Origin of the sequence: Enterococcus sp. AZ062 (genome assembly GCF_051715065.1) — a bacterium.
In the GTDB taxonomy this organism is placed as follows: domain Bacteria; phylum Bacillota; class Bacilli; order Lactobacillales; family Enterococcaceae; genus Enterococcus_B; species Enterococcus_B mundtii.
Genome location: NZ_JBIOTB010000001.1, coordinates 230,686 through 346,028 on the forward strand (window position 1 = coordinate 230,686; position 115,343 = coordinate 346,028).

The 115,343-nt window shown below is 38.5% G+C and carries 111 protein-coding genes, 4 pseudogenes and 1 other annotated feature (2 of these 116 only partly in view); of the genes and pseudogenes, 85 read left to right on the forward strand and 30 right to left on the reverse strand.

Features of this window, described 5'->3' with window-relative positions; translation table 11 throughout:
• Together mazE and IGJ00_RS01105 are read left to right on the forward strand one after the other, a co-directional pair.
• On the forward strand, positions 1-21 hold the end of the coding sequence (gene mazE, locus IGJ00_RS01100) for a type II toxin-antitoxin system PemI/MazE family antitoxin (RefSeq protein WP_019722427.1). Its footprint begins 201 nt before the window's first position; the window shows 21 of its 222 coding nt (coding positions 202-222); the start codon falls outside the window, past its left edge; the stop codon is at positions 19-21.
• Positions 21-389 carry a type II toxin-antitoxin system PemK/MazF family toxin gene (locus IGJ00_RS01105; RefSeq protein WP_019722426.1) on the forward strand — a complete coding sequence of 123 codons (369 nt, stop codon included), beginning with the start codon at positions 21-23 and terminating at the stop codon, positions 387-389. Before mazE ends, IGJ00_RS01105 begins: the two co-directional genes overlap by 1 nt.
• 186 nt (positions 390-575) lie before the next feature.
• Here IGJ00_RS01105 and IGJ00_RS01110 read toward each other — a convergent pair whose 3' ends face one another.
• The 4 genes from IGJ00_RS01110 to IGJ00_RS01125 are packed head-to-tail and all read right to left on the reverse strand — an operon-like array spanning position 576 to position 3,972.
• Complete coding sequence (locus tag IGJ00_RS01110) at positions 576-1,238, reverse strand: ABC transporter permease (RefSeq protein ID WP_019722425.1); 663 nt, start codon at positions 1,236-1,238, stop codon at positions 576-578.
• A gap of 5 nt (positions 1,239-1,243) precedes the next feature.
• Positions 1,244-2,161, reverse strand: a complete 918-nt coding sequence (locus tag IGJ00_RS01115; protein WP_019722424.1) for an osmoprotectant ABC transporter substrate-binding protein — start codon at positions 2,159-2,161, stop codon at positions 1,244-1,246.
• A complete protein-coding gene (locus IGJ00_RS01120) occupies positions 2,158-2,799 on the reverse strand; it encodes an ABC transporter permease (RefSeq protein ID WP_010736596.1) in 642 nt (213 codons plus the stop codon). Before IGJ00_RS01120 ends, IGJ00_RS01115 begins: the two co-directional genes overlap by 4 nt.
• A 3-nt stretch (positions 2,800-2,802) precedes the next feature.
• Positions 2,803-3,972 (reverse strand): betaine/proline/choline family ABC transporter ATP-binding protein, encoded by a 1,170-nt coding sequence (locus tag IGJ00_RS01125; protein ID WP_071866126.1) that lies wholly within the window; start codon positions 3,970-3,972, stop codon positions 2,803-2,805.
• Positions 3,973-4,233: 261 nt separating this feature from the next.
• Here IGJ00_RS01125 and queA point away from each other — a divergent pair, with 261 nt between their 5' ends.
• Positions 4,234-5,265, forward strand: a complete 1,032-nt coding sequence (gene queA / locus IGJ00_RS01130; protein ID WP_071866127.1) for a tRNA preQ1(34) S-adenosylmethionine ribosyltransferase-isomerase QueA — start codon at positions 4,234-4,236, stop codon at positions 5,263-5,265.
• A gap of 569 nt (positions 5,266-5,834) precedes the next feature.
• Entirely contained in the window at positions 5,835-8,495 is a 2,661-nt protein-coding gene (locus IGJ00_RS01135) for a calcium-translocating P-type ATPase, PMCA-type (RefSeq protein ID WP_071866128.1), read from the forward strand.
• Positions 8,496-8,559: 64 nt separating this feature from the next.
• On the opposite strand, the gene IGJ00_RS01140 is transcribed toward IGJ00_RS01135, so the two are convergent.
• On the reverse strand, positions 8,560-9,252 hold the full coding sequence (locus tag IGJ00_RS01140; protein ID WP_071866129.1) for a DUF975 family protein: 693 nt from the start codon (positions 9,250-9,252) through the stop codon (positions 8,560-8,562).
• Between the two features lie 207 nt (positions 9,253-9,459).
• On the opposite strand from IGJ00_RS01140, the gene tgt reads away from it, so the two are divergent.
• The 15 genes from tgt (at position 9,460) to IGJ00_RS01215 (ending at position 24,719) form a co-directional block, all read left to right on the forward strand.
• A complete protein-coding gene (gene tgt, locus IGJ00_RS01145) occupies positions 9,460-10,605 on the forward strand; it encodes a tRNA guanosine(34) transglycosylase Tgt (protein WP_010736591.1) in 1,146 nt (381 codons plus the stop codon).
• Between the two features lie 93 nt (positions 10,606-10,698).
• Positions 10,699-11,076 (forward strand): preprotein translocase subunit YajC, encoded by a 378-nt coding sequence (gene yajC, locus IGJ00_RS01150; protein ID WP_010736590.1) that lies wholly within the window; start codon positions 10,699-10,701, stop codon positions 11,074-11,076.
• A gap of 316 nt (positions 11,077-11,392) precedes the next feature.
• Positions 11,393-13,990: a bifunctional acetaldehyde-CoA/alcohol dehydrogenase gene (gene adhE, locus IGJ00_RS01155; protein WP_019722420.1), complete on the forward strand. Its 2,598-nt coding sequence runs from the start codon at positions 11,393-11,395 to the stop codon at positions 13,988-13,990.
• A 277-nt stretch (positions 13,991-14,267) separates the two neighbouring features.
• Positions 14,268-14,522 carry a hypothetical protein gene (locus tag IGJ00_RS01160; protein WP_010736588.1) on the forward strand — a complete coding sequence of 85 codons (255 nt, stop codon included), beginning with the start codon at positions 14,268-14,270 and terminating at the stop codon, positions 14,520-14,522.
• 199 nt (positions 14,523-14,721) lie between these two features.
• Positions 14,722-15,828, forward strand: a complete 1,107-nt coding sequence (gene bglB, locus IGJ00_RS01165; protein ID WP_438844018.1) for a beta-galactosidase BglB — start codon at positions 14,722-14,724, stop codon at positions 15,826-15,828.
• A 16-nt stretch (positions 15,829-15,844) separates the two neighbouring features.
• A complete protein-coding gene (dctP, locus tag IGJ00_RS01170; protein WP_142433571.1) occupies positions 15,845-16,864 on the forward strand; it encodes a TRAP transporter substrate-binding protein in 1,020 nt (339 codons plus the stop codon).
• Positions 16,865-16,867: 3 nt separating this feature from the next.
• Positions 16,868-17,347: a TRAP transporter small permease gene (locus tag IGJ00_RS01175; RefSeq protein ID WP_071866134.1), complete on the forward strand. Its 480-nt coding sequence runs from the start codon at positions 16,868-16,870 to the stop codon at positions 17,345-17,347.
• A 10-nt stretch (positions 17,348-17,357) separates the two neighbouring features.
• The gene (locus IGJ00_RS01180) at positions 17,358-18,653 is read left to right on the forward strand and encodes a TRAP transporter large permease (RefSeq protein ID WP_071866135.1); all 1,296 of its coding nucleotides are present in this window, start codon (positions 17,358-17,360) and stop codon (positions 18,651-18,653) included.
• 13 nt (positions 18,654-18,666) lie between these two features.
• A complete protein-coding gene (locus IGJ00_RS01185; RefSeq protein WP_071866136.1) occupies positions 18,667-19,506 on the forward strand; it encodes a sugar phosphate isomerase/epimerase family protein in 840 nt (279 codons plus the stop codon).
• Between the two features lie 58 nt (positions 19,507-19,564).
• Entirely contained in the window at positions 19,565-20,476 is a 912-nt protein-coding gene (locus IGJ00_RS01190) for an AraC family transcriptional regulator (RefSeq protein ID WP_071866137.1), read from the forward strand.
• A gap of 51 nt (positions 20,477-20,527) precedes the next feature.
• A complete protein-coding gene (locus IGJ00_RS01195) occupies positions 20,528-21,289 on the forward strand; it encodes an IclR family transcriptional regulator (RefSeq protein WP_071866138.1) in 762 nt (253 codons plus the stop codon).
• Between the two features lie 93 nt (positions 21,290-21,382).
• The gene (locus tag IGJ00_RS01200) at positions 21,383-22,027 is read left to right on the forward strand and encodes a bifunctional 4-hydroxy-2-oxoglutarate aldolase/2-dehydro-3-deoxy-phosphogluconate aldolase (protein WP_041684164.1); all 645 of its coding nucleotides are present in this window, start codon (positions 21,383-21,385) and stop codon (positions 22,025-22,027) included.
• Positions 22,028-22,033: 6 nt separating this feature from the next.
• On the forward strand, positions 22,034-23,041 hold the full coding sequence (locus IGJ00_RS01205; RefSeq protein ID WP_142433570.1) for a sugar kinase: 1,008 nt from the start codon (positions 22,034-22,036) through the stop codon (positions 23,039-23,041).
• Between the two features lie 16 nt (positions 23,042-23,057).
• Positions 23,058-23,900, forward strand: coding sequence for a 5-dehydro-4-deoxy-D-glucuronate isomerase (gene kduI, locus IGJ00_RS01210; protein WP_260697878.1), 843 nt, complete (start codon positions 23,058-23,060; stop codon positions 23,898-23,900).
• Between the two features lie 15 nt (positions 23,901-23,915).
• On the forward strand, positions 23,916-24,719 hold the full coding sequence (locus IGJ00_RS01215; RefSeq protein WP_074799601.1) for a gluconate 5-dehydrogenase: 804 nt from the start codon (positions 23,916-23,918) through the stop codon (positions 24,717-24,719).
• Between the two features lie 41 nt (positions 24,720-24,760).
• Here IGJ00_RS01215 and fni read toward each other — a convergent pair whose 3' ends face one another.
• Genes fni through mvk form a run of 4 tightly spaced genes read right to left on the reverse strand, consistent with a single transcriptional unit; the run spans position 24,761 to position 28,816 of the window.
• The gene (gene fni, locus IGJ00_RS01220) at positions 24,761-25,804 is read right to left on the reverse strand and encodes a type 2 isopentenyl-diphosphate Delta-isomerase (RefSeq protein ID WP_438844019.1); all 1,044 of its coding nucleotides are present in this window, start codon (positions 25,802-25,804) and stop codon (positions 24,761-24,763) included.
• On the reverse strand, positions 25,801-26,886 hold the full coding sequence (locus IGJ00_RS01225; RefSeq protein ID WP_071866143.1) for a phosphomevalonate kinase: 1,086 nt from the start codon (positions 26,884-26,886) through the stop codon (positions 25,801-25,803). Before IGJ00_RS01225 ends, fni begins: the two co-directional genes overlap by 4 nt.
• 12 nt (positions 26,887-26,898) lie before the next feature.
• Positions 26,899-27,876 carry a diphosphomevalonate decarboxylase gene (gene mvaD, locus IGJ00_RS01230; RefSeq protein WP_071866144.1) on the reverse strand — a complete coding sequence of 326 codons (978 nt, stop codon included), beginning with the start codon at positions 27,874-27,876 and terminating at the stop codon, positions 26,899-26,901.
• Complete coding sequence (gene mvk / locus IGJ00_RS01235) at positions 27,869-28,816, reverse strand: mevalonate kinase (RefSeq protein ID WP_071866145.1); 948 nt, start codon at positions 28,814-28,816, stop codon at positions 27,869-27,871. The genes mvaD and mvk overlap by 8 nt, the downstream gene beginning before the upstream one ends.
• 296 nt (positions 28,817-29,112) lie before the next feature.
• Here mvk and IGJ00_RS01240 point away from each other — a divergent pair, with 296 nt between their 5' ends.
• Positions 29,113-29,769 carry a deoxynucleoside kinase gene (locus IGJ00_RS01240; RefSeq protein ID WP_071866146.1) on the forward strand — a complete coding sequence of 219 codons (657 nt, stop codon included), beginning with the start codon at positions 29,113-29,115 and terminating at the stop codon, positions 29,767-29,769.
• A gap of 132 nt (positions 29,770-29,901) precedes the next feature.
• Here the strand turns inward: IGJ00_RS01240 and IGJ00_RS01245 are convergent, their stop codons facing one another.
• Both IGJ00_RS01245 and IGJ00_RS01250 read right to left on the reverse strand, forming a co-directional pair.
• On the reverse strand, positions 29,902-31,299 hold the full coding sequence (locus IGJ00_RS01245; RefSeq protein WP_071866147.1) for a lytic polysaccharide monooxygenase: 1,398 nt from the start codon (positions 31,297-31,299) through the stop codon (positions 29,902-29,904).
• 772 nt (positions 31,300-32,071) lie between these two features.
• Entirely contained in the window at positions 32,072-33,442 is a 1,371-nt protein-coding gene (locus IGJ00_RS01250) for a lytic polysaccharide monooxygenase (RefSeq protein WP_438844020.1), read from the reverse strand.
• A gap of 499 nt (positions 33,443-33,941) precedes the next feature.
• Positions 33,942-34,071 (forward strand) — a sequence feature (ribosomal protein L20 leader region).
• Between the two features lie 43 nt (positions 34,072-34,114).
• Here IGJ00_RS01250 and infC point away from each other — a divergent pair.
• From infC to rplT, 3 genes are all read left to right on the forward strand, one after another.
• Complete coding sequence (infC, locus tag IGJ00_RS01255) at positions 34,115-34,639, forward strand: translation initiation factor IF-3 (RefSeq protein ID WP_010736567.1); 525 nt, start codon at positions 34,115-34,117, stop codon at positions 34,637-34,639.
• 71 nt (positions 34,640-34,710) lie between these two features.
• Positions 34,711-34,911: a 50S ribosomal protein L35 gene (gene rpmI / locus IGJ00_RS01260; protein WP_010736566.1), complete on the forward strand. Its 201-nt coding sequence runs from the start codon at positions 34,711-34,713 to the stop codon at positions 34,909-34,911.
• Positions 34,912-34,964: 53 nt separating this feature from the next.
• Complete coding sequence (gene rplT, locus IGJ00_RS01265; RefSeq protein WP_086335334.1) at positions 34,965-35,324, forward strand: 50S ribosomal protein L20; 360 nt, start codon at positions 34,965-34,967, stop codon at positions 35,322-35,324.
• Positions 35,325-35,382: 58 nt separating this feature from the next.
• Here rplT and IGJ00_RS01270 read toward each other — a convergent pair whose 3' ends face one another.
• Entirely contained in the window at positions 35,383-36,819 is a 1,437-nt protein-coding gene (locus tag IGJ00_RS01270) for an IS1182 family transposase (protein WP_438844021.1), read from the reverse strand.
• A gap of 423 nt (positions 36,820-37,242) precedes the next feature.
• Here IGJ00_RS01270 and IGJ00_RS01275 point away from each other — a divergent pair, with 423 nt between their 5' ends.
• Genes IGJ00_RS01275 through IGJ00_RS01285 form a run of 3 tightly spaced genes read left to right on the forward strand, consistent with a single transcriptional unit; the run spans position 37,243 to position 41,373 of the window.
• Entirely contained in the window at positions 37,243-38,580 is a 1,338-nt protein-coding gene (locus tag IGJ00_RS01275; protein ID WP_438844022.1) for a citrate transporter, read from the forward strand.
• A 35-nt stretch (positions 38,581-38,615) separates the two neighbouring features.
• Complete coding sequence (locus IGJ00_RS01280; RefSeq protein ID WP_438844023.1) at positions 38,616-40,745, forward strand: hydantoinase/oxoprolinase family protein; 2,130 nt, start codon at positions 38,616-38,618, stop codon at positions 40,743-40,745.
• A complete protein-coding gene (locus IGJ00_RS01285) occupies positions 40,720-41,373 on the forward strand; it encodes a hypothetical protein (RefSeq protein ID WP_260697885.1) in 654 nt (217 codons plus the stop codon). Before IGJ00_RS01280 ends, IGJ00_RS01285 begins: the two co-directional genes overlap by 26 nt.
• Before the next feature lie 56 nt (positions 41,374-41,429).
• Here the strand turns inward: IGJ00_RS01285 and IGJ00_RS01290 are convergent, their stop codons facing one another.
• The 4 genes from IGJ00_RS01290 to IGJ00_RS01305 all read right to left on the reverse strand — a co-directional run bounded on the left by IGJ00_RS01290 (position 41,430) and on the right by IGJ00_RS01305 (position 43,834).
• Positions 41,430-42,107 carry a GntR family transcriptional regulator gene (locus IGJ00_RS01290; RefSeq protein ID WP_161641632.1) on the reverse strand — a complete coding sequence of 226 codons (678 nt, stop codon included), beginning with the start codon at positions 42,105-42,107 and terminating at the stop codon, positions 41,430-41,432.
• A gap of 182 nt (positions 42,108-42,289) precedes the next feature.
• A complete protein-coding gene (locus IGJ00_RS01295; protein WP_169823213.1) occupies positions 42,290-42,457 on the reverse strand; it encodes a hypothetical protein in 168 nt (55 codons plus the stop codon).
• A 76-nt stretch (positions 42,458-42,533) separates the two neighbouring features.
• Entirely contained in the window at positions 42,534-42,992 is a 459-nt protein-coding gene (locus tag IGJ00_RS01300; RefSeq protein ID WP_071866155.1) for an acyl-CoA thioesterase, read from the reverse strand.
• Positions 42,993-43,006: 14 nt separating this feature from the next.
• Complete coding sequence (locus IGJ00_RS01305; RefSeq protein WP_438844024.1) at positions 43,007-43,834, reverse strand: NAD(P)H-hydrate dehydratase; 828 nt, start codon at positions 43,832-43,834, stop codon at positions 43,007-43,009.
• Positions 43,835-43,976: 142 nt separating this feature from the next.
• On the opposite strand from IGJ00_RS01305, the gene pepV reads away from it, so the two are divergent.
• The 6 genes from pepV to IGJ00_RS01335 all read left to right on the forward strand — a co-directional run bounded on the left by pepV (position 43,977) and on the right by IGJ00_RS01335 (position 50,078).
• Complete coding sequence (pepV, locus tag IGJ00_RS01310; RefSeq protein ID WP_071866157.1) at positions 43,977-45,395, forward strand: dipeptidase PepV; 1,419 nt, start codon at positions 43,977-43,979, stop codon at positions 45,393-45,395.
• Between the two features lie 305 nt (positions 45,396-45,700).
• A complete protein-coding gene (locus tag IGJ00_RS01315; RefSeq protein WP_071866158.1) occupies positions 45,701-46,405 on the forward strand; it encodes a GntR family transcriptional regulator in 705 nt (234 codons plus the stop codon).
• Between the two features lie 170 nt (positions 46,406-46,575).
• The gene (locus IGJ00_RS01320) at positions 46,576-47,907 is read left to right on the forward strand and encodes a PTS sugar transporter subunit IIC (RefSeq protein WP_438844025.1); all 1,332 of its coding nucleotides are present in this window, start codon (positions 46,576-46,578) and stop codon (positions 47,905-47,907) included.
• Between the two features lie 56 nt (positions 47,908-47,963).
• The gene (locus IGJ00_RS01325; RefSeq protein ID WP_195513328.1) at positions 47,964-49,319 is read left to right on the forward strand and encodes a glycoside hydrolase family 1 protein; all 1,356 of its coding nucleotides are present in this window, start codon (positions 47,964-47,966) and stop codon (positions 49,317-49,319) included.
• Between the two features lie 258 nt (positions 49,320-49,577).
• Positions 49,578-49,757, forward strand: a complete 180-nt coding sequence (locus tag IGJ00_RS01330) for a hypothetical protein (RefSeq protein ID WP_071866161.1) — start codon at positions 49,578-49,580, stop codon at positions 49,755-49,757.
• 135 nt (positions 49,758-49,892) lie between these two features.
• A complete protein-coding gene (locus IGJ00_RS01335; RefSeq protein ID WP_074799613.1) occupies positions 49,893-50,078 on the forward strand; it encodes a hypothetical protein in 186 nt (61 codons plus the stop codon).
• 110 nt (positions 50,079-50,188) lie between these two features.
• Here the strand turns inward: IGJ00_RS01335 and IGJ00_RS01340 are convergent, their stop codons facing one another.
• Positions 50,189-50,569, reverse strand: a complete 381-nt coding sequence (locus IGJ00_RS01340; RefSeq protein ID WP_065096934.1) for a PH domain-containing protein — start codon at positions 50,567-50,569, stop codon at positions 50,189-50,191.
• Positions 50,570-50,782: 213 nt separating this feature from the next.
• Between IGJ00_RS01340 and IGJ00_RS01345 the strand changes: the two genes are divergently transcribed.
• Positions 50,783-52,240 carry an NAD-dependent succinate-semialdehyde dehydrogenase gene (locus tag IGJ00_RS01345; protein ID WP_438844026.1) on the forward strand — a complete coding sequence of 486 codons (1,458 nt, stop codon included), beginning with the start codon at positions 50,783-50,785 and terminating at the stop codon, positions 52,238-52,240.
• Positions 52,241-52,276: 36 nt separating this feature from the next.
• On the opposite strand, the gene IGJ00_RS01350 is transcribed toward IGJ00_RS01345, so the two are convergent.
• Together IGJ00_RS01350 and IGJ00_RS01355 are read right to left on the reverse strand one after the other, a co-directional pair.
• Positions 52,277-53,236, reverse strand: a complete 960-nt coding sequence (locus IGJ00_RS01350; protein ID WP_062805833.1) for a glycosyltransferase family 2 protein — start codon at positions 53,234-53,236, stop codon at positions 52,277-52,279.
• Positions 53,237-53,374: 138 nt separating this feature from the next.
• Complete coding sequence (locus IGJ00_RS01355) at positions 53,375-53,725, reverse strand: PepSY domain-containing protein (RefSeq protein WP_019724280.1); 351 nt, start codon at positions 53,723-53,725, stop codon at positions 53,375-53,377.
• 200 nt (positions 53,726-53,925) lie between these two features.
• Here IGJ00_RS01355 and pepA point away from each other — a divergent pair, with 200 nt between their 5' ends.
• The 4 genes from pepA to ytpR all read left to right on the forward strand — a co-directional run bounded on the left by pepA (position 53,926) and on the right by ytpR (position 56,778).
• On the forward strand, positions 53,926-55,005 hold the full coding sequence (gene pepA, locus IGJ00_RS01360; RefSeq protein WP_019724279.1) for a glutamyl aminopeptidase: 1,080 nt from the start codon (positions 53,926-53,928) through the stop codon (positions 55,003-55,005).
• Between the two features lie 123 nt (positions 55,006-55,128).
• Positions 55,129-55,449 carry a thioredoxin family protein gene (locus IGJ00_RS01365; protein ID WP_071866164.1) on the forward strand — a complete coding sequence of 107 codons (321 nt, stop codon included), beginning with the start codon at positions 55,129-55,131 and terminating at the stop codon, positions 55,447-55,449.
• Positions 55,450-55,470: 21 nt separating this feature from the next.
• The gene (locus IGJ00_RS01370) at positions 55,471-55,926 is read left to right on the forward strand and encodes a universal stress protein (protein ID WP_071866165.1); all 456 of its coding nucleotides are present in this window, start codon (positions 55,471-55,473) and stop codon (positions 55,924-55,926) included.
• A 246-nt stretch (positions 55,927-56,172) separates the two neighbouring features.
• The gene (gene ytpR, locus IGJ00_RS01375) at positions 56,173-56,778 is read left to right on the forward strand and encodes a YtpR family tRNA-binding protein (protein ID WP_071866223.1); all 606 of its coding nucleotides are present in this window, start codon (positions 56,173-56,175) and stop codon (positions 56,776-56,778) included.
• Between the two features lie 46 nt (positions 56,779-56,824).
• Here ytpR and IGJ00_RS01380 read toward each other — a convergent pair whose 3' ends face one another.
• The gene (locus IGJ00_RS01380) at positions 56,825-58,129 is read right to left on the reverse strand and encodes a S1C family serine protease (RefSeq protein WP_066025889.1); all 1,305 of its coding nucleotides are present in this window, start codon (positions 58,127-58,129) and stop codon (positions 56,825-56,827) included.
• Positions 58,130-58,556: 427 nt separating this feature from the next.
• Here IGJ00_RS01380 and rlmH point away from each other — a divergent pair, with 427 nt between their 5' ends.
• From rlmH to IGJ00_RS01410, 6 genes and pseudogenes are all read left to right on the forward strand, one after another.
• A complete protein-coding gene (rlmH, locus tag IGJ00_RS01385) occupies positions 58,557-59,036 on the forward strand; it encodes a 23S rRNA (pseudouridine(1915)-N(3))-methyltransferase RlmH (protein ID WP_034689953.1) in 480 nt (159 codons plus the stop codon).
• A gap of 84 nt (positions 59,037-59,120) precedes the next feature.
• Positions 59,121-59,617 (forward strand): annotated as a pseudogene (locus IGJ00_RS01390) (DUF1456 family protein).
• A gap of 99 nt (positions 59,618-59,716) precedes the next feature.
• Positions 59,717-60,352 carry a hypothetical protein gene (locus IGJ00_RS01395; protein WP_010728617.1) on the forward strand — a complete coding sequence of 212 codons (636 nt, stop codon included), beginning with the start codon at positions 59,717-59,719 and terminating at the stop codon, positions 60,350-60,352.
• 450 nt (positions 60,353-60,802) lie between these two features.
• Entirely contained in the window at positions 60,803-61,741 is a 939-nt protein-coding gene (locus IGJ00_RS01400; protein WP_002291914.1) for a 2-dehydropantoate 2-reductase, read from the forward strand.
• Positions 61,742-61,753: 12 nt separating this feature from the next.
• Positions 61,754-62,806: a PTS sugar transporter subunit IIC gene (locus IGJ00_RS01405; RefSeq protein WP_002291912.1), complete on the forward strand. Its 1,053-nt coding sequence runs from the start codon at positions 61,754-61,756 to the stop codon at positions 62,804-62,806.
• A 265-nt stretch (positions 62,807-63,071) separates the two neighbouring features.
• A pseudogene (locus IGJ00_RS01410) lies at positions 63,072-63,503 on the forward strand (DUF998 domain-containing protein); the annotation flags it as partial.
• 51 nt (positions 63,504-63,554) lie between these two features.
• On the opposite strand, the pseudogene IGJ00_RS01415 reads toward IGJ00_RS01410, so the two are convergent.
• Positions 63,555-64,747 (reverse strand): annotated as a pseudogene (locus IGJ00_RS01415) (IS256-like element ISEfm2 family transposase).
• Between the two features lie 130 nt (positions 64,748-64,877).
• On the opposite strand from IGJ00_RS01415, the gene IGJ00_RS01420 reads away from it, so the two are divergent.
• The 13 genes from IGJ00_RS01420 (at position 64,878) to IGJ00_RS01480 (ending at position 73,830) form a co-directional block, all read left to right on the forward strand.
• Positions 64,878-65,126, forward strand: coding sequence for a GlsB/YeaQ/YmgE family stress response membrane protein (locus IGJ00_RS01420; RefSeq protein WP_071866166.1), 249 nt, complete (start codon positions 64,878-64,880; stop codon positions 65,124-65,126).
• Positions 65,127-65,324: 198 nt separating this feature from the next.
• Complete coding sequence (locus IGJ00_RS01425; protein ID WP_002292291.1) at positions 65,325-65,729, forward strand: organic hydroperoxide resistance protein; 405 nt, start codon at positions 65,325-65,327, stop codon at positions 65,727-65,729.
• Positions 65,730-65,861: 132 nt separating this feature from the next.
• Positions 65,862-66,905, forward strand: coding sequence for a hypothetical protein (locus IGJ00_RS01430; RefSeq protein ID WP_002292292.1), 1,044 nt, complete (start codon positions 65,862-65,864; stop codon positions 66,903-66,905).
• A gap of 14 nt (positions 66,906-66,919) precedes the next feature.
• Entirely contained in the window at positions 66,920-67,483 is a 564-nt protein-coding gene (locus IGJ00_RS01435) for a restriction endonuclease subunit S (RefSeq protein WP_070828486.1), read from the forward strand.
• 589 nt (positions 67,484-68,072) lie between these two features.
• On the forward strand, positions 68,073-68,249 hold the full coding sequence (locus IGJ00_RS01440) for a hypothetical protein (protein WP_260652452.1): 177 nt from the start codon (positions 68,073-68,075) through the stop codon (positions 68,247-68,249).
• A gap of 6 nt (positions 68,250-68,255) precedes the next feature.
• Positions 68,256-68,429, forward strand: a complete 174-nt coding sequence (locus IGJ00_RS01445; RefSeq protein ID WP_260652454.1) for a hypothetical protein — start codon at positions 68,256-68,258, stop codon at positions 68,427-68,429.
• A complete protein-coding gene (locus tag IGJ00_RS01450; protein ID WP_438844027.1) occupies positions 68,420-69,235 on the forward strand; it encodes a hypothetical protein in 816 nt (271 codons plus the stop codon). Before IGJ00_RS01445 ends, IGJ00_RS01450 begins: the two co-directional genes overlap by 10 nt.
• A gap of 20 nt (positions 69,236-69,255) precedes the next feature.
• Positions 69,256-69,705 carry a hypothetical protein gene (locus IGJ00_RS01455; protein WP_438844028.1) on the forward strand — a complete coding sequence of 150 codons (450 nt, stop codon included), beginning with the start codon at positions 69,256-69,258 and terminating at the stop codon, positions 69,703-69,705.
• Entirely contained in the window at positions 69,695-70,420 is a 726-nt protein-coding gene (locus tag IGJ00_RS01460) for a hypothetical protein (RefSeq protein ID WP_438844029.1), read from the forward strand. Before IGJ00_RS01455 ends, IGJ00_RS01460 begins: the two co-directional genes overlap by 11 nt.
• A 9-nt stretch (positions 70,421-70,429) precedes the next feature.
• On the forward strand, positions 70,430-70,960 hold the full coding sequence (locus tag IGJ00_RS01465) for a hypothetical protein (RefSeq protein ID WP_071866170.1): 531 nt from the start codon (positions 70,430-70,432) through the stop codon (positions 70,958-70,960).
• Between the two features lie 327 nt (positions 70,961-71,287).
• Positions 71,288-71,674, forward strand: coding sequence for a DUF4176 domain-containing protein (locus IGJ00_RS01470; protein ID WP_438844030.1), 387 nt, complete (start codon positions 71,288-71,290; stop codon positions 71,672-71,674).
• A 453-nt stretch (positions 71,675-72,127) separates the two neighbouring features.
• Positions 72,128-72,796 carry a hypothetical protein gene (locus IGJ00_RS01475; RefSeq protein WP_438844031.1) on the forward strand — a complete coding sequence of 223 codons (669 nt, stop codon included), beginning with the start codon at positions 72,128-72,130 and terminating at the stop codon, positions 72,794-72,796.
• 320 nt (positions 72,797-73,116) lie between these two features.
• Complete coding sequence (locus tag IGJ00_RS01480) at positions 73,117-73,830, forward strand: TIM44-like domain-containing protein (protein WP_438764131.1); 714 nt, start codon at positions 73,117-73,119, stop codon at positions 73,828-73,830.
• Positions 73,831-73,965: 135 nt separating this feature from the next.
• Here IGJ00_RS01480 and IGJ00_RS01485 read toward each other — a convergent pair whose 3' ends face one another.
• Positions 73,966-75,612, reverse strand: a complete 1,647-nt coding sequence (locus tag IGJ00_RS01485) for a 6-pyruvoyl-tetrahydropterin synthase-related protein (RefSeq protein WP_438844032.1) — start codon at positions 75,610-75,612, stop codon at positions 73,966-73,968.
• Between the two features lie 260 nt (positions 75,613-75,872).
• On the opposite strand from IGJ00_RS01485, the gene sstT reads away from it, so the two are divergent.
• From sstT to IGJ00_RS01595, 22 genes and pseudogenes are all read left to right on the forward strand, one after another.
• The gene (gene sstT, locus IGJ00_RS01490; protein WP_438844033.1) at positions 75,873-77,108 is read left to right on the forward strand and encodes a serine/threonine transporter SstT; all 1,236 of its coding nucleotides are present in this window, start codon (positions 75,873-75,875) and stop codon (positions 77,106-77,108) included.
• 232 nt (positions 77,109-77,340) lie between these two features.
• Positions 77,341-78,981: a BglG family transcription antiterminator gene (locus IGJ00_RS01495; protein ID WP_438844034.1), complete on the forward strand. Its 1,641-nt coding sequence runs from the start codon at positions 77,341-77,343 to the stop codon at positions 78,979-78,981.
• Entirely contained in the window at positions 78,978-79,409 is a 432-nt protein-coding gene (locus IGJ00_RS01500) for a PTS sugar transporter subunit IIA (RefSeq protein WP_071866177.1), read from the forward strand. The genes IGJ00_RS01495 and IGJ00_RS01500 overlap by 4 nt, the downstream gene beginning before the upstream one ends.
• A 13-nt stretch (positions 79,410-79,422) precedes the next feature.
• Positions 79,423-79,704 carry a PTS sugar transporter subunit IIB gene (locus tag IGJ00_RS01505; RefSeq protein WP_023518991.1) on the forward strand — a complete coding sequence of 94 codons (282 nt, stop codon included), beginning with the start codon at positions 79,423-79,425 and terminating at the stop codon, positions 79,702-79,704.
• Positions 79,705-79,708: 4 nt separating this feature from the next.
• Positions 79,709-80,959: a PTS ascorbate transporter subunit IIC gene (locus IGJ00_RS01510; RefSeq protein WP_104871887.1), complete on the forward strand. Its 1,251-nt coding sequence runs from the start codon at positions 79,709-79,711 to the stop codon at positions 80,957-80,959.
• On the forward strand, positions 80,960-81,700 hold the full coding sequence (locus IGJ00_RS01515) for a sugar isomerase domain-containing protein (RefSeq protein WP_074799622.1): 741 nt from the start codon (positions 80,960-80,962) through the stop codon (positions 81,698-81,700).
• A gap of 191 nt (positions 81,701-81,891) precedes the next feature.
• Complete coding sequence (locus tag IGJ00_RS01520; protein WP_086335349.1) at positions 81,892-82,536, forward strand: DUF998 domain-containing protein; 645 nt, start codon at positions 81,892-81,894, stop codon at positions 82,534-82,536.
• A 277-nt stretch (positions 82,537-82,813) separates the two neighbouring features.
• The gene (locus tag IGJ00_RS01525) at positions 82,814-84,895 is read left to right on the forward strand and encodes a BglG family transcription antiterminator (protein WP_438844035.1); all 2,082 of its coding nucleotides are present in this window, start codon (positions 82,814-82,816) and stop codon (positions 84,893-84,895) included.
• Positions 84,896-84,913: 18 nt separating this feature from the next.
• Positions 84,914-85,216: a PTS sugar transporter subunit IIB gene (locus IGJ00_RS01530; RefSeq protein WP_010736508.1), complete on the forward strand. Its 303-nt coding sequence runs from the start codon at positions 84,914-84,916 to the stop codon at positions 85,214-85,216.
• Positions 85,217-85,240: 24 nt separating this feature from the next.
• Positions 85,241-86,530, forward strand: a complete 1,290-nt coding sequence (locus IGJ00_RS01535; RefSeq protein ID WP_074799624.1) for a PTS sugar transporter subunit IIC — start codon at positions 85,241-85,243, stop codon at positions 86,528-86,530.
• A 19-nt stretch (positions 86,531-86,549) separates the two neighbouring features.
• Positions 86,550-86,942: a hypothetical protein gene (locus IGJ00_RS01540; RefSeq protein ID WP_074799666.1), complete on the forward strand. Its 393-nt coding sequence runs from the start codon at positions 86,550-86,552 to the stop codon at positions 86,940-86,942.
• Positions 86,943-86,963: 21 nt separating this feature from the next.
• Entirely contained in the window at positions 86,964-87,833 is an 870-nt protein-coding gene (locus IGJ00_RS01545) for a class II fructose-bisphosphate aldolase (protein ID WP_074799625.1), read from the forward strand.
• A 1-nt stretch (position 87,834) separates the two neighbouring features.
• Positions 87,835-88,455, forward strand: a complete 621-nt coding sequence (locus tag IGJ00_RS01550) for an AAA family ATPase (protein ID WP_071866225.1) — start codon at positions 87,835-87,837, stop codon at positions 88,453-88,455.
• Between the two features lie 29 nt (positions 88,456-88,484).
• Positions 88,485-88,607, forward strand: a pseudogene (locus IGJ00_RS01555) (dicarboxylate/amino acid:cation symporter); the annotation flags it as partial.
• A 203-nt stretch (positions 88,608-88,810) separates the two neighbouring features.
• A complete protein-coding gene (locus tag IGJ00_RS01560; protein ID WP_074799633.1) occupies positions 88,811-90,652 on the forward strand; it encodes a beta-glucoside-specific PTS transporter subunit IIABC in 1,842 nt (613 codons plus the stop codon).
• Between the two features lie 31 nt (positions 90,653-90,683).
• A complete protein-coding gene (locus tag IGJ00_RS01565) occupies positions 90,684-92,144 on the forward strand; it encodes a glycoside hydrolase family 1 protein (RefSeq protein ID WP_074799668.1) in 1,461 nt (486 codons plus the stop codon).
• A 50-nt stretch (positions 92,145-92,194) separates the two neighbouring features.
• The gene (locus IGJ00_RS01570; protein WP_074799634.1) at positions 92,195-93,034 is read left to right on the forward strand and encodes a PRD domain-containing protein; all 840 of its coding nucleotides are present in this window, start codon (positions 92,195-92,197) and stop codon (positions 93,032-93,034) included.
• 507 nt (positions 93,035-93,541) lie between these two features.
• Positions 93,542-94,480 (forward strand): 2-dehydropantoate 2-reductase, encoded by a 939-nt coding sequence (locus IGJ00_RS01575; RefSeq protein WP_019722895.1) that lies wholly within the window; start codon positions 93,542-93,544, stop codon positions 94,478-94,480.
• Between the two features lie 13 nt (positions 94,481-94,493).
• Entirely contained in the window at positions 94,494-95,546 is a 1,053-nt protein-coding gene (locus IGJ00_RS01580) for a PTS transporter subunit IIC (protein ID WP_071866187.1), read from the forward strand.
• Positions 95,547-95,683: 137 nt separating this feature from the next.
• On the forward strand, positions 95,684-96,421 hold the full coding sequence (gene truA / locus IGJ00_RS01585) for a tRNA pseudouridine(38-40) synthase TruA (RefSeq protein WP_074799635.1): 738 nt from the start codon (positions 95,684-95,686) through the stop codon (positions 96,419-96,421).
• Positions 96,422-96,519: 98 nt separating this feature from the next.
• Positions 96,520-97,338 (forward strand): peptide-methionine (S)-S-oxide reductase MsrA, encoded by an 819-nt coding sequence (gene msrA, locus IGJ00_RS01590; RefSeq protein ID WP_074799636.1) that lies wholly within the window; start codon positions 96,520-96,522, stop codon positions 97,336-97,338.
• 220 nt (positions 97,339-97,558) lie between these two features.
• Entirely contained in the window at positions 97,559-98,554 is a 996-nt protein-coding gene (locus IGJ00_RS01595) for an aldo/keto reductase (protein WP_074799637.1), read from the forward strand.
• A 272-nt stretch (positions 98,555-98,826) separates the two neighbouring features.
• On the opposite strand, the gene IGJ00_RS01600 is transcribed toward IGJ00_RS01595, so the two are convergent.
• From IGJ00_RS01600 to IGJ00_RS01635, 8 genes are all read right to left on the reverse strand, one after another.
• Entirely contained in the window at positions 98,827-99,201 is a 375-nt protein-coding gene (locus IGJ00_RS01600; protein WP_071866192.1) for a hypothetical protein, read from the reverse strand.
• 19 nt (positions 99,202-99,220) lie between these two features.
• On the reverse strand, positions 99,221-99,709 hold the full coding sequence (gene lepB, locus IGJ00_RS01605; RefSeq protein ID WP_205216901.1) for a signal peptidase I: 489 nt from the start codon (positions 99,707-99,709) through the stop codon (positions 99,221-99,223).
• 51 nt (positions 99,710-99,760) lie between these two features.
• Entirely contained in the window at positions 99,761-100,084 is a 324-nt protein-coding gene (locus IGJ00_RS01610) for a hypothetical protein (protein ID WP_086335359.1), read from the reverse strand.
• Positions 100,085-100,145: 61 nt separating this feature from the next.
• A complete protein-coding gene (locus IGJ00_RS01615; RefSeq protein WP_074799639.1) occupies positions 100,146-101,891 on the reverse strand; it encodes a sortase family protein in 1,746 nt (581 codons plus the stop codon).
• Positions 101,892-102,094: 203 nt separating this feature from the next.
• Positions 102,095-102,808, reverse strand: a complete 714-nt coding sequence (locus IGJ00_RS01620; protein WP_074799640.1) for a pilin N-terminal domain-containing protein — start codon at positions 102,806-102,808, stop codon at positions 102,095-102,097.
• On the reverse strand, positions 102,789-107,684 hold the full coding sequence (locus IGJ00_RS01625; RefSeq protein WP_438844036.1) for a SpaA isopeptide-forming pilin-related protein: 4,896 nt from the start codon (positions 107,682-107,684) through the stop codon (positions 102,789-102,791). The genes IGJ00_RS01620 and IGJ00_RS01625 overlap by 20 nt, the downstream gene beginning before the upstream one ends.
• A gap of 23 nt (positions 107,685-107,707) precedes the next feature.
• A complete protein-coding gene (locus IGJ00_RS01630; protein WP_071866198.1) occupies positions 107,708-109,429 on the reverse strand; it encodes a SpaH/EbpB family LPXTG-anchored major pilin in 1,722 nt (573 codons plus the stop codon).
• A 362-nt stretch (positions 109,430-109,791) separates the two neighbouring features.
• Complete coding sequence (locus IGJ00_RS01635) at positions 109,792-110,697, reverse strand: helix-turn-helix domain-containing protein (RefSeq protein ID WP_071866199.1); 906 nt, start codon at positions 110,695-110,697, stop codon at positions 109,792-109,794.
• 507 nt (positions 110,698-111,204) lie between these two features.
• On the opposite strand from IGJ00_RS01635, the gene IGJ00_RS01640 reads away from it, so the two are divergent.
• From IGJ00_RS01640 to IGJ00_RS01670, 7 genes are all read left to right on the forward strand, one after another.
• On the forward strand, positions 111,205-112,773 hold the full coding sequence (locus tag IGJ00_RS01640; protein ID WP_438844037.1) for a peptidoglycan DD-metalloendopeptidase family protein: 1,569 nt from the start codon (positions 111,205-111,207) through the stop codon (positions 112,771-112,773).
• 13 nt (positions 112,774-112,786) lie between these two features.
• Positions 112,787-113,488 carry a DivIVA domain-containing protein gene (locus IGJ00_RS01645; protein WP_071866200.1) on the forward strand — a complete coding sequence of 234 codons (702 nt, stop codon included), beginning with the start codon at positions 112,787-112,789 and terminating at the stop codon, positions 113,486-113,488.
• A gap of 79 nt (positions 113,489-113,567) precedes the next feature.
• A complete protein-coding gene (locus tag IGJ00_RS01650; RefSeq protein ID WP_147287471.1) occupies positions 113,568-113,972 on the forward strand; it encodes a hypothetical protein in 405 nt (134 codons plus the stop codon).
• Positions 113,973-114,003: 31 nt separating this feature from the next.
• On the forward strand, positions 114,004-114,156 hold the full coding sequence (locus IGJ00_RS01655) for a hypothetical protein (protein WP_157811363.1): 153 nt from the start codon (positions 114,004-114,006) through the stop codon (positions 114,154-114,156).
• A 254-nt stretch (positions 114,157-114,410) separates the two neighbouring features.
• A complete protein-coding gene (locus IGJ00_RS01660; protein ID WP_010736487.1) occupies positions 114,411-114,731 on the forward strand; it encodes a PTS sugar transporter subunit IIB in 321 nt (106 codons plus the stop codon).
• 23 nt (positions 114,732-114,754) lie between these two features.
• Positions 114,755-115,072: a PTS lactose/cellobiose transporter subunit IIA gene (locus IGJ00_RS01665; RefSeq protein ID WP_010736486.1), complete on the forward strand. Its 318-nt coding sequence runs from the start codon at positions 114,755-114,757 to the stop codon at positions 115,070-115,072.
• Between the two features lie 35 nt (positions 115,073-115,107).
• Positions 115,108-115,343, forward strand: partial view of a PTS sugar transporter subunit IIC gene (locus IGJ00_RS01670; protein WP_019723248.1) — the 5' end (the start) only. The gene runs 1,018 nt beyond the window's last position; only the first 236 of its 1,254 coding nucleotides appear in the window; its start codon is at positions 115,108-115,110; its stop codon lies off the right edge, out of view.

The following is a 115,343-nucleotide window of genomic DNA, read 5'->3' on the forward strand; positions in this document are numbered from 1 at the left end:
GTAGGAAAGGAAATTATTTAATGGTATATACTATTAATGGCTATACGCCTAAACAAGGAGATTTCGTGATTATTAATTTCAATCCTAGCATAGGTAGAGAGATTAAAAAAAGAAGACCTGCAATTGTTGTCAGTGCGAACCATTATAATGCAGTAACAGGGATGTGTGCGGTTTGTCCAATTACTGATACGAAATATAAAAACTATATTGCATTAGATAAGAGTCATAAACTACAAGGATATATCAATCCTTTTCAAATCAAAACATTTGATTTTATGGAAAAGCAGAGAAATGTACGCTTTGTAGAGAAAGCCACTCTAGCTGAGTTAGGTGAAGTGGCACAAATCATTGATATGGTGTTTGATTTTTCATCATTATTGTCAGAGTAAGTAGCAACTCATTTATTTATAGTTTATATAGAACTGTACATACCAGAAGATTTAGTCAATGATTATCAATCTGAACTTCAGTAAAAAAACACCACCAAATCAAGCGTTTATTTCTTGAACTGGCGGTGTTTTCAATTGTTTAAAGATAGAAATCTATTGGGTTCAATTATGCATTCTCTATGTTCATCATCTTGAATGCTTTGCCGCAGGGTCTAAACGGCGTTCGATGATCCCTAAGACCCAGTCGGTGATGATTGCCATGAAGGCTGTTGGCAAGGCTCCGGCTAAGATGATCGACGTACCATCTGTGGCATTGGTCCCACGAATGATGATGTCTCCTAATCCGCCAGCTCCGACGAAGGCACCGATGGCGGTGATCCCGATGGCAACGACCAAAGCATTTCTAATGCCTGCCATAATGACTGACACAGACAACGGTAGTTCTACCATAAAGAGACGTTGGCTGGCTGTCATCCCCATCCCTTTACCGACATCAAGGATATTTTTGTCGACTTGGATCATCCCAGTGTACGTGTTCTTGATGATCGGCAATAGCGAATACAAGAACACCGTGACGATCACGACATTGACCCCTAAACCTAACCCGATCATCAAGATCGAGATCATGGCTAACGAAGGAATCGTTTGGATGATATTTGCAAAACGGATCACCCAATTGGCTAACTTACGTTTTCGTGAAATAAGAATACCAACGGGGATACCGACGATTGCTGCAAAAAGTACGCCATAGATCGAAATGAGAAAGTGACGTAGGAACTGTGAAAAGACATACGTACCATTCTCTTGAAAATAATAAATAAATTGTTCAAGCCAATTCATGTTTTCCATTATCGTCACTCCCCTCCAAAGTATTGGTTTTCTTTTAAAAAGCGCTCTGCGACGACAGAAGGCTCAACCAAATTATTATCTGCTTCATAGTTCAATTGTTGCATTTTTTCAGTGCTGATCGTATTACTTAATTTTGTTAATGCTTCTGCTAATCCCGGCGTATCTTTTAATAGTTGATTATCTACAACCGGTGCAGCGTCATAAGGTGGGAAAAAACTCAAGTCATCTTCTAGCATGACTAGATCATAACTAGCGATACGACCGTCTGTGGAATACCCTAAAACGATATCCATTCGCCCAGCTTCTACGGCGTCATAGACTAGACCGATCTGCATAGGCAAGATAGAATCAAATGAAAAGCCATATGTTTCTTTGAAGCCGTCATAGCCATCTCCTTTACGATTGATCCAGGAAGTATCCACTCCAGCGACAAGTTCATCGGCGACATTTTTCAAGTCACTGACTTTCTTTAAATTGTATTTTTCCGCAGTATCTTTGCGAACAAGAAAAACGTAGGTGTTCTCGAACCCATAAGAAGGGAACCAGGTTTGATCATACCTTTTTTCAAATTCACGTTTTACGATATCGAACGCTTTTGCGGGATCTTTTTCAGGTGGCAGATTAAGGGTAGTCGTCAAATCTGTCCCTGTATAGCGAGCGGCAGAAATCGAAGCATCTCCGTTGATCATCGCTTGATGATTGATTGTTGTCGTCGCTAAATTATTGATGATCGTCGTATTTTTTTCTGTATAATGTTCGATCATCCCGGCAACGATACTGGCAATGATCTGAGCTTCAGAAGTGATCCCACCGGTGATAGAAATCGTATCTTCATCCGTATTACTTGCCAATCCTGGGAAGGAGCAACTTGCAAGTAATAAGACGGTCAATACGAGAACGACACTATTTCTGATTCGTTTCATTCGTCATTCTCCTCCCTCAATGCGATCGGAGTTAACCGATTCTCCAATAGTCCTAATAAGAAATCTGCAAGCAATGCTAAGATCGTTACAGGGATCGTTCCAGCGAAAATCAAATCGGGTTGATAATTATTCAAACCGCTAAAAATCAAATCGCCTAGCCCGCCTGCGCCGATGTAAGAGGCGAGGGTTGCCCATGCAATCACATAGACTGCTGCTAACCGGATACCTGCCATGATCGTCGGCATAGCGATCGGCAATTCGACAGAAAAAATCGATTGGATATTTGTCATCCCCATGCCTTTTGCGACATCGCGGTAATTCCAATCCACATTTTTCATCCCAATATAGGTATTTCTTAAAATAGGTAAAAGGGAATAGATAAATAGGGCAATGATTGCAGGCAATTTACCGACACCGAATAAAGGAATCATAAGTGCTAATAGGGCAAGAGAAGGGACCGTTTGTAACGCACTGGTCAGACCAATAACAATCGTTGCGACTTTAGGAAAACGCGTCAAAAGAACACCTAAAGGAACAGCAACGGCAATCCCGATGACCAATGCAATTGCTGAAATATAGAGATGTTCGAGACTTTTTGAGAGGATCTCAGCGCCATGTTGTTGAAAAAATTCGGCCATTGGTTAAACCTCCTTTGTTTCAGATGGCGTACCAATTGCATCAGTAAGCGATGATTCTTCGCCCCAGATCACGTCATAGACGATGTCGACAAGAGATGCTCGAGTTAAAATACCAACGACTTTATTTTGTTCATCAACTACTGGCACATATTTTAAGCCACGTTTTAAGATTCGTTGTAGGGTATCACGTAAGTAAGCGGATTGTTTTACATAAAAAACATCCTTGTTCAAGATATCGCCAACACTTGAGACTTTGCCACGTTTTTTATCGATTGTTTCAACATCGATAAATCCTTTTAAGGTATTTGAATTATCAGTCACTAAAAGCGTATCGACACGTTTTTCACGCATCAATTTGATGGCTTCTTGCAATGATTTTTCTGGTGTGATCGTGATGGCTTGGTTCAGCATGACTTCGCCTACTTTTGTTGTATCTGGTTTGGCTTGAAGTAAGCGATCTTCACCGATCAATTCTTCGACAAATTCATTGGCAGGGTGGCGTAAAATGTTTTGTGGGGTATCAAATTGAATGACTCTGCCTTCGCTCATGATTGCGATGCGACTGGATAATTTGATTGCTTCATCCATATCATGTGTCACGAAGACAATCGTTTTTCCTAAACGTTCTTGCAGATCCTTGACTAAATCTTGTAAGGAATCTCTTGTGATAGGGTCTAGTGCACCAAAAGGTTCATCCATCAAAATGATGTCTTGGTTCGCCGCTAATGCACGAACGACACCGATACGTTGCTGTTGACCACCAGATAACTCATGTGGGTAACGATCAAGCATTTCACGAGGAAGCTCCACCAAGTCGATCATTTTCTCTGCTGTTTTGTTCCGTTCTTCTTGGCTGACCTTCAATAATTTTTGCACAAGAGTGATATTTTCTCGGATCGTCATGTGAGGCATCAAACCGATACTTTGGATCACATAGCCGATTTGTCGTCGGAGTTCAACAGGGTTGATTTCTTGGATCGACTTTCCATCAATCAAAATCTGACCTTCTGTCGGGTCCGTCATGCGGTTAAGCATCCGCATCGTAGTGGTTTTTCCGCTACCACTTGTACCGATAAAACAAATAAATTCGCCCTTTTCAAAAGAAATGTTGACGTTCTCGACTGCGACTTTTCCACCTTTATAAATTTTTGATACATTCTGAAATTCGATCATATTTGCACCTCTTCTTTTCTTTTCCATAAAGAATGTTCTTATAATAGTATGCCTAAAATAACTAAGGAATACAAATTTGATGATTTATTTACTATACAAATAACTAGACTAGTAGGCGTTTTTTGAATTTATAAATAAAATATAGCTGAAAAGATAACGTAACTAATCAAAAATGAATGGAATGATAAGATTTTTGCTTTTTGGCATTGTCGGCATAAAATGGTAAAATAAAAGGGCCAAACAGAGAAAGTGAGTGACGATATGTTAACAACAGAAGATTTCGATTTTGAGTTACCCGAAGAACTGATTGCCCAAACACCATTAAAAGACCGGGATCATTCCCGATTACTTGTAGTTGACCGCAAGACAGGTGAGATGATGGATAAACATTTTCATGAAATCATTGAGGAATTAAATCCTGGTGATGCGTTAGTGATGAATAATACACGCGTATTGCCTGCGCGCTTATACGGTGAAAAAGTAGAGACGGGTGCCCATTTAGAAGTATTGCTTTTGACCAATACGGAAGGTGACACGTGGGAAACACTGATCAAACCAGCCAAACGTGCCAAAGTAGGAACGGAGATCGTTTTTGGTGACGGCCGTCTAAAAGCAGTTGTGAAAGAAGAGCTAGATCATGGTGGACGAATCATTGAATTTGCCTATGAGGGGATTTTCTTAGAGAATCTAGAAGCACTTGGTGAAATGCCGTTGCCTCCTTATATCAAAGAACGGCTAGAAGATCCAGATCGCTATCAAACTGTCTATGCAGAAGAGAATGGCTCAGCAGCTGCGCCAACTGCTGGCTTGCATTTCACGACAGAATTATTAGATGAAATCAAAGCAAAAGGCGTAGAGCTTGTCTATTTGACACTTCATGTCGGTCTAGGCACCTTCCGTCCAGTGAGTGTCGATAAAATCGAAGAGCATGAAATGCACAGTGAATTTTATCGTTTGACCGAAGAAGCTGCTACTCGTTTGAATCAAGTTCGCCAAAATGGCGGGAAAATCGTGGCAGTAGGAACGACATCGATCCGCACATTAGAAACGATCGGTACGAAATTTGATGGTGAGATCAAAGCAGATAGTGGTTGGACCGATATCTTTATTACGCCAGGGTATGAGTTCAAAGTAGTTGAAGCTTTTTCTACGAATTTCCACTTGCCAAAATCCACTTTAGTGATGCTAGTCAGTGCGTTTGCTGGTAGAGAATTGACATTATCAGCTTATCAACATGCCATTGATGAACGTTACCGTTTCTTCAGTTTTGGCGATGCGATGTTTGTGAAGTAACTTTTTAAGATAAAAAAGACCCCGACTCTCGATTAGTCGGGGCTTTTGTGCTTCGGAAGGAAACAAATAAATAGAATTAGTGTAACTTTCCATAGAACATGCAAAGTACGGTGTTGAATTTCTTCTTGATAAACAAAAAATCTTGTTTTCTTTACATCTTCAACAGTTGAATCATCTCTTGTTCCTATTCAATTTTCAGATGTTCATGTTATTTAATTGTTACGTATCCCACTACTTCTTTTTTTGAACGATTTTCGTTTCAAACAGTCATACGCATTCACTATTTATAATGGTTACTTCACATGCTCGTTAAGGTGAAACTTGTACTTCTAACAACTTTGTTTGCTTATACTACTCTATCGAGAAATTCTTCTATCTATTTGTCTTTTCCTCCTTCCTTATGGTTAAATCATACCACGTTTTGGTAGCGTTTGCAATGAATATGTATCGATTATTTTAAAATATTTCTCTTCATATATATATGCGATATAGTTGAATTAATTAAAAAAAAGATGTTATACTAAAATAGTACGTTATACATAACGTATGATTTTTAAAGGAGGTATAGGATGGATAGTTACAAAAAAACAATAGAAGAAATAGCAGAAGAAACAAAAGTAGATATAGATCAAGGCTTGTCGATGACTGAAGCAAAAGAAAGAAGTCAAAAACAAGGCAAAAATCAATTCGAAGAAGCCCCCAAAGAATCACTCTTCAAAAAATTTATACGAAGTCTTTCAGATTTCACCACGATTGTTTTGTTAGTTGCCGCAGTCATTTCATTTTACACCGCATTTGCAACTGAACATGGAGACCTGTTCGAAGGACTCTTGATCATTGCGATTGTTATCATCAATTCAGTTCTAGCGATTGTTCAAGAAGGAAATGCAGAAAAAGCATTAGAATCCCTACAAGATATGAATAAACAAACCGCTACGGTCCTCAGAGATGGTAAAGTAGAAAAAGTAGATGCTGAGAATCTAGTTGTCGGGGATGTGCTGGTATTAGAAGCAGGATCAGCAATTGCTGCGGATGCTCGCTTAGTTGAAACATCACAATTACGTGTAGAAGAATCAGCTCTAACCGGTGAAAGTGAGGCTGTCGAAAAAGACGCAGGTTACATAAGTCAAGAAGATGACTCTCTCGGTGACCAATTGAACATGGTCTTTAAAGGTTGTACCGTTGCTGCTGGTCGTGGGAAAGCGATCGTCACAGCGATTGGTATGCAGACCGAAATGGGAAAAATCGCCGGATTATTAAATGACCATACAATGCAGAAAACACCACTACAAGTCCGTTTGAATCAATTAGGGAAGCGAATCAGTGTGATTGCATTAGCTGCTGCTGCCTTAGTCTTTTTGATTGGTGAACTTCAAGGTGAACCGTTACTTGAAATGTTCATGACTTCGATTTCCTTAGCTGTTGCCGCAGTACCAGAAACATTAACTGTTATCGTTACGTTGACACTTGCTTATGGTGTACAGAAAATGGCGAAAAAACATGCGATCATTCGTCAGCTGCCAGCTGTTGAAACGCTCGGTACTGCGAATGTCATCTGTTCGGATAAAACCGGTACACTGACACAAAACCGGATGCGCGTCCGTCGCGTGTGGAGTAAAGAAGATGAAGTGACAGACGTCGAAGATTCAATGACAAATAGCGCCATGGAAATCTTAAAAATGGCTGCATTATGTACCGATGTGACGGTTGAAAAAGAGGACGATGAATTGATCGTCAAAGGTAATCCAACGGAAGCAGCAATCGTACGTGCAGTTGAGGAAAACTATCATACAAAAGAAGAATTAGAAGAAAAATACCCAAGGGTTGACGAACTCCCATTCGACTCTGATCGAAAAATGATGACGACTGTCCATAAAATGGGTGATAAGTATATCTCTATCACAAAAGGCGCATTTGATGTCTTAGCACCAAAATTTACGTCTGGAGATGTTGAACAAGCAGAAGTGGTCAACGACCGTTTTGGGAAACGTGCCTTACGTGTAATTGCAGTAGGTTATCGAACGTATGACGAAAAACCACAAGAAATCACTTCAGAAGCTTTAGAAAAAGATCTACGTTTGATTGGCTTGATCGGTATGATCGATCCGCCACGTCCTGAAAGTAAAGGTGCTATCAAGCGTGCGAAAAAAGCTGGTATCAAAACAGTGATGATCACTGGGGACCATGTCGTCACTGCCAGTGCGATTGCCAAAGAATTGGGAATTTTGACCAATAGTAACGAAGCTCTTTCAGGTGCGGAACTCCGTGCGTTATCTGATGAAGAATTAGATGATCGAGTAAAAGATTTATCGGTTTATGCTCGCGTAACCCCAGAAGATAAAATCCGAATCGTCAAATCATGGCAACGAACAGGTGCCGTGGTCGCAATGACAGGTGATGGTGTGAACGATGCGCCAGCATTGAAAGCGAGTGACGTTGGATGTGCGATGGGGATCACCGGTACAGATGTAGCGCAAAGTGCCGCTGACATGATTTTGACCGATGACAACTTCGCTACGATCGTAGATGCCGTTAGCCAAGGACGTTCCGTTTATCAAAATATTCGAAAAGCGATCAATTTCTTATTAAGCTGTAATATCTCTGAGATTTTTATCGTATTGATTGCGATGTTAGTTGGTTGGGGGGCACCATTTACAGCCGTTCAACTATTGTTCGTAAACGTTGTCGCTGATGGACTGCCTGGTTTTGCTTTAGGAAGAGAACCAGCAGAGGAAGGGATCATGAATGAAGCGCCAATTCCTAAAAATGAAGGGATTTTCGCTCGTGGTTTAATGAAGAAAATTGCCATCAATGCAGGAATATTTACGGTAGTCACTTTATTTGGTTACTATTTAGGAAGCTTCGTTGATACGATCAGCCCTTGGGTCGATGCTAGTCAAGAAGTTGGCCAAACCGTCGCATTTCTAGTATTGGCTTACTCTTCGATCATCCATGTCTTTAATGTTCGTAGTAGTCAATCGATTTTCAAAGTGAACTTAGCAACGAATAAATCGTTAGTGGAAATGGCGATTCTTTCCCTTCTTATCACGTCAGCAGTCGCTTTATTACCATTCACGCAAGAATTATTTGGGTTAGTTCATATTAGTTTGAATCATTGGTTCTTAGTAGGAATCTTGTCGATTATACCGATTGGGGTCAATGAATTGATCAAGTTCCACCAATTGCCAGATGAGGAAGAGACAGTAGAAGCACCAGAATCTGAAATGTAAAAAAATAAACACCAAAAAAGGATTGGAGATTTTCCAATCCTTTTTATTATGGTGAAAAAGCTGATTAAACTTGTTTTGGTAATTGTTCGTAAAAAGCAGCTTTAGTTGCAGTGATGTATGGATTCAACCATAGATAACCGATACCGACTGTAGCAATTGCTAAGATGTGCCATCCGATAAACGATAAGTCTAACCAGAATAATTTTCCTTTGTAGCCATCCATCAATTTGCGGCTTGCAGTGATCGTATCAAGGATTTTTGGTTTTTCGCCTGTTTCTGTTACGACATCATAGTAAATGAAATAACTTTGAGAATAGGCATACCCTTTGATGATCCCAGGAATGACTAAAAGCAATGCCCATAACGTAGTGAAAATCGTTGTCACTAGTGCTAACAATAGAACGCCACCGAAGAATACGCCTGAAAAACCGCGGAAAGCATCTTTGAATGGTTCGATCGTTGTTCGTTTCCCACGGATAATGTCTAAATAGGTCCAAGAAATCCCACTCATGAACAATGCACTGATGATCGTAGAAACGATCCCTCCGCCTGAACTACTGCTACTTGAACCACTCACCATTTCTTGCATTGCGCTACTGTCTTGCATCGTTGCAATCAGTAAAGCAGTAGGTAAAGCTAAAATAAGAATAATAGCAATTGTGATCAATGTTGGAATCAGATTTAATAGAATTGCTTGCCCCCAACGTCCCTTTAAGCTGTCTTTTGCTTGTTGTTTTAATTCCCCAGAAGATACCATATTTTCCACTCCTTTTTTTTGATAGTCTTAGTATATCAAAGAAGGACTGATTTTGCTCTAGGAATCCTCTTTCGTTATTGAAAGGTGCACAAAAAAAGCAGGTTAAAAAAACCTATAAAAAAAGAGAAGCTCTTGCAAAAAGTAGTTGAAAAGATTATGATGGTGGGAGTTGCAAACGTGATTCTATAAAAGAAAGTAGGGAATTGAATGACAGAACCTGCCATTCGTTATCGTTTAATAAAAAAAGAAAAACATACAGGCGCCCGCCTTGGTGAATTGATTACTCCTCATGGAACATTTCCAACGCCGATGTTTATGCCTGTGGGGACATTAGCGACCGTTAAAACTATGTCGCCTGAAGAACTAAAAGAAATGGGTGCAGGCGTGATTTTGAGTAATACCTACCATTTATGGCTTCGTCCTGGAGAGGATTTGGTCGAAGAAGCAGGTGGCTTGCATAAATTCATGAATTGGGACCAGCCGATTTTAACAGATTCTGGTGGATTCCAAGTCTTCTCATTAAGCGATATGCGGAACATCGTTGAAGAAGGCGTGCATTTCAAAAACCACTTGAATGGTTCAAAAATGTTTTTGTCTCCTGAAAAAGCCATCAACATCCAAAATAAATTAGGTTCTGATATCATGATGAGTTTTGATGAATGTCCTCCATTTGATGAGAGCTATGATTATGTGAAAAAATCAGTCGAACGAACTTCTCGTTGGGCAGAACGTGGATTGAAAGCTCATGCGAATCCAGATCGTCAAGGATTATTTGGTATCATCCAAGGAGCTGGTTTTGAAGATTTACGTAAACAAAGTGCGAAAGACTTGATCAGTATGGATTTTCCTGGGTATTCCATTGGGGGCTTATCTGTCGGTGAACCAAAAGCTGAGATGAACCGTGTATTAGAATTTACGACACCGTTGATCCCAGATCATAAACCACGTTATTTGATGGGAGTAGGGGCTGCGGATTCATTGATCGATGGTGTGATTCGTGGAGTCGATATGTTCGACTGTGTTCTACCGACCAGAATCGCTCGTAACGGGACATGTATGACATCGCAAGGACGATTAGTCGTAAAAAATGCGCAATATGCCCGGGACTTCCGTCCAATCGATGAAAAATGTGATTGCTACACTTGTAAGAATTATACGAGAGCGTATATTCGTCACTTGATCAAATGTGATGAAACATTTGGGATCCGTTTAACGTCTTATCACAATTTATACTTCTTATTAAACTTGATGAAACAAGTTCGACAAGCGATTATGGATGATAACTTATTAGAGTTTCGTGCAGCCTTTTTCGAAGAGTATGGGTTCAATAAAGAAAACGCAAAAAGTTTCTAGCAGGATTTGTGAAATTTAGTTAAAAAACTAGTTTCTAGCGCCTTTTTCTGCTAAAGTGTTTAGTGTAGATATTTAGTTAGTGAGGTGAAAAAAATGGGTTCATTACCAATGTTAGTGATGTTCGTTGCCCTATTAGGGATGTGGTTCTTTATGTCACGTACACAAAAGAAACAACAACAAGAACGTCAAAATTTGCTTGATAGTATGAAAGCTGGCGATGAAGTAGTCACGATCGGTGGACTTCATGGCGTAGTCTCAGAAATCGACGAGACAAATCGTACAGTTGTTTTAGACTGCGAAGGGATCTTTTTAGAATACGATCGAGCAGCCATCAAAACGGTAAAACCAGGTACAGGCGCGATGACAAGCACACCAATCGCACCAGTAGAAGAACCGACAGAACCAGAAGTAATTGAAACTGTTGAAGTTCCAGAAACACCTGAAGAGAAAAAAGAAGAAAAAGAATTGTAGACATCGGTTGTTTGCCACGCGTTGGCTAAATGTACAGGAGTTAGAGCATTCTTTATCAAAAAGACTGATAGTCATTCCTATCTCATATGGAGATAAGATGGCGATCAGTCTTTTTTTTTGTAACTTTACTAAATAAATCACTTATTCCATTATTGAAGGGTTACTCGATGTTCAATCCTACTGAATGGACTATTTTCTAAAGAAAAACATAACTGTGAAAAAAATCACAAAAAAGTATTTACATCGAAAAAAAAGTGTTGTATGATGTGTATGTGAAATAATTAACAAATAACCATGACTCAGTAGGAGGAACATAATGGCTAAGATAATGGAAAAAGAAGAGACGAAAACTGTTGATGTACAAGCGATGATCGACGACTTGGCGACAAAAGCAAATGTCGCGTTGAAAGAAATGGAAAGTTTCGATCAAGAAAAAGTAGATCACATTGTGCATGAAATGGCAATGGCTGCATTAGATCAGCACATGCCTCTAGCAAAAATGGCTGTAGAAGAAACTGGCCGTGGAATCTATGAAGATAAAGCAATCAAAAATATGTATGCTTCAGAATATATTTGGAACAGTATCAAATATGACAAAACTGTCGGAGTAATTAATGAAGACACTCAAAAAGGATTGATTGAGATTGCTGAACCAGTCGGCGTCGTTTGTGGAGTAACACCAACAACGAACCCAACTTCAACAACGATCTTTAAATCAATGATCGCTTTGAAAACCAGAAACCCAATCGTTTTTGCTTTCCATCCAAGCGCTCAAAAATGTTCCGCTGAGGCAGCAAGAGTCGTTCGTGATGCAGCCATCGCAGCAGGTGCGCCAGAAAACTGTATCCAATGGATCGAACATCCATCGATCGATGCGACTTCAATGTTGATGAACCATCCAGGAATTGCGATCGTATTAGCAACTGGTGGCGCAGGCATGGTAAAATCCGCTTATTCAACTGGTAAACCAGCTTTAGGTGTTGGACCGGGTAACGTTCCTGCATATATCGAAAAAACAGCAAAAGTAAAACGTGCAGTGAATGACTTGATCGTATCAAAAACATTCGATAACGGAATGATTTGTGCTTCTGAACAAGCAGTCATCGTAGATAAAGAAATCTATGCAGCCGTAAAAGCAGAATTCCAAGCACACCAAGTTTACTTCGTTAAACCAGCAGAGCTTTCAAAATTAGAAGATGCTGTCATGAATGAAGGTAAATACGCTGTAAATCCTGCAATCGTGGGTCATTCAGCAATGGATATCGCAAAATTAGCAGGAATCAATGTACCAGAAGGAACTAAATTATTAGTGGCAGAATTAGAAGGTGTAGGGCCTGATTATCCACTTTCACGTGAGAAACTTTCACCAGTTTTAGCAATGGTCAAATCAAACAGTACAGAACATGCTTTCGAATTATGTGAAGGAATGTTGAACCTTGGTGGATTAGGACATACAGCTGTCATCCATTCAGAAAACGAAGAGTTGCATGTCCAATTCGGACTACGCATGAAAGCCTGCCGTATCTTAGTCAACACACCATCAGCAGAAGGCGGAATCGGAAATATCTACAACGAAATGATTCCATCATTGACACTAGGTTGTGGTTCATACGGAAAGAATTCTGTTTCAAGAAACGTATCAGCAGTCAACTTAATCAACGTCAAAACTGTAGCGAAACGGAGAAATAACATGCAATGGTTCAAATTACCACCAAAAATCTTCTTTGAAAAGAACTCTTTGCTTTACTTGGAAAAAATGGAAAACGTCGAACGTGTCATGATCGTTTGTGACCCAGGTATGGTCCAATTCGGCTACTGTGACACTGTAAGAGAAGTATTAGCACGTCGTAAAAATGATGTGAAAATCGAGATCTTCTCAGATGTTGAACCAAACCCTTCAACAAACACAGTTTACGCTGGTACAAAAATGATGGCGGACTTCAAACCAGATACAGTGATCGCTCTTGGGGGCGGATCAGCAATGGATGCGGCAAAAGGCATGTGGATGTTCTATGAGCACCCAGATACTTCATTCTTTGGTGCAAAACAAAAATTCTTAGATATCCGTAAACGTACGTACAAGATCGACAAACCTGAAAAAACTCAGTTTGTATGTATCCCAACAACATCAGGAACTGGTTCAGAAGTGACACCATTTGCGGTAATCACAGATAGCGAAACACACGTGAAATATCCGTTAGCTGACTACGCATTAACACCAGACGTGGCGATCGTTGACCCACAATTTGTTATGTCAGTTCCCGCTTCAGTTACAGCTGATACAGGTATGGACGTCTTGACACATGCCATCGAATCTTATGTATCTGTGATGGCTTCTGATTACACTCGTGGTTTAAGTTTACAAGCAATCAAATTAGTCTTCGACTACTTGGAAAAATCAGTGAAAACACCAGATATGGAATCACGCGAAAAAATGCATAATGCGTCAACAATGGCTGGTATGGCCTTTGCGAATGCTTTCTTAGGAATTTGTCACTCAGTTGCGCATAAGATCGGTGGAGAATACGGTATCCCTCATGGACGTACAAATGCGATCCTATTACCGCATATCATCCGCTACAATGCGAAAGATCCACAAAAACATGCGATGTTCCCTAAATATGACTACTTCCGTGCGGATACAGACTACGCGGATATCGCGAAGTTCTTAGGTTTGAAAGGGAAAACAACAGCAGAGCTTGTAGAAGCATTAGCAACAGCTGTTAGCGACTTAGGAAAATCTGTTGGTATCGACATGAGCTTGAGAGCGCAAGGCGTGACGCAAGAAACATTAGACACAACAGTTGATCGCATGGCTGAATTAGCGTATGAAGATCAATGTACAACAGCCAATCCAAAAGAACCATTGATCAGTGAATTGAAACAAATCATTATCGACGCATATAATGCGTAATTCATAACTAAAAGTTGTCCCAACAACGAATCAAGCATGAGAGAATCTTCTCACTTGGTTCGTTGTTTTTTCTTTTTAAGATAATGATTATCAAGCGATACATCAGAAGAATTTACGAAAATAATTGTTGTAGAATCGCTCAATATGTTGTTAGAAGAGAAAAATGTCGTAGCTTTTTTTTCTGATATCTAAAAAAAGAAGTATTAGATAACTCGAATAATAGGCATTTTGATGAATATGCTATGCTACTATTTTCTATAAAAAAGGAGATGAGATCTTGAAGAAATATATTGTTACTTTGTTGATTGCATGTGTCGTTTCTCTTGGACTATCCTTTCTTTTGGAACGAGAAATCTTACGTAACATTGGCATCGGCTTACTTTTGATCGGAATTGCACTTTCTGGAACAGCAGTTTCAGGGGATCGCATGCGAGCGAATCAGGAAAATAGCGAGTTGGGTTTTCGTAAGAACTACTTTTGGTTTCCTTTACTTGCATGTTTGCCATTTTTTATGGTGTATACATTTTTATAAACGGTTGATTTTGAAGCCATGACGAGCGGTAGGCGTCATGGTTTTTCTTTTGATAGGGCTCTTTTTTACAGGAAACCCATTAATAATCTCGTTATGTCAATTTTAGATAGTTTTTGTTCAAATGATGCTATTTATTGAGAAAGCGTTTACTGATATATTAACAACATAGAATGAAAGCGTTTAAAAAGGAGAGGGAAAATTGATTATTAAAGAGGAACTATTTGTACAGAAAGAAGTTGTGGAAGAAACAATCGATCGATTAGTGGAGAACTTGACGACGATCAACGATGATTCAGGGGAATTTTTATTGGATTTTGATGGGTTAAAGGTGGATGACAAAAGTTGGTCTGTTTGGAATTGGCCACAGGGTGTAGGGCTATACGGTATCTACAAAAATTATCAGTTGACTAAAAATCCTCGTGCGGCGGAAGTGGTGAAAGAATGGTTTGCAGAAAGGATGCAAGAAGGCGCACCGCCAAAGAACGTCAATACGATGGCACCAATCCTCACGATGGCATTTTTATATGAGGAGACGGGTGATACACGCTACTTGCCTTACTTGCAGCAATGGGCAGAATGGGTCATGAATGATATGCCACGGACAGAGGAAGACGGATTACAGCACGCGACATATGGACCAGAAAATAAGAATCAATTGTGGGATGATACGTTGATGATGACGGTTTTACCATTAGCCAAAATCGGTAAGCTCCTAGATCGTCCAGAATACCTAGAGGAAGCCAGATACCAATTTATGATCCACATCAAATATTTGATGGATAAACGTACAGGTCTTTGGTACCACGGGTGGACCTTTGAAGGTAATCATAATTATGCGGAAGCATTTTGGGGAAGGGGAAATTGTTGGCTGACGATTGCGATTCCTGAAATCATTGCGATTCTGGAACTGAAAGAAGGAGATGCTTTCCGTAAATTATTAATCGAAACGCTAGAAGCACAAGTGCAAACCTTAGCAAAATATCAATCAGAAAGTGGCTTATGGCATACCTTGATCGATGATCCAACCTCATACTTAGAATCATCTGCGACAGCAGGTTTTGCTTACGGTATTTTAAAAGCAGTGCATGAGCGCTATTTGCCTAAGAAATATTTAGAGATCGCCTATCGTGCCATTCAGGGATTGCTTGAGCAAGTAGATGAAACTGGCGAAGTCCAAAATGTTTCGGTAGGTACAGGGATGGGCGATGATCTAGAGTTTTACCGTACGATCGGCAAGACAGCGATGCCTTATGGCCAATCGTTACTTGTATTATGTCTGACAGAATTACTTGTGTCGTATTGTTGATAGAAAGGAGAAAAAAATGAAAAAAACACTTGCTTTTGCTTTTTGTTTACTGGGAATCCTCGGTTTGAGTGGTTGTGGTAGTCAGTCAAGTGTCGGTGTTGTCGCAAATGCAGAGGAAGAAGCAACGATTACTTTACGTTTTGCTTATGCCAGTAATAGTCAGCCGGTCATTGATGCAATGAATAAATTCGGAGAGTTAGTAGAAGAAAAAACAGCTGGCTCAGTCAAAGTAAAATATTTTCCTGATGGTCAATTGGGGGGAGAACGTGAATTGATCGAATTGACTCAATCAGGTGCGATTGATTTTACGAAAGTCAGTGCCTCTGCGTTAGAAAGTTTTTCTAAAGTCTATTCGATTTTTTCAGTTCCTTACTTGTTCAATGATGAGCAACATTTCTTCAATGTCATGGAGAACGAAGAAATCATGCAACCCATTTATCAATCAACGACAGATTTAGGTTTTTCTGGTCTCACCTATTATGATTCAGGGCAACGTAGTTTTTATATGGTCGATGGCCCGATCCACACACCGGATGATCTAAAAGGGAAAAAAATCCGCGTGATGCAAAGTGAAACGGCCATTAGAATGGTGGAACTACTAGGTGGATCACCTGTGCCGATGGGCAGTGACGAAGTATATACTTCGCTACAGTCAAACTTGATCAACGGATCAGAGAACAATGAATTTGTTTTGTATACAGCCGGGCATGGTGGTGTAGCCAAGTATTATTCCTATGATGAGCATACACGAGTACCGGATATCATCATCATGAACGATGCGATCAAAGAACGTTTGACTGCTGAGCAACAACAAGCAATCGAAGAAGCGGCGAAAGAATCAACGATTTTTGAAATCGAAGCATTCGCTCAAGCAATCGAAGAAGAAAAAAGAGTAGCAACGGAAGAATATGGCGTCCAGTTCAATGAAGTGGACAATACGCCATTTCGTGAAGCAGTCGCACCGTTGCATGACGAATTCAAAAATCATCCAGATTTTCAAACGCTTTACCGAATGATCCAAGAAGAAGGGGTGTAATCGATGAAAAAAGGAATCAGTCGGCTGTTAGAATTTCTAGGAGCATGTCTGTTGATCGGTATGATCATCATTGTCTTATGGCAAGTATTCTCGCGAACGATTTTGGGTAATCCAAATACTGTAACAGAAGAATTAGTGCGTTTTGGGTTAGTCTGGTTTGCGATGCTATCTTCCGCTTATGTAGTGGGTCAAAAAGGGCACTTAGCAGTTACGCTGTTAAGTGAGAAACTGACTGGCACAAAAGCGAATGTATTGGAAATCGTCGTTCAGTGTCTTTTTCTGGCTTTTGCAATCACGATCATGGTTTATGGTGGTTGGAATGCTGTGACATTGACGATGGGGCAAATTTCCCCTTCATTAGGGATTCCGATGGGCTATGTCTATTTATCGGTGCCGGTCTCAGGTGTTTTGATCATTATCTACAGTTTGATCAATTTGATTGAAGCAATGAATGGGAAGTCTGTCGTTCAGGAAAAGGGATAGGAGGAATTTGATGGCTTTAGAAGCAGGTGCAATTTTATTTTTTGTTTTTGTCTTTTTATTGATTGTTGGAATGCCCATTGCAATCAGTATCGCTTTTTCATCGATGCTCACGTTGTTATTAGTGATCCCCTTTGATGTCGCAGCGTTTAGTTCTGCGCAAAAAATGGTCGGGAGTATCAATAGTTTCTCATTGATTGCCATTCCATTTTTCGTTTTTTCAGGAATCATTATGAACCATGGTGGGATTGCCAAGAAATTAGTTGATTTTGCTATGTTGTTTGTTGGTCGGATACCTGGGTCCTTGGCCCATACGAATGTTTTAGGAAACGCATTGTTCGGCTCAATCTCCAGTTCGGCGATTGCTGCTTCGACAGCGATTGGTGGGGTGCTGATCCCGCAACAAGTAGAAGAAGGGTACGATCGTAAATTTGCGACAGCAGTCAATATTGCTTCGGCACCTACAGGGATGGTGATCCCACCAAGTACAGCCTTTATCATGTATTCTTTAGTTGCCGGAGGCGCTTCGATTTCAGCTCTATTTATGGGTGGCTATTTAGTGGGAGCTTTGTGGTCGTTAGGAATCATGCTCGTTGCATTTGTAGTGGCGAAGAAAAATAAATATCCGACAGTACCAAAAGGACAAGGAAAGCAAGTCGGAAAAGTGTTAAAAGAAGCAATCCCAAGTTTAGCTTTGATCGTTATCATCATTGGTGGTATTTTAACAGGGTTCTTCACAGCTATCGAAGCATCTGCGATTGCGGTATTGTATTCTTTATTGATCTCCATGTTCTTCTACAAGACAGTGAAACTACAAGATATACCAAAGATGTTGGTACAAGCCGTGGCGATGTCGGGAACGATCATGTTTTTATTAGCGACGTCTTCCATGATGTCATTTGCTATGGCATTTACTGGGATACCTCAAGCAATCAGCAGTCTGATCATTGGAGTTACTGATAATCGCTTCATTATTTTATTATTGATCAATATCATTTTGTTACTTGTTGGGATGTTTATGGATGTCGCGCCAGCGATTTTGATTTTTACTCCGATTTTCTTGCCTATCGCGACAAGTGTTGGTGTGGATCCAGTCCATTATGGCTTATTTTCGATCATGAATCTTTGTGTCGGTTCCATTACCCCGCCAGTAGGTACAGGACTATATGTAGGAGCGAGTGTTGGTGGAGTTAAAGCAGAAGCGATGTTAAAGCCACTGTTACCATTTTACGGTGTCATATTAGCAGTTTTATTGTTGATTACGTATTTTCCACAAATCGTGATGTGGTTACCGGATCTATTAGGATAAAGGAGAAGCCATGATGAAATTAAACCTAGCCGCCAGAGGGCATGACTTGAGCCATGTACAAACCGTGGATGATTTAGCAAAAAAAGCGAGTCAACAAAACATTTCTACGCTACAATTGGCATTAAGTCGTTCATTTCCTACACTTTCAGCAGATGGACAAGCCATCAATGCTGGAATGGGGCAATATATGAAGAATATCCTCGCAAAAGAAGGCATAAGTGTCGGTATATTAAGCTGTTATATCAACATGATCCATCCTGATCTATCTGTTCGTGAAACGGTGCTTCATCAATTTGAACGATATCTCCAATATGCTGCAAGCTTCGGGGCGACGATGGTCGCAACCGAGACGGGGAGCGTGAGTGAAGCGGGTTATACAGAGGAGAACTTTTCAGATGAAGCCTTCTTACAGATCGTTGAAGCCATTCACCGATTAGTGCGAGCTGGAGAAAAACATCGTATGATGGTGGGCATCGAACCAGGCTTGAATCATCCGTTGTATTCATTGGATCGTGTGGCAGAGTTAGTTGCCATGATCGATTCGGACTATCTAGGGATCATTTTAGACCCAACCAATCTAATCAATGCAAAAAACTATCATCAACAAGTAAATTTAGTCGAAGAAGCCTTTGAACGGTTTGGAGAAAAAATTTGCGGATTGCATATGAAAGATTATATTGTTTCTAACGAAGAAGAAATCATCCCGGTAAATCTAGGGACAGGCATGATCGATTATGAAGCCATCGTAAACATCGCACAGAAACATCGTCCTTATCTTTATATCGTCTTAGAAGAAACAAAAGATGATGCACTAAAACAAGGTGTAATCATGTTGGAACAAGTCACCGAATAAGAAAATAATAGAATGTATCATTGTTCAATAGTGAGCAATAAGGGAAAGGGGGATAGAGATGGAAAAGAAACCGATCAATGGAAAACAAGTGAATACGATGATTTCGGATCAGTATGAGATTTATCATGTAAAAGATATCGTTAGCCAAAACAAAACGGTTTATCATCATCATGATTTCTATGAGATCCATGCTACTTTAGAAGGAGAAGCCATTTTTTATTTAGATGGTCGTCAGTTTACGATACAACCAGGAAATGTTTTGTTGATCCATTCAAGAGATCTGCATCGGATCGTTCGTCAATCAACTGACGTATTCGAGCGTGTCTACATGTTTATCACCCCTGCATTCTTAGAGAGTCGTTCCACCAAGTGGTCCAATCTATCCGCCTGTTTTTGGCCGATCGGTGAACGCCGAAGCCGGATATTACATATTGAACCACAAGTACTAAAAGAAAAACTTTCTTTTATCGACCAAACGTTGGATCGAAAAGATTATGGTGCAGATATTCGTTATGAACAAGCGCTAGTCGAATATTTGATTTTTCTCAACCGTATGGTACAGATCGAAGAACATATTTCGGAAGAAAATTTCACTGTACCGAATGAACGGTTAGAAAAAATGATTCAATTTGTCGCAAAGAATTTGAGTGAACCGCTCTCCCTCAAACAAATGGAAAAAGAATTTTTCATCAGTAAATATCACGTGACTCGCGAATTCAAAAAACATACTGGTTTTACCTTTCATCAATACGTGATGAAGAAAAAACTACTTTATTCAAAACAACTATTAAGAGAGTACGGCAGCTCAAGTTCCGTGTATAGTAAATGTGGTTTCGCCTCCTATCCTCATTATTTACGCGCATTCAAAACCGAATTTGGCGTAACTCCCAAAGAATTTTTGAAAAAAGATCTGGCAGGAGAGTTTGTTCATTATACGCATTATGAAGAAGAAAACAAAGATCCCTTTTAAATTGACGTTCTTTCCGATATAATTTCCTATATAGAAATAGGAGAGTGGAATATGGAAAACAAAAAACCTTATGGAACCGTTCTAATCAAAGCTTCACATATTTTAGATTATTTAGCAGAGCATCCAGATGCTTCATTACAAGAAATTGCGAAAGGTATCGACATGACGTCGTCTACTACATTAAAAATTTTAGATACGTTATCCTTGATTGGTTATGTAAATAAAAATCAAGAAAAAAATTATCGTTTAGGCGGAAAACTGGTCCGATATGCAAACAAAAATATCGATCAAATCGATCTAGTTGAACGCACTTTGCCTTTTTTGGAAAAACTACAACAAACAATTGATGAAACCATTCATCTAGGTATTTTAGACAACAACGAGATTCTCTATGTCAATAAGTTGGACCCTAAAAATCAAACGATCCGTATGTCTTCAAAAATCGGTATCACGAGACCTTTATATAGTTCAGCAATGGGGAAAGCCGTCTTGGCGCATTTTACGGAAGAGCAATATCAACAGTATATTGAAAAATGTCCTCTGATCCCATTCACTGAATATACGATTACCAATCCGTTAAAACTAAAAAAAGAGATCCAGCAAGTCAAACAAACAAAAATCGCCTTCGATGATGAAGAAGTCGAAAAAGATATTTTTTGCATCGGTACCTCTTTAATTCATGAGAACCAAGTGGTTGGAGCGTTTAGTGTCAGTATGCCGAAATACCGATTAAGTGAAGAAAGCAAAGCTCAAATCATTCAAACGATCCTGCAAACGAAAGAAGAAATCGAAAAAACTTTTGAAAAAAACTAAAAAGCGTTTGCATTTTTTTATTCCTGCCGTATAATGAAGATGTAAATTTCTTTATTGTAAACTATAATTTCCAAATAAGAAATGGGTGGGAAAATGAAAAAAATGGATATCTTATCTCGTTTGAAACAAGCGGGAGTTATTGCAGTCGTACGAGGAGCAACAAATGAAGAAGCGCTGAATGCTTGTCACGCGATTATCAAAGGCGGACTAACTGGCATTGAGTTGACCTTCACCGTGCCACAAGCAGATCGGGTAATTAAAGAACTAGTAGAAACATACAAAGACCAACAGGATGTGGTGATCGGTGCAGGGACAGTGTTGGATGCTATTACTGCGCGTTTAGCGATTTTAGCAGGTGCTGAGTATATCGTCAGCCCCTGTTTTGATCAGGAAACCGCAGAACTATGCAATTTATACCAAATCCCTTATTTACCAGGATGTATGACGATCGATGAAATCAAAACAGCGCTAAAAAGTGGCGTAGACATCGTCAAACTATTTCCTGGAAGTGCTTTCGGTCCAAGTATCATCTCTGCATTCAAAGCGCCGATGCCCCATGTCAATATCATGCCTACTGGTGGGGTCAGTTTAGAAAACATGCAAGAATGGTTTGAGGCAGGCGTGATCACTGTTGGTGTTGGTGGGAACTTGTTGGCTCCAGCAGCTCATGGAGATTTTGAGGAAGTGACAAAAGTCGCACAACAATATGCGGCAAAAATGAAAGAAATTACGAGGTAATCGCTCATGGGAAGAGTCGTGACACTCGGAGAGATCATGCTACGCTTGTCGACAGAACAGGGACAACGGTTACAAGACAGTGATCATTTTTGCGCGCATTATGGCGGTGGGGAAGCGAATGTCGCGATCTCATTAGCAAATTATGGACATACGGTTTCGTTCATGTCAAAAGTCCCAGAACATTCCCTGGGTCTGGCAGTCGAAAAACACTTACGAAGCTATGGGGTAGATACTAGCCTACTGCTGAAAGGCGGCCCTCGGCTCGGCACATATTATATGGAAACAGGGATCGGTGAACGTGCGGCTTCAGTCATTTATGATCGTGCCGGTTCCAGTTTCGCGGTGATGGATTGCTTGGAATGGTCATTGGAGGACTGTTTCAAGGGAGTTGATCTATTCCATGTTTCAGGAATCACACCGGCATTATCAGAAAAGTGGCGAGGGTTGACAAAAGAACTCATGGAAGCAGCCAAACAAGCAGGCTGTCAAATCAGTTTTGATATCAATTATCGGGGCAAGTTGTGGACACAACAAGAAGCGGGTGAAGTGTTAGAACAATTATTACCACTCGTGGATATTTGTTCAGCCGGTGAGATGGATGCGCTTTATTTGTTAGGGATAGCAAAAGCACCTGAAACGACAGTAAATCCACTTATTTATTATTACGAAAAAATGCAAGAAAGATTTCCCAACATCCAAACGTTTTACTCAACCAAACGTACGGTGCATTCAGCGAGTGAAAATGATCTACAAGGTACTTTGTGGATGAAGGATAACTATTTCGAATCGCCCCTTCATCAAGTCACTTCGATCGTTGATCGTGTGGGTGGAGGAGATGCGTTTGCTGGGGGATTGCTTCATGGAATTTTAGAAGAGATGCAACCACAAGCAATTATTGATTTTGCGACAGCAGCCTCTGCGTTGAAACACACGATCCATGGAGATTGCAACCAATTCAATCAAGCAGAAGTTGCTAGTTTTATCGCTAGCGGTTCTGGAAAAATCATTCGATAAAGGAGAGTCTAACAACATGCAAGAAATGGAAACACGTTATACACATAGCCCAGAGGATATCCGTCATTATTCAACAGAACAATTGAGAAATGAATTTTTGGTAGAGAAAGTATTTGTTCCAGGGAAAATCAGTCTTACTTATACGCACAATGATCGTATGATCTTCGGCGGTGTAACACCAACAACTAGTCCATTAGAAATCAAACTAGATAAAGAACTAGGTGTTACTTATTTCTTAGAACGTCGCGAGCTTGGTGTGATCAACATCGGCGGACCTGGATTCATTGAAATCGACGGTGAAAAAGAAGAAATGAAGAAACAAGATGGGTATTACATCGGTAAAGAAACGGAGCATGTAGTCTTCTCCTCTGTAGATCCAGAGAATCCTGCAAAATTTTACATCAGTTCTGTGCCAGCACATCACAAATATCCAAATGTAAAAATCGGCATCGATCAAGTGAAACCCATGGAAACAGGCGAAGGCGTCACATTGAATGAGCGTAAAATCTACCAATATATCCATCCAAACGTCTGTGAAAGCTGTCAATTACAGATGGGTTATACCATTTTAGAACCGGGTAGTTCATGGAACACGATGCCTTGCCATACGCATGAACGTCGCATGGAAGCGTATGTTTACTTTGATTATGCAAATGAAGATACACGTGTGTTCCATATGATGGGTAAACCAGATGAAACCAAACATTTAGTCGTAGATAATGAACAAGCCGTGATTTCACCAAGCTGGTCGATCCACTCAGGTGTTGGCACAAGCAATTATTCGTTTATCTGGGCAATGTGTGGGGAAAATATCACCTATACAGATATGGATATGGTATCAATGGATCAATTGAAATAGGAAAGGAAGATAAAAATGTCATTCAATATGGATATGTTTCGTTTAGACAATAAAGTCGCTTTAATCACCGGTGCGGTATACGGAATCGGTTTTGAGATCGCTCGCTCATTAGCAGAAGCTGGAGCGACGATCGTCTTCAATAATTTAACTCAGGAATCAGTAGATGAAGGGATTGCCAACTACAAAGAAATTGGCATCGAAGCAAAAGGCTATGTTTGTGATGTGACGGATGAGTCAGCAGTACAAGCAATGGTCAAACAAATCAAATCAGAAGTTGGTCCAATCGATATCTTGGTCAACAATGCAGGCATCATCAAACGTACACCAATGATCGAAATGGATGCGGCGGATTTCCGTCAAGTCATCGACGTAGACTTGAACGCACCATTTATCATGTCGAAAGCAGTCATCCCAGATATGATTGAAAAAGGTGGCGGGAAAATCATCAATATTTGTTCAATGATGAGTGAACTTGGCCGTGAGACAGTAAGTGCTTATGCTGCTGCTAAAGGCGGATTAAAAATGTTGACGAAAAACATTGCTTCAGAATATGGTCAGTACAACATTCAATGTAATGGGATCGGACCTGGCTATATTGCGACGCCGCAAACAGCGCCATTAAGAGAAACACAAGAAAACGGGGAGCGTCATCCATTTGACCAATTTATCGTTGGGCGTACACCAGCTGCTCGTTGGGGCGACCCAATCGACTTAGCTGGCCCATCTGTCTTCCTAGCATCACGTGCCTCTGATTTTGTTAACGGACATATCTTGTATGTAGATGGCGGTATCTTAGCTTATATCGGAAAACAACCATAACAAACAAAGAATGACGAGTGCATCGTATGCACTCGTCATTTTTATTTGCGTCGACCATATGTTGATAATGGGATGTCTCTGGCTTCACACCATTCTTTGACCGGGCCAGACAAAATCAAGGATTGTTTTGTTAAATCACTTGTTTTTGTTGCACCGACCATGGCATAGAGCATTCGTAGTTCTTCTTGCCACTGTGCCATAAGAGCAATCGTCTCCTCGATCCCGTGTGTCATGTAGTGCGTCAAGATCGTTCCGGAAATCCCTACAGCGTTCGCACCAAGACACAATGCTTTAAAGATATCATAAGCATTTCGTATGCCACCCGAAGCGATGATTTCGGCATGTGTATTCGCTTCGTTTGCTTCAAGTAAGGAGGACACAGTAGACTGTCCCCAATCCGTCAAATAAGCCAATTCACGCTTTTTACGTCGAGCATTTTCGATTTGTGTGAAGCTTGTTCCGCTACGTCCACTGACATCAATCGTCTTGATACCTAGTTCAGACAATTCAATGATGGTCTCCCTCGTCATCCCAAAGCCCACTTCTTTTACGATCACTGGCACATCAAGGGTTTGTTGGATTTCTGCAATCAGTTCTTTCCATTGCGAAAAATCGCGATCCCCTTCAGGCATGACTAATTCTTGTGGTGCATTTAAATGGATCTGTAACGCATCCGCTTGGAAGAGCTGTACGGCTTCTTGGGCACGTAAGACCGAGGTGCCAGCACCAACATTCGCTAAAATCTTCCCTTCAGGATAGACATCTCGCATCACCGTATAAGAATCTGCCAAGGAAGGATTTTTCAAGGCGGCGCTGACAGAACCGGTAGCAATCATCAACCCAGCACTTTTAGCAATCTGTGCAAGGTCATGATTGATCTTTTTTGTTTTTTCACTACCGCCAGTCATGGCATTGATATAGAAAGGACTAGAAAGAGTAAAACCTGCAACTTCTGTTTTCAAAGACACGTCATCAACCTTGCTTTGTGGAAGTGGACGATGGACAAGTCGAACGAAGTCAAATTCATTTATCTGTTTGTTGTGAAATGCTTTAGCTAATGATACATGTTCATCTTTTCGATTCATAACTTGTCCTCTTTCTGTTGATGGTAGACATGTAATGGAAGCGGGGTGATCTCAGCTTCTTCCCAAGCACTCATCAATGGAAGGATACCTGATTTTTGGTCCACGATCACGATGCCACAATCCCCACCGCCAGCGCCAGAAGATTTCGCCGCACCTTCAAATTGTTCAGCTAAACAACACAGTTTATTTAATGCTGGTGTTTCGATCAACACACCAGTGATGGCAGACAGATCACGCAATAATTCACGATTTTTACGAATCATTTCTTGGATCAAAGCAACATCGTTTTCTTTAAAACCTTGGATCATCGTGTTGACGCAAAGCGTACTATCTTCAAGGAATTGTTGATACGCCGCCATTTTATCTTCACGAGAGCGATGTACTTGGTCCACTAAGTCGGAAGTAGAGGCAGGACTACCGGTCCAACCAATCAATAAACGGAGATCTTCCGGAGTGTGTAAGGATTCAATAGATAAACCAGGCCAATCAAGCGCTAATAATTCACTGATCGTTTTACTTGATTCTTGTTCTTTGAGCCATTGGTGGTCAAAAGTGGAGAAGGCGATCCAACCACCATAACAGCTAGCCGCAATATCGCCACAAGAACCATTGTCTTGGACAGCTAGATTAGCTAAGGCTGCAATTTTAAAAATCTCAAACTGAGATAAATTCAGTGCGTAAAATTGGTTCAATGCTCGAACCGTCGCTACCGCTACTGCGCCACTAGAACCTAGTCCATACTTTCTGCCGTTTGAGCTATCTAATTCACTGGTTACCTTCAAATCATAAAATGAAAGAAGAATGTTTTTTTCCTGTGCATATTTCTCAGTTAAACGTATAGCAGCAAGGATATAATGGAACGGGTTTTCACGGATATCTAGAACAAGTTCGCCTTTTCGTCTTGTCCAACGCACAGGCATCTCGCTATATTGTGCAGATTGGATACTTCCTACTTTCCGAGCAGCTTCCACTGTTACTGTGACGAATTGATCGACTGCCACGATGATTGCAGGATGCCCCGTTTCGACAACTGCGTATTCTCCAGCGATATAAAGTTTTCCAGGTGCAGATACTTCAACCATAACAATCTCCCTTTATTCAATAATCGTGATTCCTTGCCCAGCATGAGCAAGAATCACTTGTTGACGGCTAAATAATTCAATGAATTTTGCTTGAACAGCCGTTTGATTTTTCTTTTCAACTAATACTTTGACGTTTGGACCTGCATCCATCGTGAAATAGCAAGGAATGCCTGAAGCACGTAGTTCACGAACTGCTTGCATCGCCTTCAGACTATCTGGAGACCAGTAGGTGAAGGGTGGATTAGCCGCTAACGTGGTGCCGTGCATTTTTAACCCGTTTCGCTCCATGACTTCGCCCACTGTTTGGAACGACTTTTCAGCGATTGCTTGTTTCAGCTCCATTAGATCTGTTTCGACTGAATCAAGCCACCCTTGATAAAAATGCGAAGTTTCCACTGTTCGACGCATCCCATCACGACTAGATACATCTTTTTGTTGATCATTGATCAATACAAATACCATGGCGAGTTCGTCTTCAAATCCATTAGAAGGGATTTGTTGCGCATATGAAGTTTGGTCATCATGCCCTTTTTCCCATTCCACGAAGCCACCAAAAATACTACGACAAGCCGAACCAGAACCCCGACGAGCGAGTCTGGACAGGGCTTGTTTATCCAATTCTAGTCCTAGGGCTTCATTACAGGCGCCAGCTAACGCAGCTAGACCGCTTGCAGAAGAAGCTAAACCTGCGGCTGTTGGAACAAAGTTATGGCTGATCACTTTTGCGCGTTTGTTTGTATTCGCTTGTATGCGTACAAGATCAAGGAAGCGACTGATTTTTTTTGTTGCTGCTTCTGTTTGTAATTCATGATCTAAATAGAACAGATCGTCTGTGAACGAATCTGAAAAAATCACTTCGGTTTCTGTATAAAAGGCATCGAGAGTGAGAGATAAACTGTTGTTCATCGGAAGAATCAATTCTTCGTTTTCCTTGCCCCAATATTTGATCAAGGCGATATTTGTATAAGCACGGGCTTTACCACTAAGCATAGGTATGTACTCCTAATCCTTGAATCCAAGTTTCAGCTGCGCCTGCTTGTATTAGTGCGTGGCTGATTTCTTGAGCTTCTGTTTTTGTTTGTGCTAAAGCAATCATACATCCACCACGTCCGCCACCGGTCAATTTTGCACCTAAAGCGCCAGCAGTACGTGCGGTAGCGATCAGAGTGTCTAAAAAGTCATTACTGATCGTCAAACTTTTTAGAATGCGCTGGGCATCATTCATTGCTTCAGCTAGCTTTTCTGGTGAGTTGTCGATAATTGCTTTTTTAGCTTGTTTCGTCAAGTATCCTAGTTGTTGGATTTTTTGTCCAGTTTTCTGCGCATCTTTTTCAAAAAGGTGAGCCACATCTTTCACCGCTGCACGTGTTTGACCTTTGATTCCCGTATCAGCAACGATCAAAAAAGCATCGATATTCAACGCAAAATAATCAAAAGGATGGCCTTTTGTAAAATAAATCGGTTCGTATCCACTTGTTGCGGCAGCATCGATTCCACTGGGGTTTCCATGTGCGATTTTTTCAGAAACTTGCACATGTGCCAATAATTGTTCTCGTGATAATGGCAACTCATAGGCAGAATAAAAAGCTCGTGTGATCGCAGTGGCTACAGCTGCACTGGAACCCATCCCACGTTCTGCAGGGATGGTGCTTTCAATCGTTAAACGCAATGTGTCTTGCACATGGTAGTGAGTTTTCAGTCCAGCAATCAGCTGTTTGATATTGTTCAACGCATGTGGTGCGTCATTTAAATTTCCTATATAGTAGGAAGAAATAAGTTGATCTTTATTGAATGATGGGAGTGCTTCAAGTGTAGCCGTTACTTTTGTTGCATAAAACGGAAAGGCAATGGCAGGCTCGCCGTAAACGACAGCATGCTCACCCATTAAAATCAGTTTTCCACTCGATTCCCCTTGGCCATGAATTGCCATAGTACAACTCCTTCTTTTCCTCTGAGAGTAGCTTTTAAACAAAAAATAAAGCGCCTATTACTACGTGCGCGATGTTTGTCCAAAAAAACAGTCCTTCTTTATTTTACTAAAACCAGTCAAGAAGTAAAATAAAGAATACGATTTCTCGACAAAAAACGTGATTTTCTTAATAAAATTTTGGTTTTTCATAGGAAAGAAACTTGTCGATTTCGTTTGACACCACAAGATATTGGGGTTATATTTAGAAACATGAGAAAAAAACACTGTATTTAGTGGGAGAAGTGAGTTGGAGGGAAATGAGTGTGATTGTTTTAGCAGGAACGATAGGGGCAGGGAAATCAAGCTTAACAAAAATGATTGCTGACCATTTTAAGAGTCAGGCCTTTTATGAATCAATCGATGACAACGAAGTATTGCCTTTGTTTTATGCAAACCCTGAACAATATGCGTTTTTATTGCAAATTTATTTTTTGAATAAGCGATTTGCAAGTATCAAGCAAGCGATGCAAGAGGATAACAATGTGTTAGATCGTTCGATCTATGAGGATTCATTATTATTTCATTTAAATGCAGATCTTGGTCGAGCGACAGCAACAGAAGTCCAAGTCTACGATGAATTATTGGCGAACATGATGGAAGAATTGCCCTATGCGGCATCGAAAAAACATCCCGATCTATTGGTTCATATTCGCGTATCTTTTTCAACCATGTTAGAACGGATCGAAAAAAGAGGGCGGACATATGAGCAACTTTCTTTTGATCCTAGTCTTTATGAGTACTATCAAGAATTGAATCGCCGTTATGATGAATGGTATGAAGCTTATGATGAAAGTCCTAAGATTCAAATCGACGGTGACTGCTTGAACTTTGTGGAAGATGAAGCAGCGAGAGTGCAAGTGTTACAAATGATCGAAGAAAAACTAACGGAGATCCGTGAAGAAATCAGCGTATAAAAAATGTTCTGACTGAAGTGGAACTTTGAATGGTCCAAATAAAAAATCACAAAAAAGAGGCAATCACAAATGAGTGATTGCCTCTTGCTTATTTCAATCGTTGTTTAGTCGAACAAAGGGTGGTGAGTTGATTTATTTAGGGTAGAATAATGAGTGAGCAATTCCTGGTGCCCAGTTTGTATCACCGTAGTTCAAGTGAGACTGCCAAGTAATGTAAGTCACACCGTTGTGGACAACTTCTTCACCGGCTGTATAAGAAACAGGTGAGAAGAAGCTTCCTACTGTCCATTGACGTCCAGTAACGACTTCACCGCCGCCGTTTCCGCCATCGCCACCGTTTTCGTCACCTCCGCCATTTTCATCGCGATCAGTTGTGATTGTTAATGTGTTACTTTCATCTGAAACATCGCCTTCATTGCTGATTGCGCGTACTACAAATGAGTATTGTGTTTCAGCTTTTAAGCCTTCTACTTCAAAAACAGTTTCAGTTGTTGAACCAATTACTTGGCCATCACGCAAGATTTCGTATTCTTTGATTCCTTTTGAGTGAGTAGAAGCTCCCCACATCAATGAAACGCTAGAACTTGTCTGACCCATTGAGTGTAAGTGGCTAGGTGCAGTTGGTTTTTCTTCTGTAGTTTCAGATAAAGTTGTAACAGATAAAGCTGTTCTTTCAGAAACTAGACCTGTTTGTCCAACTGCTTCGATTTCATATTTATATGTAGTTTCTGCAGTTAGGTTTTGATCACTGAAATCTGGTGAAGCTGTGTTTCCTAATAATTGACCATCACGGTAAATGTTGAATGATGAAGCATTTGCTTGTCCGTCCCAAGTCAATTGAGTTGTTGAAGAAGTTACGTTAGTAGTACGAACGTTACGTGGTGCTGTTGGTGCTACTGGAATTGCTGAATCACCTTTCAAGTTCACATCGATTACTTGGTAGAATGCCATTGCTGTATCATCTACATCCCAAACTGCTAGAACAACATGATAACCAAGACGGTCATTAGGGATGTTCACTGAGTGTGATGGATTTGTTGCAGCTTGAGCCCCACCATGGTTGATCGTTGTTAACAATTCAAAATCGCTACGATCTAACTGATCATTTGGATTCCAATCAGCTTTTGTGATGTAGTAATGCCATTTAGTGGTGCTGTGTGATTGTGTATAGCGCCAAGTGAATGTATTAGGACCTGTGTTCAAGTCTTGTTTTGTCCACATAGTCGAAGTTTGACGGTCTAAGTTGAAGTTGTTTCCAACTGCACCGCTTGCAGAAGCAATCTGTCCGTCAGCAGGACCAGCTGCTGGGTAGCCTTTCAATGCTTCTAATGATTGTGGTTCATAGATTACTGGACCGTATTTTGCTAATGCAGAATCGTGATTAATTAGACGGTCGCGGTGTCCTTGATAAGAACGACTGATCGGTGACTGCACATAACCGTGAGCAGAAGCGTCTTGTCCTCCGATAGATAAACCTACTCCTAATAAAACGCTAGAGCATAGAACTGTTGCTAAAATTTGCTTTTTCATGTTTCCCTCCATAGATAAAATGATATTTTTAGATAACTAATAAGGTCGATGAGTATGACTCGTTCGATGTGTCTCGTTGTTATCTGTGTTTAATATTATCAGAGAATTGCACTATTGAATAATCTGTTTATACCGAACATTAGGTAAAATTGGGTCTTGACGTCAAATGAGGGTGTTTTTATCCAAAACATGAATAAATATTGATTTAAAGGCATTTTTATTGTCTTTTTTATTTGTTATTAGTTATTTGTTTTGTATAATAAATAACAATAAAAAAATAAAAAGATAAAATTTGATTCTAATTGAGAAAGCTTGAAATGACGTTTATAGTTATTTTTTGACGTTTGCTTATTTTTAAAATATATCTTTTTATTGACTGTTTTAGTCCTTTTTTGTAGATTTGATCATCAATTTTTTGGTTTGAGATTGTGATAGGAGTGTTCGGTCTTATTATCGAAAAAAGTCAATTTAGAATATCGTTTATTTGGATTCAAGAGTTTCGAGATGACTAAATACTACATCTCAAGCAATTCTATATATTTTATCTATTTATAGAAGGAACTGGATACGAAGAGGGAGAGAATGTGTTTTACAATCTGTGATAATGGATGAGCACTTTGAAAAACTAGCACCTGTATAATTCGTCTCGAATTTTACAGGTGCTAGCTTATTTTTGAGGCAAAGAAAGTTGTTCTAGCCTCAGTTTTATAGGGTTTTGTTTACGTGGAATGTTTTCTATATTATCGTTTTAATTATGTTTATAAGGTTTATTTTATTTAGGATAGAATAAGGCATGAGCAATTCCGGGTGCCCAGTTTGTATCTCCGTAGTTCAAGTGAGATTGCCAAGTGATGTATGTTACACCGTTGTGAATAACTTCTTCGCCTGCTGTATAAGAAACCGGTGCGAATAAGCTTCCTACTGTCCATTGACGTCCTGGAGTGACTTCGCCACCACCGTCGCCGCCATTGTCATCGTGATCTGTCGTAATAGATAACGCATTGCTTGCATCAGATAGTTCATCCGTATTGCTGACTGCGCGAACCACGAATGAGTAGGCAGTGTTTGCAGCTAATCCAGACACTTCGTATGCTGTTTCTTTTGTTGAACCAATCAATTGATTGTTACGGTAGATGTTGTATTGTTTGATTCCTTTTGAATGAGTAGAAGCGCTCCACATCAATGAAACACTTGAACTTGTTTGACCCATTGAGTGTAAGTGAGTCGGTGTAGTTGGTTTTTCTTGTGCATTTTCTGTTGCAGTTTTTACTGTCAAAGCTGTCTTAGCAGAGACTAAGCCAGTTTGTCCAACTGCTTCGATTTCATAGTTATAAGAAGTATCCGCAGTTAAGTTTGTATCATTGAAATCTGGCGATGATGTATTTCCAATCAATGCGCCATCACGATAAACATTATAAGATGCAGTATTCGCTTGACTATTCCAAGCTAATTGGACAGTTGAAAAAGTTACATTCGTCGCACGCACGTTTTGTGGTGCTGTTGGTGCTACTGGAATCGCAGAATCACCTTTCAAGTTGACATCGACTACTTGATAGAAGGCACCGCCTGTATCATGAATGTCCCATACAGCTAAAACAACATGATAACCGATACGGTCGTTTGGAATGTTGACTGTGTGGTTACGATTGTTTGCAGAAGCAGTTCCATCATGTTGGATTTCTGTAATCAACTCTAAATCGCTACGTTTCAGTGGTGCATTCGGGTTCCAACCTACTTTAGTAATGTAATAATGCCATTTAGTTGTACGGTGAGATTGTGTATAGCGCCATCTGAATGTGTTCGCTCCTGTTTCTAAGTTTTGTCTTGTCCACATTGTTTCTGTTTGGTTGTCTAATACAAAGCTTCGTTGAACAGCTCCGTTGGCTGAAGCGATGCGACCGTCGATAGGACCTCTTTCCGGGAATCCTTTACCGGCTTCTAATGATTGCGGTTCGTAAACCACAGGACCATACTTAGCTATTGCAGCAGCTAAGTTGACGTTGCGGTCTAAGTGCCCTTGATACGCACGACTGATCGGTGATTCAACATAACCGTGAGCAGAAGCGTCTTGTTCCCCGATCGCTAAGCTTGCTCCAAATAAAATCCCCGAGCATAAAACGGTACCCAAAATTTGTTTTTTCATTTTTTCCTCCATATGTAAATAAGATTTAGATAACGCATAATAAAAGACGAGTTTCGTAATTATCTCTTTATCGTGTTATCTGGAATTAAGATTATCAAAAAAAACGAATAGTTACGAATCAGTTTATACCGATGTGTAGGTAAAAAGAATAATAGAAACATAAATAATATGATTTGTTATAACGTTGATTTTTTAGGGGTTTTGGTACCGTGTTTGGAAAATAAGAACATTTTTTTATAAAAAAATATTTCTTGGTATTAAGAATCAAATGATTTTCCCTAGATTATATTTTAGTTATCTTAAAATAAAAGAAGTGGAATTATATAAAACGTAAATGAGGTAGTAGCAGTAGGGGGACAGATTCGATTGGTGATAAGCGAAGCAACAAAAATGTCTAATTACTGAGCTGTATGTGAAGAAGAATTGCTACGATTAAATAGAAAAAAGTGAAGAAATGATTGACAAAAAGAAATAGTTTTGGTATGATAATTAAGTTGAGAAATAAAAGCAGAAGCACCCGCTTCTCGCCTTAGTTGATACAGTCACTGGGCTAGATAGTTTTCATCTATATGTAGTATAGGTGGAGTACGTGCGGGTTCTATCAAAAGAACTCGTTTTTTTATTGCCGTTCATTCGGTAAGCTTTTCTTTCTCTCATAATATTTGGAGGTGAATGACCATAGCAAAGGATATGATGGTTAACGACGGCATTCGTGCACGTGAATTACGATTGATCGGTTCAGATGGTGAGCAATTAGGAGTTAAGTCAAAAGCAGAAGCATTGCAAATTGCAGAACAATCAAACTTGGATCTTGTGTTAGTTGCTCCAGGTGCGAAACCACCAGTAGCGCGAATCATGGACTACGGAAAATACCGTTTCGAGCAACAAAAGAAAGACCGCGAAGCGCGTAAAAAACAAAAAGTGATCAATGTAAAAGAAGTTCGTTTAAGTCCAACGATTGATTTGAATGACTTCAATACAAAACTTCGTAATGCACGTAAGTTCTTAGAGAAAGGCGATAAAGTGAAAGCTTCTATCCGTTTCAAAGGCCGTGCCATTACCCACAAAGAAATTGGTCAAAAAGTCTTGGATCGCTTAGCTGAAGAAACTGCTGATATTGCAACAGTGGAACAAAAAGCGAAAATGGACGGACGCAGCATGTTCTTGACGCTGGCACCGAAAAACGACAGTAAGTAATTTGAATGACTAACTGATTGTTGGACAGTCAATAGTCGGATAACGAAAGATTTTGAGGAGGAAATATAGTCATGCCAAAACAAAAAACACACCGCGGATCAGCAAAACGTTTCAAACGTACTGGTAAAGGCGGATTGAAACGCTTCCGTGCGTTTACAAGTCACCGTTTCCACGGTAAAACTAAAAAACAACGCCGTCAATTACGTAAAGCGCGCATGGTTTCTAGTGGCGATTTCAAACGTATTCGTCAACAACTAGCAAAAATGAAATAAGAACGTAAAATAACTGAAATTTAAAGATTTATTTTTATTAGGAGGAATTATACATGGCACGTGTAAAAGGTGGAACAGTAACTCGTAAACGTCGCAAAAAAATGCTGAAATTAGCAAAAGGTTACTACGGTTCAAAACACACTTTATTTAAAACAGCAAAAGAACAAGTAATGAATTCATACAACTACGCATATCGCGATCGTCGTCAAAAGAAACGCGACTTCCGTAAATTGTGGATCGCTCGTATCAACGCAGCGGCTCGTATGAATGGCTTAAGCTACTCAAAATTGATGCACGGTTTGAAATTAGCTGAAATCGACATCAACCGCAAAATGTTAGCTGACTTGGCTGTCCATGATGCAGCAGCATTTACTGCATTAGCTGACCAAGCAAAAAATGCTTTAGCTAAATAAGCGCTAGAATACCCAAACACATCCAGATTTTCTGGATGTGTCAGATTGTAGACAAACCTTATGTAAAAATGAGGTTTGTCTTTTTTATATGTATGTTTTCAATAATTAAAGAGAAATAGCTTTGTTTTTCTAAAGAAAAACACTCCTTTCTTGCTCTGCCTTTTTTGATTTTTACTAATTTTTTCATATTTAGGCAGGCAAAAGTAAGCCCAATTTTCATGTGCATTTTTTCAATTCCTATTTGATTCGTATAACGTAATCCGTGAAATTCTTTTGCTGTACCAAAAATTCGTTCAATTGTTTCTTTTCTTTTTCTGTATAGGTCTTTAAAATTTCTTTGGTGACGTATTTCCTCACATCGTTCGATTGCTTTCGCCCAAATATGTCTGGTGATTACTTTTGTATGATTTTTTGAATTTGTACAAGTAGATAGAACAGGACAATTTTTACATTCTTCTGGATTACTTTTGTATTCTAAATATCCTTTTCGATTCGTTGTCGAATAAGTGAGGATCTTATCATTAGGACAGATATAACAATCATAATATTCATCGTAGGAATAGTCGTTCTTCTTGAAATAACCCGCTTTCGTCATGGGTCGCTTATAAGGGAAAACAGGCGTCAGCTTCTCTTCGAGAAGTAATTGAGCGATTGCTGGCGTTTTATACCCAGCATCCATAATCAATTTATCTAGAGTAAAAGCTCCTTTGAGCTTTTTAAATAAAGTAATAAACGTACGACTATCATGTAAGTTTCCTGGGTGGGTCGTATAGCCTAGTATCCAGCCGTTTTTATCACATGCTACTTGTGCGCTATAAGCAAAAACTTCTTTATGCTCACCTTTATGAAACCAACCACTTTCGGGATCAGTCGTACTTGTTTTTTTCATAGCTATTTTAGTTTCTGCGTTTGTTTCTTTTAAGGGCTTTTTTAGGCGTTTTTCTCGATCTTTTTCAATTTCTTTTGTCAATTTTTCCGTATAAAAGAAGGCTTGATCCATCACTTCGACGGATTCTTTCTTGTTTCGATTCGCATGTGCTTTAATATGCGTCCCATCAATAAAAACTTCAGAGGTATCAACGATTCCTTCCATCATACATTGTGCTAAAATCTCATAAAAGATTTGTTCAAATGTAGTGGTTCCTTTGAACCGTCTCGTATAGTTTTTACCAAATGTAGAAAAATGAGGAACTGCATCTTCTAACCCTAACCCCAAAAACCATCGATAAGCGTTGTTCACTTCAATTTCTTTGATGGTTTGTCTCATGCTTTTAATACCAAAAAAATATTGAATCATCGGTAATTTAATTAGAAGAACGGGATCTAAGCTTGGCCGTCCTTGGGTTTCATCATATTTATCTTTTACCAAATCGTAAATAAAAGAAAAATCAATAAACTGATCCATTTGTCGTAATAAATGGTCTTGGGGAACTAAGTCTTCAAGAGCAAAAAAGCCCATCTGTGCACGCTTACTCATATCTTGTTTTGAGAGCATCGGGTTACACCTCCAATTCATAGTTTTATTTTAACGTATAAAAAAAGACAAAGCACTATAAATAAGTACTTTGTCTACAATCTGACACATCCAGATTTTCTGGATGTGTTTTTTTATAGCTATCATTCTTCAATAAAATTTCTGTTATCTACAAATAGATTGAAATAACCCAATAAATAAAGTACATGATATTTTTTTGAAAAGAGAGGTGATCATTGCTTATTTTTTATCTTAGATAGTAAATCTATTTATACAGTTAGCTAAATGAAATGTTTTTTGAAAAAACATTTTAATAGTCCATAATGAATCTTCTTTAATCATATGTCCTTGTTCTGTCGTCAATATTTAATGAAAGCGATTTCTCTGTAGGGTAGAATAAGTCAACTGATATATCAGTGAGATGAAATAGAATGGAGTGAGTCTATGAGCGAAATGATTATTGGCATGTTGTTGATTTTGTCGTTCTTTTTTATGGTTTGGTATTGTGTCAAAGGACTTAATTTGATGGTTGGTTTAGCAATCATGGCGACGATTTGGATGGGATTGGCGCTGATTGGTAATTTTTTCTCACCGAATGCTGCAATGGAAGGACAGTCAGTCATTGATGTGTTGACCCATGTATATGCTACTGGTCCAGCGGAATATGCGAAATCGATTTTAGTGAATGTATTCTTTGGTGCGTTTTTTGGTCGAGTGTTGGTAGATAGTGGGATAGCGGCTACATTGATTCGAAAAGTCGTAGAGCTTGGCGGTGATAAACCGCGGATCACGATGAGCCTTTTGTGTCTTGTAACGTCAATTATTTTTATGTCGATGACCGGGATTGGTCCAGTGATTTCAATTGCCGTGATCGTTTTACCGATTTTGATGTCGTTAGGAATTACTGCACCTGTTGCTCTATTTGCATTCATGGGTTCGATCATGGCAGGGATCTTTGCAAATATTGTCAATTTCAAGCAATATCAAACAATCTATGCAGGTTTTAATTCTGCGGCTGAAAATTATACATACAATGATTACTTTCAAATCGGAATGATTGGCATGATCGTAAGTTTAGTAATCGTTCTACTTGTAGCTAATATATCAATGAACCCGAAGAAACGCTATGCAATGGCAGCTGAACTTCCACGAGAAGGTGGGGAAGCACCAATAATTTCTTGGTTGGCAGTCGTTATACCTGTATTAGGAGTAGTGGTGTTAGAAATCCCGATCATTCTTGGTTTTATGTTGGCAGGGATCTGGGCGTTGCTATTTACAGGGAAATTACGTGGGGGATACAAGGAGATTTGTCGGCAATTCGCTAAATTATTTACAGATGGAGCAACAGATGTAGCACCGATGGTTGGCTTTTTGATGACTTTAGCGATGTTCAATAATTCGGCGGTATATGCTTCTTCTTATTTCTCTGCAATTTTGGGAGACTTTATTCCTCAGACACCTTTTGTGTTAGCACTTGCCTTTGGATTGTTGACGCCTCTGGGTTTTTTCCGTGGTCCGTTGAGTCTAGTCGGTTCGGGATCAGCAATTTTAGCAGTAGTTTTAGCCGTCAATCCGACGATGCCCGTGGCCTTCTTATTTCCACTATTTGCGACGACGACCATTGCGCCACAGCATTTAGATATCACTCAATCCTGGATCGCATGGGGATTAGGGTATACAAAAGTTTCCTCTCGTGAATTCATGAAAAAATCGATTCCGACAGGGTGGGCGATCGGTGTGATCGTCTGTATCTTGACGTTGATCCTTTATGGTAATTTTTGATAGGTATAGAAAGTAAAAAATTTGGAGGATGCAAAATGAAGCGTGCAGTAAGAATGGGCATCGATGTAGGCGGTACCCATACAAAAGCAGTCGCAATCGACAATGCGACACATGAAATCATCGGTAAATCATCTGTTAAAACAACGCATCACCATCCAGAGGGTGTAGCTGCCGGGGTCGTACAATCGTTCCAAAATTGTTTGCAAGAAAATCAAATCAGCCCCGAGGATGTTGTTTTTGTCGCTCATTCCACAACTCAAGCAACGAATGCCTTGATTGAAGGAGATGTGGCAAAAGTAGGAGTGATCGGAATGGCAAAGGGCGGTTTCGAAGGGTTTCTGGCGAAAAGACAAACTCGGTTAGCCCCAATCGATTTAGGGAATAATCGAAAAATAGACATTGCAAATGTGTTCTTGCCAATCAAACAATTGACAAATGAACGAGTGTTAGAGACGATTGCTACACTGAAAAAAGAACAGGCGGAAGTTTTAGTTTCTTCCATGGCTTTTGGCGTAGATAATAGTGAACCAGAACAAGTCATCTATTCACTTGCTTCGGAACAAGGGATACCAACAACGATGGCTTCTGAAATCACAAAGCTTTATGGTTTGACGAGACGCACACGAACGGCAGCGATCAATGCCTCGATTTTGCCTAAAATGTTAGAAACAGCGACATCAACTGAACGTTCCGTTCGAACTGCCGGTGTCAATGTTTCTTTGATGATCATGCGTGGTGATGGTGGGGTAATGGAAATCGCTGAAATGAAGAAGCGACCAGTATTAACGATGCTTTCAGGTCCAGCTGCCTCTGTCATGGGTTCTTTGATGTATTTACGTGCCTCGAATGGTGTGTATTTTGAAGTCGGAGGGACAACGACCAATATTGGTGTTATCAGGAATGGGCGTCCAGCCATCGATTACTCAGTGGTCGGCGGTCATGCGACCTATATTTCATCGTTAGATGTTCGTGTCTTAGGTGTGGCCGGTGGTTCAATGGTTCGGGCAGATCGCACAGGGATCCTTGACGTGGGACCACGTTCTGCCCATATCGCTGGATTGGATTATGCTGTATTCACACCGATTGAAAAAATCGATCAACCGAAAATCGTTTTTTTCTCACCCATTGAGGGAGATCCGGCTGATTATGTCAAAGTGATTTTGGCAGACGGAAAAGAGGTCACTATTACCAACACATGTGCAGCGAATGTTCTTGGGCTTGTCCAAGAAGAACACTTTTCCTATGGTGATCCACAAGCCGCAAGAAAAGCCATGGAAGCTTTAGCAGCTTATTGTCAGACTTCTGTGGAAGATATCGCTGAGCAGATCATGGCAAAAGCTTATGCAAAAATCGAACCAGTGATTTTGGAACTGGCAGAAAAATATCAATTGGAAAAAGAGCAAATCTCCTTGGTTGGGGTAGGCGGTGGAGCAGCGTCCTTGATTACTTATTTTAGTCAGAAAATGGGTGTTAAGTATTCAATACCAGAAAATGCGGAAGTGATCTCATCTATCGGTGTGGCATTAGCGATGGTGAGAGATGTAGTGGAACGGATCATTCCTTCACCAAGCAAAGAAGATATTCGAGGATTGAAAAATGAAGCGATGAATAAAGCAATCGAATCTGGCGCTACACCAGAATCGATTGAAGTCCATGTTGAAATTGATCCTCAAACCTCAAAAATCACGGCAATTGCCACAGGTTCAACGGAAGTCAAAGCGACTGACTTAACAAAGCAGATCAGTGAAATAGAGGCGTTGACATTAGCTGCAGAAGATTTACGGATGTCCCTCAAAGATGTTCGTTTATTAGCGAATACTGACTACTTCTATGTGATTGGAGAAAATAACCCAGAGCATGTGATCGGTGCGTTACGGATCATCGATCAAAAAGGATTCATCAAAGTTCAAAGAGGGTATGCGAAATGTCTGAAAACCACAGCTGAACAGTATCTCGCCGCTGTCCAACAGTTATGGGAAGAACTTGCAGTCTATCAGACTGAACTGATTGCTCGACCGGAATTTTATCTATGTATCGGCGCGCGTGTCGCAGATTTTTCGGCGACAGAATTTGAACAACTACAACTCTTGATGGAGTTAGAAATCGCGATGTTGGATCCAACGGAAGAAGTGATCGTGATTGCGGGAAATATCAAGCAAAAGTAAACTAGATGAGTTGATTTCAAAATTAATGAAGATTTCTGATAAACAGTGGTGTGATTATCAATTTCAACGAGATCTTTTAGTAGGGAAATTCTCACTTTCTGAGCAACGAGCGTGGGGAGAACTGGCGAGACAATGTGGAGAAAGGTTAGCAGAAGTGATTTATCGAAAGTACCGTACAAGGAATATTCATGCGCTTTGTCGTACATTCGATGTCGCTATCTCCTATGGAGAAACAGCATGGCGGAATGATCGTTTGACACTCGCGACTTACGATGAAACAACGGGGATCTGTTTAATGACAGAACCAATTCAGAAATTTGAACAGGAAAAGATCACTGAGCTCCCACTGGAACAAGTTACTTCTTTGATTTTAGCGCATGAATTATATCATCATCTTGAAACACGCGATCCTACATTGTATACCCAACAGAAAACCCTAGAACTATGGCGATTTTTTGGGTATCGTCATCAGTCTAAGATCCGAGCATTGAGTGAGATTGCAGCGATGAGCTTTTCGAAGAAGTTGAATAACGTGGGCTTCTCACCATATGTGTTAGAAGTCGCTATGACTTGGCCATATGACTCCCGATTATGTGAGTATCTCGTCCAGTCATTTAAGTCGTTTTGAATAAGAAAAAAAGGCATAGCCCTTCCTGAAAGTTCGGGAGGCTACGCCTTTTTTCATTATACTTCTGAAGAGATTATTTCAAAATAACTCGGATAATGAAGGATCACTTGTTCTTGTTCCTCAATGATCATATGGAGGTGGAGGTTACAAAGAAAGCCCACTTCATCAAGTGCGTGTTCTTTCATGGCTCTCAATAAGATTTGATGTTCATCTAATACACGGCCCCAATCTAATTCAGAAATCGTCAAACGCAACCAACGGAAACGATCTAAGTGAGTGCTATAGCTTTCAAGCCAAGTCCATATTTCTTCTTTCCCCGCGACTTTGTAACACATTTGGTGAAAGGCTTTATCCAAAAGAAAGAAGGTTTTTTTGTCTTGTGCCAAGATGGCTTGATCCGTCTGTTCTAAAATCATCTCCAAGCGTTGATGAACGGTATCGTTCATTTTAGCACTGCACTCTTGTAAAATCGGTTGCTCTAATTTTTCTCGCATGTAACGTGCCAAGTCTGCGGAACGTATGTCGATTTTTGAGATATATGTACCGGATTGAGGAATTGTTTTGATCAATTCCTGATTTCTAAGTTGGATCAATGCTTCTCGAATCGGCGTGCGTCCAATCGTTAGTTGTTCTTCTAAGATTCTGTCGGAAATCTTACTCCCGGGAGCTAATTCAGAATAGATGATTTGTTGTCTGATGGCTTCGTATGCTTGTTGTTGCAAATTGTTCCCCATAGAACACCCCTTTCAAAAAGTTATATCCAGTATAGCATATCCTTTACTGAGAACAGAATAAGGGGGAGGTAAGCAGATCAGCGAACAGAAACACAAAAATAGAGCCGCAAACGATTGGTTTGTCGACTCTTTTCAATACATATCCATAGTGCGAACATCTCATCCTTTCACGAAAGCAACAGTCAATCTGGGCGAACTTCCTGCAGTTGTTTGACACGACCACCGATTTGATTGGCAAAGGTTTCTGATTCTTTTTTGTCTTTGAAGACAAGCAAGGTTTCCGGGTTTTTTTCACGTGTGCGACAGCCAGTTTTATCAATATAACCGTGTAAGACTTTCACGACATACATTATAATCACCTGCTTTTTTTCTTTCCATTATACAAATCAGGGGTTAAAAGGCAAGAATAAACACTTATTTTTTCTTTTATTTCATTTCTGTTGCAGAATCAGGGTCTGTGTCGATGTTTGCATAAGTTTTAAACAGACTATCCAAGCTAGGATTTACACGGCCTAGTTTGACTAAACGTTGATTTTCTGCAAGCAAGAAACAGTGTTGGCTTGTACCGGTCGTCCGTAAACGCTGATCTTCTGTGTCGTAGATCTCATAACGGAAATTCAAGCGTGTACCTGTATAGCTTTCGATAATTGGTTGGATCAAGATTTTGTCCCCATAACGGATCATCTCTTTGTATTCGCAACTTACGCCTAGTACAGGGATGATGATGCCTTGTTCTTCGATTTTCTTGTAACTAAAATCCAAGTGTTCTAACAAGGCAACACGTGCTTCTTCGAACCAGCGGATATAGTTGCTGTGGTGAATGATACCCATTTGATCGGTTTCATAATAAAAAGGCTCTCTAAGGTAGCCGGTATATTTTTCCATTGTTATGCTCCTTCTTATCTTTGACTAAAATAATGCATCCATTCTGGGATGTACTGACTGATTTGAGTCGGTAAAACGACATACTGCTCTTTTGCTAATTGATCGCCGATAAAGCTATGCAAATAGACAGCAGCACTGATCGTTTGGTCATTTTTTGGAAACTGAGCTAAAAAACCAGCAATCATGCCAGCTAACGTATCCCCCATACCACCTGTTGCCATAGCTGGTGAACCTGCTGTATTGTAATAGATGCCATTTTGCCCATAGATCGTTGTTTGATGACTTTTTAAAACCAGGGATGCCCCTAATTCTTGTTGCTTCTGCTGATTATTCTCTTCAGATTGCTCATCTAAACGCAATCCACTGACGCGTTGCCATTCCACTTGATGGGGGGTGAGAACGGTATGCTCTGGATAAGGAAGCTCCAGCGAATGCCTAGCCAACAATGTCAGGGCAGAACCATCAATGACTAACCATTGTTTTTCTGTTTGTTTTGTTAGGACAAATTGCAGAAGTTCAAGGCTTTGTTGGTCGGTTCCTAATCCCGGACCAATCAGTAAGACATCGGCATCTTCAAAAGCCGAATGCCATGTTTCTTTATTTGTCCAATCCCCTACCATTGCCTCTGGTAAATGACTATGGACGGCCACGTGATTATTAGGATCTGTTACAACAGTTGTCAAGCCAGCGCCACTATGGACAGCTGCTAAAGCGCTCATGATGATCGCACCACCGAATTGCTCGTTTCCGCCAATCAACAGGACTTTACCAAATGTACCTTTATGAGATTCGATGGGGCGAGGAGTAATCACTTGTTGGAGTAATCGTTCATTTAATTCCATGGGAAAGCCTCCTTTTTTTCATTATAGCTTATAATATTTATGGAAAAAACTGTTTCGTTTATCCGTTGTCTGATTTTTTAAACAATTTGTCTGATTTATGTTATGATGAACTCGTAGACTGAATGAGTGGAGGAGTAACTTTATGACAATCAATTGGCAAAAAGAAGTCGAAGCACGTAAAGAAGACTTGCTTGAAGACTTAAAAAATCTTTTACGCGTAAGCAGTGAACGTGATGATTCAAAAGCAACTGCAGATGCACCATTTGGACCTGGGCCTCGTGACGCATTGAAACACATGCTTGCTTATGGTGAACGTGATGGCTTCGTTGTAAAAAACGTGGACAATTACGCAGGACACATCGATTTAGGTGAAGGAGACGAAACCTTAGGGATTTTTGGGCATATGGATGTTGTGCCTGCTGGCGATGGTTGGGATACTGATCCTTACGAACCAGTGATCAAAGACGGAAAAATCTTTGCTCGTGGGTCAAGTGATGACAAAGGTCCAAGTATGGCTGCCTATTATGCGATGAAAATCATCAAAGACCTAGATTTAGAATTATCGAAAAAAGTTCGCTTTGTCGTAGGTAGTGATGAAGAAAGTGGTTGGGCAGATATGGCTTACTACTTTGAACATGAAGAAGAACCTGATTTCGGTTTCTCACCAGATGCGGAATTCCCGATCATCAACGGAGAAAAAGGCAATGTTTCTTTCGCATTCCGTTTTAAAGGCGATAATGCCGGCGACTATGTATTGAAATCATTTACGTCAGGTTTACGTGAAAACATGGTGCCAGGAACAGCGACTGCAAAAATTGAAGTACCAAGCGCAGATGCAGCAGTTGCATTAGAAAAGGCATTTTATGAATTTATTGAAGCAAACCCAATCAATGGTTCGATTGAAGCAGAACATACATTTGTTACGATCAACGTAGTCGGAAAAGGGGCACATGGCGCAAGCCCACAATCTGGGATCAATGCCGGCTCTTTCTTAGCGAGCTTCCTTGATAATTATGAATTTATTGGTGCAGCTAAACAATTCATCCATGTGGCAGCTACTTACGTCCATGAAGACTTTTATGGTGAGAAATTAGGCGTTGCCCACGAAGACGAAAAAATGGGTAAACTAACAATGAACGCTGGGTTGTTTGCGTTTAAAGAAAATGGTTCAGAAGACGATAACTATATCAACATGAACTTCCGTTTTCCTAAAGGCACAACCACAGATGAATTAGAAAGCAAACTGAACAAAACAGTAGCAGACGAAGGTGCCTCAGTTACTCGTGGTGCCCGTGTAATGGAACCACATTATGTACCAATGGATGATCCGTTGGTTGAAACATTATTACAAGTCTACGAAGATCATACCGGCGAAAAAGGCTATGAGCAAATCATCGGTGGTGGCACATATGGACGCTTATTAAAACGCGGTGTGGCGTATGGCGCAATGTTCCCAGGCTACACAGATACGATGCACCAAGCAAATGAATTTATGAGTCTAGATGACTTGTTCCGTGCGACAGCGATTTATGCGGATGCTATCTATCGTTTGGCGAAGTAAATCATCTTTATTCGTACTTCAACATTCATTGAAAAAGTCAGAAATAGTTGTATGCCTAGCTTAGATATAACATGATAAAATCAATAGGTAACAAATGACAAAGACTTGAGTGACACCTGGCCTTCAGAGAATTGGGCTTCTCTGAAGGCTTTTTTTGGATTCCGAAAAGCGGATATGTTAGTAAATGAATAAACATCTGACTGACTAGTCATTTATTTATTAGTTATAGTTGTAAAGGTTGTTTACATTTGCTTGTTAATCTAATATTATAATAAGTGTATACAAATTTTGGAGGTGAAATGAATATGCCTAAATACATCGAAATCGCTCGTTCTTTGAAAAATAAGATTATCGAGGGTGAATTTAAAGAAGGCGAGCTATTACCAAACCAAGAAGCATTGGCAAAAACCTATCATACGAGTCGAGTAACTGTTAGAAAAGCGATACAGTTATTGATTGATGAATCTTTACTTTACACGAGACGGGGATCAGGGACATATGTTAGGAGCAATATAAAAAAGGACAATGAGAGTGTGACCCAGATCAATAGCGTATTTGGGACTTCTGCTCAAGAAGGGACGGCGGTGACCAGTAAAATCATCCGCTTTGATGTGCGTTTTCCCACTTCTTATGAGTCTGAAGAATTGAAAATAAAGGCGACTGATCCGGTCTATGATATTAAACGAGTGAGATATGTCGATGAAGAGGCGAGAAGTATAGAGACATCTATCATGCCTCTTAAGTACATCAAAGATTTGGATGAAGAGATTTTAAAGGGGTCTATCTATAACTATATCAGAGAAGAGTTAGGTTATGTGGTCAGTGCGGCCCGTCGAGTGATCATTGCTTCAAAAGCAAATCATTTAGACAGTGAAGAGTTTGAGATCGAGGTAGGCGACCCGATTTTGGAAACCAATCAGATCGTCTTTTTTGATGATGGTACGCCGTTTGATCTATCTAAGACAAGATATCCCTATACGTCAGGGAAAATAGTAGCAGATATCAATTAGATAATAATACTTAAAAGACTGTGCTTGTCACGATCAAGTGTGGTCTTTTTTCTTTCTTTTGAAAATAAGTATACACTAATTTTAATTTTGTGTTTACAAAAACGCTTACAGGTGATATTCTGTATTAGAAATTGATATACAACTATAGACAATTCAGGAGGCATAAATAAATGGATGAGAAAAAAAGGGAAGCTTTGATGGGGAAATTTGTTTTAACAGCTCAAAAAATCGGCAATCAAGTTTATTTAAGAACACTACGTGATTCATTTGCTACTATCATGCCTTTATTCATTTTAGCAGGTATTGCTATTTTAATTAATTCGGTAGTGTTAGATCCGTCAGGTTGGTTCCAAAATATGATCAGCGCGGACACAATGACATCTTGGCAAAACTGGGGATCGATCATTACGAACTCGACCCTTAATATCACTGGGATTATTCTTGTGATCACCATTGGCTATTTCTTGTCAAAAAATAGAGAGTATGATAATCCAATTGGCGTCGTGATCGCTGTTGTTCCAGCATTTTTGACGTTGCTTCCAACAATGATCGAGACAACGCCGATCAATGGGGAAACGGCTGTGGAAATCAGTGGGGTCATCAGTTACGGGAATATTGGTTCAAAAGGAGTCTTTGCTGCCATCATTACTGGATTATTGGCAACAGAGCTATACATTCGTCTGACACGTTCTAAAAAATTGCAAGTCAACTTAGGAGATAGTGTTCCGCCAGCGGTAGGAAAATCGTTTAACACGATGTTTCCATTGATCATTGTCGTTTCATTGTTTGCCTTTGCTTCATTTTTGATCCAACTAACAGGAAATGATTTTATGAGAATCATCGAGCAATTCATCCAAGAACCGTTACGTGGTGTAGGTACGTCATTTATTGGTTACTTATTTTTAGTTTGCTTTGGCAACTTACTATTTTCTTTCGGTATTCACCAATCTGTCATCACAGGTCCGATCTTAGATCCATTGTTGATGGTAAATATGAATGAGAATATGGCAGCTACTGCGAATGGTGAAGCTGCTCCTCACATCATTAACTCAGCGTTTCACCAAGTATATGGCGCTTTGATGGGTGGAACGGGTTCGACGATTGCTTTAGTGATAGCAATATTGATTTTTAGTCGCTATCAAGCATATAAAGATTTATCTAAGTTGGCGTTAGGCCCTAATATTTTCAACATCAATGAACCTGTGATTTTTGGATTACCGATCGTCTTCAACTTACCGATGATCATTCCTTTTGTATTGTCACCGATCATAGGTACGACCATTGGCTATTTAGCAACATCGATGCAGCTAGTCAATCGCTGTGTGGTGCCAATTCCTTGGACGACACCACCATTTTTAAGTGGCTTTTTAGCAACAGCAGGTGATTGGCGAGCAATTGTTGTTCAAGCGGTCATTATCGTTGCGTTAGTTTTCTTCTATCTGCCATTCTTGAAAATCAGTGAACGGGTTGCTCGTACAAATGCTGAGATGAGTCTTTCTTAAACGATTGCTAAAGGAAATAGACAAATGATAAATAGAACGATGATTGGAATGATAAGATGGTAAAGGAAAAATTTTTCTGGGGAGATTCCTCCTCAAGTATGCAAACGGAAGGTGCTTGGAACGAAGGCGGAAAAGGATTGTCTGTTTATGACCTTCGTGAAGCGACTGAAACTACTTCAGATTGGAAACATGGGATTGATCGCTATCATAGATATGAAGAAGATCTTGATTTGATGCAAGAAATGGGCATGAATTTTTATCGCTTCCAAACTTCTTGGTCACGTGTCAATCCTACAGGTGATGGGACATTCAATGAAGAAGGACTCTTGTTTTATGATCGTTACATTGATGCGATGCTAAAACGGAATATTGAACCCATGCTATGTCTCTATCATTTTGATATGCCACTTCATCTTGCACAAAATTACGATGGGTTTATGAGTAAACACGTCGTAGATGCTTTTGTGGAATATGGAAAAAAAATGGTGGATCGTTACAAGAATAAAGTCAAGTATTGGGTAACTTTCAATGAACAAAACTTGTATTCAACACCGTTGGCACTATTATACGGGGGAACATTGAATACGGAAGATACAGCGGATAACATTCATCAAATCGCGCATAATATCATGGTCGCACATGCCAAAATCGCCAACTATATCCATGAAACGACAGATGGTCAAATTGGCGGGATGTTAGCCTATTCCAATATGTACCCTGCGACAAATCACCCCAAAGATGTATTAATTGCGAGAGAATGGGATGAATTTATCAACCAGAATCTTTTAGATGCCTTTTGCGGACGTGGTTATTCGAAACAAGTTTTGACGTTTGAAGAACAGCATTTGAACGTAGACATGACAGAGGAAGAACTTGCTGAGATCGGAAAAGTAACAAGTGATTATTTAGCATTCAGTTACTATTGTACCGGAAGTATCAGTCATAAAAACATTCCAACAGATGTCGCACCAAACTATTATTTGACGTATGGTGAAGTGGAAAATCCATTTGTTTCGATGAATGAATGGAATCTGGGAATTGATCCTCTTGGATTTAGAGATATCATCAACAAGATGTATCAAAAGTACGATGTACCGATTTTCCCCGTTGAAAATGGGATAGGCACGCAGGAAAAGTGGGATGGCAATACACCTATTCAAGACGACTACCGCATTTATTACCATGAACAGCATATCAAAGCGATGCAAGATGCAATGAGCATGGACGGCTGTGAAGTACTAGGTTATCTTGGCTGGGGATTGATTGATCTACCTAGCTCAAAAGGTGATATGGAAAAAAGATACGGGATGGTTTACGTTAATAGAGGAAATCATGATCTACGTGATATGAAACGCGTACCTAAAAAAAGCTTCTATTGGTTCAAAGATTTTCTTGAAAAAGAGCAAGGCTGATAGAATGAGTAAATAATAGCAAAAAAGCTACATGTATTCGCTGGATCAAGTGAATGTATGTAGCTTTTTGTACGTTCTTATTCGTTTGGGTTAAGTGATAAATCAACCATACAGTTGGCTGACTGAATGTTTATAAGCGACTACCAACAGTAATGTTTCTCTTTATCGTTTGGAGGAAATACTTTTTTTATTTTCAAAAAAATTCGTTCATTCTGTCGAGATTTATTCAGTAAAATAATTACTAAAGGGGGAATTATGATGGAACACGAAACATTGGAAGGGCTTAGAGAAAGAAAACAGCGTAAATTAGCATCAGTTAAAGAGCAAGCATTAAATGAAGTCGACAGAAATAAAGAAGTAACGAAAGATAGTAAAGAAGTATTACACAGAGATGATTCTCAGGCTGTGGGGCAAAGCGAAAAAAATAAAGAGAGATAAATTTTCAAAAATCCAGAATATGAATAGAAGATACTTGAACGTCTCAGCATCCTGTTCGATTGATGCGACTTTCTAGATTTGTATGGTTACAGTGAATTTTAAAAACCAAGCTTTTTCAAAAGAAAGGAGAGCATGATGAAAGAAAAAGATCTAGATAAGTTAAAAGAGAAAAGAAGACAAGAAATCGAAGGTATCAAACAGCGCTCTTTTGCAGAAATCAGTAAAATCAAAGTGAATAATATGAAAAAACTAAAAGTAGACAAAATGGACTTTAAAGAAAAAAGAGCGAATCATCAAAAAAATGAAGGACGTGTACTATAAAATTTTTATTTTATTAGGAAGAGTTTTACAGAAGACGTCAACACAAAGAGCTTACACACCCAAAATTTGAAGTATTTTGGGTGTGTAAGCTCTTTGTGTTGATCGTAAGTTTAAGATAAGACAGCTGTTGCTAGCGCCTGTTGTACGGCGATGATATTCTTATCTTTTCTGAATTGTAAAGACTCTGCGGGTAGCTCTGCGCTAGAAATCCAAATTTTCAATTCGGCATCTAAATCAAAATGCCCACTTGTTTCAATCGAAAAACGTGAAATCGAACGGTAAGGGATCGATTTATATTCGCTTTTTTTACCGGTCATTCCTTGTTTATCGACGATAATCATCCGACGGTCGGTAAAAATAATCAAATCACGTACTAATTTGAACGCTAACTCTACCTGTTCCATTGGAATCAGGATCTCTTGAACTTCTCTTGTGATATTGGTTGTATCTTTTTGGGTAGCGTTACCCATCAAGCCATCAAATAGCCCCATAAAAACACTCCTTTAGTCGTAGGATAAAATCATTTTAGTAATCTACTTCATTGTAACAAAGCTTTTGAATGAACGAGCAATTTATTCTTCAAAAGAATAAAAAAATTGAATTTGTAAGGCTGAGTGAGACAAAGTCACGTTAAACAGATGGTTTGAGGTTTGACTTTATTAATGTTACGGTTGTTATGTAATTAAGAATAGAGGAGGCAAACTATGGGGAAATATGATTTACCGCAAGTAGAAACTCATCTTTATATTAATGGCAAATGGCTTGAAGGCTCTGAAGGAACAGTTGATGTCGCCAATCCAGCAACTGGTGAAACGTTAGCAAGCGTTCAACAAGGTGGCGAAAAAGAGACAAAAGAAGCCATTGAAGCTGCCAACAAGGCATTCGAAGGTTGGTCAAGAACGGCACCAAGCGAACGAGCAAAATTAATGAATAAAATGGCTGATCTAGTAGAAGAAGACAGCGAACGTTTAGCAAAAATCATGACGATGGAGCAAGGGAAACCGCTTGCTCAAGCGACGGCAGAAATCCAAACAAATGTCGAAAACCTTCGCTGGAATGCAGCGCAAGGCCAACGAATCATGGGAGAAATCATTCCTTCACCTGAAGGGAAACAATGGCAAGCACGTAAACAACCAGTAGGTGTCGTCGGCGCCATCACACCATGGAACTTTCCATCCAACATGATCATTCGTAAAATCTCGCCGGCAATCGCCGCAGGCTGTACGGTGATCTTAAAACCAGCAAAATCAACACCTCTATCAGCACTTGCGCTGATGGAACTATTCCACAAAGCTGGCTTTCCAGATGGCGTCGTAAATATCGTCATGGGGGACTCCTCAACTATTGGAAAGATTTTGTCTGAATCGGATGATATCCAAAAAATCACATTCACAGGTTCAACAGAAGTTGGACAAATTCTAAATGAACAAGCAGCACCTACCTTGAAAAAAGTTTCTATGGAGCTAGGTGGACATGCGCCATTTATTATTTTTCCAGATGCCGATGTAGAATTAGCAGTCGATACATTGATCAAAACGAAATTTATCAACAATGGACAAGTATGTACGTCACCAAATCGAATTTTTATCCATAAAGAAATCAAAGAACAAGCAACAAAATTGATTGTGGAAAAAATCAGAGAAGTGACTGTTGGAAATGGCTTAGACGATCCAACTACGGGGCCATTGATCAATGAAGAAGGCGTAAAAAAAGTTGAAGAACAACTAGAAGATGCAGTAGCTAAAGGAGCAGAAATCTTGGCTGGTGGTCATCGTCTAACGGACGGAGAATATGCAAATGGCTTTTTCTTTGAACCGACAGTATTAGATGGCGTGAAAAAGGAAATGGATATTTTCTACAATGAAACATTTGGACCAGTGATCCCAATCATTACATTTGAAGACGAAGAACAAGTAATCAAAGATGCCAATGATACGATTTTTGGTTTAGCATCATATTTCTTTGCGACGAATATCCATACGATCAACAATGTAAGCAATAAATTGCAATATGGCATGGTCGGTGTCAATGATACGACGATCTCAAATTCTGCGACACCATTTGGGGGAGTCAAACATTCAGGGTTTGGCCGTGAGAACGGAACTTTTGGGGTAGAGGAATATGTCGAAGTGAAGTTTGTGACGATTGCATCAGAGAAATAAATGATAAGATAAAAAGAAGAGGATGATTGCATAAAATCATCTCTCTTCTTTTTTATTTTGGTGATACTCATGATAAACATGATAGAGGTTCAGTTCGTACTCTTTCTTTGCATTTGTAACGACCGTATCTAAAATCATACCAGTAACTAGTGAAAGTAAAGCTAGGATCATCAATCCTGTACTTAATATGGCTGAAGGGACTTTAGTAATAAAGCTCGTCAACATAAACTCCCGAATGACAGGAATCCCAGTGAACAGACCAGCTAAAAAGAAAATGACTGTCCAGATATTGAAAAATAGGATAGGTTTATAATCTTTACACATTTTAATGATCATCATAATGACTTTGAAGCCATCAGAAAAGGTATTCAATTTTGATTCGCTACCTTCTGGGCGATCACGGTAATCAATAGGGAGCTCAACTAATTTGAATTTTTTATCTAAGGCATGAATGGTCAATTCCGTTTCGATTTGGAATCCCGCACTCATGATCGGAAAACTTTTGACAAAAATACGATTAAATCCTCGATAGCCAGTCATCACGTCTCTTATTTTTGTTTTATATAAACGAGTGATCGTATTTTTAACTAAATTATTGCCAAAATCATGGAAGGCGCGTTTATTTTCTTCAAAGTAAGTACCATTAGAAAGACGGTCGCCAATGACCATATCCGCTTCGCCAGAACGTAATTTTTCTAAAAGTCCATGTACGGCTTCGGCTGGATAAGTATCATCTCCGTCTACCATCAAGTAGTAGTCCGCATCAATATCAAAAAACATTTGACGAATGACATTTCCTTTACCTTGACGAGGTTCTTTTTTTACAATAGCACCCGCTGCAACTGCTAAGTCGTAGGTGTTGTCCGTTGAGTTATTGTCGTATACATAAATATCTGCTTCTGGTAATTCTCGTTTAAAGTCGGCAATGACTGTAGGAATCGTTGCTTCTTCATTATAACAAGGAATCAGGACAGCAATTTTTTCTGTGTGATTCATTTTTCACTCTCCTAAATAAATTGAAAAAGTTTAAACTAAGCATAACCTATCATGTACGTTTATACCAGTTTTTATGCAAAAAAAGAAGCTCTTATCCATAGGAAAGCCTATTTCTAAGAGAATCTTTTAAAAATGAAATCAAGCATCTGTTCCTTTTTTTCTAGAAATATCTAAAACAGTACCAGTATAGGCATCTGCTAAAAATTCATAATAGACGACTTCACCATCTTCTATGCGAGAAATCCCACCACGATAAGCTTTTGAATGAATTGCAAATTTACGTGTCGGTTCTTTCTCAAAAGAGATCCAGGAGCCTTCAATCGAGCCTTCATCTAAAAACGCTTCTTTGATGGTAGCTAAGACTTCATCAGCGGACATCGTTTTGTTGCGATTGTACCATAGTGCAGTTGCCACGCCACTTAATAATCCTAAACCAAGTCCGACAGCTAAACCACCTTTGAAATAGGCCTGTTCACTTTCTTCATACATGCTGCTTGCCCTCCTTTACACTTTCACAAGTTTCTTTGGCTTTATTTTACCACACTATCTGATTTTCTTTGAAATAAATAACCGTTTTGAAATAAAATACGGTATAATAATCACGATAGATTTGTCCAGATACTATTTTTTAAGACAAATCAAAGCTGAGATTGAAAGGAGACAAGTCTGAATTATAGACGATCATTATTATGGATGAAAAAACATTTCAACGTATTAAAGAATTAACAGAATTACAAGGAACAAGCGGTTTTGAACAAGACATCCGCGCGTACATGGAACAACACATGGAGCCACTAGTTGATGAATTACAATTAGATGGATTAGGTGGGATCTTTGGATTGCGCCATCACCAAGAAGCGGATGCCCCTCGTGTCATGGTGGCAGCACACATGGACGAAGTTGGTTTTATGTTGACACAAATCCAAGATAACGGATTGTTCAAAGTGGTTCCGCTAGGCGGTTGGAATCCTTATGTAGTATCGGCTCAACGCTTTACATTGAAGACATCAACAGGGAAAAATTACCCATGTATTTCTTCTTCTGTTCCACCACATTTATTACGTGGTACAAGCGGTCAAAAGTCAGTCGAAGTAACAGATATTTTATTTGATGCTGGTTTTGAATCAAAAGAAGAAGCAATGAGTTTTGGTGTCCTACCAGGAGATACGATCGTACCTTTTGCAGAAACGATCAAAACAGCAAACGGCAAAAATATCATCAGTAAATCATGGGACAACCGTTACGGTTGTACGATGGTCTTGGAAGCATTAGAAGCCCTAGAAAAAGAAACATTAGGTCATACGCTGATCGCCGGCGCCAATGTCCAAGAAGAAGTTGGTTTACGTGGATCAAAAGCTTCAGTGAACAAATTCAAACCTGATCTATTCTTTGCGGTAGACTGCTCTGCAGCAGATGATACAGTAACGAAAAAAGGCACATTTGGTCATCTAGGAGAAGGCACCTTGATGCGTATCCAAGATCCAGGATTGATCATGTTGCCGCGATTACGTGAATATTTATTAGATATTGCTGAAACAAACAATATTCCTTATCAATACTTTGTATCAAAAGGCGGTACCGACGCTGGTGCTGCTCATACACAAAATGAAGGAATCCCAAGTACCGTTATCGGTGTAGTTGGACGCTATATCCATACGCATCAAACGATGTTTAGTATCCGTGACTTTGAAGCAGCCAGAGAAATGTTGATCCAAACATTGAAGGGCTTAGATAAATCAACGGTGAATACGATCGTTTACGGAAAATAAGTAATCAACGAGTAAAGGCGATCCGCTTTTGCTCGTTTTTTATTTTTTAGATATAGTTTGGTCAGTTTTTTGTAAAGGTGTATAATTTAAGTAGAACATAGAATAAGAAAGAAGTGTGAACCTATGATTACTCCTAAAAGTCTTGAAGAAGTAGCCGGTTATGTTGAAAAAGGCAATCATATCTTTTTCTTTACTGCCGATTGGTGTGGCGATTGTCGCTTCATCAAACCACAAATGCCAGAAATCGAACGTCATTTTTCAGAGTGGACATTTGTCGAAATGGATCGAGATGCGTACATCGATTTAGCAGCAGAATGGAATATTTTCGGTATTCCAAGTTTCATTGTCATCAAAGATGGGAAAGAATTAGGTCGTCTGGTCAATAAAGATCGTAAAACAAAAGAAGAAATCGAACAATTTTTAACAAAAACGATTCAGCAGTGAGAAACGAGAGGAGTGGGAAAAATGGAACAAGCATATAAGAAAATATTAGTTGGAATTGACGGAAGCGAGCAAGCGTTTGCTGCATTCAAAAAAGCTGTCGAGGTGGCTCGTAGAAATGAAGGCACAGTGTACGTGACGAATGTGATCGACCAACAATTTTATCAATTTATGGGGTATACGCCTATTGACCAATCCTTGATCGATCAACAGACTGAATCAGCAAAACAATTGATTGAAGAATGTAAAAATTACGGAAAATCCGTTGACTACCAAAAAATAGAAGGCATTGTGGCTTATGGTTCGGTCAGAGAATCTATGGCAGTAAAACTACCAAAGAAATATCAAATCGACTTGATCATGATCGGTCAATCAGGTTTGAATGCCGTTGAACGCTTTATGACTGGGAGTGTGGCAAGCTACGTGATTCGACAAGCTCCGTGTGATGTCCTAGTCGTTTCAGAACCAAGAGAAGCCTAGTTTTTGATTCAATAGGCAGATCCTTGAACAAAAAAGACGAGGAAACGAAAGATGGTGCATTTCGTTTCCTCGTCTTTTTTTGTGATCCGTGCTTTCTTTTTATTCCGGCAAGTTTTTCTAAGAGAATTTATCATGCAAGAACTTCCTTTTTTTGTTAAGATAATACAAGAGAGTTTGGTGCTGATCGATCTACTCAGTTGCCATAAATCAAAAACAACTTCAACAAATGATATTGGAGGAAACAAAATGATTTTTGCTTATAATCGCGCACATGTGGGCGACACATTAATGGTGATCATAGCCGACGATAAAGGCACGGAAAACACTGTTAGTCGTAAATGGAATGTTGCGCAAATCAAAGATGAATCTGGTCAAATCGTTGCATGGAACTTTTTCCATATCTCAGATCATCTAACAATTGAAGGCAATGGCCAAGTAACAATCTCAGAAGAACAACTAGCTGAATTGAACCGTTTGATCAAAGAAGCTGGCTTTGAAGAAACATTGGAAAAAGACAACCAACCGAAAATCGTTGTTGGTTACGTCAAAACTTGTGAACCTCATCCAGATTCTGATCATTTATCTGTAACTGAAACAGAAGTAGATGGTGGTGAAGTTTTACAAATCGTTTGTGGCGCACCGAATATTGAAGCAGGTCAAAAAGTAGTCGTTGCTAAACCTGGTGCAATGATGCCAGACGGTATGATGATTTGGCCTGGAGAATTAAGAGGGGTCAAAAGTGACGGAATGATTTGCTCTGCAAAGGAACTTCACGTACCTAACGCCCCAGAGAAAAAAGGCATCTTAGTTTTACCTGAAGATGCGATAGTTGGCGAAGCATTCAAAAACTAGCATGAATAAAAAAACGACTACCTCCATTGAGGTAGCCGTTTTTTTATTAATTATTTGAGCCATTGGAACTATTTGAATTTCCTTGATTTAATGCAGTATTATCAATTGTCAATTTGATATCTACAGTTTTTTCTTCTTCGCCACGGTAATAAGTGATCTTCACAGTGTCACCAACTTTTTTACCATAAAGCACAGACTGTAATTCAACACCAGATGAGACTTCTGTATCATCGATTTTTGTGATGACATCATATTGTTCTAAGCCAGCTTTTTCCGCAGGCGTTGCTGGTTGAACCGAACGAATGATCACGCCATTTGTTACAGAAGATGGTAATTTCAAGATCTGTTCCTGTTGTTGTGTAGAAACGGCGGAAAGATCGGTCATTGTGATACCCAGTGCAGGGCGTGTTACTTTTCCATCTTTTTCAAGTTGATTGATGATATTTACGACATCATTACTTGGAATCGCAAAGCCCATTCCTTCAACACTTACACTTGAAGAATCAGAAGTCGATGCAATTTTACTTGAATTGATACCAATAACTTGGCCTTCGATATTAACTAGTGGACCACCAGAGTTCCCTGGGTTGATCGCTGCATCTGTTTGGATCGCATTGATATTCACTGTCTCATTAGATTCATTTGTACTTGTCACTTGACGATTCAAGGAAGAAACAATTCCTGATGTCACCGAGTTTGCGTATTGAGAACCTAGAGGAGAACCAATCGCAATCGCAGGTTCGCCGACTTTCAATGAAGCAGAGTCGCCAAATGAAGCAACAGTATCGACTTTGTCAGCACTGATTTTTAAAACAGCTAAATCAGTATAAGCATCTGTACCGACTAATTCTGCTTTCACTTTTGTTCCATCTTTTAGTAAAACTTCTAGTCCTTGTTGTCCATCGACAACGTGATTATTCGTCACGATATAAGCGGAATCGCCCTCTTTTTTATAAATCACACCGCTACCTTCACTGTAAGCTTGCAATTCGCCATCTTCGCCACTACTTTCTTGTTGTTGGCCAAATAATGAACCAAACGGGTCAGATGATGAACTTTGTTTTTGTAGGTTGATAACAGAAACAACTGCTCCTTGCACTTTATCTACTGCAGAAGTGATATCTGAATCTACATTGACTTTTACATTTTCGACAACTGTTTCGCCTGATGCATTTTGTGTCCCACTGCTAGAAGAAGTCGTTACTGAGTTACCACCTCCAGTTGCTGCATAAAAAATACCGAAAGTCAGTAATCCGCCAATCACGCCACCAACTACGCCAAGACCTAGCTTTCGCCAAATGCCATTAGATTTTCTTTTTTTCATTTTTGGTGTCACATCTCTTCTGTCCATGTGATCTGCCTCCATTTATTATTTTCTTGATAAGTTAAGTATAGACTTATTTACTAAATTTAGTCTACTTCCAGACTGTGAACTTTTTATGAAAAACATTAGGAAAAATAATTGTTTTCAGATGAAAAAATAAAATACAAACTTATACACAGGAATTGTGGAAAAGTATTTGTAAAAAATGCGTATAAATGCCCATAAAAGTTATCAACAACTTGTGGAAAAAGTGGAAAAATCTGTGCGAAACATATGTTTGCTTAAGAAATACTTATGAAATAAGCAATAAAACAACGATAAGCTGTGGATAAACCTGTGGAAGATGTGTATAACTATGTGGGAAAACTTTTTTAAATCTCTTTGTCGAATAAGAATACTCTATTATAATAAGAAAGAAGAATTCGATATGAAAGACCGAGGGAAGGAAATTATTATGAATATAAAAATCATTTCAGTTGGAAAATTAAAAGAGAAATATTTGATCCAAGGAATCAATGAGTATGTCAAACGACTTAAAGCATATGGAAAAATCGAACTAATCGAAGTACCTGACGAAAAAGCACCAGAAAATCTTAGTGAAGCCCAAATGCGCCAAGTCAAAGAAAAAGAAGGCGAGCGTATACTCGCAAAAATCAAAGATCATGAATTTGTCTACGCTTTAGCGATCCAAGGCGAAAATCCTACCAGTGAAGCCTTTGCAAAGCAAATTGATCAATTAGGCATCCAAGGAAAAAGCCAGCTCGTCTTTGTCATCGGTGGCTCATTAGGATTAAGCGATGACGTCATGCAACGCAGCAATGCCCAAATCTCCTTCGGCAAAATGACCTACCCGCATCAACTGATGCGTCTAATCCTCGTTGAACAAATTTATCGCGCGTTTCGGATCAATACTGGGGCGCCTTATCATAAGTGATGCGGTTTTTATCATTGATCCTAAAAATCTTAGCAAGACAAAAAGTACGTAAGAAAGTAAAGACTAAATACTTCGGAGGAACAAATGAATAACAATGATAGGTTATTGCGATTGATTTGAAAGATACGGATTTGATTAAAGCTTTTGAGCTAGGCGGTGTACCACTGACTAAAGAAGAAGCTCAGGCGGTACTGACCAAAGTACAGGATAAGAACAAAGATAATGCAGAAAATAATGTGTATGAAAAAACCATCAACAACCAAGTTTTTGACGCATTCCTAAATGGCCTGATTCTCTTGGCGCGTGGTCCGCAAAAAGATAAGCCGATAGTAGACACGCCGCAAAAAAGCAAGGAAATCAAATATATCAACAATGTGTTGCTAAAAAAATTAAAAATCGCCTTGTCTATGACCACTGATGATATTTTAGACGTTTTTGCTGAGGCAGAAATCTATCCATCAAAAGGCGAAATCGGGGCATTTTTGAGAAAAGAAGGCCAACGAAATTTTAAGCATTGCGGAGATAAATATATGCGTAATTTTCTCAAGGGGTTAGGAATTTATAATCGGAGAAAAGTATAAAGAAATTTCATGAGAAATCAAAACAATGGTTGTTTTGATGAGAGCTAGTTTTTGTATGAGATTAAAATATTATCTTAATCGAGGAGCTGGATTGGTTTAATGAATGATGAAGATAAGATGCTTTTTGAAGAGATAGAGAATCGATGTAGGCTCAATTTTGAGCTTCGGGGAAAGATGTCTTTAATACAACAAAAAAAGTATTTAGCGAATAAATCAGAGTTTACTCTGGGACATGTTGAAAAATTAATCTCGGATTGGATTAGTAGTAGAAGCGAATTTACAAAAATAAAACAGCCGATTAAATTTGACATGAAAAAACTTTTGTTAAATAAGAGTGAGATAGGTAATAGAGATCAATATATTAGAGCTAAAGGGCAAGAAATAATTGATTCATTAGGTGAAATGAGGTCATACAATTATTTGTATGTAACACATAGAGCTGATGGAATGGTCATTACTGTGGGGAAATCTTCTTCTAATGATATTTTTTTAGATGGAGATCTTTTTTATCAACTCAATACAAATCACTTGTCTGGCACTGAAAATATAATTTTAAGGACGGAATATGGCAATGAAATATTTGCAAAATATGATGAGATTTTAAAAAATTATTTGGACTGGGCTTGGATAATTCCGGTTGAGTCAGGAGATGCTAAGAAACTGGAGAGATTATTGGGCGATGAACTAATTAATAAAAAAGTACCAATTTTAAATTATTATTCCCATAGACAATAAAAGGCTATTTTTCATGATAATACTAGTTATAACTGTAAAAATGGAAGAAAATCTGGGAAAGAAGTTTTTAAATAAGTGTATTGTTCGATTTTAATAAATAATAAGCAATACCATCCGTCTGTGTTGCGCAACATCGTACTACAATGAATATTTTTTCACAAAAAGAAAATCATCCATCGAATGAATGGAAGGTTTTAGTATACACGAGGTTAATGCCCCCTCTTTTATAATCAGAGGAGTGAGGTTTTTTCTATGAATGTTTCTATTTTCTTATTGCTAGTCTAGTTTCTCTTACGATGAAATTTGGATTCTATTCCAGTTTTTATTGATTTGCTGATAAAATAACTTGAATGGTGGATATAAACATGATAAATAAGAGAAGAATAACAAAACAAATTTGTGAAATGATTCTCAAATGAGTATAATAGAAAGAAAAAGGAGGAAGAATCAATGAAAATAGCAATTGCAGGCGCTGGCGCAATGGGAAGTCGCTTTGGGTTAATGCTTCACCAAAGTGGGAACGAAGTATTATTAATCGATGGCTGGGCAGAACATGTCCAACAAATCAAAGAACATGGATTACAAGCAAATTTTAATGGTAAAGAGGTAGAAGCAAAACTACCAATCGTTCTTCAATCCGAAGTAGAAAAAGAAGATCAAGTTGATCTGATTATTCTATTTACCAAAGCGATGCAGCTGGAAAAAATGCTGCAGGATATCCAATCATTAATCAAAAAAGATACAGAGGTCTTATGTCTATTAAATGGTATCGGGCATGAAGATATTATTGAGAAATTTGTACCAATGGAAAATATCTATATTGGAAATACCATGTGGACGGCAGGTCTTGAAGGTCCTGGTCAGGTCAAATTATTTGGAAGTGGTTCAGTAGAATTACAAAATTTAGGTGATGGAAAAGAAGCAGCTGCAAAAAAATTAGCAGACAAATTGTCTGAATCAGGATTAAATGCTCATTTTTCTGACAATATTCACTATTCTATTTATCGCAAAGCATGTGTGAACGGAACAATGAACGGATTATGCACAATCTTAGACGTTAATATGGCTGAGCTAGGAAAAACATCGACTGCTCATAAAATGGTGGCGACGATTGTCAATGAGTTTGCCAAAGTAGCAGCAGTAGAGAAGATTGAACTAGATGTCCCAGAAGTCATTGCACATTGTGAATCTTGTTTTGACCCGGAAACAATTGGGTTACATTATCCTTCAATGTATCAAGACTTGATTAAGAACCATCGATTAACAGAAATCGATTATATCAATGGCGCAATTTCTAGAAAAGGGAAGAAATATGGTGTTGCGACGCCTTATTGTGATTTCTTGACTGAGCTTGTCCATGCAAAAGAAGATAGTTTGAACGTAAAATAAAGGAGAGATTGAATGGAAACTTCACAAAAAATATCACCGAAAATTTTTCTGAATAAAGTCCTCGCTGGTACAGCAACAGGAATCATTATTGGATTGATTCCTAATGCAGTATTAGGTGCCATTTTAAAATATTTTAGTGCGTATCCCTTTGCGGTAACGATCGCACAGTTAGCAGTTATTTTTCAATTAGCAACACCTTTGATCATTGGTGGTTTGATTGCCTTACAATTTGGATTTGATCCGATGAGAATGATGGTTGTAGCCGGAGCTTCTTTTGTTGGTTCTGGTGTAGTCAAATTCACACCTGATTTGGGTGAAACGGGTGTTTACGTTGGTGCTGGTACAGGCGATATTATTAATACGATGCTGACAGCATCGATTGCTGTCGGGCTGATTTTACTGATTGGAAATAGTTTTGGGTCAGTGTCGATTGTGTTAACACCGATTGTTGTAGGTGTAGGTGCAGGTTTACTTGGTTTTTATTTATTCCCTTTTGTAACAGCAATTACTTCTGCAATTGGATCATTGATTAATAACTTCACTACCTTACAACCGCTGTTAATGTCTATCTTGATTGGTTGTTCCTTTGCCTTTTTGATTATCTCTCCTATTTCAACAGTAGCAATCGGAATGGCAATCCAACTAGATGGTGTTTCTGCTGGTGCGGCTGCGATGGGCGTAGCTGCAACCACTTTTGTTTTAGTAGTGAACTCTTGGAAGGTTAATAAGTCAGGTGTGACAATTGCGATTGCTTTAGGCGCTATGAAGATGATGATGCCTAATCTATTTAGAAAACCTGTGATTCTTATTCCTTGTTTAGTTAGTGCAGTGATTACAGCTATTCCTGTCGCTCTATTTTCTATTTCAGGTACGCCTGCTTCTGCTGGTTTCGGCGTGGTCGGACTTGTTGGTCCGTTGGCTTCTTTAGATGCAGGGCTAAATGGCTTTCTTGTTGTTCTTTGTTGGTTAGTCATCCCTGTTTTTGCGGCACTAATTACTCAATTTTTATGCGAGAAAGTATTTAAACTGTATGATCGAGAAGAAGTCTTCAAATTTTTAGGCTAGTAGATTTTACTAAGAAATTTTCAATCAATGGATGCGTAAGTGAGATGTCAACAACATCTGACTTACGTTTTTTTGCCTTTTTGAGTAGGAGATTGATGCTGACAACTGAACTCTTCAGTGCCATTCGATTTTTTAAAATGTAGAAGAAACTCACCTTTATGTTATTGATTGTTCAAAAGGCAACTAGAATAAAAATATGTGTTAAAATGAGAAAAAATTTGATTGTTGGATGTATCGAATAATCACTAAAAAGTAGGGGAAGAAAATGATTTTTTTGCAAAAATATGGTTTTTATTTTTTATTATTAGGTGTGATTAGTGATTTATCGACACCGTATATCCTTGGCCTTTTTTATCCCAAACTGAATCAAATGACTACCGTAATTAGTGTGTTTGGTGACGTAGATAGTCCAGTCAGACGTGCTTTCTTGGTCTGGTCAGTTGTATCTGGACTTTTTTTTGTTCTTTCGTTGCCTGCGTTGTATCACCTATTTGTTGGAACATCAAAAACACTTGCAATACTTGCTGTTGCAACAGTTGGTTTATATGGGATAGGTGATTGTATTTTTACTGGGTTATTCAGTATCAATACGAATGAAAGCTCTTGGAATCTATCGACTTGGATCCATAATATAGGTTCTGGGCTAGGCTATGCAGGCTTTCTACTTTTCCCATTGTTACTTGTTCTGCTTTATCGGGGAGCGTCAATAATTTTGTGTAAATAACTCGTCCTTCTGCAAAATAATGGGTTACTCAGTAAACATTGAAGCTAATGTATCCGTCACTTGTTGGAAGCCTTTATGGCTTCTATTTAAGAATTTTTGATTGTATGTATCAAAGATGGATACTAGGAAACGCTCTAGTGATTCTTCATTTTGAAACTGCTCTTTTCTGCGGCTGTATTTCTTGATTTGTTTATTGAAAGATTCGATTAAATTAGTTGAGTAAATGCTTCGGCGGAAACTCATAAAAAGTCAATAAATCTTGATTTTTTATCAGTGACTGCGTCACTTTAGGATAAGTTTTCTGCCACTTCTCAATCATACTCCCTAAAAAGGTATTTGCCTCTTCCTTTAAGCTAGCTTGATAAACAGCCTTAAAATCATCACAGATTTCTTTTCGATCTTTGACACATACTTTGTGAGCAATATTACGGGAAACGTGAACACAGCAATGTTGGTATTTAGCTTTAGGATAAATCTGGTGAATCGTATCTTTCATGCCTTTTAAGCCATCGGTAATAAACAGTAAGACATCATGAACCCCTCTGGAGTAAATGTCCTGTAACAACTCATTCCAAACGTAGGTCGATTCAGTCGGAGCAATCGCATAACTTAGTACTTCTTTAGTGCCGTCTTCTCGTATACCAATGGCAATATAGATTGCTTCTTTGGAGACGGTTTGCCGTTTTAAAGGAATATAAGTAGCATCCATGAAAATAGCGACATACTTATCATTTAGAGTTCTAACTTTAAATGCATTTACTTCTTCAGTCAGCACTTTAGTCATGTTGGACATGGTTTGGGGCGTGTAGTGATGCCCATACATTTTCTCAATCAAGTCTGCGATTTCCGACATGGTAATACCTTTTCGGAAGAGGTGAATGACGGTCTCCTCTAAGGTATCATTCGTCCGTCTATAAGCAGGAACAGTCTGTTGCTTGAACTCGCCCGTTGCGGTCGCGCGGAATCTGGAGATGAAGTTCCCCGTACTCGGTCTTGACCGTACGGTCATAGGAGCCGTTACGAGAATTACCCGTGTTAAAACCAATGCGATCGTACTTTTCGTAATCGAAGAAAGCCGTTAACTCCGTTTTGAGAAGCGTATTGACAGCTTTTTCCAAATGGACACGGAATAATTCATTCAAATCGCCTTTGTTCGCTAGAGTCTTTAGAATTTCTGTAGTAAAATCGTTCTTATGGAAGTCCTCTTTTCTGTGAATGTGTTGTGGTAACTCTATTCTACAGAAGGGACTTCCTTTTTTCTATTTACACAAAATATTTTACACTCTATTAAGAAGAAGCGTAACATAATATGTGTAATAAATATTTCACAGAAAGAAAGAAAAAATTATGCATTGGTTATGGGTATTAATCGTAGGAGCTATTATCGGTTTGATTGCCGGAGCAATTACAAATAAAGGTGGATCAATGGGATGGATAGCTAACATCGTTGCAGGTTTAGTTGGTTCAGCAATTGGACAAGCATTATTAGGTAGCTGGGGTCCTCAATTAGCAGGAATGGCTTTGATTCCTTCTATCATTGGTGCGATCATCGTTGTTGCTGTAGTATCATTTTGCTTGGGACGTTCAAGAGGTTAATCGTCAATATATCAGCAATTTTACCTATTATCTTAAGGAGCAGCTTTTCGCTGCTTCTTTTTTTGTATAGATAAACTGCTTCTATCACTGATCATCGATGTTGTCTAACTGATGTCGCCGAATGCAAGCATTACCTTTGTCAGATTAAAAAATACTCGTTACACTTAATATAGAACGACGAAAGAAAGGATGATCTCAATGAAAAAAATGTACGAAACAGCAATGATCAATCGTGGAGGCCGTGATGGCGAGGTTGAGGCACCAAACGGAAGTATGCACATGAAGATCGACCGCCCAGGAATCCATAGTGAAGGGACAAATCCGGAACAACTTTTTGCGGCTGGATACGCATCTTGCTTCAACGGCGCGGTTCAACACATGCTGGAAGAAAATAATCTTGAGTCTGATTCTGAAGTCAAAGCACGGGTATCTTTATTTCAATTAGAAGATGGGGGCTACCAAATCGGGGTTGTTTTAGAAGTTTCTTTGCCAGGACTTGAGAAGGACCAAGCAGAGAAAATCGCAGAAGAAGCCCACGCATTTTGCCCATACTCTAAAGCAACAAGAGGCAATATTGATGTGGAAGTGACTATAGTAGAATAAGGGATTCTTAATGTTACTATAAATGAGATTATGAAAGATCCTATAAAGAAACGCTAGTAAAAGAAACATGTAGTTACGGTAATTAATTGCGGTATATGTACGATTGATCGAATAGAACAAGGAGGCAAAAAAATGACACAGCGGGTAGCAATAATGATTTTAGTGTTGCTGGTCATTGGCCTCCTTGTTTACTATGTCCTAAAGTTTAAGCATTGGAAGCAGCAACGGATACATCAGGATATTGAAAAAAAGTTAAAACGGTATCCTATTGTTCAAGCAGCTTGGGAAAAGGCTGAAGCAAAACAATATAACATTCCTGGATTAACAGAAACAAGAATGGTGGTGCCGGAAACCGGCGAAAATGAGGTTTGTCAATGGATGACGCCGCAAGGGTTGGCTTTTTCTCAAGATTTTGTGTTTATTTCTGCCTACTGCTATGACCATCAGCATCATTCTATTATTCATGTACTGGATAGAGAAACAGGACAGCCGATCAAACTGCTGATTTTACCTAAACGGCCACATGTAGGGGGCTTAGTATATGATACAAAACGGGAACTTTTATGGTTGACAATCACAGGATCTGCTACTGGACGAGTAGCCGCTTTACGTTTGATCGATATCTTAGCAGATACATCTGAAGAGACGGGACAGCCAATCGCTTATTGGCTGACAACTGATCTCTCAGAGATTCCACAAGCATCGTATTTGACTCAAAACAATGATCAACTGGTATCTGGCAACTTCACACTAAAAGGTGAAGGACAGTTGACTTTCTATCTATTGCCGACGATAGCTGAAATGAAAACAGCAATTCGCCGCAAAGACAAAATCCAACCAACCGTGACAATGAGCAGAAAAACATCTGATAAGATTCAAGGTGTGGCTTTTTATGGCCATTATCTCTTAGCCAGTCGTTCTTATGGTCCTTATACCTCGGAACTCTTAGTGTCCGAGCGGGACTCTCCTAGCCGGATCCTAAAACGAATCAAATTTCCACCGTATTTGGAACAAATCGTTGTTGTAGAAGATCGTCTAGCAGTATTGTTTGAAAGTGGCGCCGCAGCGTATCGCGAGAAAGCCAATCCTGTGTTAGCCAATGTTTTATTACTAGACTTAGCAACGTTGCTTCATGCAAATAAGCGTCCCAAAAAGATTGCTGCAACTAAAAAATAGTCGGACAACTCAAGATGATCACTGTTGTTCATAAAGAACGACAAGAAAAATCATCTAGCGATGTTCAACTATGGGTTTATTTAGGAAGTATTTCTACTAAGATTCAATATGGCTATACAGATTCGGCGAAAAAACAAGGCAATGTTAAGTTTTTAAGAATCACAGATATACAAGAGGGACGTGTAAATTGGTCCAGTGTGCCTTACTGTGATATTAGTAATTCTAAACTAGTTGATTTAAGATTGGAAGAAAATGACATTTTGATAGCAAGGACAGGAGGAACTATGGGAAAAAGTTTCTTGGTTAAGGAAATAAGTGAGGAATCTGTTTTTGCTTCTTACTTGATTCGAATTAGGTTAGTTGAGAAATTATTATCAGAATACGTAGACTGCTTCTTAGACTCGCCATTATATTGGAAGTTATTAGAAAAAATTTCTTACGGAACTGGGCAACCAAATGTAAATGGTACAAATTTATCTAAACTACTTATACCATTACCACCTTTAGAAGAACAACAACGCATGACTACTAAAATAGAAATGATAAGAAGATCTATTCGTAGAATCAATTTTGAGTAAATATAACGGACCTAGCATCCATTTTATACCAGATGATGCTAGGTCTATTATTTATATTTTATGGAATTTAATTGATTTGTTCTAGTGTTTTAATATTATTACGACAGTAAAAAAATAGTTTGATTCTTCTAACATGAATGACCATCTAGAAGTGGAAATGTATAAAAGATTTATTTTATGAAGTTTTCCTAATATCATTCACTCATGATAGGCAGCTCCGTATCATAAATGAAATAATGATCGATATCACGAATGACTGTCAATAAATGACGGTCTTTTTTTAATGTTATTTTAACGATTATGAAACCAAAACGACGTTTTATGATATGTTCTATTTTTCAATTGATTATTATATTAAAATGGAAATATATCGAAGGTGTAAAGTTAATTTTATCAGTTATTTTATTTGATCAAAGAGCTCATTTTTTTATGAAATAATAAAAATCGTTTTAATCGTTTTAAATATGAAAATAATTCAGAAAAAATTCGTATTTAGTTTAAGAAGGACAGTATCTAAAGAGCAAAGCTATCGTTTAGGAAAAAGAATGTTGCAAGAAATCAACCATCAAATATCTAAGAAGGTGAATGAATGTCAATAGACAATGAAATGATCTATGAGAATCAAAAAGAAATTTGGAAAGTGGAACACCAACAAGACGAATTAGCAAATGGAAAACGTAGGTTAGAAAACCAGCTCCTTCAATTAGAAAAAGAACTTCAAAGAGGTTTTCGCCAATTATCTGAATTGAATCATGAAGATATCTAACAAGGTATGACCAATGCAATTTGGATGCAGAAGGAGTATGAAGCAAAGCAACAAACATTTCAACAACAATTTCATCAGGCACATGAAGAACTTGATTTTTCGTACAGGAAAACTTTACAAGGATTAGAAGTAGAAAGAGAAGAGTTGTTTGCAGAAAGGAGAACATTCGAGTGGGGTTAGTTTATGTAAGTGGGGAATCATCAGAATTTATGTCAGCGCTTAAGAAGAACTTAGCAAGTAGTAAAGAAACGATCAATCAACTAAAGATTGGAAGTCAAAAAATCGTATCAGCTGTTAACGGAAACGAATTGTCTGGTGCAGCATATACAGCAGGAAAAGGATTATTTAGTGAATTGATCATTCCGACAATTACACGAACAACGAATGCGATTGAAAAAATTGAACAGGAGCTACAAAGGTATAAAGTCGCGGATCAGATTGTAGCAATGGAAGGATACTTGGATGAGAACAAACTGAACCAGCAACTGGCGACGACACGAGTTATGAAAGCATCAGTAGACACGACTTCTGCTTTTGTCCAGTCCCAAGCACAAAGTAATCCGTTCGTCGGCATTCTCGAAACATTGCTAAATGTCCAACGAGATCTAGATCGTATGTCAGAAAGCTTTCAACAAGATATTGATCAATTACAAAATAAACTAAAAAAAATACATAATTTCAATACTCAAACTAGTGGATTATTCAATCATAGTTTGGATGAACTAAAACTGGCGATGCAAGGTGTATTAGTGTTAAAGAATACGCGAGTGAGGACAGATGGTTCATATTTGTTACCCGAGGGAATAAATAAAAAGTGGTTTACTTCTGATCAAATAGATATAGAAAATTATGATGAAGTTATTTCAGTACTTCAAACAACAGGGGTGCTCTGGCTAGTGAGAAAACAGAGAAACTATTTATACAAAAAGGAATACAGCATGGTCAAAATGCTTCCGACTATATCTGGAAAAACCGATATTCATTAGAATTACCAGACGGAAAGATTTTGGGAGAAGTTCCTGGAGCCACACTAGCTGCAAGAGAATCGGCTGAGAATGCAATAAAAGGGGTATTTAAATATGGAGGTAAGGTAATAACAGAAGGAGCAGGATTATTAATTGGTGTAGGGATAGATATAGTTTCAGGTGATAGTGCTGAAGAGGCTTGGGGAAAAGGAATAATTACAGGATTAGCGAGTGCAGGAGTAGTAAGTGGTATAAAGCTTAGTACGGGAGCATTAGCTGCAGTTGGACTAATTTCTGCTCCTGTAAGTATTGGTATAGTAGGTTCTATAGCTGTAGGTATAGGTGTAGGTATTGCGAATGATATTTTAAGAGAAAAATTTAAATTTGTTAGAGATTTTGAAGATAGTGTGGGACAAGCAGTAGTATCTGGATGGGGTGATTTCACTGAAGGGGTGAGTGGTTTTATTGGAGGCCTATTAGATGGAATATAACCGTAAAATTATTGGTGGGAAAATATATAATATTGCATTTCAAAAAAATAAAATTATTCGCGGATGGTTGTTATTAGTAACAGAAAACAATGAAGAATTTGTTGTTCGACAGAATTCAAATTTGTTAAGGTTGGGCAACTATCATCTGAAGAGAGAAATATATAAATCTAATACTTCTTTAATGAGTTTTTCTGTAGACTGTAAAGAGATAGAGAAAGATTATAAGAAAAAATCGAACAGCAATTACATAGGTAGTGCGGTTGCTTTAGTATTATATCCAATAATAAGAAAAATAGTTCCAGTTGAATGGTTATGGGATAATTCTGATCAATCTTTTAATTTTTCTATAGGTATAAAAAATCTATTGTTTTTTTGGCTAACTATAATAGTTTGCTTGTACTTTTGTTCTTTCTTTAGAAAAAGAAATTTTCTTTTTAAAATGATGAATAATGATTTTGATGTAAGTTTTTTAGGAAAGATAAATCTGATTAATAATTCTAAATATACAAAAAAAGTATGGACAATAAATAATCTAGTTGGTCTAGCTTTGATTATTTGTTTTACAATCATTTTTTTGTTTATAATACCTTTTTTAGTACAAGCAAGATTGCTAAGTTTGTTGAGTTTTTATATAGTTAAAATTTTTTTGTTCAATGGTAAAGTTTGGTTCGTTAATAATGATGTGAAATATATAATGTTAGAAAGTGTATCTTGAGTAAATGATATGGAAATAGAAGATGGTGAGATTAGAAATTTATGCTTTGATAAAAAAAGAGTAATTCCAGGTTGGTGTCTATTGATTTCAGATAATAATGAAGAATATTTAATAAGACAAAACAATTTCATGGTAGGTTTAAAGCAATATAGAGTTAATAGAAAGATCTATCAAGCCAGTATTTCTTTGAGTGAATCCAGTATTTCTGGTTTAGAAATGGAGAAGGAAATCAAGAAAAAATCAGAAAAAAGTTATTTAGGAGTAGCCATTGGACTTCCTTTAAGTAACTTAGTGAGGGACTTTATTCCACAGAATTGGCTTTGGGGCAAAAGTAATTTGCCAATAGATATGTTGGAAGGAATCATCAATTTATTATTCTTCTGGTTAACATTAGTCGTTTGTCTTTCTGTTGTCTCTTATTGGAGAAAAAATAGATTAAAAATGGAATTAGAAAAAAGAGGTAGTTCTTTAAAGCTTATAGGTAAGGGATATGCAATTACTCCATTGATCATTACACAAAAAAATTTAAAGTGGTGGTGAGAAGAATGAAGATGATTCATTGCGTAAAGGTATTAATAGTAGGGATAGGATTGCTTATATTTTATGGCATATTTACGCTAGTGCTTCCTTTTTTGATACAAGAAAGATTATTATTTTTTCTTACAGTGTTTATTCTTGTGAGTACTATATATAATGGCAAAATATATTCAACAAAAAAAGTGAAATATAAAATAATATTTGATAAAGATGATCGGTAAATATGTATATCCTTTTTTTGTATTAAATTTCTTATGGAATAGAAGTCGGAAATACAGAGATTGAGCCTACTAATAGCAACAGCTATAATAACTAGAATGGAGAATACATATGGAACAAACTAACTTATTGCCTTTGGGTAGTGTTGTGTACATGAAAGAAGGAATTATGCCATTACTAATTGTTGCGCGACAACCGATTTTGAAGATGCAAGAGGAAATTTATTACTTAGATTATGCTGCAGTAAATCAACTAACTGGTTTAAATAATATTGAAGAAATAGCGTATTTTAATAACGAGGACATTCGAGAAATTTTATATCAAGGATATATAAGTGAAAATGAAAAAACAGTTTTAACAGCCTTAGAAGAATGGAAGCAAAATAATTTGGATATCCCTAAAGGTAAAGTTATTGATCTAAAACATACTTCTAAGAAAAAAGAATACGGGGATTTAGGAAAAAAATCTTTATTGGAAGGAGGAACATTTGGTTTTTAAATTTATATTGAGTTAATGAGAATGCTAGCAAGGATTATTAAGCCCATCAAATACAATTTAAAGATGAGGAGGAAGATCGTTTTTGTTGGTTTTGTATGAAAAGTGAATAAATAAAAATGGCAATATAAACACACTGAAAATTGATAATGAGACTAACGGCTTTCGATCCTATCAATAAAATTATTTTTTGGGGAGTAGACAATAAAAAAGAAATAAAGTTTTTACTATATGGGAATAATTACTAGGGAGTATATCCAGAAATGTGCCCTATCCTAAATTAGTGATTGAAAGAGAGATTGAAGAGGAACTAGAAACTTTTGGGTTTTAAAAATTTAGTTATTAATATGGAATAACAGAAATAAAATACTATAGAACTGTTCTGAAACTAATTAAGTAATAGCTTATAGTGATAAATTTTCCAGAATCAACTGAGAAACTTGAAGGAGGCTTTAGATGGTAGGAAACAACTGTGCCCAAGGTATTAAAAGAATTAATGGCAGATATTATCTACTGGAATTACATGATGGAGTGTACATTGTTGATTATTTTAAGTTAATGAGGCTGAGAAACTTTTTTCCGTTTAGTACCTTTTACAACAACGCTCGGAAAAAAAGTTGGACTGCATATAAAGTAACTGGATCAGCAGAAATTTTTGAAGGTAAAAAAATTTCTGAAATACAATTTTATGTTCCTGAATCTTACGGAATTTTTGGAACCTGTGTAATTAGTCCTTTTCTTATATTTTTGGGCTATCTTGAATCAATATATTTAGCTCTATTGATTGGTAGTGTTCTTAGTACATATGGAATAATATCGACCTGTCGACTATTACATAACAATAAGAAAGTGAAAGAAATCGTTAAAGATACGACAATTGTACAGTTAGTACTTGTTGAAAATAAAAGGTCAAAAATTTATGTTGTTCTGAGTAATTTTTTATCATGTGTATATGGTATGTTTGTAGGTTACCTATTTATATCGGCAATTTTATCAGGTGATCTTTGGAAAGTTATTTTTGTTTCATTAGTATCACCTACAATTTCATTAATATTTGGAAAAATCATATCAAATTTTAGAGAAGTTCCAGATGTATCTTCTAAATATCAAATTGAAAAAAGATAAAAATCACATGAAAGATCATCAATTGAAAGGATTGTACATTTGAAACCATTATTCTAATCTATTACGGGAATAAACAGAAGAATGTTTGAAAAGAAAGAATATGACTACTAGAATTTCCAAAATTTAAGTTTATATAGAATATGTATTTATTTTTAAGTCCACCTTTAAGCATTTAGGAGCATAGGTGCTGTATCTTTGAGTATCTATCATGAAATCCTACCAAATAAAGAAAAATTAGGAAATCATTCATTGTTCCATAGGAATCTTGTAATAATTATTTGATAAGGTATCATCGTGGGGGATTGAGAAAGAGGGTTCAGATGAAGAAAACTTATCAAGTGATTTGTCTATTGATCATGGCTTTTTTGTTTTTTACGCCCGTTCAAACTTTTGCCGTAGCAGGTGGGCATGGTGGTAGTTCAACCGGTGGGGGCTCTGGTGGCGGTTCGATAGGGGGAGGTTCCAATTCCTATTATCGGAGGAGTCGGACGACTAATAGTAACAGTACATCAGAAGATTTTCTCTTTGTTGGCTTATCATTAGGAAGTATATTTGTTTTTTCTTTATTTAAAAAAAAGAAAACGCAAAATATGGATATCAATGATTTGTTATCAAGAATGCCTGGAACAAAGCGTGAAAAGAAAAAATTGCTTTCTGAGATTAACAGAATCTTTTATGCAATACAAAAATCTTGGGAAGAAGAGGCTCCTGAAAAAGTAAGAAATTGTTATACTTCAAGATTATTTGAAGAGCATCAGCAAGTATTACAAAAAAATAAAGATGAAGGTGTAAGAAATCATACAACGAAAATAGCCATTCAAGAATTGGCTAACTACCGACAAATCAATGATACTAGTTTCTCTATTCGAATCGATTTTAGTTGTTTCGATTACTTAGTCGATCGAAAGAACCAGCAGTTGATTTCAGGAGATAAGCGGGAAAGGCTTTATTTTTCGCAAGTATGGTATTTCAACTACTCTGAAAAAGACAAAATTTGGCAAGCAGATTTTATTCAACCGATATTTTTAGATTGATAGCGTGTCTTTAGAGGATAAATGATTAACCATATAAAATAAGATGACAAAAAAGAGGATTGAAGAATCAAAAAGATGCTTCAGTCCTCTTTTTATAGTTATTAAAATAGATGATTCTCTATCATGATTAAATAACTAAAAAATGTCATTCGTGATATGAGTATAATGGGATCCTAACTTAGTCTTATAGGAATTATATAAGAGAAAAATTAGGAAAATCATCAATGAAATTAGAGAGATATATCTTGCGAAAATAGCGAGATTTGTATAGGTATAAGTAATCACAATTGTGTTTTTACCGGGTGGGATGACTAACTCAGTTGTACCTATTGAAGATAAAGAAGTTTCAACTGGAGTGTTATTAACTGTTGCGATTTGTCCATCATAATGGTAAAGAGATGTTGTGAAAACTGATTTTTCATTATTTTTATTATCAACTTTAATTGTATATTTACTATTAGTAAAAGAAGTCTCGGGTTTTATTTCCTCATTATTAAGGAAGTATTTATTATTGTTAATAACATCTGGATATTTTATTGATTCTTTATTTGCATAATCAGTATGCTGGTAGTTCTCGGCAGCAGAAATAGCATTTTCAGGTTTGATGTGAGTTAATGAGTCATTATTCGCTACTAGATTAATTACCCCTGAAAAATGAAAGGTAATCCCAATTAGAGTAACACTGATGATTTTTATCATATTTTTTTTATTATATAAATTATAATAGATTAAGATACTTATTGTATAAGCTAAAAACAATGAAGTAAAGCCATTTAATCTCCAGACAAATTGAAGATTCTTTATGGGAGTACTGTTAAGTAACTGCCAAGGGAATAAACTAGTAGAACAGAAAAGTGTGATTATACCCATAGCATAAATAAATTTATCAAATATTTGCAATTTTTTTATAAAAGTACAAGTTACTAATATTCCAATAAAAATAAGTAATCCGATCGTAAAGTTTTTATAATTATTATTTAAAATATGAGAGAGCATATCACTAGGAGCCATCCCGATTAATTCTCTTCCTTGAGGTACTTTGAGTTCTTGTGCGCTAGATTGCTGAATAAATGGAATTAAAAAAGCCGCACTTAATAAAAAGGTCACTATAGTTGCTTTTAACAAGCTTAATAATCTAGACATTTTATTATTCCAAAAATAAAAAGATAAAATTATGGTGAGAGCTATAAAGCCTGTAACCATTGCTACCGATAGCAAATGTGTATAGACTACTAAAGTCATACCAATAGTAAGCCAATACCACTTGCTATGATCGCCCACATATATTTCATAACAACCAACCAATATTAGAGGTAAAAAGGTTAAAGCAACTGCTTCTCCTAGTGAGGCTCTAAAAAAGATATCAATTGCGCGATAGCCTGCAAATGTATATATGATAGAAAATAGCAGAGCGATGTATCTGTTTCTTTTTAATTTATTCATTGAGAAGTAAGCTATTAACATTGTTAAAAATGTTATGAAAAAATAGTATAAATTATAACTCATTACAAGATTACCTGTAATTTTAAAGAAAAAACTAGCCGGGTAAAAAGTTAACCAAGGGTAGAAAACGTTTATCATAGTACCATGATGGGCAAAATTATTAAAATTGACTGGAGAATCCCATACATTATCTAAACCTACAAGGCGTGACAAATGAAAATATGTGTCTTGAGACGAGTTATGTAAGATTCCATGTGTCAAAAATAAAGGTAGTACATATATCATACTTAAGCAAAGCATAAACATGATATCTATTAATTGATATTTATTCTTTTTCATCTTTTTCTCCTTTTTTCATCTATTACTAAGAACATTTCATAATATTATAACATACATTGGTTATTTAATAAACTGCTTTTAAAGTTTGTTCCTTTAATAAATCTAAATAATAAAGCGTAACATTGCACGATTAGATAAAACTTAATTATAAAAATAAGTAATTACTAAAAAGATAAATAACAAGAATTTTCTGAAAATTATTCTTTTGTTTCTCTCATGAAGATGTTAGAATGGTTGTTAAACTATAAAGGGGTGATTATTTGTTAGAGAAATTTTTGAAATTGTCGTTAGTTCAACGTATTGGTTGTGGTATTTTAATTGGTATAATACTTGGTATTTTTTTACCGACCTGGGGATTTATTGCTTTATTAGGAACGTTGTTTGTTAGTTGTTTAAAAGCGATTGCGCCGCTGTTAGTGTTTTTCTTGACTGCTGCTTCGATTGCGAAACATAAGATGGGGAATGAAACGTTTGTAAAGCCAATTTTAGGATTGTATCTAGGTGGAACTTTTTTAGCGGCTTTTGTGGCGGTGATCACTAGTTCGATTTTTACGGTGCCGATCACACTACAAGAAACTGCTTCGGAACAAGCGCCTCAAAATATTGGGACTGTTTTATCAACGATGCTGACCAATGTCACTCAAAATCCAATTCAAGCAATTATTGATTCTAATTATTTAGGTGTGCTATTTTGGGCGGTATTATTAGGTTTGGCATTGCGGACACGTACGGAAGCAACGAAAGAAGTTATCGATCAGATTTCAGTCGCATTGTCACAGGTGGTTCAATTGATTATTTCTTTCGCCCCAATCGGTATTTTGGGGTTAGTCTATGAATCAATTGCAACGACAGGCCTTTCTGGACTGACCGAGTATCTCCAATTAGTTCTTGTGTTAGTAGGAACGATGCTCTTTGTTGCTTTGGTCATCTATCCATTACTTACTTTTTTGTTTATCAAAGAAAATCCCTATCCATTGATTTTCTTTTGTTTAAAAGAAAGTGCAATCTCTGCTTTCTTTACGCGTAGTTCTGCGGCGAACATTCCGATCAATATGATGTTGGCAGAAAAGCTGAAATTAACAAAAGAATCTTACGCCATTTCGATTCCATTAGGAGCAACGATCAATATGGGGGGAGCGGCAGTGACGATCACTGTCATGACATTAACGACTGTCCAGGCACTAGGGATCGAAGCTTCTTTTGGCTTGAAATTGATTTTAAGCATCTTGGCGGCTTTAGCTGCTTGTGGTGCATCTGGAGTAGCTGGTGGTTCATTACTGTTGATTCCTTTAGCTTGTAGCTTATTTGGCATCTCAAATGACATTGCGATGCAAGTGGTAGGAATCGGATTTATTATTGGGGTCATCCAAGATTCGGTTGAAACAGCTCTGAATTCTTCCAGTGACTTACTATTTACCGCAATTGGTGAATTAGGTGCTAGAAAGAGAAATGGGGAGAATGTTTCAATCAAAAGTCGTTTGAATGAATTGCAATAGAGGAATCTTTCTACCATCATTTCAAATTACATTTTTTTTAAAGTCAACAGCAATCGTCTGTTGGCTTTTTTCATATCTTTTATTGTGAGTAGAATTATTTAGTTGTTTCTGAGTATACTAAAAAAAGACTTCGATTAGTAATGTGCATACTATCTCATTGTTTTCTAATGATTTATTTGGTCTTCTAATCGGTTGTTTGAAAAATTATAGTAAATATAGAAGGTGATGGAAAATGAAAGTTATGCACTATCAGGAAAATAAAATGCGCAGAATAACCATTCTCAATCGACTGTTGAATTTTGAACACTTAAGTTACCAACAGCTTTCTGATGAATACTTTGTCTCACGAAGTAGTATTGCCAATGATCTTTCTTATGTGAAGGATATTTTTACCAAAGAAGGATTGAATTTGACATTTGATCGTTCGGGAACATTTTTTGAAGGAAATGAAATTCAAATCCAACGTGTGTTGAAGCGGACCATCCTTAATCATTTCAATGAACTAGAAGTGGTAGCAGAGCTGGTAGATCAGCAGCTTTTAAGAAGAATCGAGCAAGCTTTTCGGCAAGGAATCAACGAAAAACAAATGGAGATTCCAGAGAGTTATTTCAAAAGCATTGTGATTTCAATTTTATTGATTGTCCAACGCTCAAAAGAGGGTAAAAAAATAGATTTGATTGGTAAGAATCAGTATGGAAAATATTTCTTGGAGTTCAACAAGTACCCGCTTGTGTATGAACTATTAAAAAAATTAGAAGACCAGAAAATTTATCAGTTCACGCAAGAAGAGGTCCAATATTTAACTTATATTATCGTAGGAAGTGGCTTGAAATTCTTTATGAAAAGTGAAAATATTCCTTTTGCTTTTCGTGGGAAAATTCGACAATTGATTCAAAAGATTAGCGAAGGTGTCCAGATTGATTTAACGCAAGATAACCGTTTAGAAGAAGATCTTCTAGTACACCTGTATCAATTACTTTTACGAATTGAAGCGCAAACAACGATCGTCAATCCTTTGATTGATGAAATCAAACAAAATTATCCGTCCATTTATGGGGTTGTATGGTTTGCATTAAAAGATTTTCGTTGGCCAAGTGAAGTGAATCTGTCTGAGGATGAAGTTGGGTTTGTCACCATCCATTTTCAAGCTGCTATCGAGAGAATCAAACGATTGAACAAATTATTATTTGTCTGCCCGAATGGGATTGGAACTAGTTCATTTGTTTCAGCCAAAATACGAAGAATCTTACCTGATATTGACAGCATTGAAACTGCCTCTATTGACAAGTTGACTTACATGGATCTATCAGAAATTGATTTTATTATTTCTACAGTAGATATACCCAAGCAAGAAAAGCCTGTCGTCAGAATTTCGCCCATGGTGACTAGTCGTGATATGAAACGAATCATGAATCATTATATCGATTTAGTGATTGATCATGAGCATATGAAAGAAAGGCGGATATTACCTGAAAAAACAAAACACTTGCTTGCGGCCAATATTTATTTTGGTCATTATGAGTCAAAAGAAGAAGCAATCCATTTTCTGATTGAGCAGCAAAACTTTAAAAATGACTATAAAAAAGAACAATACACCCAGTCGATTTTTGACCGAGAAGCAATCCAATCTACCTATCTCGATAACGGTTTTGTGATTCCTCATGGTAATCCGTTATTCGTAGAAGAGACTACTATTGCGATATTAGTAGCGGATAAACCAGTTGATTGGGGAAAGCAAAAAGCAGATATCATCGTATTATTGATGATCCGAGAAGAAGATGTGAAAGAAGTTGAAGCAGTGATGAAACTGATCATGCAAGGGATTGGTGATAAAAACTGGTTCATCTCAAAAATGTTGGAGGTAAAAGAATGAGTAGAATTGATCCATTATTGGCAAAAGAGCAGATCCAAGTAATCGATACAGTGGAAAATTGGGAGACTGCCGTTGAGATTGCAAGTGAGCCTTTGTTAAAAAGTAAAATGATAGCGCATACCTATTTGGATAATATGATCAAAAGTGTAGAAGAACATGGTCCATATATGGTTTTAACCGACTATTTTGCCCTCATGCACGCCAAACCAGGCGTAGGAGTGAATGAACAAAGCATGAGTCTTTTAGTCGTAAAAAATGCAGTAGATATGAAAGAAAAAGCGGTGAAAATATTTTTGATCTTAGCTGCAAAAGATAGTGAGAGCCATCTGGAGAAATTGCAAGAAATCATGTCCATATTTATGGATGAAGTAAAGTATCAAACTATTTTATCGGGAAATAAGGAACAAATAATCCAATTACTAACCTAAGGAGGAAGAAAAAATGAAAATTTTAGCAGTATGTGGATTTGGTGTTGGAAGTTCAATGGTTTTAAAAATGTCGATTGATAAGGTGATCAAAGAGTTAGGTCTTAAAGCTACAGTAGAGAATACTGATTTATCCTCAGCAAAAGCGACTCAAGCAGATGTTTATTTTACTAGTAATGAATTACTTCCAGAACTGAAAGCTTCGGTCAAAGCGCCTGTTTATCCAATCAAAAAATATATGGATACAAATGAAGTGAAAGCACAATTAGAACAATATTTAGCAAACAAGGAGGGCTAGACTGATGAATTTTATTAGCGATCATATTTTGAAAAATCCACCTGTTCTTTTAGCCCTGATCGCGATGATTGGTTTGATCATCCAACGAAAGTCATTTTCAGAAATCATCAAAGGTTCCTTGACCGCAGCCTTTGGGATGGTGGCGTTAACGGCTGGGGTAAATATGTTGGTAGGGACGATAGCTCCTATCAATACAGCGGTCCAGACACAATTAGGTGTGCAAGTTACTGAAGGGTTATCTGATGTGACTTTTACAGCAGAATACGGTGGTACAGTCGGTTTAGCCATGTTTTTAGGATTGATCATCCATTTGTTGATTGCTCGGTTTACACCAGTCAAAACGATTTTTCTGACTGGGCACATGCTGTGGTGGTTCCCATTTGTATTTGTAGCTGCCGGAGTAGAGGCTGGTCTAACTGGCACTTTACTGATTGGGATCAGTGCATTATTGTCTGCTTGCTATTGGTCATTCATGCCATGGATCATGCGCAAATATGTTTGGGATGCTACCGGTGATGATTCTTTCTTGATCGGTCATCCGACAGGGATCTTATCATTGATTTCAGGATTTGTGGCAAAGCGTGTGGGAAATAAAGAAAAATCGACAGAAGATATCAATGTTCCAGAGAACCTTTCATTTTTCCGTGAAATTTCGATAACGGGTGCACTGGTCATGTTTCTTATGAATGTGGTAGTTGGGATCATCGCACCAGTTTTGATTCCAGAAGGTGGGAATCTTGTTATGTTTGCCATTGAAGCTGGGTTGAATTTCGGTGCTGGATTATTGATCATGTTGTATGGTGTTCGTTTATTGATTAATCAAATTATTCCAGCTTTCCAAGGGATTGCTGAAAAAGTGGTACCAGGTGCGAAACCTGCTTTTGATGTCCCGATTCTATTCAATTATCGTCCGAATGCGGTCATTATTGGGTTTATCGTTGCGATGATCACTTCAACGATTTTAGTTGTCTTAGCAAATTCATTCCAGTTATTTGGTGTACTGATCGTACCATTGGTCATTACAAGTTTCTTTGAATGTGGTGGAGCTGCAGTCATTGGTGAAGGCCAAGGCGGTTTTCGTGGGGCAGTTCTCGGAACGATTGCAGCATCTGTCGCAATGGTTGCTTTAGTTGGTTTTTCTGCCATGATTTTCAGTACAACGATCCAAAGTTGGATCTTGATTTTTGGCGGAAACGATTTGTCATTGTGGGGAATGATTGGACGAGGAATCAGCAGTTTGTTTGGAGGGTTTTAAATGTTTCGTTACATGGATAAAATCAGAGAACTATTAACAATTGTCGAAGAAAAAGAAAGGCAATCAATTGGAGAAGCAATTAAATTATTGACGCAAGCAAATTTACAAAAACATTCGATCTATATTTTTGGCGCCAGCCACGCGGGTATTTTAGCAGAGGAAATGTATTACCGCGCTGGAGGAATGATGACGATCAATGCAATATTTGGACGAGAAGTGATGTTGGATCGAAATCCAGTAACCTTTACGAGTCAAATGGAGCGATTAGAAGGCTATGGAATGGCCATAGCCGGAACGATTCCTTTTAAAGAAAATGATGTATTGATTCTTCATTCAGTATCTGGCAGAAACCCGATCATTATTGACTTAGCTAAAGTGGCAAAAGAAAAAGGAGTAAAAATCATCGCACTAACAAATGTATCCTACTCGAAATCTGTAACTAGTCGCCATTCATCAGGGAAACGATTATTTGAAATTGCGGATATCGTGATCGATAACCACGGCGATATCGGAGATGCGTGTTGTGAACTAACAGGTCTATCACAAAAGGTCGGGCCTTCTTCTACGGTGATTGGAGCGTCCATTCTCAATACGATCATTGTAGAAGTTTGTGAACAGTTGATTTCTGAGGGAGTGAAACATCCACCGATTTTCTATTCTGCCAATATAGATGGTGGCGATCAATTGAATGCTGAATTATTTGAAACGTACAAAGAGGTCATTCATTATCCATTCACTTAAACTAGCGCGTCGTGAGCCATTGATTTTAAAAAGATAACTTTTTTGAGAATATAGTAAATAAGCTATGTCAAAGCAAAAAATCCTTTGATCCTAACTCACTGAGTGTGACAGAATCAATAGGATTTTTTGTTTTGCAATTAAATTGAAAATGTTATTCTGTATATAAGAATAAAAGTGTTTTGGAGGAGTACATGGATTTTTTACGACGATATGGGCTTTATTTTTTATTTCTAGGAGTGTTGAGTGATTTTTCGACACCTTATATTTTGGGCTTGTTCTATCCAGGCTTAGATCAATTGAGGCTGCCAATCAGTGTATTCGGTGACGTCACAAGTCCAGTGAGAACATTCTTTCTTGTTTGTTCTGTTTTTTCAGGCATCTTTTTTATCTTATCCTTACCTGCATTGTATTCTTCGTTTGAAAAAGTATCTACTCATTTAGCGAAATGGTTGATTATTTCACTAGGTTTCTATGCAATAGGCGATTGCCTTTTTACAGGATTGTTTAGTCTTAACACCCAAGCTACTTCGTGGGATTTCTCAACGTGGGTACATAATGTTGGTTCTAGTTTAGGTTATAGTGGCTTTCTTTTATTTCCGGTTTTTGCTTTATTGCTCTATCGAAAAGAAGCGAATCAACCAATCAGTCGAATGTATATGGTCTTAATAAGCTTGAGTCTGCTGAGTGCGATGATTTACGGACTGGCAAGGATCCCAGTGCTGAATCACCTTCCACTATTGGATAAACTAGGTTTTTGTCAAAGATTGAGTTACTTCTTCAATTATTTAACGATCGTATCAGTAGGTATCAACCAACTAAAACGAGTGACAAAATAGCTGTTTGGTTGAGCGAAAGGGTTATTTCTAAACAATCGAATAAGCGAGCTTCCTGAAGTTTTTTTTTTCAGAAAATGAGCCGCGCAAGCCAAAAATAGGAGAGACTATTTTCGACTTGTGCGGCTTATTTCTCGAAAGTAGGTGCTTCTGTTACTAACTTGCTTAAAAAAATTTATAAAGGTGTTCTTACTTTTCTGCCAACTTAATTGGCAGAAATCTCTACTTTTTATTTTGGAAGCGCCAACATATACTTGGTTCAGAAAGGAAAATCAATCATATGAAAACGAGAACGATTGAGTTACTTCAAAGATTTAGAGCATATCATTATCCAATCAAAGCGGAACAATTAGCGTTAGAGTACCAAGTCAGTCAACGAACGATTCGTCAAGATGTGTTGGATGCCAATAGTTGGTTGCGAGCCAATCAGCTGGCAGAGATCCAAACGGTTCGTAAGCAAGGGTTTCTATTGCGTTTAAGCGATGAGGAAGAAAAAAGACTGGCAGAAGCATTGGTGACTTATCAAGAGGAGTTGTTGAATCGTGACGAGAGGACCTTTGATTTAGTGTTATCAATTGCTTATGAGCAACAGCCAGTTTATTTGAATCGTAAGGAAGAAGCATTCATGATCTCGAAAAGTACGATGGACGAAGATATGCGTCGTTTGCGAGCGGATTTGATCAAATACGGTATCGAGATCGTGAGTTTTGGTAGACAGGGATTAGTCTATAAAGGAGCGGAGCGCTCCATCCGCACGATGATTTATGACTTGATCAATAAGAATCTAGGAAGAATTGATTTTTCAGCAAGAAATGGTACGAAAATCACTGCGGCTCAAAGAAGTTTCCAACAGTATTTTCCACCTTCGGAGATTGTAAAGCTCGAAGCCATCTATACAGATACTATGATCAGACAAGAAGATGATATCTACAAAAATCAACTGTTGCTGTTTACGATGATTTGGGTCCAGCGAGTCAGAAAGCATGAACTTATTGCAGCCATCAATTGGAAAAATAGTAACGAAAAAAAAGACGGTTTCACTGACTTTATTGAAAAGGTGATCGCTGAGTTTCGTTTGACAGACGTTCCGCCGGTTGAAAGAAACTACCTTCGTTTTACGATCGAGACATTCAGTTCAAAAGATATCAGTAATTCGTTGGAATGGGTCCAAGCACAACTGTTGACGATCCAACTGATCCAATTCGTCGAGGAACAGACCCGTATCCCATTTCACTTAAAAGAAGAAATCCTGTGTGAAAATCTTTATAAACATATGACAGCTTTGATCATTCGCATCAAACATCGAATCCAAGTCACGAATCCTTTGAAAGAAAATATTCGGGCCAATTACCGCCCCATCTATGAAGCCGTTGAGTTGTTTGTCCCAACAATCGAGGAAGTCATTGGGGGAGAGATAATCGAAGATGAACTTGCTTTTCTAGTGATCCATTTTTCGACGGTTGCTAGCACGATCAAACAGAATGTCACGTACATGTATAAATCAGTGGTGGTTTGTCACCATGGACTGGCGACAGGCAATCTATTAGCAGAAAATTTAAAAGAGAAGTTCCCACAAATTGAAGTTGTTGCGGTATTGAGTTCTAAAGAAGCGGAGTTGGTGGATAAGTTAGATGTCGACTTGATTTTCAGTACGTTCCAATTAGCAGATCAGAACAAGCCGTTGCTCGTGTTGGAGCCTATTTTAACCGATGCGAATCGTCCGATCATTGCAGATTTTTTAAACGCTCACCAAAAGGTCCAACGACTGATTCCGACAGAGAGTGGGCAAACAGAATTATTTACCGATGTCTTGCGGATCGTGGAAGAAAGTGGAGGCAAGATCGATCGGCCAATCTACACCAAATTAGAAACATTATTTGAGCAAAATCATTTAGAAATCAATAAAAGGGAGATCCAACCAATGCTAAAAGACATTTTGACAGATAATCATATATTGATCCAAGAACACGTAGACAATTGGCAAGAAGCGATTGAACGAGTGGCTAAACCATTGTTGAAAGAAAATATCGTTGAGTCAAGTTATGTTGATGCGATGGTCCGTGCAGTAGAAGAGTATGGCGCCTATATCGTTATTGGCAAGCATCTGGCATTAGCCCATGCCAGACCAGAAGATGGCGTCAATAAGTTAGGGGTGAGTGTCGCGACGATTCGTCAGCCAGTTGATTTTGGCAATGAAGAGATGGATCCGGTTAAAATCATTTTCTGCTTAGCAGCGGTGGATTCATATTCTCATTTAACGATCATGAAAGAGTTGATCGAGTTGATCAATGACGAAACGAAATTGACTCGTTTGATCGAAAGTCCTAATGTAGATTCATTTAAAAAACTACTATTTAAGTAGATAGAAGGAGAGAGTGGAATGAACAAATTGAATATTTTATTTGTATGTGGCGCAGGGTTAGGAAGTAGTTTTGCCGCTCAAATGTCAGCTGAAGATGTATTGAATAAATTAGGAGTGACAGCTAAGCTGGATCATTGTGATATTTCGTCAGCCGTTTCGATGAAGCCGGATGTGATCATTACCGCAGAGAATTTTCGTTCACAATTTGAGAAATTTACCATTGATCCGACAACAGCCATGATTTACTTGAAAAATATCGTCTCAAAAGTTGAGATCGAAGAGAAGTTAACACCAGTTTTACAAAGTAAGGGAGCTATCTAATCAAGAAAAATAGGGGGAGAAAACATGGGCGTTATCAATTTTATTATCGAAAACATTTTGACTCAAGCGTCGATCACGATTGCCTTGATTGCGATGTTAGGGCTGATTCTGCAAAAGAAATCAACGGGTCAGATTATCTCGGGTACATTGAAAACATTGCTAGGCTTTCAAGTTTTAAGTGCGGGTTCGAGTATCATCGTCGGTAGTTTGACGTATTTTGGGCAAATTTTTACCGAAGGGTTCCAAATGGAAGGGATCATTCCTTCAATTGAAGCAATCAATGGTCAAGCAATGAATGAACTTGGTCTAGGTAGAGACATCGCATTAACATTTTTAGCTATTTTTGTCTTCAATATTTTACTGGCACGGTTTACCAAATGGAAATATATCTTCTTGACTGGTCAAGCAATCTTATGGATGGCGACGATGACCACTGTATTTGGGTACTTTGCTGGGTTACGTGGATTTGTCTTGATTTTAGTTGGTGGTTTCATTGGGGCAGTTTTTGCTGTTGCGATGCCAGCGATGGCGCAACCAATCATACGTAAGGTCACCGGTTCAAACGATATTGCTTTAGGGCATTTTTGTACGATCGGTTATTTATTTGAGGCTGGGGTAGCAAAAATTTTTGGTGAAAAAGGCGAGAACAAGAAATCGATTGAAGATATCAAATTGCCTGCTCACTTTGAATTTTTACAAGATACGTATCTATCGGTCATGGTGGTGATGGTACCTCTTTATATCGTGACTGTGTTGTTTGCAGGAGAGACGTTTGCGGCTGAGCTATCAGGGGGCCAAAACTACATCATGTTTGCCTTTTTACAAGCTATCCAGTTTGTTGTCGGTGTATACGTCTTACTTTCAGGGGTACGCTTATTACTAGGCGAAATTGTTCCAGCGTTTCGTGGAATTGCGATGAAACTAGTTCCTGATGCGATCCCAGCGTTAGACTGTCCGGTATTCTTCCCTTATAGCCCGAATGCAGTGATTTTAGGGTTCATCACCACAACGATCGGTACGGTCATTGCGATGTTTACATTACCGATGTTTGGATTAGCGATGATTCTGCCAGGGATGTTGACGAATTTCTTTGCTGGGGGGACAGCGGGTATTTTTGGTAATGCAGTTGGTGGACGACGAGGAGCAATCATTGGCGGGATCGCTCATGGTTTCTTTATTACCTTGTTGCCAGCATTACTAGTAACGATTTTCAATTCAATGGGATTTGTTAGTGCGACAGCGACAGATGTCGACACAGTAGTGGTAGCGCTACTTTACGCTTGGATCTTAAGTCCGATTTTAAAAGCATTCTAATGTGAAAGTAGGGATCATGATGTTTGGTTTTTTGAAAAAGAAAAAAGAGCAACCTGAAGTAATACAGACGCTTTCCAGCGAAGAAAAAGAAGAACTTCAAACAGCAATCGAACGACTCAAGAAAGATATCGACCAGACAGAAGAAACAGACCAACTAGCTGTTCTTTTTGAACAAGTAGGACTAAAACTCGCTGAGTTAGGGGATAACGATCAGGCAATCGAACAGCTTGAAAAAAGTTTATCACTGAAGAAAAGTATCAATGATGGGTACAAGAAGTTGATGTCTTTATATAATGCAAAAAGAGCAGAAGCTGCACGAGCTGGGAACGATCAAGGAATTGATCATTATATGGGGAAAATGGACGAGATGCGACAAATTGCTAAACAACTCACGATTACAGGGAATAAATAAGAATAAAGGTGGCTATAAAAAATGTATACGACATTAAAAGAAGTAACAAAAACAGCAGAAGCTTTGAATTTTACCGTGGGCGCATTCAATGCGCATAACTTGGAGATGTTGCCAGAAATGTTACGAGCAGCGAAAGAAATGGGTGCGCCGATCATTATCCAAACAAGTGTGGATACGGCGAAATATATTGGGATGAATGTCTTAGTCAATGTAGTGAAAACGATCGCTGAAGAAGAAATGGTGGATGCTGTCCTTCATCTGGACCATGCGCGTGATTTCTCTGATATCAAGCAAGCAATCGATAGCGGTTATACTTCGGTGATGTATGATGGTTCCCATTTACCTTTTAAAGAGAATATCTTGAAAACAAAAGCAGTCGTTGAATACGCCCATGCTCGTGGTGTCTCAGTGGAAGGGGAGCTAGGAACGATTGGTGGGACGGAAGAAGGAATCCATGTGGCAGAAGATGATAAAGTGTATACCAAACCAGAAGATGCGGTAGAATTCGTAGCAGCAACTGAAGTAGACGCATTAGCAATTGCTATTGGAACAAATCATGGGCAATTCAAATCAAAAACAGAAGTCAATCTACCACTCCTGAAAGAAATCGACGCAGTAGTCGATGTTCCCTTGGTCATCCACGGTGGTACTGGAGTGAAAGAGGAAGATTATCCAGAGTTGATCAATCACGGAATCCGTAAATTCAATGTTGGGACAGAGCTACTTGTCAACTGGACGAAAACCGCAAAAGAAAGCTTTGGTGAAACAGAAGTCAGCCGATCATTACGCCACAACGTGATCCCAGCCAATGAAGCAGTGAAGGCAATCATCAAACATAAAATCGGCTTGTTTTTGAATACAGGAAGTGAGATCTATGCAGGAAAGAGCTAAAATGAAAAAATATTTGTTTCTTTTGGCAGGAAGTCCTGGGACAGGGAAAACCTATTTGATGGAACGACTGTTCGAACGGTTTCCAACGATGTATCGTCTTACCTTAGATGAAGTCAAAGAGTATTACGCTGAATCAATTGGGTTCGATAATTTAGCTGAACGAGCAGAGCAAGAAAAAAACAAGGTGTATCCATTCTTTTATCAGGCGTTGGAACTGTACATGGAAGCTGGGAAGAAAGTGATTGTTTCAGAGTATCCTTTCAGTGACAAACAAAAAGGACCATTAGAAGCGTTATCAAAAAAATATGGCTATGAAGTGATCACGATTCGCTTGCACGCAGACTTTGATGTACTATGGCAACGACGTTATAAAAGAGATCGTGATCCTGAACGTCATTTGAGTTATATCATGGACCATTATCATTATGGGGATACGTTGGACGATCGATCGTTAGGAACCAATCATATCACCAAAGAAGAATTTAGAGCTGTTATAAATGATCGAAAGTATGAACATTTTGAACTTGGAACGCTTTATACATTCGATGTGACTGATTTTACCAAAGTGGATTATACGCCGCTGTTAGACGAGTTAGAGTGGCGAGTGGCGAATGACCAATAAAAATTAATGACAAATTGATTGATTCGACTGGTGTCGAATGGTTAGTAGGGATGTTGCGTACGATTTTGAATGTCAATTCTGATGTGTATTCAGCGATCCTAGTGGCGAAATCAGTCGATGAAATCGATTATGAGATTTTTAGTCGTGGCTAAATGAATAAAAAGAAAGGGGTTGCAATTTTAAAAAATACTTGTTATAGTAAATGTAAATAAAACAGGCATGTGACTGGTAAAGCAGGCAGGACCTAAAGAAAGACACACAAAGAATCCTTTGTTGTTATTTCTTATGGTCTTGCCTGCTTTTTTCTTTTTTGTCTGCGCAGCGAAAAAGAAAAACGAAAGAAGGAGTGGAAAAAATGGATTATCAAACTTTAGCAAAGCATATTTTACAATTCGTTGGCGGAAAAGAAAATATCATTCATTTGGAACATTGTTCAACTAGACTTCGTTTTACGTTGAAAGATGTCAAACAAACAAATCGTGAAGAGTTAGAACGCTTAGATGGGGTCATTGGTGTTCGTAGCAATGCTCAATTCCAAGTAATCATTGGGAATGAAGTAGTGGAAGTTTATGACGAATTAGCCAAATTGATCGGAGAAATCTCTGCAGATCAGAACATAAACAAAGAAAAGAAACCTGTTGGCACAATTTTACTTGATTTTATCATTTCAGTCTTTCAACCGTTGATTCCCGCGATTGCAGGTGGCGGTGTCTTAAAATCACTTTTACTGCTCTTATCTTTATTGGGTGTGATGGATGCAAACTCATCTACTTACCTGCTATTGAATTTGATCGGAGGAGCGCCTCTTTACTTCTTACCGATTTTAGTTGCGATGACGACAGCAAGAAAGCTAAAAGTCAATGAAATCGTAGCTGTTTCAGCAGTGAGTGCTTTGCTTTTACCAGAGATGGCAACCCTTCTAGCAGACGGAACCTCCTTTCTAGGGTTCTCAATTGAAAATATTGCGTATGCTTCTCAAGTCTTCCCAGCAATCTTAACGGTGTTGTTTTACAGTATCGTCGAAAAATATGTCACGAAGATTTCTCCGAAGCCGATTCGTATTTTCTTTGTTCCGATGGTTGCTTTATTAGTGACTGTTCCAGTTGCACTGCTGATTTTAGGCCCTTTAGGATATAACGTTGGTGGCGCATTCTCGTATTTGATCGTCGAGTTATATCAACGATTAGGCTGGTTAGCAACAGGTTTACTTGCTGCAGTTTTACCATTGATGGTCGTTACTGGTATGCACAAAGCGATGATTCCTTATGCTGTTTCTTCAATGGGAGAGTTAGGAAAAGAGATGCTCTATTTACCGGCTTCTTTGGCTCACAATATCGCTGAATCTGGTGCATGTTTTGCCGTAAGTTTAAAGACAAAAAATATGAAATTGCGACAAACAGCGATTTCTGCAGGAATCTCAGCTTTGTTTGGTATCACTGAACCCGCATTATATGGGGTCACGATCTTACACAAAAGGGTATTGAGTATCGTGATGGTTTCTAGTTTCATCGGCGGGATATTTGCCGGAATCATGGCTTTAGAAGCCTTCGCATTGGTTGGACCAGGGATTGCGAGTATCACTATGTTTGCCAGTGCAGATCAACCGATGAATCTTGTCTGGGCATTCGTCTGTACAGCTCTTTCTTTTGTTGTGTCGTTTGTAGGTGGCTTGGTATTTTTTAAAGATCAAGAAGAAGCAACCACACAAGAAGAGAACGAGAGTCGTAGGGGAGGAACTTGGGGTATCGTGAGCCCAGTCAAAGGGCAAGTGATTCCTCTTGAAACAGTCCCAGATGATGTCTTTTCTAGTGGGATGGTTGGCGAAGGTGTCGGGGTCATTCCAGAAGAAGGTATTGTTTTTTCTCCTGAAGAAGCACAAGTGACCATGCTATTTGAGACAGGTCATGCAATCGGGTTACGAACGGTGAGCGGAGTAGAATTACTGATTCATGTAGGAATCGATACAGTCAAGTTACAAGGTGAAGGTTTCCATGCCCTTGTTCAAGAAGGGCAGATGGTGCAACCAGGCGAGCGTTTACTTGAGTTTGATATTGAAAAAATCAAACAAGCAGGATTTGATCCAGTCGTTGTGGTGGTCGTGACCAATCAGAAGGAGTATCACATTGATCGTCAAGTAGAAAATCAATCAGTGACACCCAATACTGAGTTATTGATGATTTCTGCTTTAGCAAAATGAAAAAATGAAAGTGAGGAATAGAAAAATGGATATGACACAAACAGGTTTTCCCGAAGGATTTCTATGGGGAGGTGCAATTGCAGCAAACCAAGTAGAAGGAGCATGGAATATTGGTGGAAAAGGGTTATCTGTGGCCGATGTTGCAACCTACAAACCCAATGTAGACAACAAAGATTACGCAGCTCATGTAGGTGTGACGATCGAAAAAGTAGAAGAAGCAATAGCCGACCCTACAGACAAGTGGTTCCCTAAACGACGAGGGGTCGATTTCTATCATCGTTACAAAGAGGATTTAGCGTTATTTGCAGAAATGGGGTTTACTACATTACGTTTGTCGATTGCGTGGTCCCGACTCTTTCCAAATGGGGATGAAAAGACAGCTAATCCTGAAGGTGTCTCATTTTACAAAGAAGTTTTTAAAGAAATGAAGCGCTTAGGAATCGAACCGATTGTGACCTTGTCTCATTATGAGATGCCATTAGCATTAGCGATGAAAGGCAACGGTTGGATTCAACGAAGTGTGGTGGATGACTTTGTTCGATTTGCAGATACTTGTTTTGATGAATTTGGGGAGTATGTTCATTACTGGTTGACGTTCAATGAAGTGGATAGTATTTTTAGACACCCATTTACGACTGCCGGGATTTTGACTGATACGATCGAACCAGACAAAATTGAAGCATCTATCTATCAAGCGTTACATCATCAATTTGTAGCAGGAGCTTTAGCAACGAAACATTGCCATGAAAAGATCCCTGGTAGCCAAGTTGGTTGTATGTTGACCAAATTGATGACCTATCCGTTGACGAGTCGACCAGAAGATGTGGAACGAACATTGAAAAAGAATATGAACAATCATTTTTATGCGGATGTTCAAGTGAAAGGTATGTATCCGCCGCTCGTGTTGAAAGACTTAGCCAACCGTCATATCACAATCGACATGCTACCTGGTGACAAAGAATTATTGAAAGAACATACGGCAGATTTCTTATCGTTTAGTTATTATATGTCTATGTGTGAATCCGCAGATCCAAAGGCAGAGCGGACACCGGGGAATACCGTTTTGGGTGTTAAAAATCCTTATTTAGAAGCGACAGATTGGGGTTGGCAAATTGATCCTTTAGGCTTGAAAATTTCTTTACTAGAATTATATGACCGTTATCAAGTACCCTTGATGATCGTTGAAAATGGCATGGGAGCTTTTGATGAAGTGATTGACGATGAAATCCATGATCCCTATCGAATCGCTTATTTTACTGCACATTTCAAAGCGATGAAAGCAGCCATCGATGAAGGGGTTGATTTGATTGGGTATACAAGTTGGGGACCTATTGATTTAGTCAGTGCCGGAACCTCTCAAATGTCAAAACGTTACGGATTCATTTATGTAGATGCGGATGATGAAGGAAATGGAAGTTATGATCGCTTGCGTAAAGATTCATTTTACTGGTATAAAGAAGTTATTAGAACGAACGGTCGATCCATCGAGTGAAGGAACTGTTCGATGCGTTCAAGGAGTAACCTTGACCGAAGGAGGCTATCATGAGGAAAATACTAAAGGTGCTTAACTCCAGTGTGGTATTGATCGACAGCAATCAGCAAAAAATGATTGCTTTAGGAAAAGGGATTGGTTTTGGCAAAAAGCCCGGTGAGATCATCTCGGATGATTCGATTGATGAAATCTATCTGCCCTATGATGAAGGCAAAGCCATGCAATTATTAGATTTGATCAAAGAGGTTCCTTTGACCTATTTTGAATTAACGAAAGCAATGGTCTCTAGTATGGAAAAACGACTAGGGAAACGGTTAAACTCTAGTATTTATTTAACATTACCTGATCATTTACATTTTTCAGTTGAACGTATGACCAAAGGAATCATCATCACTAACCGGTTATATTGGGAGATCAAGAATTACTATCCGGAAGAATATCAAGCAGCCGAGCAAGCGCTAACGATCTTCAATGAAAAATCCGATGTCGAGTTACCCATTGAAGAAGCGGCAAATATCGCCTTTCATGTCATTAATTCATTGTCTCAAGAAAGTCAGGGAACCGATAGTATGAAGCAAGCGAAAATGATTGGTGGCATCGTCAACTTAGTAAAATATTCGATTCGGATCGACATTGCTCCAGACTCGATCCATTATAGTCGTTTTATTACTCATGTTCGTTTTTTCGTTGAACGGTTGTTTGCGAATAAGATGCTGGATGGACAAGATGATGGTCTATATCAGCAAATGTGTACCTTGTATCCATTGGCGATGGAAAATGCAGACAAAGTAAGGCAATATATCCAGAAAATGATCCAACAGGAAATCACGAAAGAGGAAGTCACCTATCTAGGTGTGCATATCAATCGATTGATGCGGCACCCTGATTGAAGAAAAAATAGACAAGATTAAGTAATGAAAAGCAGCAAGCCAGTGATCCTTTCTGATAGCTGCTTTTTTTTTGTAACAAATAGGAGGAATAGACTTTTTAGCGAAATATATGTCTATAAAGTACCAGATATCCTATTTTTCGGATAATATCGTGTGGTGATTCACAATCGTATCTGATTAGTTATATAACATAATTGATTTGAAAATTAACAAAAAAAATTAGGGTTATATTAAAAAAACGGGCTGTTTTTAGTGTATAATACTCCTTAGTGTCGTGCGACAACCCATCCAATTGGGCTTAAAATGATTAGATAACGCTTACGTTTGTGAGCAATCAATCAGGCTATTTGAAATAAATTAAAGGAAATGGGAAAATGAGTCAAGTAAAATAGTTTTTCAAGCGAATAATCAGTCATAACTAGCGGACATTGTGAATGATTGAATGATCGTAAGGGGAATTATTTGCTTATTCGTCGTATAACCAAATTAAAGGGGGAGAACAAAGAAATGAAGATAGCAATTGCTGGTGCAGGTGCAATGGGGAGTCGGTTTGGACTCATGTTGCAAAAAGGTGGAAATGACGTGACATTGATCGATGGTTGGAAAGACCATGTAGAAGCGATCAAAGAAAACGGATTGAAAGCTAACTTTAACGGTGAGGACATCGTTGTCGATATCCCAGTCGTTCTTCAATCAGAAATCAATGACGTAGAAAAAGTTGATTTGATCGTCTTATTCACGAAGGCAATGCAACTAGAAAAAATGTTGGAAGATATTCGTCCAATGATCAAAGATGAGACAAAAGTCCTTTGTTTATTGAACGGAATCGGCCATGAAGATATTATTGAAAAATTTGTACCAATGAAAAATATTTTTATTGGTAATACAATGTGGACGGCAGGCCTAGAAGGTCCTGGACGTGTGAAATTATTTGGTAGTGGTTCAGTAGAACTACAAAACTTAGGAGACGGACAAGAAGAAGCTGCGAAAGAATTGGCAGAAACTTTAGCTGAATCGGGTTTGAATGCGAAGTATTCAAGTAATATCCATTACTCGATCTATCGTAAAGCTTGTGTCAATGGCACAATGAACGGCTTATGTACGATTTTAGACGTGAACATGGCAGGACTTGGTCGTACTTCTACGGCTCATGATATGGTTGTTGCTATCGTAAATGAATTTGGTCAAGTAGCAAAAGCCGAAAATATTGATTTGGATGTGGAAGAAGCAGTCGCACACTGTGAAACTTGTTTTGATCCTGAGACGATCGGTATGCATTTCCCATCGATGCATCAAGATTTGATCAAAAACAACCGATTGACAGAAATCGACTATATCAACGGTGCGATTTCACGTAAAGGAAAGAAATACGGGATCGCTACGCCTTACTGTGACTTTTTGACAGCGCTCGTGCATGCAAAAGAACAGATTTTACAGGCGAAATAGGAGGAACAAATAAATGGATACGACGAATAAATTAACGCCAAGAATTTTTTTGAACAAAGTATTAGCTGGAACAGCAACAGGGATCATCGTAGGACTGATTCCAAATGCTGTTTTAGGAGCTATTTTAAAGTATTTCAGTGAATATCCTGTTGCTGTGACGATCGCACAACTAGCTGTGATCTTCCAATTAGCGACTCCGTTGATCATTGGTGGTTTGATCGGGTTACAATTTGGGTTTAATCCGATGCAAATGATGGTAGTAGCTGGTGCTTCATTTGTCGGTTCTGGTGTTGTCCGCTTTATGCCAGACCTTGGTGAAGCAGGTGTATATGTAGGGTCAGGTACAGGAGATATCATCAATACTATGATTACTGCAGCGATTGCTGTTGGTCTGATCCTATTGATCGGCGATCGTTTTGGGTCAGTCGCAATCGTATTGACACCAATCGTAGTCGGTGTGGGCGCAGGTCTTATTGGGTTTTATTTATTCCCTTATGTGACAGCGATCACCTCTGCAATCGGTGAAGGTATCAATAACTTCACGACATTGCAACCTCTTTTGATGTCTATTTTGATCGGTTGTTCATTTGCCTTTTTGATCATCTCACCGATTTCAACAGTGGCGATTGGTTTAGCAATCCAGTTAGACGGTGTCTCTGCTGGTGCTGCTGCTATGGGTGTTGCAGCAACAACCTTTGTGTTGATCGTCAATTCTTGGCGTGTCAATAAATCAGGTGTCACGATTGCGATTGCGTTAGGTGCGATGAAGATGATGATGCCGAACTTATTCCGTAAACCGATCATCTTAGTTCCATGTTTAGTAAGTGCGGTTATCACAGCGATACCTGTTGCACTTTTCTCTGTATCAGGAACACCAGCTTCTGCGGGCTTTGGGATCGTTGGTTTAGTTGGCCCTCTTGCTTCATTAGATGCTGGACTAAATATCGTGATGGTGTTGATTTGTTGGTTCGTCGTACCAGTCGCGGCTGCTTTATTTACGCAATTGGTATTTGAAAAAGTCTTAAAACTTTACGACCGGGAAGAAGTCTTCAAATTCTTAGGTTGATCAAAATTATAAAAGAAAAAAACGCAAAACAGAGAAATTTCTGGATTGCGTTTTTTTTTGAGAAGAAGCTGGTGTTATCTGCTATACTGACACTAAATGAAAACAATGGATCATTTGATCCAATAGAAGGAGAATACATGAGAAATATAAAATTAACGATCGAATATGATGGAAAAAGATATTCTGGTTGGCAACGACTTGGTAATGATGAAAAAACGATCCAAGGAAAGATCGAAGCGATCATTTCGCAAATGACCGGTGAAACGATTGAGATTATCGGTTCTGGTCGAACAGACGCTGGGACACACGCCAGAGGTCAAGTAGCTAACTTCAAAACAGCTAGTACAATGAGTCGAATGGAGATGCTGGATTTCCTCAATCGTTATTTGCCAAGAGATATTGTGGTGAAAAAAGTGGAAGAAGTACCTGAACGTTTTCATGCTAGATATAATGCAAAAGGGAAAAAATATAGTTACTACGTTTGGAATGCACCGATTCCAACAGTGTTTGAAAGAAACCATAGTTTTGATTATCCGAAGGCACTTGATTTGGAGAAAATGGAAGAAGCTTGTCGGAAACTAGAAGGAAAACATGACTTTATTGGATTTTCAGCATTGAAAAAAACAAAAAAATCAACAGTACGTACAATTGAAGAATTATCGGTCCAACAAGAAGGCAATATGCTTCATTTTACATTTGTAGGAGATGGTTTTTTGTATAAAATGGTACGGATCTTAATGGGAACGATTTTAGATATTGGTTCAGGTAAAGCTGATTTATCTTTGATCGATACGATTTTTGAAACGAAAGTCAGACAGCAAGCAGGCGAGACAGTTCCCGCACATGCGCTTTTTCTAGATGAAGTGTATTATTAAGAGATGTTAAATGATTCAAAGAAAATAGTGAAAAAGCAATCTCAGCTTTTTCCTGTTTCCTTGGATCGACAAGGGACACTTTGGGAGGAGGAGATCCGATGAAGAAAGAGGAAGAAATCACCACTCTCTATAATTTGATTTTAAACCCAAACACGCGAGACTGGGAACGGCAACAACTAATTACAGCAAAAGAAGAGTTAGCAACTTCTGTTTCTCTAAAAGAGGTACTTGAAAAGTTGGAAGTTTCTTTACGACCATTAGCTTTACGACAAAATCTAACGCCAGACGTCATGGATTTCTATTTGCAAATGATCGGCGATCCGTTAGGGGAAGCGCGGTATGATTTTTCTAAACACGAAATGACAGATCCGACTGTTCAAGAACGAGCAGTATTTGCTGGCGGTTGTTTTTGGTGTATGGTAGAGCCTTTTGAGCAAAAAGCAGGGATTGTTTCTGTGATGTCCGGGTACACAGGTGGACAGTTTGATTCCCCTAATTATGACCAAGTCAGTGGCGGCTATACTGGTCATGTGGAAGCAGTGGAGATCATATTTGATAAGCGAGTGATCAGTTATCAAGAGCTAGTCGAGATTTACTGGCAAGTAACGGACCCGACGGATGAATTTGGACAATTCCAAGACCGCGGAGAACAATATCGCCCAATCATTTTTGTTCAAAATGAAGAGCAACAAAAAACTGCTGAAGCGTCGAAACAAGCATTAAGCGCATCAGGTCGCTACAGAAAACCGATAGTTACAGCTATTTTGCCAGCGACAGCTTTTTGGCCGGCTGAAAATTACCATCAACAATTTTACCAGAAGCAACCAAAACGTTACAAAAAAATAAAACAAACCCGTCGTCAATTAGCATTTTTGCAAAGAATGACGCACAATTGGGGAAAAAAAGCCAAGAAATAAATAAGTTAACACAATTATGATAGCGTTTTCTGCCAGAGCTGATGTATCACTTGAAAGTAGACAAGGATACATGGGTACTTGAAATAGAGATGGATCAAAAAGCTGGGTTAGTAGTCATCTGCTATCCTTGAAAATGAAAAACGGCATTCCAGAAGTAACTCCTTATTTTTTCGGAGTGGAAGACTTCTGTGATAATCATAAAAAATAAGGAGTGAATGAAATGTATGTAGCTGATAAAACGCGTTACGAAAACATGGAGTATCGTAAAAGCGGTCGATCTGGCTTAAAGCTGCCCTTACTGTCTTTAGGGTTATGGCAAAATTTTGGGGAATATGATCCCATCAGTAATCAGCGGGAAATTTTAAGGGGGGCTTTTGATTTAGGCATCACCCATTTTGATCTAGCCAATAATTATGGTGGACCTGCTGGAGCAGCTGAAACAAACTTTGGGCGACTTTTTAAAGAAGATTTCAAATCCTATCGAGATGAACTGATTATCTCTAGTAAAGCAGGTTATCATATGTGGGATGGCCCTTATGGCGATTGGGGGTCTCGTAAGTCGATCATTGCCAGTTGTGACCAGAGTTTGCAACGTATGGGTTTGGACTATGTGGATATTTTCTATCATCATCGTCCAGATCCTGAAACACCTTTGGAAGAAACCGCAGAGGCATTGATGCAATTAGTTCGACAAGGAAAGGCCCTTTATATCGGTATCTCTAACTACAATGGGGCGGACACACAGCGAATGGCGGAAATTTTACGCAAAAAAGATGCTCCCTTCGTGATCCATCAAATGCGTTACAATCTGTTTTCAAGAGAATTACTTGAGACGGACTTAGCACCTGTTCTTGCTGAAAATGGACTAGGTGCAATCACGTTTAGTCCCTTAGCACAAGGCTTGTTAACGAATCGCTACTTACATGGTATTCCTGAAGATTCACGTGCCCATCGAAAAGAAATCCCTTTTCTTTCAGAAGAACAGATTGCAGCGACACTACGTAAAATCACACAGTTACAGGAAGTGGCGGAAGCGAGAGGACAAACATTGGCTCAGATGGCGTTGGCGTGGAATGTGCGACAACCATCAGTGACAAGTGTCTTAGTCGGTGCTAGCCGTTTGAGTCAGTTGCAGGAAAGTGTCAAAATGAAAGATAATCTCGTCTTTGCACCAGAAGAACTAGCAACGATCGAAACGATTTTGGCAGAAAATTAACGTGTGAGAAAATCACGTTGAAGTGGATACAACAAAAGCAAGAGTGTCTGGGGCATTAGTCCTCTAGCATATTTTAAAACCGAATAAAAGGCGGAAACAGGAGTAACTTCTTCGGAAATAAGGCGCCATCCACAAAAATTTGAAAAACAATTTTCGTGGATGGCGCCTTATTTATCGAGGCTAAACACTTCTGTTCCAACCTCCTCTTGTTTCTGCTATCGTATTTTGTGTTTGAGAGGTGATGTAGGGACAGACGGCGCAGATTGTTTTCTTCACTTCTTTTTTACTTGGTACAATAACTTGCCTGCTTGTTCTTCTAAAGTGAAGGTTTTATCGTCTTGCTTTTTTTGTTCCTGTTCTATTTGTTCCAAATTTGTTTCAGACGCAACAGAAGGAGCCTTCACATACAACATACGCCCATCTTCTGCGGTTTTTATTAAAGATACGGGAGACGAGTGGCTATCGATTTCTGTTTTTTTTTCTGACACTGTCGCTGTTTCTAGCGTTAGCTCACTTATTTTTCTTGTGAATGGTTCATGTAGTTCTTCCTCAGTTTCCAAATCAATCTCTTCCTCTAGTGGTAGTTGATAAATTTCATCTAATAAACTTTTTGAGAAAAACCAACCATCATTCTTTTTTTTACCCATAGTTGTCAAACACTTCCTTTTATTTAAAAATAACTTTTCCTAAAATACGAGAATGACTAACAAGTCCAAATGTCCGACTATCTTCAGAAATATCCGGATTATCGCCTAAAACAAAATAGGTATTTTCAGGAAGATAGGTCAAATGTTTCATTTGCGCGACTGCTTCTGGACTCAGTCGAAAAATCTCTGTAGGAGAATGCGGCTTGTTGCCTAAATGCAAGGTCAGTTCATTCCCATGTACTTTTATAGAATCTCCTGGGATTCCGATAATCCTTTTTACGATTTCATCCGTAGAGGATCGCTGAATAGCGATGATGCTATAACGTGTAAGCGAAGAAAATTTGTCCACGATCACTATGTTGCCGTTGACTAAAGTATCCTCCATCGATGTTCCAGTAACTTGATGAAAGTGATAGCGGTGAAGCGAATAAGTAAACGTAACGCATAGAAGCAGACATATTAAGAAATAGGGTCCTTTCTTTTTCCTTTTTCGAAGTTGACCATTCACCCAAATAAACAAGAAAACAGCCCCCTTTTTTTACTTGCTTGTTCTTTTTGATTAGTCCAATCGATTTTTTAGTTCTTGGACCCGTTCAACTAACTCAAGGATTGTCTGATGGTCATTTATTCGAGCATTTTGTAGTTCAAACAGCATGTAGACACAAAAGGCCAATGCAATAGTTAGCAAGCTATTAATGATCAAAAGATAAAAAAATTGTTTTTTCAATAATTTCAGTTCATAAATACTGATTTTTTTATATAGAAGCGGTTGATCACCGGCTTTCTTTTTTAGCAAAATCAATCTCCCTTGTTTTATCATTTGGATTCCCAAGAAAAATAAAATAGCCAACACAACAAGGGATAAGATACTGTTGATAAGCATGAAAGAGACCTCCTTTATAAGTAGTTCTTTTGAAGATGTTTTGCTCAATGGGGGAAAACACTTAAACAAGATGGAACAACAGTATCGGTATCAATAAGAAAAAAACGATCGGGATCAAGGTCTGTAATGGCTCGGCGACGATCTTAGACGCCACGGACATTGACCACGAATTAATGGGATGGACGGGAGAGTCCGCGAGAATCGTGCCATCTATGTTTGTACGGTTTTTTTCTAAGCCTAATTGGGCTAATTCAGTAGCGGATAAGGTGCTTAGACTTTTTACGCTACTTAAATTTCCTTGAACGACTCGACGAAAACGTGTGCCGATGTCACCTTCACAACGCACTAAAGTGATCATAGCTTGTGGTGCTTCTTTTTTGATTTCGAGTAACTCGATTTCTGTATCAACAACGACATCGTTGTAGCTCACTTCATAGACAAATAGCTCGTTGAAATCTGTCGCATAGATCTTTGCATTGAGACGAAGTTGAGCGATTTGATGAAGCAAGACATTTTGTTCAAATACATTATGTGATAAGAGGACATAATTTCCTTTGCCGAGTTGTTGATTTTGCGTGTAAGTGGCTACGCCATTCATCAAGTTGTCATTATTCATACCGGCAAGTATCGGTAAGTCGATCGCTACTTCTGGGATCATTATTTTTCCGATGCCCCAGTCATTGATGCTTTGTTGGTAATTGATCTTCGCTTTGGAAAAATTACTGAGATTGACACTCGCAATGTCGATTTCAGAGTAGTTAGCTGCCGCTATTTTTGGCAAGTTGAACGTTGAAAGGTCTGTATTTTGTCCTATATCAATGCTCTCCATTTCTTGTTGTTTCTGAATTTGTGTATAGCCATAGATTCCGACACTTAGTAAAGCAACCATTGAAAGAACTAAAGTAATAAAGAGTCCTTTGGTCAAGAAATAAAGGCGAAGCAATTTTTTTCTGGATTTTTCTTTGACAAAGGGGTCTTCAGAGCGAAAGCGTTTGACTAGATAACGAAAACGAACAATAAGTAGGAGAGCGAGAGTGAGACAAACACTGAAAGAGCCTAATACAATGGTTTGATAACTCCAGAAATTTCGTTTTTCAACTTGTCGATTAACGGCTTCGTTGTAAGGAATCCGGACACCATTTACTAATAATCGATACGTATTGATTCCTGGTGGCGTGCAAGTCAATAAGGTGACCATATCCTTTCCAGGGATGATTTTGGCTTTATCGACTTCAGTAGGCAAGACTTCTTCAAAGGATTCGATTTGATAAGCGAGGCGTTCACCTAAAATCGTGAGAAAGAATAGATCGCCAATTTGAAGATGGATGATATCAGTAAATAAAACTTGGTTCTGGATACCGCTATGTCCAGTGATGATCGATCGTGTGTTTTCACCGCCCACTGGAATCGAACTCGCTTCGTAATGTCCTAAGCCACGATTAAGTGTCAAAAAATCAGTGCCGTGATAAAAAGGCATGGTTTCGATTGCCAAAGCGGGAATGTCTAGTGTACCCATTACCCCAGCGGTATTGATCAATGTTTGGTACTCAATTTCATCGAAGTCAACCAAGTCTCCTTGTTGTTCTTTATAAATCAATTCATTGTAACGTTTTGCTTGCTCGAATTTATGCCCTAATTCATCTTTCGTTAGCTGTTCTAATGCTTGATGGTAATTGATGGAAGCAGTACTACGTTCACGATTTGCGAGATAGTTCGCAAAAATCGGATAGATCAAAGTGAGCGTTCCTAAAAGAATCAATAGTGAAGCAAATAACAAAAGAACAGACTTCTTTTCTTTTTCAATCAAGGTTGTTCACCTCATTTTCATTTCATTATTTTTGTTTTTAGATTTGCGAAAAAAGCAAAGTCATTTCTCTTTTCTGCTTTCGGAAATGTAAAAACGAGAGTTGTGAAAAATTCTGAAATAAGCGGAAATCCACAAAAATCAACACTCGATTTTTGTGAATTTCTTCTTACTTCTTAGGTTAGAAACAATTGGTTCTAGACTGTTTAAGGCTTTTTTTTCCCTTTTGGTTTAAAATTAACGATTGTGACGATCCCTAGTAAGATGATCAATGCCAGTGTAAAATAAACCGGAAAAAGTGAACCGAGATTCCCACTTGTTTGTGGAATCCTTTTTGTAGTCGCTTGCCCTTGTTTCGGTATAGTCGATCTAGGAGTAGCTCCTTCTTCAGGAGAGACGACCACGCTTGATTTTGGATAAATAAACAATTGATCTAAACGAGTGCCATCGGCAGTAATTGCAGGTAATTGGACAACGACTGGCTTAGCTGGGGAAGACAATGCATCGTTTGCAAGTTCGGTGACTTCATAGAGTCCTTCAGTCAATGGAATAGTCGCTTGCCCGTTTGACCCCGTGATGATTTCGATTGGTTCAAAACTTGGGATTTCCGTAAAAGGATCACTGGCATCATTACTCGGTGTGACCTTCTTGATTTGATAACGAATCCCAGGAAAGGGGGTTAATGCCTGTCCCTGTTCGTTCGTTAATCCCGTTTCTAAGGAGCCAGTTGGCTCAGAAGGAAGTAGGTGATTATCCATTTCCTGCTCTGAAAGCTTATATTTTACAATTGTTAATTGGAAGGCTTCTTCTGCGTATGCCACAGGAGTAGTCCATTTTCCAATTGAACCACCGAAGAGGAATAGTAGAACCAACAGGAGGCGAATAAATAAAATGGAATGATCATCTTTTTTTGGGTTCATCTTTCTTTCCTCCTGTTTTTTTTCGATTCATTTCCTCCAATTGGTATTTTGTACCTAATCCGATTAAACCAATCAGGGATAAACTAGCAGCTGCGATAAGGACACGTTGCATGATTGAACTGTTACCGGCAAAAGGCAATTCAGTGATCAGCTCATCTTCGGCAAAGAGATGAACGATCGTGTTGTTTTCATCCAATGTGACCTCGCTTGGTTGTTTCAATAGTTCATAGCCATCGGGTGCTTTTGTTTCAACCAACTCATAGGTACCGAAGGGAACCTCTTCAAAATGAATACGTCCATTCGCGTCAGTTGTCTTCGTTTGGAGGATCACGCCTGATTCTTTTTCGTGGAGGGAAAACTCAGCGCCAGCCAGTTTATTTCCTCCAATCAACTGATTTTCGTCATTGATATCTGGTTGATCATCCTGATCATCATCTACAGCGGTACCTGCTTCTAACTTATACAAATAAATCTCTCCAAGTGTACTGACAAATCCTAGGTTCAAGTAAGGAATATGATAGATAGAATCATCTGTCGTGATCATTCCCGGCAAATTGGCTAAAGGTTCAGCGATATACTCATTGGTTCGGAAGGTGGTTTGATTTGCTTTTGAGTTGATGGAAGGATCTTCACCAACCATTGGCCTCGTTACTGCAACTTCTTTTCGTTCGATTTGATCGCCGATTTGGAATTCTACGATATAGGTTCCTTCTGGTAGATAATTAAAACTGTAATGTCCGTTTGCTTCTGTTTTTAGTGTGGCATTTCCGTTACTGTCAACAAATGATGTTCCTTTCAAGTTATGCTCGACCAACTGATCGGCTACTTCGCTTGGGTGAGTCAGGCTTGTTCGATAGAGTTTGACAGGGATATTTGCTAGCCTTTCCTCGCCATCATCGTATAGACCATCGCGATCTTCGTCTAACCATACGAACCCGCTCAACTCTCTGCCATATACTCGGGTAATCGTTTCTTGTGAATGGACAGGTAAGTCGATTTGCGCATTCATATGGGCGGTATTTCGATATTGGTCACCCGGTAATTGGTCAACTGGTTGGACAGTGATGGAGAGAGTGACCGATTCACCAATCGGAACAGTTGGTTTAGTGATCATAAAACCTGTGGCATGTTTGATTTCTTCATCAGGTGTTGAACCGGGTGTGTATTCCGTCCATGTAGCAAGGTCGATCTCATTTGGGTTCGTCGCATCTTCTACTGGTTCGGTGGTGTAATACATCGTATATCCTTCTGTGTCGATATCCACTGAAAGAACCTCTAGCGTACCATTGAAAGAAGAGCCACGAGAATCACCGTTATACGGTAAGATATCCATCAGACGAAAATCATGAGCGGGTTGTAAGGCACTGTTGGCTGAAGTGATCGAATAAGTGAACGAAGTATCAGCATCCGCTTCGGTCAAAGGATTCATTTCTTGATTTCCTGTTTCAATTGATGTTTTGTTGACGGACTTGCTTATTGTTAGTTGCTGGACAAGCTCTTGAATGAACTGGTCTTGAGATGATCGAGCTGATTCGGCACGGGTATCTGTAATTTCTGGAGTATCGGAAATCCACATTTCACCAACACTACGTATGACGAGTGAATGAGTTAAGCCCATGTCATTGAATGCTAGTTGCGAACTATCACTGATAGCCGTGAAATTCACTTCAATCCCCTCTGTAATAGAGGAGTCAGGAAACACCCAACGCAATGTCGTTTCTCCGTTTTCGTGTTGGATAATGATTGGATCAGGTAAAGGATTATCATGTTCATCTTTCGAAGAACCAGCTAGGTAATTGATTCCTTTTGGAAGAATGGTATTCAGCGCACTATCATAATCAACTTCTTCCGATCCAGAGAATGTTCCTCGAACTTTGACATCGATTTGTTCGTCGGATTGATACAAAGGTTTCGATACAAGTGTTTCTGTTTCAATTCCAAAATTCTTAATAAAGGCATTTGTACCAAGAAAAGGCGTAGTAACAGCACTTGGTATACTACTATCGTAGGGAATGGTTACATTAGAACCATCCGCGGCCCAAGTAGCTGGAAAGAAAGTAAGATTATTTTCCGCAGGGCTTTGCTTAAAAACAACACCTGAATCATTTCTGAGAGCAGCACGTGATAGGTGGACATAAGGATCGCCCTCCTCATCCAATGCGCCTGATTGACCGATGACTCTTATTGGAACGCCATTCCAGTGTAAAAAGGTAGGCTCGTTATTGATATGGTATTGGAATCGGACGGCACTGATCACCCCAGCTTCCTGTGCTTCTTGGGGAGTGTCGTACCAAGTGTAATTTGAAACGATTGTATCAATATGTGGGACGGTTAAGTCGGGCATAGCATTTCCATTATTTCTAACACCATACGTTAAATAAGAGTAATCACTTTCGTTTGGATAATAACGTTGTGTATACGGTTGTCTAGAAATATCATACTCAAATCCATTGGAATTCCATTGGAAAATTTGGTCAGAGGTTGCTGTTCCAGGAACATTCTGTGTGACAAACCAGCCTCCTAAATGTAATTTTTGTCCTCTCATAAGAGTCGGTTTGCCAACATTAAATTCCCACGTATTGAATCCAATATCCTGATTTCCCCAACTGTGTATCTTGCCTGTTATGGGATCTGGAGGATTTAAAACGACGAAGTTTGGACCGGAGGAAATATCTCCTGTCGGAATCATATAACTACTAAAATGTACTTTAGCGTCATTAGTAGTAGTTACTCCATCATAATTTAAAGTAGGAATACTTAAGTTTAATGTGTAATACGACCAATTGTTTGTTAACATTAATTCCTGTAACCTCGAATGATCCCAGTCAAAAATAAATTCAATGCTGATAAAAGCTTTGTTTGAAAAGGTATGACCTAAAGTGTCATAAGTATAGATATTTTTGATTCCTTTATAGTTTGAGATTTCCCAAGATTCTTGATAATTTCCTAATTCAATCATGACATTACCAGAGTTGAACACCCCGATTTTTTTGTGATCACTATAAGGTTCAGAAAAGTAAAGTTCATTTGTTTTTCCGTGGGGTACAGGCAATGGGTGCGCTAATATTGTCGGATCAAATGTTGCTTCATACGGACTACCTTCTGTGGTTGCTTGCCAATCAGCAGTCGTTCGATCGGCATCTGTGACAGAATAGAAACGTGTTTGGGCGGAGTCATATTCAGATGGATCTACAGGTATTTGAGTATTTCCCAAAGTTCCGGTGACATTTTGAATAAGATCAAAAGTAATCGGTCCTTCAGGGTAGGTGGAACCGCGAATATCACCGATACTTCGTCCATCTAGATTTTTTAGCTCAATGACTAATCCTAGGTTGTATACCGAATCATTATTTGTAGCGTTAGGATCATAGATTTGATAAGTCGTTTGCTCGCCACGGACGAGTGTTGCAGCAATAGAAGGTGCGGAAGAAACGATTGTTGGCGGCGCAGTTAGATTTGCTAAATGTTCGACTGTATAAGTGTGATTAAATGTTTCTAACTCACCAGTATTTATATTTATGGCATCAATCAGTTGCAATTTGAACGTGGGTTGCATGATCGTTCCGTTCTTTGCACCAGACACATTGACAACGATGGGCACGAAAACTTGTCCCGAAGTGCTGATGATCGATTCCATGATGCCTTCAGAATACATGGTGCCATCACCGATGCCTGTATCAATATACGTGCCATTGGCAATTTCTCCATTAATAAAAGGCGCATCATTAATCAGGGTAGTCGCGTTAGGCAAGGTGCTAACGACACGATAGCGGATATTTGTGTAATCGTTTGGTAACTGTGTTTGTATTGAGAAGCCAAGTCGGTATAAGATTTGATCATTGGAACGAACGATATCGTTATTTGGAGAACTATCATAGCCAGGATCATCGTGGGAATCAAAACTGTCTGTACCAGTGGCCATCGTTAATTTGGCATCTTTGATGACGATAGGATTACTGCTAGTTTCTTCGCTGGTATCTATTTCTTCAGCCACTAATTTTGGTGTAATGATGGAGTCTTCTGCAGGGAACTCTTCTTCGAGAAGTTCTTCCATTGTTAAATCAGTTTCCTTTGTTTCGACCACTAAGATATTCTCATCGGCGATAGTTTCCTCAAATGGAGGAAGTGCTGTATCGTTTCTTTCATCATGGGTTTCAGCTTGTTCTGTTTGGGCCTCGTAGTCTGAGTCTTCGGCTGAAGATGACGTTTCTTCAACGTGGGATTCGGATGTTTCTTCTAATGCAGTCACATCATCTGGTCTTAACCATTGAAAAAGGGATTGATACTGCTGAGAATAAACATCCGTCAATACGATACTCATATCTTTCGTTGGTTCCCGAAAAACGAGAGTGACTGGCTGATCTTTGACTAAGCGTAAATAAATAGTCGGTTGCTCCGAGTTTTCCTCGGATGCTACACCAATTACATCACTTGCTACTGCTTGTTCAATTGTAGGGAGGGCAGGCTCAACCATGGACGCAGTAGTTGAGGAGACGGTTGTTTCCGTCGTTTTTACACCAATACCTAGACGAGCCAGCTCTTCTTCTTGAACAAAATTTTCGGTGGAATAGATAGGGATGGTTTGCTCCTGTTCCTCATTTAAGGTGGTGATTGCATAATCCGTACTAGCTGGGAGAGCGAGTAAACGATTTTCAGTACTTCTGATCGTGATGGTTGCAGGATCATCATAAATTTGTGTTTCTTTTGTCATAAAGGTTTGATCCTGATTGATTACTTCAACTAAATGTGCTTCTTCTTTGGCTCGAAGGGGACCACCTACAATAACGACTTTAGCGATTATACCAAGGATAATCGCTAAAACAATCACTATTAGAATAGGAGGTTTTACTTTGAGTCTAGAAAAACTAGTATTCATTGCAGTCTCCTTTCATTCTGGACTTACGTCTGTTTTCGCTTTTTGTGGATAATGACCACTGTTGTGCCAATAACGATGGCTACAAGTGCAATTGTGATGATCAGATTTCTGCCTATACCGCCAGTAAATGGCAAGCTTGTTTGCGGTTTATTAGTGACTGTCAGCTCAATCATTGCATCATCTGCGGTCGTCAAATCGACAGTTACTCTTTGGGGAGCCTTCAATAATTCGTAGCCCTGAGGAGCAGTAGTCTCGACAACCCAGTAGTCGCGTGTAACCTCGTTATTTTCCACGTAATTATTACCATTGGCATCCGTCCAGTCTAAGGCTAACCCATCAAAAGTCGCGTGACCATTTGCATCAGAAGTAGAAGTTAAGAAAGTTATCCCTGATGGTAAATTGGCATCCTCTGCATAGCTATTTCCATTACTAGCAATAAAAGTTTTATTGTTCGCATTACTCTCAGAGGTGGCAATTTTGAATTCGGCACCTGCTAGACCAGTCCCGCTATTTTCTGAAATTTTTTCGATATCAAAGCCACCAGTATAGTATTTTGGATTCGTTGTTTCTGGTGGTGTTGTACTTTTTGGTCGTTGGCCCGGAAGTTGATGGTTGACAGTAAAGGTATTTTCAACAATATTGTTCCAATATTCTGGAACATGCGTGGTAAGCACCGTACGGATATCAGTATAGCCATTTGCGACTGATCCGGCTTTGATCAGACCAGCTTCTGTCAAAGTGGTTGTCAGTCTATTTGTCTCAGCATCAAACGAGACCGTATAATCGGTAAGCGCCAAGTCTGTCCATTCACCACCAGCTTGTCTAACTTGCATTTTTGCGCTATCTGGAACATAAGTTAAGTCACTATTCAGTTCGTCTACCATTGAAAAATTTGGCTGTAATAACCCACTAGTATCTCGATATACAATGGGCTGACCAGCGATCATCTCGACAGTATCCACCGTCTGTCCAGCGGCATCTAAAATATCGATCGTTCCTGTTTGACTGGCGACTTGCCAGAGACCTGCTGGGATGTTAGTAGTCAATTCCCAGCGAAAGGATTGTCCGGCTTGAACAGAATCGCCTTTTTCACCATTGATTGTTTTGTCAGGATGCAATAAATCTTCTAAAATATTCTTTGGTTCAACTTGTACATCATAGATCAATGAAGATAAATCGGTACGACTGGTTTGGGGAATATGCACAAAAAAAGGATAAACAGCTGTTTCGATTTTTTTTCCATCGGTTGCAGCTAAATTTTCGCCTGTACGTTCATCTGGTAATTCAGTAATTAAATAGATGCCATCATTGGCTCGACCAATGCCTAAGTCAAGCGTTGCTTTTCCACTTGTGTCAGTTGTAATTGTCTGGGCGTTGAAAGTGGTGTCGATTTCGTAATCTGTGCCCAATTGTTGTTGTTTTGGATCAGTTAAAGAGCTACCACTCGATAATTTTTTCACCCGTTCCACTTTGAAGTTGATTCCAGGAATCAACTCTCTATCTGGATTGGTGAGGGTTCCGTCTCCTCGAGGTTCCAACTCACTAAAGTCAGTGATCGCGTACTTCCAGATCGTTAAGCTTCGCCTAGATGTTTCATTGGCAATTGCGTTATCAACTGTTTCAGCTAAGGCGATTGGTACATGAGGTAATCGCAACGAATGGTCAATAGAAGATAGACCGATTGATAAAAGTGTTGTAGCAAATACTAATTTTGATAATGTTTTTATTATGGATTTCTTCTTCATTTTCTCCCTCCTCAACTATCAAGCAATGCATGTTCAAATGTATGTGTACGTTAGATTTGCTGAGTGATTGAACATGTATGCCTGCTTACATACATAGGTCAAGAGTAGAGGATGAAAGTGATCTCCAAAGCAAAAGTTTCATAAATGACACTTTTATCATTAGGATAAGGTGAGTTTATGATGGTAATAAGATTAATTTACGTTTGCTGGTTGATTGTACTAGATGAACATCCATAAAAGAATAAAGTAAATGAAATATTGGATTTACTAAAAAACTTTTAGCAAATGTAGCTTCTAAGTAGATAATAAAAATCAGACCAATGGCTATAAAAAGCGTAACCTGATGGAATAGGTGATTGTCATTACTCGGACATTTGTGCAATGATCTCTACTTTTTCCCATAAGGTATTGAGTGTCTTGATTTCGAAAACCCCTTTTTGTTCGTCTCGGAAGACATAGGCGATGATTTTTTGTAATCGACTATATTTTTTTTGCCCTCTTTCCAATTCACCATGAAGCGTTAGTTTTGCAGCATATAAAAATAATCGCCAAATCCGAAAGCGATAATTAAAACGGTGAGGTGTTCGTTTCAAAATAAATGTCGTTGCAACGGTGACATTGCTTTTACGGCAAGAATCTAGGGCTGTTTCGTAATACCCAAAATACAATAGATCCAAGACTAATGGGTCTAAGACTTCTTCATGATTCGTTCTGCGGTATAAAAATCGTTTAAAAAAATAATCATATTCTTCAAAATTAAGCGTTTCCGTAATTGAAGAAAAAAGTTTTAGTTCGATGTTTGTCCATAGATCAATACTATTTAAATAAGTTTTTACTTGTTGGATCAATGTTTCGTATTCTTGATAATCGCCAATGAACTTGCTGTGGATTAGACCAGCGCGCCAATATACATATTGATAACCTAAACCATCTGTTTTAACAAATTGGTCCAACGCTTGAGTTTTTATTTTTGCGATTTCAAGATAGTCAAATTTAGCAAGGGCTTCAGCCAACTGGTTTTCTAAAATTTTAGAACCTTGTTTGATCAAAGGGATTACTTCTTCAAATTCAGTTAATTCGATCCCAAGAATGTCAATGATTTTTAAAAAATTGTTTAGACTGATTTCACCTTCTCCGCGAACAAAGCGATAATAAGTAGGTCTTGTGATTCCTGTAGCAAAAATCGTTTTTGTTGAAATTTTTTTTTCTTTTCTAATATCATTCAATAATTCCCCCAAAGCAAGAGGAGTTTTTACATGGTTGATCATCGGATTCACCCTTTCTTTTATCTTGAAAAATAAAAAATATAAGTTATTTTATTTTTTAAATAAGTTATGTTTTATATTGATAAATAAAATTTTATCTTACTGTTTTAGATATAAACATTATAATAATAAGGTTAATCTATTATATATTTACTTTTAGATAACATTAATTATTTTTGTTTTGTTATTTAAAAATAATATTTTATTATCTTAAGTGTAATTTTTTTTGATGTAGTGATAAAGTTATTTGCTTATGAATGAGTCAACCTATTTTCAAGTTAAGAAAATTTTAAGAATTGGTGTATTATTTTGATTTCTGTGAAAATTTGTACAAAAAATTCTTAGAACGTACCTAATAAATCGTAGAAGAGTAGTGTCATATATGAAACTCTCTGACACTGTAGATCCATTTAAGTTTAGTGTAAGGATATTAAGCTGTTAGCTACTTGTATGTAGGAGATAAAATAGGATCGCTGAAAATCAATGGGATAGTCAAAGGAGTAACTTTTTATGGAAAAAGAAAAAATATTATATAAAAATGGTAAGAAAATAACTATAAGAAGTACAAGTATCAAAAAAAGTAATGTGTATAAACGAAAGATCGCTGGGGCGTTTATAGTCATTGGTACGGTGGCAAGTAGTTTTAGTCATAGTATTGTATCAGCTGATCAAATCATTACGAATACGATAGAAATGGAAGATACACCCATTTCGCCAATCGATGAGATGGTCTTATCAGAAAGTACCACAAACTCAGATAGTGAGCGACTTGAAGCGAAAGAGGAGGAGGAAGTACCTACAGAAGAAGATAATGAAGTGACTACTCCTTCACCTGTCCCTGATTTGCCGGACAATCCGGAACCAGAACCAACTTTCCCTCAACCATCTGTGCCAGAAACGCCTAAACCACCAATATCAAGACCTCCAGCAATCGCACCTGAGATGCCAACAACGCCTCCACCGATAGGATCAGAAATAAAGGGTAATGAGGATTCAGGCACGAATGGTGTTGAGTCAATCCCAGTTCAAACGGAATCAGAGGGAGAAGTATGGACGTCTCCACCTGAAACATCTTTGGGAGCGGCCCCTGCTGAGACGGTGCCAACTGAAACCGTAGAAAGCATAACGATAACCAAAGGACCGATTGCCCGAACCGAACAGAGTAGTCCCTTTTTCAGAGGGTTTTCTGCCAATACGACCACGGAAGCTTTTATTCAAGAAATTGCGCCGGAGGCTAGAAAAGTTGCTTTAAGCAACGATCTATATGCATCTGTGATGATTGCTCAAGCCATTTTAGAATCGGGTAGTGGAAGTAGTCAATTAAGTGCATCTCCTCATTATAATCTCTTTGGAATAAAAGCTTACACCGAGGAAAATTCGGTGGAATTTTTAACACAAGAGGATGATGGAACAGGAAACTTATACACACTTAGCGCACGTTTCAAATCTTATGAATCCTACGAAGAAAGCTTTTTAGATTACGCCAAATTATTAAGAGAAGGATTAACTCAAGATGCTGATTTCTATTCTGGTGTCTGGCGTTCGAATACTTCTTCATATCAAGAGGCTACAAGGTTTCTAACGGGCAGATATGCCACTGATACGTCCTATTATCAAAAATTAGATGCATTGATCGATGTCTATGACTTGGAAAAGTTTGATATTGAAATCGATCAACTAATGATTGGAGAAAATGGATTTATCAACCCATTGGAACACTTTACGATTACGAGTCACTACGGTATGAGAGGAGCGGAGTTCCATCGAGGGATCGATTTAGCAGCCAATGCCGGAGCGCCGATCTTTGCCAGTGAAGCAGGAACAGTTATAAAATCCGAATATCACGCTTCGTGGGGAAATGTCATTTCGATACGTCATGAGAACGGATTATTTACATTATATGCGCATCAAAGTGTCAATGTTGTTGAACCAGGGCAAGTCGTTCAAAAAGGGGAAGTGATTGGTTTTGTTGGTTCGACGGGGAATTCAACTGGACCACATTTGCATTTTGAGCTATCAACAGATGCCAGTATGGAACAACGATTTTTAATCGATCCGTTTGAAATCATACAACTATGAAAAGGAGTAACCTATGAACTTTAATGCAGAGCAATTAAGGAAAATCACTTTCCCCACGGTTTCTCTAGCGGGGTACAAAAAACAAGATGTGGATGATTTTTTGACACACGCAGCAAATGATTATGACGTGATGAAAGAGACAACCACAGAATTAGAGAAAAAATTGACACTTGCAGAAAATCAAAAAGAGAATTTAGTAAAAGTATTTGAAAAAGAAAAAAGTGATTATTTAGCTGAAATCAATGAATTAAATGCTAAGTTGGATGAAGCAAGTAAAGAGGGCAGAGATGTACATGCGAAAAAAAGAAGCTTTGAAAATGCCTTGATTATTGCGCAAGATGCCGCCTTGAAGATTGAAGAAAATGCTGAATTAGAAGCCAGACGTATCGTAGAGGAAGCAAGGATTGAACAAGAAAATATTCTCAAAGAAGCAAAGGTCGAAGGGAATAATATCAAAGCCGAAGCCTATCATTTATTAGCTGAAGCAAATGGAAAAGTCAGTGAAGCGAACACTTATTATGAAGAACAGATGACGAAGCTAGAAAGTGAAAAAGAAAAAAGGACGAAAGAAATCATCCAGTTAGAAAGTGAAGCAAACAATGTCCGCTTGCAAATCATTTCAGAATATCAACGTGCCATCAATAATTTGTCTGAGGGGAAATGGCAAAACTGGATAAATGCAGTCAAACAAACGGTTAGTGATGGGAGTGAATAGTTCGGACAACCTTTCGACTTCCCCTACTTTCACCACGAACTTAGTCGGAGGATATAATAAAGCGGAAGTTGATTCTTTTTTGGAAAAGCTCAAGGCTGAACAGGAAGCAAAGAATCATAGGATTCAAGAGCTAATACGTGAGAACGCAAAGAAAACAACTGAATTAATCAATTTGATCCAAGCAAATGCCACTGTTTCTTCTATATTAAAAGAAAAAATGTCTAAGATAAAGGTGTTAGAAGGGTCTTCCCCAACCAAACAGACTGAAAAGTTAACGGATGCGATTCAAATCACCCAAGCAAAAGAAGCGCTATCTATTGAAAAAGAAAGAATCCATTGTTTGAAGAACGAGTTAAAACAGAGGTTATATGAATTTGAAGATTTTCGAACAAGGAATATCGAAGTATGGTGCAGTTCGATGACTCAGCTAAATGAAAACATCAGCGAAAGTTTAAGGAATAAGAAGAGGGAAACGTTGGATTAGTTCAGCAAGAAAAAGTTTGGAGGTTGAAGAGGTGACAGGAATCAATAAAAGCGCATGGGTTTACAAACGACAAAAATTAGAAGTGTTGGCTAAGAAACGTGTTACTTCTATCGAAGTGTTACAAGAATTGAAATTTATGAAAAGAATCGATGCAATTGAATCAAAAAATAAGTCAACGAAGTAACTACTTGTTGATTTATTCTATCAAACAATCACTGAAAACCACCAAGTAAGGAGTAGCTATACTTACTTGGTGGTTTTTAATACTCCATCCTCTCTTTTTGCACACTAAAAATAGTGTGCAATGTAAAAAATAGAGTGTGCTTGATAAAAATTAACATGAAAACCCTTTTATACCAACTTGATAAAGCGATTTCAAAGTTGGCACGATACTTGCATTATATAAAAGTGTAAGAAGAAGAAAAGGAAGTGTTCACAATGGAAAAAAGAACAATCATGCTTGTCTGCTCTGCAGGAATGAGTACAAGTTTATTAGTGACAAAAATGCAAAAAGCAGCAGAAGAAAAAGGCGTAGAAGCGGATATCTTTGCAGTTTCAGCATCAGAAGCTGATAGCCAACTAGAATCAAAAAATGTAGACGTTTTATTATTAGGGCCACAAGTACGTTTCATGCAAAGTCAATTTGCTGAAAAACTAGCACCAAAAGGGATTCCGTTAGATGTTATCAACATGCAAGACTATGGCATGATGAACGGGGCAAAAGTATTGGAACAAGCAGAATCATTGATCAATAAATAAAAACAAGAAAAAGAGGGAAGAAAATGGAAGATCAAAAAAATTTAGAAGCGATCATGGGCTTGATCATGTTCGGCGGCAACGCAAAAAGCGATGCAATGGAAGCGATCGCGGCTGCGAAAAAAGGTGACTTTGAATTAGCAGATGCAAAAATCAAAGATGCAGAAGAATCATTGGTTCAAGCACATCATTCGCAAACAGGGTTATTAACACAAGAAGCACAAGGGGAACACATGGAAGTTACTTTGTTGACCGTTCATAGTCAAGATCATTTGATGACATCGATCGCGTTTACAGATTTAGCAAAAGAAATTATTGATCTATACCGTCGTATAGATGCTTAAATAAAAGTTTTTTAAAGGAGAAAAGAGGAAAAGATATGGATAGCTTTGTAGCATTTATGGAGAAACACTTTATACCAGTCGCATCAAAAATCGGTGCGCAACGCCATTTAGTGGCCATTCGTGACGCTTTTATGGTCAGTATGCCATTAATGATCTTAGGCGCTTTAGCTGTAATGATCAATAACTTGCCGATCCCTGGATTCCAAGAATTGATGAATTCGATTTTTGGTGGTGAAGCATGGAAAGGATTCGGTGCGGCTGCTTGGAACGG

Bases quoted from the DNA above. Each gene is read 5' to 3' on its own strand.
- IGJ00_RS01105 (WP_019722426.1), top strand. From the start codon at position 21: ATGGTATATACTATTAATGGCTATACGCCTAAACAAGGAGATTTCGTG.
- IGJ00_RS01110 (WP_019722425.1), bottom strand. From the start codon at position 1,238: ATGGAAAACATGAATTGGCTTGAACAATTTATTTATTATTTTCAAGAG.
- IGJ00_RS01115 (WP_019722424.1), bottom strand. From the start codon at position 2,161: ATGAAACGAATCAGAAATAGTGTCGTTCTCGTATTGACCGTCTTATTA.
- IGJ00_RS01120 (WP_010736596.1), bottom strand. From the start codon at position 2,799: ATGGCCGAATTTTTTCAACAACATGGCGCTGAGATCCTCTCAAAAAGT.
- IGJ00_RS01125 (WP_071866126.1), bottom strand. From the start codon at position 3,972: ATGATCGAATTTCAGAATGTATCAAAAATTTATAAAGGTGGAAAAGTC.
- queA (WP_071866127.1), top strand. From the start codon at position 4,234: ATGTTAACAACAGAAGATTTCGATTTTGAGTTACCCGAAGAACTGATT.
- IGJ00_RS01135 (WP_071866128.1), top strand. From the start codon at position 5,835: ATGGATAGTTACAAAAAAACAATAGAAGAAATAGCAGAAGAAACAAAA.
- IGJ00_RS01140 (WP_071866129.1), bottom strand. From the start codon at position 9,252: ATGGTATCTTCTGGGGAATTAAAACAACAAGCAAAAGACAGCTTAAAG.
- tgt (WP_010736591.1), top strand. From the start codon at position 9,460: ATGACAGAACCTGCCATTCGTTATCGTTTAATAAAAAAAGAAAAACAT.
- yajC (WP_010736590.1), top strand. From the start codon at position 10,699: ATGGGTTCATTACCAATGTTAGTGATGTTCGTTGCCCTATTAGGGATG.
- adhE (WP_019722420.1), top strand. From the start codon at position 11,393: ATGGCTAAGATAATGGAAAAAGAAGAGACGAAAACTGTTGATGTACAA.
- dctP (WP_142433571.1), top strand. From the start codon at position 15,845: ATGAAAAAAACACTTGCTTTTGCTTTTTGTTTACTGGGAATCCTCGGT.
- IGJ00_RS01175 (WP_071866134.1), top strand. From the start codon at position 16,868: ATGAAAAAAGGAATCAGTCGGCTGTTAGAATTTCTAGGAGCATGTCTG.
- IGJ00_RS01180 (WP_071866135.1), top strand. From the start codon at position 17,358: ATGGCTTTAGAAGCAGGTGCAATTTTATTTTTTGTTTTTGTCTTTTTA.
- IGJ00_RS01185 (WP_071866136.1), top strand. From the start codon at position 18,667: ATGAAATTAAACCTAGCCGCCAGAGGGCATGACTTGAGCCATGTACAA.
- IGJ00_RS01190 (WP_071866137.1), top strand. From the start codon at position 19,565: ATGGAAAAGAAACCGATCAATGGAAAACAAGTGAATACGATGATTTCG.
- IGJ00_RS01195 (WP_071866138.1), top strand. From the start codon at position 20,528: ATGGAAAACAAAAAACCTTATGGAACCGTTCTAATCAAAGCTTCACAT.
- IGJ00_RS01200 (WP_041684164.1), top strand. From the start codon at position 21,383: ATGAAAAAAATGGATATCTTATCTCGTTTGAAACAAGCGGGAGTTATT.
- IGJ00_RS01205 (WP_142433570.1), top strand. From the start codon at position 22,034: ATGGGAAGAGTCGTGACACTCGGAGAGATCATGCTACGCTTGTCGACA.
- kduI (WP_260697878.1), top strand. From the start codon at position 23,058: ATGCAAGAAATGGAAACACGTTATACACATAGCCCAGAGGATATCCGT.
- IGJ00_RS01215 (WP_074799601.1), top strand. From the start codon at position 23,916: ATGTCATTCAATATGGATATGTTTCGTTTAGACAATAAAGTCGCTTTA.
- fni (WP_438844019.1), bottom strand. From the start codon at position 25,804: ATGAATCGAAAAGATGAACATGTATCATTAGCTAAAGCATTTCACAAC.
- IGJ00_RS01225 (WP_071866143.1), bottom strand. From the start codon at position 26,886: ATGGTTGAAGTATCTGCACCTGGAAAACTTTATATCGCTGGAGAATAC.
- mvaD (WP_071866144.1), bottom strand. From the start codon at position 27,876: ATGCTTAGTGGTAAAGCCCGTGCTTATACAAATATCGCCTTGATCAAA.
- mvk (WP_071866145.1), bottom strand. From the start codon at position 28,816: ATGGCAATTCATGGCCAAGGGGAATCGAGTGGAAAACTGATTTTAATG.
- IGJ00_RS01240 (WP_071866146.1), top strand. From the start codon at position 29,113: ATGAGTGTGATTGTTTTAGCAGGAACGATAGGGGCAGGGAAATCAAGC.
- IGJ00_RS01245 (WP_071866147.1), bottom strand. From the start codon at position 31,299: ATGAAAAAGCAAATTTTAGCAACAGTTCTATGCTCTAGCGTTTTATTA.
- IGJ00_RS01250 (WP_438844020.1), bottom strand. From the start codon at position 33,442: ATGAAAAAACAAATTTTGGGTACCGTTTTATGCTCGGGGATTTTATTT.
- infC (WP_010736567.1), top strand. From the start codon at position 34,115: ATGACCATAGCAAAGGATATGATGGTTAACGACGGCATTCGTGCACGT.
- rpmI (WP_010736566.1), top strand. From the start codon at position 34,711: ATGCCAAAACAAAAAACACACCGCGGATCAGCAAAACGTTTCAAACGT.
- rplT (WP_086335334.1), top strand. From the start codon at position 34,965: ATGGCACGTGTAAAAGGTGGAACAGTAACTCGTAAACGTCGCAAAAAA.
- IGJ00_RS01270 (WP_438844021.1), bottom strand. From the start codon at position 36,819: ATGCTCTCAAAACAAGATATGAGTAAGCGTGCACAGATGGGCTTTTTT.
- IGJ00_RS01275 (WP_438844022.1), top strand. From the start codon at position 37,243: ATGAGCGAAATGATTATTGGCATGTTGTTGATTTTGTCGTTCTTTTTT.
- IGJ00_RS01280 (WP_438844023.1), top strand. From the start codon at position 38,616: ATGAAGCGTGCAGTAAGAATGGGCATCGATGTAGGCGGTACCCATACA.
- IGJ00_RS01290 (WP_161641632.1), bottom strand. From the start codon at position 42,107: ATGGGGAACAATTTGCAACAACAAGCATACGAAGCCATCAGACAACAA.
- IGJ00_RS01295 (WP_169823213.1), bottom strand. From the start codon at position 42,457: ATGTATGTCGTGAAAGTCTTACACGGTTATATTGATAAAACTGGCTGT.
- IGJ00_RS01300 (WP_071866155.1), bottom strand. From the start codon at position 42,992: ATGGAAAAATATACCGGCTACCTTAGAGAGCCTTTTTATTATGAAACC.
- IGJ00_RS01305 (WP_438844024.1), bottom strand. From the start codon at position 43,834: ATGGAATTAAATGAACGATTACTCCAACAAGTGATTACTCCTCGCCCC.
- pepV (WP_071866157.1), top strand. From the start codon at position 43,977: ATGACAATCAATTGGCAAAAAGAAGTCGAAGCACGTAAAGAAGACTTG.
- IGJ00_RS01315 (WP_071866158.1), top strand. From the start codon at position 45,701: ATGCCTAAATACATCGAAATCGCTCGTTCTTTGAAAAATAAGATTATC.
- IGJ00_RS01320 (WP_438844025.1), top strand. From the start codon at position 46,576: ATGGATGAGAAAAAAAGGGAAGCTTTGATGGGGAAATTTGTTTTAACA.
- IGJ00_RS01325 (WP_195513328.1), top strand. From the start codon at position 47,964: ATGGTAAAGGAAAAATTTTTCTGGGGAGATTCCTCCTCAAGTATGCAA.
- IGJ00_RS01330 (WP_071866161.1), top strand. From the start codon at position 49,578: ATGGAACACGAAACATTGGAAGGGCTTAGAGAAAGAAAACAGCGTAAA.
- IGJ00_RS01335 (WP_074799613.1), top strand. From the start codon at position 49,893: ATGAAAGAAAAAGATCTAGATAAGTTAAAAGAGAAAAGAAGACAAGAA.
- IGJ00_RS01340 (WP_065096934.1), bottom strand. From the start codon at position 50,569: ATGGGGCTATTTGATGGCTTGATGGGTAACGCTACCCAAAAAGATACA.
- IGJ00_RS01345 (WP_438844026.1), top strand. From the start codon at position 50,783: ATGGGGAAATATGATTTACCGCAAGTAGAAACTCATCTTTATATTAAT.
- IGJ00_RS01350 (WP_062805833.1), bottom strand. From the start codon at position 53,236: ATGAATCACACAGAAAAAATTGCTGTCCTGATTCCTTGTTATAATGAA.
- IGJ00_RS01355 (WP_019724280.1), bottom strand. From the start codon at position 53,725: ATGTATGAAGAAAGTGAACAGGCCTATTTCAAAGGTGGTTTAGCTGTC.
- pepA (WP_019724279.1), top strand. From the start codon at position 53,926: ATGGATGAAAAAACATTTCAACGTATTAAAGAATTAACAGAATTACAA.
- IGJ00_RS01365 (WP_071866164.1), top strand. From the start codon at position 55,129: ATGATTACTCCTAAAAGTCTTGAAGAAGTAGCCGGTTATGTTGAAAAA.
- IGJ00_RS01370 (WP_071866165.1), top strand. From the start codon at position 55,471: ATGGAACAAGCATATAAGAAAATATTAGTTGGAATTGACGGAAGCGAG.
- ytpR (WP_071866223.1), top strand. From the start codon at position 56,173: ATGATTTTTGCTTATAATCGCGCACATGTGGGCGACACATTAATGGTG.
- IGJ00_RS01380 (WP_066025889.1), bottom strand. From the start codon at position 58,129: ATGGACAGAAGAGATGTGACACCAAAAATGAAAAAAAGAAAATCTAAT.
- rlmH (WP_034689953.1), top strand. From the start codon at position 58,557: ATGAATATAAAAATCATTTCAGTTGGAAAATTAAAAGAGAAATATTTG.
- IGJ00_RS01395 (WP_010728617.1), top strand. From the start codon at position 59,717: ATGAATGATGAAGATAAGATGCTTTTTGAAGAGATAGAGAATCGATGT.
- IGJ00_RS01400 (WP_002291914.1), top strand. From the start codon at position 60,803: ATGAAAATAGCAATTGCAGGCGCTGGCGCAATGGGAAGTCGCTTTGGG.
- IGJ00_RS01405 (WP_002291912.1), top strand. From the start codon at position 61,754: ATGGAAACTTCACAAAAAATATCACCGAAAATTTTTCTGAATAAAGTC.
- IGJ00_RS01420 (WP_071866166.1), top strand. From the start codon at position 64,878: ATGCATTGGTTATGGGTATTAATCGTAGGAGCTATTATCGGTTTGATT.
- IGJ00_RS01425 (WP_002292291.1), top strand. From the start codon at position 65,325: ATGAAAAAAATGTACGAAACAGCAATGATCAATCGTGGAGGCCGTGAT.
- IGJ00_RS01430 (WP_002292292.1), top strand. From the start codon at position 65,862: ATGACACAGCGGGTAGCAATAATGATTTTAGTGTTGCTGGTCATTGGC.
- IGJ00_RS01435 (WP_070828486.1), top strand. From the start codon at position 66,920: ATGATCACTGTTGTTCATAAAGAACGACAAGAAAAATCATCTAGCGAT.
- IGJ00_RS01440 (WP_260652452.1), top strand. From the start codon at position 68,073: ATGTCAATAGACAATGAAATGATCTATGAGAATCAAAAAGAAATTTGG.
- IGJ00_RS01445 (WP_260652454.1), top strand. From the start codon at position 68,256: ATGACCAATGCAATTTGGATGCAGAAGGAGTATGAAGCAAAGCAACAA.
- IGJ00_RS01460 (WP_438844029.1), top strand. From the start codon at position 69,695: ATGGAATATAACCGTAAAATTATTGGTGGGAAAATATATAATATTGCA.
- IGJ00_RS01465 (WP_071866170.1), top strand. From the start codon at position 70,430: ATGGAAATAGAAGATGGTGAGATTAGAAATTTATGCTTTGATAAAAAA.
- IGJ00_RS01470 (WP_438844030.1), top strand. From the start codon at position 71,288: ATGGAACAAACTAACTTATTGCCTTTGGGTAGTGTTGTGTACATGAAA.
- IGJ00_RS01475 (WP_438844031.1), top strand. From the start codon at position 72,128: ATGGTAGGAAACAACTGTGCCCAAGGTATTAAAAGAATTAATGGCAGA.
- IGJ00_RS01480 (WP_438764131.1), top strand. From the start codon at position 73,117: ATGAAGAAAACTTATCAAGTGATTTGTCTATTGATCATGGCTTTTTTG.
- IGJ00_RS01485 (WP_438844032.1), bottom strand. From the start codon at position 75,612: ATGAAAAAGAATAAATATCAATTAATAGATATCATGTTTATGCTTTGC.
- IGJ00_RS01495 (WP_438844034.1), top strand. From the start codon at position 77,341: ATGAAAGTTATGCACTATCAGGAAAATAAAATGCGCAGAATAACCATT.
- IGJ00_RS01500 (WP_071866177.1), top strand. From the start codon at position 78,978: ATGAGTAGAATTGATCCATTATTGGCAAAAGAGCAGATCCAAGTAATC.
- IGJ00_RS01505 (WP_023518991.1), top strand. From the start codon at position 79,423: ATGAAAATTTTAGCAGTATGTGGATTTGGTGTTGGAAGTTCAATGGTT.
- IGJ00_RS01510 (WP_104871887.1), top strand. From the start codon at position 79,709: ATGAATTTTATTAGCGATCATATTTTGAAAAATCCACCTGTTCTTTTA.
- IGJ00_RS01515 (WP_074799622.1), top strand. From the start codon at position 80,960: ATGTTTCGTTACATGGATAAAATCAGAGAACTATTAACAATTGTCGAA.
- IGJ00_RS01520 (WP_086335349.1), top strand. From the start codon at position 81,892: ATGGATTTTTTACGACGATATGGGCTTTATTTTTTATTTCTAGGAGTG.
- IGJ00_RS01525 (WP_438844035.1), top strand. From the start codon at position 82,814: ATGAAAACGAGAACGATTGAGTTACTTCAAAGATTTAGAGCATATCAT.
- IGJ00_RS01530 (WP_010736508.1), top strand. From the start codon at position 84,914: ATGAACAAATTGAATATTTTATTTGTATGTGGCGCAGGGTTAGGAAGT.
- IGJ00_RS01535 (WP_074799624.1), top strand. From the start codon at position 85,241: ATGGGCGTTATCAATTTTATTATCGAAAACATTTTGACTCAAGCGTCG.
- IGJ00_RS01540 (WP_074799666.1), top strand. From the start codon at position 86,550: ATGTTTGGTTTTTTGAAAAAGAAAAAAGAGCAACCTGAAGTAATACAG.
- IGJ00_RS01545 (WP_074799625.1), top strand. From the start codon at position 86,964: ATGTATACGACATTAAAAGAAGTAACAAAAACAGCAGAAGCTTTGAAT.
- IGJ00_RS01550 (WP_071866225.1), top strand. From the start codon at position 87,835: ATGAAAAAATATTTGTTTCTTTTGGCAGGAAGTCCTGGGACAGGGAAA.
- IGJ00_RS01560 (WP_074799633.1), top strand. From the start codon at position 88,811: ATGGATTATCAAACTTTAGCAAAGCATATTTTACAATTCGTTGGCGGA.
- IGJ00_RS01565 (WP_074799668.1), top strand. From the start codon at position 90,684: ATGACACAAACAGGTTTTCCCGAAGGATTTCTATGGGGAGGTGCAATT.
- IGJ00_RS01570 (WP_074799634.1), top strand. From the start codon at position 92,195: ATGAGGAAAATACTAAAGGTGCTTAACTCCAGTGTGGTATTGATCGAC.
- IGJ00_RS01575 (WP_019722895.1), top strand. From the start codon at position 93,542: ATGAAGATAGCAATTGCTGGTGCAGGTGCAATGGGGAGTCGGTTTGGA.
- IGJ00_RS01580 (WP_071866187.1), top strand. From the start codon at position 94,494: ATGGATACGACGAATAAATTAACGCCAAGAATTTTTTTGAACAAAGTA.
- truA (WP_074799635.1), top strand. From the start codon at position 95,684: ATGAGAAATATAAAATTAACGATCGAATATGATGGAAAAAGATATTCT.
- msrA (WP_074799636.1), top strand. From the start codon at position 96,520: ATGAAGAAAGAGGAAGAAATCACCACTCTCTATAATTTGATTTTAAAC.
- IGJ00_RS01595 (WP_074799637.1), top strand. From the start codon at position 97,559: ATGTATGTAGCTGATAAAACGCGTTACGAAAACATGGAGTATCGTAAA.
- IGJ00_RS01600 (WP_071866192.1), bottom strand. From the start codon at position 99,201: ATGGGTAAAAAAAAGAATGATGGTTGGTTTTTCTCAAAAAGTTTATTA.
- IGJ00_RS01610 (WP_086335359.1), bottom strand. From the start codon at position 100,084: ATGCTTATCAACAGTATCTTATCCCTTGTTGTGTTGGCTATTTTATTT.
- IGJ00_RS01620 (WP_074799640.1), bottom strand. From the start codon at position 102,808: ATGAACCCAAAAAAAGATGATCATTCCATTTTATTTATTCGCCTCCTG.
- IGJ00_RS01625 (WP_438844036.1), bottom strand. From the start codon at position 107,684: ATGAATACTAGTTTTTCTAGACTCAAAGTAAAACCTCCTATTCTAATA.
- IGJ00_RS01630 (WP_071866198.1), bottom strand. From the start codon at position 109,429: ATGAAGAAGAAATCCATAATAAAAACATTATCAAAATTAGTATTTGCT.
- IGJ00_RS01635 (WP_071866199.1), bottom strand. From the start codon at position 110,697: ATGATCAACCATGTAAAAACTCCTCTTGCTTTGGGGGAATTATTGAAT.
- IGJ00_RS01640 (WP_438844037.1), top strand. From the start codon at position 111,205: ATGGAAAAAGAAAAAATATTATATAAAAATGGTAAGAAAATAACTATA.
- IGJ00_RS01645 (WP_071866200.1), top strand. From the start codon at position 112,787: ATGAACTTTAATGCAGAGCAATTAAGGAAAATCACTTTCCCCACGGTT.
- IGJ00_RS01660 (WP_010736487.1), top strand. From the start codon at position 114,411: ATGGAAAAAAGAACAATCATGCTTGTCTGCTCTGCAGGAATGAGTACA.
- IGJ00_RS01665 (WP_010736486.1), top strand. From the start codon at position 114,755: ATGGAAGATCAAAAAAATTTAGAAGCGATCATGGGCTTGATCATGTTC.